General features: G+C 44.5%; 67 protein-coding genes, 1 pseudogene and 1 riboswitch. Of the genes and pseudogenes, 30 read left to right on the forward strand and 38 right to left on the reverse strand.

Translation table 11 applies throughout. From position 1 onward, the window contains the following. Nucleotides 1-87: 87 nt before the first annotated feature. From NG821_RS03295 to NG821_RS03350, 13 genes are all read right to left on the reverse strand, one after another. Nucleotides 88-315: a hypothetical protein gene (locus NG821_RS03295; protein ID WP_252760242.1), complete on the reverse strand. Its 228-nt coding sequence runs from the start codon at nt 313-315 to the stop codon at nt 88-90. Between the two features lie 565 nt (nt 316-880). After that, on the reverse strand, nt 881-1,300 hold the full coding sequence (locus NG821_RS03300; protein ID WP_252760243.1) for a DoxX family protein: 420 nt from the start codon (nt 1,298-1,300) through the stop codon (nt 881-883). A gap of 913 nt (nt 1,301-2,213) precedes the next feature. After that, complete coding sequence (gene brxL, locus NG821_RS03305) at nt 2,214-4,766, reverse strand: BREX system Lon protease-like protein BrxL (protein WP_252760244.1); 2,553 nt, start codon at nt 4,764-4,766, stop codon at nt 2,214-2,216. 2 nt (nt 4,767-4,768) lie between these two features. Next, on the reverse strand, nt 4,769-7,327 hold the full coding sequence (gene pglZ, locus NG821_RS03310) for a BREX-1 system phosphatase PglZ type A (protein ID WP_252760245.1): 2,559 nt from the start codon (nt 7,325-7,327) through the stop codon (nt 4,769-4,771). A gap of 122 nt (nt 7,328-7,449) precedes the next feature. Beyond that, nucleotides 7,450-8,136, reverse strand: a complete 687-nt coding sequence (locus NG821_RS03315; RefSeq protein ID WP_252760246.1) for a BREX-1 system adenine-specific DNA-methyltransferase PglX — start codon at nt 8,134-8,136, stop codon at nt 7,450-7,452. 34 nt (nt 8,137-8,170) lie between these two features. Then, nucleotides 8,171-8,386, reverse strand: coding sequence for a Fic family protein (locus NG821_RS12670; RefSeq protein ID WP_394802051.1), 216 nt, complete (start codon nt 8,384-8,386; stop codon nt 8,171-8,173). A gap of 207 nt (nt 8,387-8,593) precedes the next feature. Further along, the gene (locus NG821_RS03320; RefSeq protein ID WP_252760247.1) at nt 8,594-8,854 is read right to left on the reverse strand and encodes a hypothetical protein; all 261 of its coding nucleotides are present in this window, start codon (nt 8,852-8,854) and stop codon (nt 8,594-8,596) included. 224 nt (nt 8,855-9,078) lie between these two features. Continuing rightward, a complete protein-coding gene (pglX, locus tag NG821_RS03325) occupies nt 9,079-12,033 on the reverse strand; it encodes a BREX-1 system adenine-specific DNA-methyltransferase PglX (RefSeq protein WP_252760248.1) in 2,955 nt (984 codons plus the stop codon). Between the two features lie 4 nt (nt 12,034-12,037). Further along, nucleotides 12,038-15,655: a BREX system P-loop protein BrxC gene (gene brxC, locus NG821_RS03330; protein ID WP_252760249.1), complete on the reverse strand. Its 3,618-nt coding sequence runs from the start codon at nt 15,653-15,655 to the stop codon at nt 12,038-12,040. 9 nt (nt 15,656-15,664) lie between these two features. Next, a complete protein-coding gene (locus NG821_RS03335) occupies nt 15,665-16,273 on the reverse strand; it encodes a BREX protein BrxB domain-containing protein (protein WP_252760250.1) in 609 nt (202 codons plus the stop codon). Continuing rightward, the gene (locus tag NG821_RS03340; protein WP_252760251.1) at nt 16,270-16,902 is read right to left on the reverse strand and encodes a BrxA family protein; all 633 of its coding nucleotides are present in this window, start codon (nt 16,900-16,902) and stop codon (nt 16,270-16,272) included. The genes NG821_RS03335 and NG821_RS03340 overlap by 4 nt, the downstream gene beginning before the upstream one ends. A 2-nt stretch (nt 16,903-16,904) precedes the next feature. Then, the gene (locus tag NG821_RS03345; protein WP_252760252.1) at nt 16,905-17,108 is read right to left on the reverse strand and encodes a helix-turn-helix transcriptional regulator; all 204 of its coding nucleotides are present in this window, start codon (nt 17,106-17,108) and stop codon (nt 16,905-16,907) included. 133 nt (nt 17,109-17,241) lie between these two features. Then, nucleotides 17,242-18,243: a helix-turn-helix transcriptional regulator gene (locus NG821_RS03350; protein WP_252760253.1), complete on the reverse strand. Its 1,002-nt coding sequence runs from the start codon at nt 18,241-18,243 to the stop codon at nt 17,242-17,244. A gap of 117 nt (nt 18,244-18,360) precedes the next feature. Between NG821_RS03350 and NG821_RS03355 the strand changes: the two genes are divergently transcribed. The 3 genes from NG821_RS03355 (at nt 18,361) to NG821_RS03365 (ending at nt 20,714) form a co-directional block, all read left to right on the forward strand. After that, nucleotides 18,361-18,837 carry a lipocalin family protein gene (locus NG821_RS03355; protein ID WP_252760254.1) on the forward strand — a complete coding sequence of 159 codons (477 nt, stop codon included), beginning with the start codon at nt 18,361-18,363 and terminating at the stop codon, nt 18,835-18,837. Between the two features lie 36 nt (nt 18,838-18,873). Next, nucleotides 18,874-19,710: a hypothetical protein gene (locus NG821_RS03360; protein WP_252760255.1), complete on the forward strand. Its 837-nt coding sequence runs from the start codon at nt 18,874-18,876 to the stop codon at nt 19,708-19,710. A 563-nt stretch (nt 19,711-20,273) separates the two neighbouring features. After that, nucleotides 20,274-20,714, forward strand: a complete 441-nt coding sequence (locus tag NG821_RS03365; RefSeq protein ID WP_252760256.1) for a DUF4186 domain-containing protein — start codon at nt 20,274-20,276, stop codon at nt 20,712-20,714. Between the two features lie 26 nt (nt 20,715-20,740). Here NG821_RS03365 and NG821_RS03370 read toward each other — a convergent pair whose 3' ends face one another. Then, nucleotides 20,741-21,115: a YccF domain-containing protein gene (locus tag NG821_RS03370; protein WP_252760257.1), complete on the reverse strand. Its 375-nt coding sequence runs from the start codon at nt 21,113-21,115 to the stop codon at nt 20,741-20,743. A 121-nt stretch (nt 21,116-21,236) separates the two neighbouring features. On the opposite strand from NG821_RS03370, the gene NG821_RS03375 reads away from it, so the two are divergent. The 3 genes from NG821_RS03375 to NG821_RS03385 all read left to right on the forward strand — a co-directional run bounded on the left by NG821_RS03375 (nt 21,237) and on the right by NG821_RS03385 (nt 23,027). Continuing rightward, nucleotides 21,237-21,761, forward strand: a complete 525-nt coding sequence (locus NG821_RS03375; protein WP_252760258.1) for a GNAT family N-acetyltransferase — start codon at nt 21,237-21,239, stop codon at nt 21,759-21,761. Nucleotides 21,762-22,213: 452 nt separating this feature from the next. Then, nucleotides 22,214-22,714: a gamma carbonic anhydrase family protein gene (locus tag NG821_RS03380; protein ID WP_252760259.1), complete on the forward strand. Its 501-nt coding sequence runs from the start codon at nt 22,214-22,216 to the stop codon at nt 22,712-22,714. 16 nt (nt 22,715-22,730) lie between these two features. After that, nucleotides 22,731-23,027: a glutaredoxin-related protein gene (locus tag NG821_RS03385; protein ID WP_252760260.1), complete on the forward strand. Its 297-nt coding sequence runs from the start codon at nt 22,731-22,733 to the stop codon at nt 23,025-23,027. 52 nt (nt 23,028-23,079) lie between these two features. Here NG821_RS03385 and NG821_RS03390 read toward each other — a convergent pair whose 3' ends face one another. Together NG821_RS03390 and NG821_RS03395 are read right to left on the reverse strand one after the other, a co-directional pair. After that, entirely contained in the window at nt 23,080-26,166 is a 3,087-nt protein-coding gene (locus tag NG821_RS03390) for an AAA family ATPase (RefSeq protein WP_252760261.1), read from the reverse strand. Continuing rightward, on the reverse strand, nt 26,163-27,365 hold the full coding sequence (locus tag NG821_RS03395; protein WP_252760262.1) for a metallophosphoesterase family protein: 1,203 nt from the start codon (nt 27,363-27,365) through the stop codon (nt 26,163-26,165). The genes NG821_RS03390 and NG821_RS03395 overlap by 4 nt, the downstream gene beginning before the upstream one ends. Before the next feature lie 242 nt (nt 27,366-27,607). Between NG821_RS03395 and NG821_RS03400 the strand changes: the two genes are divergently transcribed. After that, complete coding sequence (locus NG821_RS03400) at nt 27,608-28,099, forward strand: 3'-5' exonuclease (protein WP_252760303.1); 492 nt, start codon at nt 27,608-27,610, stop codon at nt 28,097-28,099. Nucleotides 28,100-28,133: 34 nt separating this feature from the next. Here the strand turns inward: NG821_RS03400 and NG821_RS03405 are convergent, their stop codons facing one another. Continuing rightward, the gene (locus NG821_RS03405; protein WP_252760263.1) at nt 28,134-30,224 is read right to left on the reverse strand and encodes an LTA synthase family protein; all 2,091 of its coding nucleotides are present in this window, start codon (nt 30,222-30,224) and stop codon (nt 28,134-28,136) included. Nucleotides 30,225-30,415: 191 nt separating this feature from the next. Here NG821_RS03405 and NG821_RS03410 point away from each other — a divergent pair, with 191 nt between their 5' ends. The 4 genes from NG821_RS03410 to NG821_RS03425 are packed head-to-tail and all read left to right on the forward strand — an operon-like array spanning nt 30,416 to nt 33,663. Next, nucleotides 30,416-31,207, forward strand: coding sequence for a phosphatase PAP2 family protein (locus NG821_RS03410; protein WP_252760264.1), 792 nt, complete (start codon nt 30,416-30,418; stop codon nt 31,205-31,207). Between the two features lie 37 nt (nt 31,208-31,244). Beyond that, the gene (locus NG821_RS03415; RefSeq protein WP_252760265.1) at nt 31,245-31,922 is read left to right on the forward strand and encodes a response regulator transcription factor; all 678 of its coding nucleotides are present in this window, start codon (nt 31,245-31,247) and stop codon (nt 31,920-31,922) included. Further along, nucleotides 31,907-32,953, forward strand: a complete 1,047-nt coding sequence (locus NG821_RS03420; RefSeq protein WP_252760266.1) for a sensor histidine kinase — start codon at nt 31,907-31,909, stop codon at nt 32,951-32,953. Before NG821_RS03415 ends, NG821_RS03420 begins: the two co-directional genes overlap by 16 nt. Beyond that, nucleotides 32,896-33,663, forward strand: coding sequence for a sulfite exporter TauE/SafE family protein (locus NG821_RS03425; RefSeq protein WP_252760267.1), 768 nt, complete (start codon nt 32,896-32,898; stop codon nt 33,661-33,663). Before NG821_RS03420 ends, NG821_RS03425 begins: the two co-directional genes overlap by 58 nt. A gap of 8 nt (nt 33,664-33,671) precedes the next feature. Here the strand turns inward: NG821_RS03425 and NG821_RS03430 are convergent, their stop codons facing one another. Both NG821_RS03430 and NG821_RS03435 read right to left on the reverse strand, forming a co-directional pair. Then, on the reverse strand, nt 33,672-34,409 hold the full coding sequence (locus NG821_RS03430) for an amino acid ABC transporter ATP-binding protein (protein ID WP_287759028.1): 738 nt from the start codon (nt 34,407-34,409) through the stop codon (nt 33,672-33,674). Continuing rightward, nucleotides 34,399-35,901: an ABC transporter permease subunit gene (locus NG821_RS03435; protein WP_252760268.1), complete on the reverse strand. Its 1,503-nt coding sequence runs from the start codon at nt 35,899-35,901 to the stop codon at nt 34,399-34,401. Before NG821_RS03435 ends, NG821_RS03430 begins: the two co-directional genes overlap by 11 nt. Before the next feature lie 524 nt (nt 35,902-36,425). Between NG821_RS03435 and NG821_RS03440 the strand changes: the two genes are divergently transcribed. Together NG821_RS03440 and NG821_RS03445 are read left to right on the forward strand one after the other, a co-directional pair. Then, nucleotides 36,426-37,646 (forward strand): MFS transporter, encoded by a 1,221-nt coding sequence (locus NG821_RS03440; protein ID WP_252760269.1) that lies wholly within the window; start codon nt 36,426-36,428, stop codon nt 37,644-37,646. A 118-nt stretch (nt 37,647-37,764) separates the two neighbouring features. Further along, nucleotides 37,765-38,616, forward strand: coding sequence for a cation diffusion facilitator family transporter (locus NG821_RS03445; RefSeq protein WP_252760270.1), 852 nt, complete (start codon nt 37,765-37,767; stop codon nt 38,614-38,616). 13 nt (nt 38,617-38,629) lie between these two features. On the opposite strand, the gene NG821_RS03450 is transcribed toward NG821_RS03445, so the two are convergent. Next, the gene (locus NG821_RS03450) at nt 38,630-41,002 is read right to left on the reverse strand and encodes a TonB-dependent receptor domain-containing protein (RefSeq protein ID WP_252760271.1); all 2,373 of its coding nucleotides are present in this window, start codon (nt 41,000-41,002) and stop codon (nt 38,630-38,632) included. A 267-nt stretch (nt 41,003-41,269) separates the two neighbouring features. On the opposite strand from NG821_RS03450, the gene NG821_RS03455 reads away from it, so the two are divergent. The 9 genes from NG821_RS03455 to NG821_RS03490 all read left to right on the forward strand — a co-directional run bounded on the left by NG821_RS03455 (nt 41,270) and on the right by NG821_RS03490 (nt 52,064). Beyond that, a complete protein-coding gene (locus NG821_RS03455) occupies nt 41,270-42,028 on the forward strand; it encodes a YaaA family protein (RefSeq protein ID WP_252760272.1) in 759 nt (252 codons plus the stop codon). A 16-nt stretch (nt 42,029-42,044) separates the two neighbouring features. Beyond that, on the forward strand, nt 42,045-42,299 hold the full coding sequence (locus tag NG821_RS03460) for a GNAT family N-acetyltransferase (protein ID WP_252760273.1): 255 nt from the start codon (nt 42,045-42,047) through the stop codon (nt 42,297-42,299). Nucleotides 42,300-42,493: 194 nt separating this feature from the next. Further along, entirely contained in the window at nt 42,494-44,659 is a 2,166-nt protein-coding gene (locus NG821_RS03465) for a TonB-dependent siderophore receptor (protein ID WP_252760274.1), read from the forward strand. 5 nt (nt 44,660-44,664) lie between these two features. Then, on the forward strand, nt 44,665-45,819 hold the full coding sequence (locus NG821_RS03470) for a PepSY-associated TM helix domain-containing protein (RefSeq protein ID WP_252760275.1): 1,155 nt from the start codon (nt 44,665-44,667) through the stop codon (nt 45,817-45,819). Between the two features lie 99 nt (nt 45,820-45,918). After that, nucleotides 45,919-46,284, forward strand: coding sequence for a DUF6769 family protein (locus tag NG821_RS12675; protein WP_394802052.1), 366 nt, complete (start codon nt 45,919-45,921; stop codon nt 46,282-46,284). 230 nt (nt 46,285-46,514) lie between these two features. Next, on the forward strand, nt 46,515-46,817 hold the full coding sequence (locus NG821_RS03475; RefSeq protein WP_252760276.1) for an efflux RND transporter permease subunit: 303 nt from the start codon (nt 46,515-46,517) through the stop codon (nt 46,815-46,817). Next, entirely contained in the window at nt 46,703-49,729 is a 3,027-nt protein-coding gene (locus tag NG821_RS03480; RefSeq protein ID WP_252760305.1) for an efflux RND transporter permease subunit, read from the forward strand. Before NG821_RS03475 ends, NG821_RS03480 begins: the two co-directional genes overlap by 115 nt. After that, entirely contained in the window at nt 49,726-50,910 is a 1,185-nt protein-coding gene (locus NG821_RS03485; protein ID WP_252760277.1) for a TolC family protein, read from the forward strand. The genes NG821_RS03480 and NG821_RS03485 overlap by 4 nt, the downstream gene beginning before the upstream one ends. Nucleotides 50,911-50,912: 2 nt before the next feature. Next, nucleotides 50,913-52,064 (forward strand): efflux RND transporter periplasmic adaptor subunit, encoded by a 1,152-nt coding sequence (locus tag NG821_RS03490; protein ID WP_252760278.1) that lies wholly within the window; start codon nt 50,913-50,915, stop codon nt 52,062-52,064. A 182-nt stretch (nt 52,065-52,246) separates the two neighbouring features. Here the strand turns inward: NG821_RS03490 and NG821_RS03495 are convergent, their stop codons facing one another. Beyond that, nucleotides 52,247-53,737, reverse strand: coding sequence for a leucine-rich repeat protein (locus tag NG821_RS03495; protein ID WP_252760279.1), 1,491 nt, complete (start codon nt 53,735-53,737; stop codon nt 52,247-52,249). 306 nt (nt 53,738-54,043) lie between these two features. Continuing rightward, a complete protein-coding gene (locus tag NG821_RS03500; protein WP_252760280.1) occupies nt 54,044-54,619 on the reverse strand; it encodes an epoxyqueuosine reductase QueH in 576 nt (191 codons plus the stop codon). A 204-nt stretch (nt 54,620-54,823) separates the two neighbouring features. On the opposite strand from NG821_RS03500, the gene NG821_RS03505 reads away from it, so the two are divergent. Further along, entirely contained in the window at nt 54,824-55,501 is a 678-nt protein-coding gene (locus tag NG821_RS03505) for a B3/B4 domain-containing protein (protein WP_252760281.1), read from the forward strand. 81 nt (nt 55,502-55,582) lie between these two features. Here the strand turns inward: NG821_RS03505 and NG821_RS03510 are convergent, their stop codons facing one another. The 10 genes from NG821_RS03510 to thiD all read right to left on the reverse strand — a co-directional run bounded on the left by NG821_RS03510 (nt 55,583) and on the right by thiD (nt 67,827). Next, entirely contained in the window at nt 55,583-56,464 is an 882-nt protein-coding gene (locus NG821_RS03510) for a hypothetical protein (protein WP_252760282.1), read from the reverse strand. 153 nt (nt 56,465-56,617) lie between these two features. Further along, nucleotides 56,618-58,042 (reverse strand): hypothetical protein, encoded by a 1,425-nt coding sequence (locus tag NG821_RS03515; protein WP_252760283.1) that lies wholly within the window; start codon nt 58,040-58,042, stop codon nt 56,618-56,620. 462 nt (nt 58,043-58,504) lie between these two features. Then, nucleotides 58,505-59,107, reverse strand: coding sequence for a DUF4476 domain-containing protein (locus NG821_RS03520; protein WP_252760284.1), 603 nt, complete (start codon nt 59,105-59,107; stop codon nt 58,505-58,507). 458 nt (nt 59,108-59,565) lie between these two features. Next, nucleotides 59,566-59,976 (reverse strand): hypothetical protein, encoded by a 411-nt coding sequence (locus NG821_RS03525; RefSeq protein ID WP_252760285.1) that lies wholly within the window; start codon nt 59,974-59,976, stop codon nt 59,566-59,568. Nucleotides 59,977-60,392: 416 nt separating this feature from the next. Next, nucleotides 60,393-62,957, reverse strand: coding sequence for a mechanosensitive ion channel family protein (locus NG821_RS03530; RefSeq protein ID WP_252760286.1), 2,565 nt, complete (start codon nt 62,955-62,957; stop codon nt 60,393-60,395). 333 nt (nt 62,958-63,290) lie between these two features. Next, nucleotides 63,291-63,833: a thiamine phosphate synthase gene (locus NG821_RS03535; protein WP_252760287.1), complete on the reverse strand. Its 543-nt coding sequence runs from the start codon at nt 63,831-63,833 to the stop codon at nt 63,291-63,293. Between the two features lie 35 nt (nt 63,834-63,868). Further along, complete coding sequence (locus tag NG821_RS03540; protein WP_252760288.1) at nt 63,869-64,642, reverse strand: sulfide-dependent adenosine diphosphate thiazole synthase; 774 nt, start codon at nt 64,640-64,642, stop codon at nt 63,869-63,871. A 10-nt stretch (nt 64,643-64,652) separates the two neighbouring features. Then, a complete protein-coding gene (gene thiC / locus NG821_RS03545; RefSeq protein ID WP_252760306.1) occupies nt 64,653-66,359 on the reverse strand; it encodes a phosphomethylpyrimidine synthase ThiC in 1,707 nt (568 codons plus the stop codon). Then, nucleotides 66,359-66,994 carry a thiamine phosphate synthase gene (locus NG821_RS03550; protein WP_252760289.1) on the reverse strand — a complete coding sequence of 212 codons (636 nt, stop codon included), beginning with the start codon at nt 66,992-66,994 and terminating at the stop codon, nt 66,359-66,361. Before NG821_RS03550 ends, thiC begins: the two co-directional genes overlap by 1 nt. Next, complete coding sequence (gene thiD, locus NG821_RS03555) at nt 66,991-67,827, reverse strand: bifunctional hydroxymethylpyrimidine kinase/phosphomethylpyrimidine kinase (protein WP_252760290.1); 837 nt, start codon at nt 67,825-67,827, stop codon at nt 66,991-66,993. Before thiD ends, NG821_RS03550 begins: the two co-directional genes overlap by 4 nt. Nucleotides 67,828-67,887: 60 nt before the next feature. Continuing rightward, nucleotides 67,888-67,986, reverse strand: a riboswitch (TPP riboswitch). Between the two features lie 1,485 nt (nt 67,987-69,471). Between thiD and NG821_RS03560 the strand changes: the two genes are divergently transcribed. Both NG821_RS03560 and NG821_RS03565 read left to right on the forward strand, forming a co-directional pair. Next, nucleotides 69,472-71,769: a carboxypeptidase-like regulatory domain-containing protein gene (locus NG821_RS03560; RefSeq protein WP_252760291.1), complete on the forward strand. Its 2,298-nt coding sequence runs from the start codon at nt 69,472-69,474 to the stop codon at nt 71,767-71,769. A gap of 1,038 nt (nt 71,770-72,807) precedes the next feature. After that, nucleotides 72,808-73,440 carry a Type 1 glutamine amidotransferase-like domain-containing protein gene (locus NG821_RS03565; RefSeq protein WP_252760292.1) on the forward strand — a complete coding sequence of 211 codons (633 nt, stop codon included), beginning with the start codon at nt 72,808-72,810 and terminating at the stop codon, nt 73,438-73,440. Nucleotides 73,441-73,590: 150 nt separating this feature from the next. Here the strand turns inward: NG821_RS03565 and trxA are convergent. Both trxA and NG821_RS03575 read right to left on the reverse strand, forming a co-directional pair. After that, nucleotides 73,591-73,953, reverse strand: a pseudogene (gene trxA / locus NG821_RS03570) (thioredoxin); the annotation flags it as partial. 319 nt (nt 73,954-74,272) lie between these two features. After that, nucleotides 74,273-75,202 carry a patatin-like phospholipase family protein gene (locus NG821_RS03575; RefSeq protein WP_252760293.1) on the reverse strand — a complete coding sequence of 310 codons (930 nt, stop codon included), beginning with the start codon at nt 75,200-75,202 and terminating at the stop codon, nt 74,273-74,275. Nucleotides 75,203-75,468: 266 nt separating this feature from the next. Here NG821_RS03575 and NG821_RS03580 point away from each other — a divergent pair, with 266 nt between their 5' ends. Continuing rightward, a complete protein-coding gene (locus tag NG821_RS03580; protein WP_252760294.1) occupies nt 75,469-76,251 on the forward strand; it encodes an SDR family NAD(P)-dependent oxidoreductase in 783 nt (260 codons plus the stop codon). Nucleotides 76,252-76,425: 174 nt separating this feature from the next. Here the strand turns inward: NG821_RS03580 and NG821_RS03585 are convergent, their stop codons facing one another. The 4 genes from NG821_RS03585 to NG821_RS03600 form a co-directional block, all read right to left on the reverse strand. Beyond that, on the reverse strand, nt 76,426-77,043 hold the full coding sequence (locus NG821_RS03585; protein ID WP_252760295.1) for a DNA alkylation repair protein: 618 nt from the start codon (nt 77,041-77,043) through the stop codon (nt 76,426-76,428). 9 nt (nt 77,044-77,052) lie between these two features. Continuing rightward, nucleotides 77,053-79,005: a dipeptidyl peptidase 3 gene (locus tag NG821_RS03590; protein WP_252760296.1), complete on the reverse strand. Its 1,953-nt coding sequence runs from the start codon at nt 79,003-79,005 to the stop codon at nt 77,053-77,055. 23 nt (nt 79,006-79,028) lie between these two features. After that, entirely contained in the window at nt 79,029-79,496 is a 468-nt protein-coding gene (locus NG821_RS03595; RefSeq protein ID WP_252760297.1) for a helix-turn-helix domain-containing protein, read from the reverse strand. A 279-nt stretch (nt 79,497-79,775) separates the two neighbouring features. Continuing rightward, nucleotides 79,776-80,468, reverse strand: coding sequence for a hypothetical protein (locus NG821_RS03600; RefSeq protein ID WP_252760298.1), 693 nt, complete (start codon nt 80,466-80,468; stop codon nt 79,776-79,778). A 205-nt stretch (nt 80,469-80,673) separates the two neighbouring features. Between NG821_RS03600 and uxuA the strand changes: the two genes are divergently transcribed. The 4 genes from uxuA (at nt 80,674) to NG821_RS03620 (ending at nt 85,122) form a co-directional block, all read left to right on the forward strand. Further along, a complete protein-coding gene (uxuA, locus tag NG821_RS03605) occupies nt 80,674-81,873 on the forward strand; it encodes a mannonate dehydratase (RefSeq protein WP_252760299.1) in 1,200 nt (399 codons plus the stop codon). 108 nt (nt 81,874-81,981) lie between these two features. Next, nucleotides 81,982-82,794, forward strand: coding sequence for an SDR family oxidoreductase (locus NG821_RS03610; protein ID WP_252760300.1), 813 nt, complete (start codon nt 81,982-81,984; stop codon nt 82,792-82,794). Nucleotides 82,795-82,933: 139 nt separating this feature from the next. Beyond that, nucleotides 82,934-84,412, forward strand: coding sequence for a tagaturonate reductase (locus NG821_RS03615; protein WP_252760301.1), 1,479 nt, complete (start codon nt 82,934-82,936; stop codon nt 84,410-84,412). Between the two features lie 68 nt (nt 84,413-84,480). Then, entirely contained in the window at nt 84,481-85,122 is a 642-nt protein-coding gene (locus tag NG821_RS03620; RefSeq protein ID WP_252760302.1) for a YhcH/YjgK/YiaL family protein, read from the forward strand. Nucleotides 85,123-86,195 lie beyond the last annotated feature (1,073 nt).

Consider the following 86,195-nt stretch of genomic DNA (forward strand, 5'->3'; position numbering starts at 1 on the left):
TCTGAAAAGGAGACTTCTTGCTTCTGATTCGACATATCTAAAGGATTAAAGGGTTTATACTGTGGCAAAGATACAAAAAATCCCTTTTCATTCCCTTTGGCGAAAGACGATCATGTACGTTTCATATTCTTTTCTTATACATTGAAATATATCCTGACCCGCTGTTACACCATATCCCGATACGGAACTGCAAAAAATATCTTTGATGCCAAGAAATTCAAGAATATCAATAAGGCTTGAAGCAATGCTTTCATCTTTACTAGAATGACTAATAAAAATTTTCGGTGATTTTGAATATATATCCTTAGTGTCCATACTGAATAATCTAAAATCAATTTATTAATATTTGTACTTATATGTTATTGCAAAAATAGCAAATTTATTTTATAAATCAACACCATTCGTATTTATAATCGTTAGGTTCATTTTCATGAGAATGTTTTCTTTTCAAACCTTGAAATTTCTTGTTTGTTAATTCTCCTCACAAAGGAAAAGACTATTTCTATGGGAAGGCTATCCAAAATGGCATAGTTGATTACTGAAAGTTGCTTATCTATAAACGAATCTTCAAGCCCATCACCGCTAAACATGAATCTAAGTTTGAAATTCTTCGGTATAATATCGAGATATTGGAAGTAACGGTGTTTTTCAAAGGGGTTATAGAGAAAGGAATCTTCTGACAGTACATTTCGAAGGATCATCCTTGATAGTTTTACTTGTAATAAAGAATCGAGTCTATTTAATTTACATTTTGTGAATGTTTCCCATGTTGATTACCGAAGGCAATTACTAAAAATAGCGCATAGAGTAATGTCTACACGCTATGTTCTTATTATGTATCCTAACCGTATTATCGGTCAGGATACGAACCTGTCATATATCATGAACAAATATTGTTGTGGGTCAATGCATAGCGACCACCACCGGTGAATACCAATGCTAATGCCGGCAACAGATAGAGCATAGGCAATTCTAGTGCCCAACCGCCTTCTGGTGTCAGAGAGAAAAAAACTGGCAAGTGTGCCATTAAGATGGCCACAATCATATTAAACACGATTGCTGCTGCTGCCACACGTGTCCACGCACCTAGTATCAAAATCAATGCGGCTACAAACTCGATAAGGAGTGTTCCGTATGCTATGAATGAAGGTAATCCCATAGCAGCAAGCATCTGACCGATAGGTCCTACTCCATGTATTAACTTGGAGACTCCATGAAAAAGGAGCAATCCCCCGGTTGACAAACGCAGGACTAAAAGCCCCAGATCATTGTTTCTCAAAAAATCTTTTCTCAATTGCATAATTATTGTTCTGTTTAATTTATTAAATTAGCCTCTTCTATATTTTCTTTACAACTGATAAGTTGATTTGTCCTCTCAATATCTTGCTGAAGGACTCTCCTTCCTGAATGCTTGTCTTTGATAAGACATGTTTTGCCTTCAGCGCAGGACGCTGATTAACAATATCTTCCAGTTGTAATTTTAAAATATCCATGTTACCATAAGGACGAAAACAATCTCATACGAAGTTACCTTCTATTTGTTATAGGGTTATGATCTTCATATTTCGACTACAAATATACATATTATTCTTTGTAACTTCCAAGTCTTTTTGATAGTTTTTTGTCAAAAATATATCTTGAAGAAACCAATGTGCCTGCAACTTTTCGCATTTCAGTAGCACTTACGGATTTGTCCGGTTTCCTGAATACATGGCGCGTCTCTTTCCTGTTTTGAAATGTTTTCCTTTAACAAGCGACATTAAATATCAGAAATACGATCTTTTATATGTTTCCGCTTTCAGAGTTTTATCTTTTGAGAAAGTAAGGGTCGTAGTTTCGAGAAACAGAGCGCGCTGTTTCTCGAAACTTGACGTCCTGTTTTTCGAGAGCAAGTTTTGTGTTTTTTCGTCGAGACAGAGGAGTTCACGCTTACTGATGTTAAAGTATTTTTTTATCAGAAATTTTGGAATTTCAAATTGGAAGTCACAGTGATTTCCAATTTGAAATGGTGTGTTGCATATCGCGATTTTCGTGATTCAAACTTGAGCCACTGCATTTCCGAAATTGGAAGTACAGTACTCCTCAATCCGATGTATGTACTTTTCTTGTTTGGAACTGTACTCTCCCGCTCTTGATCCTCCTGGAAACTCTGACACTTGTTTTGTTTCTCGTCAACTCGCAGGCTCTGCTGTCATCTAATCTCTGTTCAGAAATTATACAATACCGTTTTGACCATCATCCGTTTCAGCTTCTGAAGCACAGTGTCTGTCGTTCTCGGTTTTTCGATACAAGTTCACGATCTTTCCCAAATGAAATTCCTCCACCCAGATACAGAAGTTATTGTCTTTTACCATTTCAGGAGAAAAGGTGATATCCGTTACTTCCACAACAGCGGAGTCTCTTTCCTTGTGATACCCTACTGCCAAATCCAGATATTTGAAACGTTTGGGCAAGAACGGGAAATGCCCGTTGTTATAATCATCCAAATAATAGATTTTACCCGGCTCTGTCACTGCAGAATCCATCGCAGGTGTTTTGTCGGCATTACGCTCCAGAAACCTTCCTGCCGTAGTGTCTTTGATCTCCCTGTATTCCACCTTTTTTGTTCCCGCTATGATTTGGTCAAAATATTTCTGCGAGATAGTCAGGTAGAGACAGTCCTCTTTTTTCGGCGACAGAGACAATGTGCTGTCCCTATCGCCGGACTTAAAATTTACGGATTCGTCTTTAACGAAACTGATGGTGAATGCCCTGCATCTGCGCTCTGCCTGCCTGATGGCTGCAAGAGAATAGCGGTCAGGTTTCTCGAACACGTCCAACCCTCGTGAGAGTTGTATCTTCCAACCATTGTCGAGGATAATCCACCGGTCATGGTCCGCCTTGAAGTCGAATGTAAACTCGATACCCAGAGGTTGAAGATCATTGGCGATACTGGTAAAGGCTTCTTCAGACTCAGGGATTTTGTCTTCCTCATTTGCCGTGCTCAGGTGGATGGAGAGTTCTTCGGGCGTATCACTGACTTCCCGAACAGTCTGAATAAGTTCCAGCAGGTTGTCGATTTGGAAGGGAGCCCGCACATAGGGGTCCACGATCTTGATCTTATGTGCCGTGCACAGGTAGTCACCTAAGAGAGATTTGTACGTGATGCCTTTCTGGTTCATTCTGATGGCGCGCATCCCCTCCCTTAAAATGGGTATTCTGGGACGAGGTGCTTTCCTGACATCCTCCGGTGCACTTGACTCCGGAGCTTCTGCAGATTGTCCTTCGGTCACAGGTTTTACAGTCTGTCCCGACAACGTCGGGTTCTCTACCTCCTCGAGAGTTTTGACCGATACCGTCTCTCCGCTTTTCAGATTGACATATTTGAAGATTGCCGGTTCAGCTAGGAATGTCTCGTCTATCTTATACAACTGATCCTTCACTCTTTTGCGTCCTTCTGCAGCGAAGTCGACCAGTTCGTAGGCCTCTTCGTCAGTCATGTTTCCGTCTGGGTACAAGAGTTTCATCATACCCGAGAAGGTCTTTCTGATGGCCAGGTGGTCACGCTCAGAGAGGGATCCGTCAAACTTGGCATAGTCATCCATGATGTTGGAACAGTCGGTGTTGCGCAAGGCATGAAGCACAGCGGCAATATAGTCTGTTATCAGACCATAGCCTTTTGAAAAACTTGCTTTCTTGAGCATCTTCACCTCCCAACCCGGGTTATAGAGATGGATACGGTCGAGGAAAGCTCCTTTGATGAAACTTGTCGGAATGCTCTCAAAGAGATGTGAATTGCGCATCATGAAAGGTACGGTGTGCTTCGTGTTGCCCACGAATACCATTGACGCACTCGCCTCATGAGTCGCCTTGCCACGATTGAAACTCTTGTTGGCAAGATAGTTCTGCATGGTATCTATCAGTACAGCGTCTACGCTGCGGCCTTTCTGTTGTTCGAACTCATCCCAAGCCACGACATCCCAGTAGCCTACGAGTCCAAGGATTTCCTTATTACCGCTCATCTTTACGAACAGTCGTGCCGAAGTCACGTCACCTCCACTTACTAGTACGCCATAAGGCGACAGTTCCTGAAAGACATGACTCTTGCCGGTGCCTTTGGGACCCAACTCCATGAAATTGAAATTGTTCTCCACATGAGGCAAAAGTCTGGCAAGGATGATCAGTTTCTCCCTTCTGTTCAAAATATCAGGATTCAGCCCCAAGGTATGCAGCAGAAGGTCCATCCACTCATCAGTCGTGAATTTCTTGCGCTGCTCGACATACTCGTCCTTGTCGACATGAGAGATCTGTATCGGTTTCAGGCTCTGTACCTCCCACCTCACCTTCAAATCCTCGCCGTGATTATAACCGAGAGTAACGATGCACCACACCCCATTGCCCGAGAGAAGTTTCGGGTTCTTCAGGATATATTCCGTGCCAATAGGCACCCTCGTCAGTCCTAGATTCGCAAAGGCAGCATGGTATTCGTCCTCTTTCTCGCTCAGCGTGGCAGTGACCTTGTCGATTACTCGATAGTGGCCGTTTTCCCGGATGATTCCTTTCACCCGTTCAGCATCGGCACGATGCACATAGTTGTTCTGGATGACAGTCTTCACCTTTTCCAGGCCATCCTTGATTACCTCCTCGTCATCGCTGGCGCAATACTGTCCAAGGAGGTATTCCAAAACATACGTCGGTACGGGTAGTCCTGATTTCACCTGAAAAGCCAGGTCCTTGCGTACCACCTTGCCTAAAAAGGCATCCATGATCTTTTCCTGTAATGTCATATCTAAAAGTCAAAATCGTTTTCTATTAAGGTATTGTTCGTCACGTTCTCCTTGATCAGAGGATTCATGTCATCGTTGATATCATAGACGATCAGTTGGAGCACTTTGGTCTCCACGTTCTTGTTGAGTGTCAGGTCAACCTGTATCTTCCTGTTGTCGAGGGACGGGTCACTCTTGTCGAGCGTAATGGTCTGCAGTTGCGTCACAGGCTCTTCATTGTCATATAGGGCAACAGTAACCACCCGCTCCTTCGTCTCCATTGATACCATATCCGTCTGCAGGAGTTTGAACCTGATACGTGAAGCCTGCACAGACAGGTTGCGGTCCAGAACTGTCACGCCTACAGACTGCTTGCTGTCAGTACGCTCCTGATGGCTGGCTATCACTGGGATAAGCATCTCCTGAAGGGAGGCGCCGCCGTGAGTGAACAGATATCCCCCTGAAGGCGCAGCGAGACGGTTAGTACCCTCAGGCACTGCTACGAAGACATCGCCGACGTTGGACATCGCCGATACTTCCGACAGCGGAAACTTCATGATCCCGGATACAGGGTTGTCTGAGTGTGTGAGGTAATAGCGTGTGCTCCGCTCCAGCGTTTTCTCCTCCACCTTATGCTTGTCTTTGTCGGCAAAGGTGATGTCATTGAACAGGAAACCGTGGTCACTCGTGACATACACCTCTGTCACATTGTAGGATGCGAGGATCTTCAGGATCATTGTCGAGAGTTCATCGATCGCTTCCCTGCAACTCGTTGCCACCTGCCGGGCGTTGCCTTCGTGTCCTGTCTTGTCGATGATGTCATGGAAGATGTACACTAGAGGGTGCTTGAATATTTCCCTGTTCTTGTCCAGATTATATTCTGCCACAGTTTCAAAAGGCACGCAGACAGCGCCTTCCTTGTATTTTTGAAGATGTTCAGAACGCTTTTCCGTCGTGGAGAGCACATGATCGTCCACTGACATGTCCTGATGGTCTTCCTGCCCATAGAGTTTCAGTTCTTTATAAGGTAACAGTGCCGGTTTGCAGTATTTGGTCTCTGTCGGGAGCATTGCGAGTGCCGGTTTCAGAGTAGCCACATGTCGGGACTTTGCGAGTGCTCCGGTCAGTTCTTGAGCCACTTCATAGCGCAGTGCGTCGCTCACGATGACCACGACCTTTTTCTGGAGAGGCTGAATACATTTCCTATAGAAATCCTGTTGCCGCAGCAGGTGTATACCGCTCATGCCGCCTGTCTCCTTAATGCAGCGTGTCCATTCCAGATTAAGGCGATTGCAGAACTTGCTGTAATAGAGATCAAGGTTCTTTTTCGCTTCTTGCACCGTACCGAACAGTTCGCATGAAGGGTCTATATTGAAATAACATTCCTGTGCCTGTCGGTAGAGTTGGTCGATCATATAGTAATCTTCTGTGTAACGCCTGACGTATTCGTCAGGGGAATCCAGTGTCAGGGATCCTACAGCGTCAACTTTCTGATACAGATGAGCAGCGATGATGGTGAAGTTCATCACCTTTGCCGTTTCATCGTGGTCATTATGCTTCAGGAGCAGGTCTTCCACCTTTTCAATCACCGCTCCAGGCTCCGTTTCAAGTTTCTGTTCCAGCAAGGTCTTTAATATCGGCAGACAGAGATGCCGTGGGACAAAATAGAAATTAGCATCGGTGCCGTACCAGCGTATCAGCTCGTCGTCGTGGATACTCTTTCCGAGTTTTTCGAAAAGTTGCATCAGGGCGTCAGCGCTTTTATCCGTACTGAGGGCCAATTCCAGAAGCCTGTTCATCTGTTGCAAGCCGAGACTGTCTGTGATGCGTTCCTGCTTGTAGTTGTCTGCATCTACCGGTGCGAGATTCTGGACGATGGCATTGTATTTGAATACCTTGATGATATCTTTCACCTTTTCCTCGGTATTCTCGTCGATGCCGACGCCAAAGACGGCAGTCAATTTGTCCTGAAGTCTTTGCTTGAGGATCTTGTTACGGAGAAGTTTGTTGTAAAAGTCCAGACTTTTCTTTTCTTCTCCCGGACAACTGAGAAAGAGGATTCTGAGGATAATGCTGTCCCACTCTCTGATCTGTTGTAGACCCAGAAAATTGCAGAGGAATGCCCTCACGCCTACATCTTCAGTAAAAGAATGGTCTGAAAAATAAGGTTGCAGCAGTTTCATCATCTTTGAGGATTGCAATTGCTGGACGTTCTCCTTCACGAATTGCATCATCGTTGCCGGCAGATCATGCTGTTGCATGAAAGAGGCATAGTCCTGACTGTGGTATTCCATATTAGCTGTGAGCACATCCATCAACGGGAATTTTTCCTGCAATGAAGGATTTTCCAGCGGTGAATACTGATCGAATGCCATTATCACTTTCTTGTCTGCCCACTCATGGTCAAGGCGATATTTTGTCGTAAACCAATCACCTTTGAATTCAATGAGTTTATAGCCTTTTGCCTCCCAATCCATCGTACGCAGTTCATCCACCAGAAAACTGTCGTGGAAGATGAACAGCACCCTCAGATCCGGGTTTTGCTCAAAGTAACCGATTATCTTATTTTGTATTTCTGTCATTTCACATCAACTCTTTTGAACCTATAGACCTTTCAGCCCTGTCACTCTATTCTGTACGCATAATCTGTCGGAAGTGTAAATGTCCCATTTCCTGCTTTTCATCCTAACAGAGACTGTTGCAATCATTTTAGCTTTGCCAAAACGTCTCCGAACTTGGCATAGTTCACCAGTACGCCGTCATCCAAATCAAAAGCGATTTGTTTGTCAGCTACTTCATGAAGACGGTCATGATACTCACGACATTCGGCAAACTGGCTCGAAATCTTGTCAAGTTTACGGCGTTCCTGTAAAGTGAATTTGTCAATATCCTTAATCATATCAAATGTTTTGTTCTTGAGCCATTCCATATAAGGCAGAAGGTATTTCGTACGGATGCGTTCAGCCGTGTAAGCATTCATGCGGTGCATATAGGCGATGCATTGGAATGCTCCGTTCTTACTACTGAAGAGCCAGTAGATAGGACGGTTCTTATACATCTTCTTGTGGTCTTTCCAGAAATCCTTCACGAAATAATCATCCAGAGACTTACCGAGAGCAGCCTCAATGGAATTCAGATTATCTATCAGATTCTCTTCGCCAAAGGCTGTTGCGAGCCATGTCCTAAAGCGCATTGTCGCATTGTCGCTGAACTCACTGTCAGCAGGCATCAGTGGAATAATGCCGTCATCATCCGCTTCATAGCGGGCGTTGGGCACTAACTTGTGGAATTCTTCCAATCCGTCTCCTTGATTAGCAAGGATCAGTCCCGGTCGATCAATGGAATATCTGCCCATCATACACCCTACAGCATAACTAATGAGTTGTTTCATTATGACATCATCATGCCAAACAATATGTTGCTTATTACTTGTTATATCCATTGTCCGTCTTATTACTTTTTTCACTTATTGCCAAATATTGTTGAAACCTACTGTTAGGATGATCTGGGATTGTCATTTTCAATTTTCCTTCGTCAATCATAGGTGTGATATACTTGTTTCGGAATTTTGATCGATTGCTATACCCCATATAGCTAAGAATAGCTGACAAAGAGCGAGGTGAAGTACAATAATCTAGCATTTTCTTATATTCTGTTTGACTAGGAACAAATCGAGACCTTGACTTGGTCCCACTTGACTTGGTCCCACTTGACTTGGTCCCACTTGACTTGGTCCCACTTTTTTCTATAGTGGTTTTAGCTATTACCTCAAAAACAGTAATCGTCTAAATATCCCCGTCCTATCACATGACAATATTTCTTTCATCGTGTGTCAATTTAATCGTCGTTTACCTTTCCTCATTTACTTTATCTATGACTTTATCAGCCCATTTTACTTTTCCTATTCTTCTCAGGCGTGCCACTTCCTTGTCGATATATTCTTTCTCCACTTTGTAGGTCGAGAACATGTGCAGGTGTCTCCATGTCTTCATTATCTCATGGATTTCATTGTAGCCCGACTTGTCTTTCCAAACCGCCATGACAACGGCGAGGACAACGGAAACAATTATTATCGTTCCCGCCACCCAACCAGTAAACAGTAATGGCATTACTCCGAGCCAAATTAATTTATTAAAATTGTTCATCACAAAATACAAAAGATTTATAAAATTATTATATCAGTTTTCTGTTGTAATTAAAAATATAGATACCTATTTTAACCAACTTATAAATACTGTCATCATCATCTGCACCAGTGGGTCAGATAGCCATTTTGTTTAGATTCTAGCAAATGCAATAATTTTTTTGTATTATCAGTATGTCTCCCTTCTTATTAATCTTTGATGCTTATCTCTCCTTGTTGGAGAATTGTAATTTCATTTAGAGGAACATCTGGTTTTAATTCATCTTGGAGACCATAAATATTAATGAACTGGCGATTTAATTCCTCCTCATTGTCGTGGAGCTGCATGAACTTTTCTGTCCACTCAGACTTATAACGATCAAGGCATTGCTGTAAAGTTGGAGTTGTAGTCTTTTGGGGATCCGAAACAGTTTGTTTCAAAGAGGGTGAAATGCCATCTTCTGTAGGGTTATTGTTAGTTTTATTGTAAGAGTTAGATTCAGATTCCCTGCTTTCATTTACAGTACTCTTTCCTTTTAATTCATGAAAGAGACGAAAAAACTCGTTTTCTTTAAAATCCCAGGAAGTTTCGTGAGCATCCCAATCTTGGTGAGATATTAAGATGCAAGTTTCTACTAAACTTTCTAAGTTTTTATTTTCCTTTAGAATAATAGGGATCTTTGTTATATCTCCAGCATTAATATTTAATGTGGGATTCATAATATCCATAAGAATATAAGCTACTTTAGAATTAATACAGCCTAATATATATCTTGTATTGACTTTGTCAAATGGAAACCAAGCATTCGAAGCTGAACTAAAAAGGTTTCCTTCGGGAAGGTATTTCATGGAAAGTTGTTTTGCAGTAATCGAGGACCAAAACATCCCCTCTCTAAGAATAAATTCATCATTAAAACAACCAGCCCTTACCTTTCCGTTTACATTGCGTGTTGTCCTAAGTTCATAGCCATCATTTTCCCATAAAACGGTATCTTCGATATTTCCATACCACTTTCGAAAATCACCCCCATTTGCAAAAGGAAGCCATTTTTTATTCTGTATTTTATAACTTGACCTTTTTAAATGAAGACCGATTTTGTTTAAGGAAACTTCTCTCCAATTCCTGACGTATAATCTATTAAAGCCTGTATACATCCCTTTTCTAGTTACTCCATAACTATTTAATGTGGGATTCTTAAATACCTTAAGCAGAGGTTCAGAAGCCCAATATCCTATAGGACAACCTGGTATTTCTTTAAATTTCTTCTGATCTATTTTTTTATAGAGGTTCGCTCCTGTAATAAATAACTGTTGTTTTTGAGTACAGTCTTTCCCTTTTATTAGCCTATAATATGTGCTTACGGAATAAGGTATTTGTTTGGTTAATACAAAGGCAACATTTTGAACTATTTCACCACTTAGTTCGTCAAAGGTATGGGGACCAAGATGGAGCAAATTGTCTATTTGTTCCGTTTCTAGCAGATGTGTACGTAATTTCTCAAAGGAGGATAGGAACATCCAACTTTGCATATTAATCATGCCATACTTGCCGTTTTTTGCCAGCAAGTTAGTTGATACATCCATAAATACGGCAAATAAATCTGCTTTTGAGTCTGGATAGTTATCTTTCACATATTTCGAAAGCACGCTATCGAACTTGCCACTTCCCATATATGGCGGATTCATTGCTAATGCCGAATATTGTTCGGTAAGGGCGAGAATAATCTGCACGTAAGGTATGATGGTAGAAATGTCTTCAGGTATCTTGTCCTGTTGTTCATATTTCTGCAAGCTCTGCAATAATACGCTGCGGGTGTGCTCAGAAATATCAAACTTCATAATGCTGCCCAAAGTATCTGCATTATCCATTAAGACAATGGCATGTGCTACGCTATCGAGTGTTGCGGAATCACCCTCTGCGATGAAGAATTTCATCTGCTTTTTGATGAATGACAGTTCGTCATCCTCATCTTCGGGCATATCTTTTCCAAATGCTTCGCAGAAAGGTTGAGGCATATCATATATCCGCGGCATTATTCGGGCATCAAGGAAATCCTTGTCTAAATCACAGGCTTTCATTAAAAGCGAGAAAGTGGCAAGTTGCTTGGCACGTGTGTCCAAATCAATACCGATGAGGTTCTTTCGGAAGATATTCTCTATCGCCTGTCGGCGACTGTAACCGTTCCTCGTATAGAGCAAGAAGAGAATATTGAAAAATTCATTAAGGATATGCCCGGAGCCACATGCTAAATCGCCTAACCGCAAGTCTTCCAGATCCTCAAAATGATAGATATCCTCCGGTTTGCGAGGCTCTATATCCACGAGATATTTCCACTGATCCTTTAAGTCTTTTTCAGAAGGATTGTTGTCAAGATACATCCTGCCGACCGTATTTTCTACCATATATTTTACGATCCAGTTGGGCGTGAATATCTGGGTAGCAGGCGCAATCTCGTCAGGATCATACTTGCCCTTCTTGGCAAATACCTCATCTTTGCGCTCGGAAATGTAGAACTGGTAAAGCCAGCCTATCAATTCTGCGGACTTATAGTCCTCATCTGTGATAAAATCGGTATGATTGAGTAGGTCGACATAACCACCGTCACGCAGGATATCTTGAGGCAGAAGCAGTTCGGTATAGTCGTTTATTGTCCCGAAGCAACGGTTGATGATCGGATTACTGTGACAGAATGCCACGATGAGCAAGGCAAACTGTTCATTGGTGCGGTTGTCATCTTCCAGGAGTTGCATGAGATGCTGCCGTATAGATTCCGGCATCTCGGGTATACGCCCCTGTCTGGCTTCAGATACGATAAGTGGAATAGGAATATCCTTGCTCTCATAGGTCAATACCGGTGCAATTAGTCCCCGCTTACTCATAATGCGAATGGCAATGAGTCTGTTGAACCATGTATAGGCAGCTTCTTCTTCCACATCGCGGACACTATGTTTTATAATAGCATGATTGAGTGACATCCACTGGTTGTAAAAAGTGGTAGAGGTGACTTCACCCATAAAGACAGCACCCCCTTCCATCTTTTGAGGTTTTTCAGAAGGTTTGCCTGTGCTGAGGTCGAAGCCCAGCCCTTCGAGGCGGTGCATGACCCCGGCAATCAATATGTTACGTGCTTCGGTAGCAAAGCGTTTCAGTCCTGATGTATCCATGTGTTTAGTTTACGATAATATCATTATTCCCTGTGATGAAGCGCATGAGTTGTTTCTTCAATGATTGCAAGTAGCGGTCAACATCTTCCTCCGTATGCATTGGTTTTGCGGTATGCGTCTGGAGATGTACGATCTTGCGAATAGGTTTTGGTGGCACAAAAGGCTCATGCGTCTCATCTTTGCTGGGAATAGGCGCAGGTTTGGGAACTGCTGCATTGATCTGCTGCAACTGTTGTTCATAGAACGCCGAAGTGTCGGCATTGGCTTTCAACGCATAGAAGTTCTCTGTATTTGTTTTCGAAGATATTGTGACATCACGACCGGCGAAGGCTTCTCTGGACACACCTGATTCCTTGGCATACTGTTCCAGTTCATTGAAGACCGCATCATATTTTCCTTTAATGTCAGATATAAGATTCTCTTTGCACTTGCCAATCTGTGCTTCCAGTGTCCGCTTCATCTTGACATAAGACTGCAAAGACTCCCAGGGGTGCTCATCTTCTTTGATCCGGTTCAGGCATTTGACTGTTTTCTGAAAATCCGGGCTGAGGAACGGAAATTTATCTCTGTTTTGGTCGAGGAAGTCAAAATTGTCGTGGTTCAGATCAATGAAATTGATAATATCCGTGTAAGTCTCGTACTGATCATGAAAGAATGTGCTGATGGTCTTGCACTGATCCATCAACTGACCAGCGGACTCACGGGCATCGATGATTGTTTCGAAGAACTTCTTATGCTCACGGATTACGGCCCACTGTTCCAGCAGGTCGACCGTCTTTTCCACAACATTCGTGAAAGGATGCTTTCCCAGAAGCCTCGAGAGTTTGCCATAGTTGTGGAGATATTGATTGAGTGCCGAATTGTCTTGATCGTGACATCTTTGGTAGAGTTCGGTACTGTCGTTGCTGCCGACAACAGTCATCACATTGAAGATGTGCTTCCAACTCTCGATGAACTTGTTCAGAGTTTCCTGAGGGATTGCCTTGGCTGGTTCGATGGTGAAGTGCGTAGGCTCATGTATGATCTTTTGAGCAACTTCTTCACGGCTCACGTCAGGATTATTGTTGTAGCTGAAGGCATAAAGGTGACGGCGGATAAGTTCATTGAGGTAGTAGACTGTAGCAGTATCTGCCCACCCATAGGGTTCTTTGGCAAACCTGAGAATGACATCTTCCACTGTATTATCATGCGGAGAACGCTCGAGATAAGCCTTGATCTTCTGTTCAGGTTGGGACAGCGGCGTTTCGAGAAGTTGAGGCTCCATCGGGCGTCTGATCTTCGCCGCCAAGTCGATATTAGTCTTCGGCGTCTCCGGGACATCCACCAGTTTTCCTTGGCTATAGAAGTGTTGCAGATGGAACTGGATCAGATGTTCGTAGCGTTTTTTCTGGCGGAATGAGCCTGTCTCTGCCGGTGAGAGGACATTCTGTCCTGATATGACCGGGCAGGTATCAAGAATGGTTTGGAATTTCTGCTTGATATCATTTTCATAGAGTTCTTTGCCACGCTGGCTGAAGATATCCTTCACACGCTGCCGTTCCTCGCTGACGGCATTACTCGAATCACCATAGAATTTCTGTATGCGGCAATACTCCAGAAACTTGCTGTTCAATTCTTTGTCGTTCTTCAACTGGGGGCTCATGAAGAATACCAGATTCTTGGCTTCATTGGTCAGAGCATACTGATATGGTGATTCCCTGTCCTCACTGGTGCTGGTAATAAAGCATACATTGACATCAGCGTTGTTGGACAAGTAATTACGGCCGTCTACGCTTGCCCCCACTTTGAAAGACCGTGTTCCGAAATTTTCCTTGTTGCTCAGTCCCCCGAAATAACGGAAGAAAAGCTCCTTCAGCTCTTCACAATAGGTGTTGTTGTCTACAGGTTGGTTCTTGATGAGCTGGGCAACCTTACTCTCCTCTTCAGTATAGAATTCGAATACCTCATTGCCGTTTGCCGTCTGGCGGTCTCTGATGACAGCCTTTTCCTTCAAAAAGTCGATAACTTCAGATACATCACTCTTGATGGCAGCTTTTGAAGCATCCATTTTGGTCATGAGCAGGGTGACGATATTATCAATGGTTGCAGAGAACTGCTGCTTGTCCTCGTCAGAGAGGTTGCATATCATGAAGAGTACATAGACCACCCGACGATAGAACGGACGTTTGCTCTCTTCCACTTGCTCCAAAGCCTGCCGCGCATTAGCCAAAGCGCGTTGTCCGAGGTGCTGCATAGAACCCTGGAACATGGCACCGAAGAAACTGTCGAAAGGGATAAATTCGCCCACATCATGTTCTGCCGTCTCCTTGGCTATGGAAAAGGTGATATTGATCAGCGAACGTTCGTTTCCTTTCACCTGTCTGTCCACATAGTCCAAGTTGACGAAGGAATCGAGGACCTTCATGATCAGGCGGAACTGATAAGGTACAAAAGGATAATAATCGGCAAAGTCCTTGGCATCCTTATAGGAAGAATAGGTCGTGGGCAGGATGAACTGTGCATCGAGCTTTGCCTTGTCTTTCTTGTACATTTCCTCCAGAAAGATTTCCGCCTCACCTTTCTTGTCGAGGATACGCTTCTGGGTGATATACTCTGGATTGGTCCCTTGAAGGGACGGCCTCACTTCAAACCGGCCCATGATCTTGCCATAGTCTTCACTTGCCTGCAGGATCTTGCAGGCATCGATGACTTCGGACAAGTCCTGCTGGGCTGTGCAGGCGAACCAGACCTGAGACTGGCAGACCTCACAGACACGGGTCACGATCTCCTGAAGTTGGAGCAGCACGTTCTTGCGCTGGTCGATAAACTGGCTGATCTCGTCTACGAGGAACACCATCCTGTAATTGGGGTCGGATTTCTTATCAATATATTCCTTCAATTCACTTGCAAAAGAATCCACACTGATGTTTACGTCATTACTCTTGATGCGTTCGCGGATGACATCGATGGAAAGTGAAGGATCAACCTTGGCAGCCATATCCAGAGCCAGGTCGAGTTTGGAGCCGCTGAACCTGTGGATATTGCGCTGCCAGTCATAGCCCTGTTCCTTTACATACCGGAGGAATGCCTGGTATTTACCATCGTCAGCCAAGGCTTTCTCAAGATACTGTGCCATCGCCAGATGCTCGTCATTGAAGCCCCGCATGCCATTGAACTGATTCCAGAACACCTGTGTGAAGACCTCGTCTTCCCCACTGTTGGCATCGTGTACAGTACCGACATTGAACATCACTGTCTCTACCTGCGCTTTGTCAGTATACCAACGTATGAGGTCATTCAGTTCACCCAATTCTACATCCAACTCGAGAGGTTTGCGCTCAGCAACAGCTTCTCTCAGGCGGTGGAGAGCCTCAGTGCCGTACTTCTTTGACAGACAGTAATCGAGGAACTTCAGAAAATGTGATTTCCCTGATCCATAGTAGCCGTTGATCCATATGCCTGTATGACTGCCCTGATTCTCACGGATATTAGTGAGGATATGGTAAAGATTATTGATGATCTCATTGGTGAAAACATATTCATTAATTTCTATTTTCACTGTCTCTTCATCCAGGTCGGAAGCTGAGACAGCAGGATTAACTTTTCTGTTGAGATCCCTGTTGTATAGGTCTTTGAATTTCATATCGTTGTTTTATTCATTTACTAAAAGGATAGCTCTATAGGTATGCTCATCAGGCAGCGTATCGAAAAGTGAGAACGAATTGCCGACGCAGTGACCGGGATAGAAGACGATGATACGGTAAGATCCGGGATCATTGTATTTCTCATAACCGTTGAGAAACACGTTGCATCGCAGGTAAGGAAACATCTTGCCGATGCCGTGGACAAACACGTAAGGATGCTTGTAGCCGTCGTCACTATGGATGTGTTTGAGGATACGCTGATGGATGAAGGCATAGAACTCGTCGCTGTTCGCCTCATAAGACAGTTCGTTGGTCACTTCATCGGGAGTGGACTTGTCCTCATCGAAAGTCATCTCCAGCAACGACTGTTTCCCGAAAGATTCCGTCCGGAGATAATCGCAGAACGCTTCAAAAAGGTCTATACTGAGCGCATTGATGAAATTTGCCGGTCTCCTGAGTTTGGACAGGAATTCCTTGATCTGCCGGCGTATCTCGTACTCTTTTTTTGCCGGATACTGATAGATATAATAGTTGTAGAAGATATTGCCACTCTCTGCATCCTTAAATTGAGGTGAGCAGAGGTAATTGTACAATTCTGGGATGGTAAGGCTTCTCATTGCTGTTGTGATTTCAGATTCTCGATCTCATAAGGATAGAGCAGACAAGCTTCCAGGAACCATGTCTCCCCTGTCCTAAAATAATATGAACTGTCAGAGGCTGAGATCTTGACCGGTACAAGTTGATTATCCTTGCCTTCAATCAAGCCGGTCTGACGAAGGATGGTAATATAGTGCGAAATGCACCTGTCTTTCGTTTTATCTGACCAGCTGCCGACATTCTCGTCCTTTGCCGCAATCTCGTTCATTTCCATTATCAGGTCGATACGGTTCAAATGGCGGTCGACAGAATTCCATTTCCTGACAGTGACATCGAAATGGAAGTCGAAAATGAGTTTGTAGGTCTTCAGCAGGACATAGAACAGGCCCACTCGCTGCCCGTTTTCTCCCATTTTCTCCCATGTCTCCCAGAAAGTGCGGGGAACGGAACGGAAACGGCGCTTGAACTCAGAGATAAAACGTTTTCTGGCACTGAGGGTGTTGACTTGCATCACGTGGTTATGCTCAACCTCCTCTTTGAGCAGCCGATCGGAATCAGGAGCCATCAACAGCGGCAATATGCGCCGGAACTCATAATATAGAAAAGAACATCCTGTAAGGGATAGATAGGGACTGGTCATCTTGTTCATCCTTATTCCTTCGTTTTATTGAGCAGTTCACGGACATCTACGTCGAGTAACCCTGCGATACTGCGTAGAGTCATCAAATCGGGTTGTGAGGTGTTGGTGCACCATTTGGAGACTGTAGCAGGGTCTTTGCTCAATTGCTCTGCCAGCCATTTGTTGGTGCGCTTCTTTTCCACCAAGACAACTTTTATTCTATTTAGGTCTTCCATTATAGTGGAGATATTTGCGTTTGACGCAAATTTAATAATTTCTTTTGGATTTTCATCGTACTTGACCTTCTTTTTATTGATTATGTCGCATGAGCGAATATAAGGACGGTTCGTTCGCTAAGCGTGGATAGATTCATTTCTTTCTGTAATGAGCCAGACTTTTCTCTATTCTCTCGGCAATATGCGCTCTCAGATCTGCCGGTGAAAGGACTTCGATCAAATCTCCGAAAGCCAGGAGTTCCTGTTGCAACTCGAAGTTGATCTTGACATGCAGGGAGAACACTGCCCCTTCGCTGTCTTCATATACGAGTTTCTGACTCTTATGGAGCGGTTTTGTGATCAAGTAAGGCTTTTGGTGTGCCGATACACGGAAAATGATTTGTTTGACCTCGTTCTCCCCTTTCATGACGCCGACGCCTATCTTATCATTAAAGTAGGTGGCAGACAGGTCTAACTTAGACTCCACGAAAGGTTCTTCGGAAGGTACTATAGATAGGATACGGTCTAAGGAATAGATGCTCACGGTGTCATACCCTTTGTCCGACCCCAGGAGAAACCACCTGTTGTTATACTGTTTCAGCAGATAAGGATAGACGGTCCTCTGCACGGGTTCGTCATGCCTGAAGTCCTGATAAGTCAAGAGGATTGTCGCTTTATGGGCAATCAGGTCATAGAGTTTTGTAAAATGTTCCATACCCCGGTTATAACTGGCATCCTCAAACATGACAATAGGCCGTTCGGGTTTGTTGATAGCAATGTCCAGCCGTGCCTCCAACTCATCTATCCATGCGAATCTCGGGATGCCATGCAGGCGTTTCAAGGCTGAAAGGGCCAGAGTGATCTTTTCGTATTCCTCTGTTGTGAGTTCGGAATTGAAGATACTGAAGTCGGAGTCTTGGTAGTGATAGTAGGTGATCCGCCCGTGTTGCTCCGCTTCTATCACCACATTGTATTTATTGGAGATCTCGTTCAGGTCATTGAGAATGGTCGTGCGTGAGGTGATCAATTTGTCCCCCCTGCGTTCAAGTTCTTTATTGCAGAGGTCTTGGAGTTCTTGCCGGGAGTGCCCTCTTCGGTCCTGCAGATACCTGTCGAGTACCTTTTCTCTTGTAGAATAATCTTTTGTATTTGCCATTAGGAATAGATTGGTTTACAAAAATAAACAAAATTTTTCAATTCGTTCACTTTCTATGGACATATCCCCTATAATTTTGCCGTAAATTAAAAATTATTCACTTTAAATAGGTCTTATATGAAAAAATTGAATCTTTACAGTCTTTTAGGATTGCTTGTGTGTCTGTTTACTTTCTCAGGTTGTTCTTCCGATGATGACGACGGTGTATCTTCCGATGACATCAAGAACAATATCGTCGGTTTATGGGAGACGACCCATATTTCCGGTTATACCTATGACGATACTGAGGATGAGAAAATCATCTCAGTAGATAAGGATCTGCCGTTGGAGGAAAAAGAACGCATCTTGTTCAGAGGTGACGGTACTTACAAGTACTACTACTATCTCGAAACTTTGGGTACGTGGTACGGCGGTAGTTATTCCTGTAAATATGAGGTCTCGGGCAACAAGATCATTCTCTATGACTCCAAAGGGGATATAGATGGGACTTTCTCCGTGACTTCCATCAAAGGTGACAAAGCTGTTATCGAGTATACGCTCGAAGAGGGCCCTCAATACGTCTGCCATACGTCTTTGACAAAAATCGAAGAATAATTTATCATTGTCGTTCTAATATAAAATATCATTGCTATGAAAAAAACTGGGACTTCACTGGCATCGCTCTTGATTGCCACCGTAATCTGCTTCGGATTCACGTCTTGCAAGCAACTTTACTATCAGGTGTACGAGGTCAACTCGGATTCCCTGGACCAGAAAGACAATTCGCTGGTGTATGAGAACAATGACCTCAAAGTGATGTATAATCTTTGGGGAGAAAACGGATCTATCGGTTTCATCGTACAGAACAAAACTGACAGGGATATTTTCCTGGACATGGGGCAGACTTTCTTCATCAAAAATGGTGCTGCCTATGACTATTTCAAAAACCGGGAATTCACGACGACCCGCACTATGGCTGAAAGCGTGGACTTCTCTCTCAGCCAGAGTTATCCGGGTATAGGCGGCTATTGGCCTGCAAGGTATTTCGTGCCGACAACGGTTTCGGAACTCACCAAACTGCTCAAAGGGACGAGTAAATCGGTCACGGAAAAGGAGAAAGAACTGATCTGCGTGCCTGCCCGGGCTTACAAGGTTATCAGTGAGTATCATATTAACCCCGAACTGAAGATGACCTGCGACCGACACAAGGACTTCCCTCACAGTACAGTCGAACTGGAAAGTTATTCGGCGGATTCCTCTCCCCTGACTTTCAAGAACCGACTCGCTTATTCGTTCAGCAAAAACGGTGAAGGACTGAAGCATATCGAAAATGCCTTCTATGTTTCCGGCATCTCCAATTACTCGACAAAGGCAGCTACCGAGAAGGTGAAGGAAAAGGTGGACTGCTATAGCAAGGAGAAAGTCGAACAGAGATACTTCAAGATTGGTGGACCGAACAAATTCTATCAATCGTACAGACATCGGTAATCTTATGACGGAATAACTTGATTGACACTCATCTGATAATTGGATAACCTGATCGTAATATATCTGATTCCATCGAGTTACCTGATTGAAAATCATTGTTTTGAAAGACAAATGTCGTTCCTTTCCGGGACGGCATTTGTTGTTTTTCCTCTTCTCAGTACAAAATTACCAGTCTGAGATAATTGTTGCTTTTGAGTATATCCCGGGCATTATTCAGAATACGTACTCGTTTATGATCCTATTGAGATAAGGATTGGTCTTTAGCAGGACTACATGGTATTCTGAGTTTCAGTGGTTGAGGCTGAGGTACGAGATATGGAACTCAGAATCTTTAATTCCTTAATTTGACTTATCCTGAAAAACTTTTCATATCTTTGTATCTCATACCACTGAGGCGTGATCGTGAGTCACCTATACCCTCAATAAGCACACGACATGGAATCTCGTAATGTTGTACTTTAATGTGTGTAGAAAGTTCAGCCAAGTCTCAAATGAAAACTTTATGGTATTGAATGTAATAGACTGTCATAAAGACGGTTATTACATGATTAATATTGAATAAAATGCATCGAGTGATTGAATTGGATCTGTTTCCTGACCAGCAATCAGATGATGATCCTTTGGAACAGAAACACTATGATCTGACGGATCTGTTTGACAGATTGAGCCGGTCAAAGTTCCGTGCGAGTTTTTATCTGAATGCCAAAGATCGGGCAATCATTCAGGAGAAAGGCCTTGAGACAATCCGCCACCATGCGAAAGAGATCATAGCAAAGCGACTGGCACCGGCGGTCATCCCCAATGACGGGAAACAGACACCTATGCGGCATGGCACTTCGCCTGTATTCCTCGCCCAGCATGCTACGGCTTGTTGCTGCCGGCAATGCTTCTACAAATGGCATCACATCCCGCCCGGGAGAGAACTCACCAAAGCGGAGCAACACTATGCTGTAGAAGTGATAATGGAATGGATTAGACGGCAGTTACAGCAATCGGCTCATTGAAAACGATAAGTTGATTGCCCTCATCTTCAATCCGAAATGATCCTGACCCCGAACGGCGTCAAGGCCAATCCTGCAAGTTGAAACTGTTTTCTGCCAAACGGAATGCCGATGATCGTGATACAGAGCAGTGCGCCGAACAACAGATGTGTCAGCCATATCCATACGCCTCCTATCAGGAACCAGATCACGTTCATGATGGCATCGAGACAACCTCTGTCATTCTGTTGGCTGACGACTTTCTGTCCGAAAGGCCACAAGACGTATATCCCTATTCTCAGGGAGGCTATTCCGAAGGGAATACCGATGATGGTCACCATCATGACCAGACTGGCGACAAAGTATTCGAGGGCTGTCTCCAGTCCTCCGAAAATCAACCAGACAATGTTTCCTATTATTTTCATTGATTCTTATTTGGTAAAGCGTTTGAGTTGAACGGTTTTCCGAGTGTCTGAAATGCGATATTCCGTTTCATCTCCTGGAAAAAGATGCGGGCAATTGATGGAAAATGCTTAACTTTGCGTCATGTTCAAGATCAGAAAATGTGAAGTGCAGGATGTTCCTGCGGTAGGTGGATTCTATGACCGTATCGTCTATGACCTCGTCCACCATATCAACTATCCACAATGGATGTACAAAGTCTATCCTTCCGTGGGTTCTGTCAAGGAAGATGTCGCCACAGGAAACCAGTTTGCCTGTTATGACGGTGACCGGATCTGCGGTGCGTTCGTCATCAACTCGGACCCCAAGGGCAGTTATGGGAAAGCCCGGTGGAAGCGGCAACTGAAACAGGGGCAATACCTCGTGATCCATTCTCTTGCTGCTGATGACAAACAATTGCATCAGGGTATCGGCAGTGCCATGGTCAGGTATTGCATTGACTATGCCAAGCGACATGGCTTTCAGGCCATCCGACTTGATGTCGTTCCCGACAATACGCCAGCCCGCCGACTCTATGAGAAATTCGGGTTCTGCTATGCCGGGGATGTCGACTTGGAGCGCGGAATAACCACTATCCCTTCTTTCTCGATGTATGAACTGAATCTTTAAGGGAGTTTGAAGGGACTACAACTTATTTGCCGTGCAATACGGGGGAAGTGGAGTCCGGCCGATGCCCTTTCCTGTGACTTGACAGAATGCAGTCAGGCTGTGACACTGTTCTCGATGTCAGGAACGGATCGTTCCAACCATACTTGTCGTCTAGATCTTGAGTGTATTTTCTGAACATATAGACCTCCTTTCTTGTTTCTCTACAAAGATAGTCTTTTTTCTGAAGCAAGCCTTGTGTTCTACCTTCTTTTTTGATCAACTCGATTGTCTTTTCTTGTATCTTATTGACAGACAATGATTTTTGCAGATAGATTGGAATACCGGTTTAACTCTTTCCGTTTGCTGTTCAGATCCGTCAGGTCTATTGGGACCATACATTCGTGTGGATATCAATGCGAAACAGGCGATGAATCCGGAAAAATTGCTATATTTGCAAAAACAGAAATAGAGTTATGGCACTGATTAAAACTGTGAAGGGTAAGTCTCCCCGTTGGGGACAGAATTGTTATTTTTCAGAGAATGCTTCTCTCGTCGGAGACATTGCGATGGGCGATGATTGTTCCGTATGGTTCGGGGCAGTTCTCCGGGCAGACGTGGACGCTATACGTATAGGCAACCGCGTGAATATTCAGGACTGTGCCTGTATCCATCAGACGGGCGGCTTCCCGACTGTCATAGAGGATGACGTCTCTCTCGGCCATGGCGCCATTGCCCACGCCTGCACTGTCCACAAGGGGGCTTTGCTCGGTATGAATGCCGTTGTCCTCGACAGGGCTGACATTGGTGAGGGTGCTATCGTGGCTGCAGGTGCAGTGGTCCTCGAGGGTACGAAAGTCGGGCCTTATGAAATTTGGGCAGGTGTGCCTGCAAGACTGGTCAAGAAAGCATCGCCTGAACAGGCACTGGCCTTCTCCAAAAATTATCTGAAAATAAAAGAATGGTTTAAAGAATAGCGATAAATAGAAAGATATGATTAAGATTTATGGAATGAAAACCTGCCATGACTGCAAATTTGTGGCCGGGCAGATTAAGAATGACAAGCGGTTCGTCATGATAGACATTGGCGAACAAGTGCAAGACCTCAAGGCTTTCATCCATCTGCGGGATCAGAATCCAGTATTCGATGAAGCCAAAGCTACCGGTTCTGTTGGTATCCCCTGCTTTGTATTGGAGGACGGAACAGTCACCCTCAATCCTGAGGACGTGGGACTGAAAGGTTTTTCTGCTGAAGGTCCTTCCTGTAGTCTCGACGGTAAAGGATGCTGAATATTTCCTGACAAACTGGCGTTTCCTGCAGAGCTTTTCTCTGCGGGAAACATCAGAGTTGTACCACTTCTATCTTACTCTTGGTCGGATCGATCTCCCGGACTTGAATCTGGGTGGGGATCGTCTGCGCCAAAGTGGCGACATGGCTGATAATGCCTACCCGACGCCCGCCCATCTGATGAAGACGCTCTAGAGTCGTCATCACAGCTTGCAGGTATTCGGGGTCTAGAGTCCCGAATCCTTCATCGATGAAGAGGGTGTCTACGCTATTGCTGGAGGCGCTGAGTTGGGACAGTGCCAAAGCCAGACTGAGGCTGACCATAAAACTCTCGCCGCCGGAAAGGATGCTCGTGCTCTGGGGCGGTGTGCCCATGAACTTGTCCTTGACAAGGATCACTAATGAACCGGGACTGCAGGTGAGGATGAAACGGTCAGTAAACTGCTCCAGATAGCGGTTGGCTATCTTCAGAAGGTGTCCGAGGATGAAACTTTGGGCGATATTGCGGAACTTCGTACCGGCACTGTCTCCGAAATAGAACGAGAACCGCTTCCACCGCATATATTCCTGCCGGGCTTGCTCTGCTTCGGCACGTGCCTGCGCAGAGGCCTTGATCTTCTCGTCATCAGCCTTCAACTGTTGTGTGATCTCCCCATATTCCCGAGTCAGTGTGTCTTTTTCCGTTTTCTTCCCTGCTATCTGGTCATCCAGCATCTGGAGGGTCGTCCCCTCCTCTTTCACTTGCCGGTTGGCTTCCTGTTCCTGAATTTGCTTAGCGAGTGTCTGTATGGCACCTTTTGCCTTGTCCAGATTAGTCTTCAAGGTTTGATGGGCTGCTTCTATTTTGGCAATGGCAGTTTTGTCATACCGGCTGAGTTCTTGAAGTCTCATTTGCGTGATATTAGGGTGAGAGGAGAAAAAGTCCGATAGGGCTTTCTTCTTGGTTCCTATTTCCCGAGTGCAGGATGCGATGGCGGCATCCCAGTTGATGACCTTCTGAGAAAAGGTCAGCCAACTGCTGTCCAATTTCTCCACCGGTATCTGAATGGTTGCTGCGGGTATATCCTTTCCCCAGGTCTGCAAGATTTCAGGCGCGTTATTCTCGTAAGTTTGAATGGTGGTCTGCATTTGGGCATATTGCGCAATCAGGTCTTCCGTCTGCTTCAAGTTATTCTCGGCTTTTGAGACATTCTGTCCGGCATTAAGTAGTGCCGTGTCGAGCGCCGTCTGCGTCTTCTGTTCCGAACCGATAAGTTGAGTTAAACTGTTGATCTGTTCGATTTTCTTTGCCAGTTGGTTGCGCTGCGTATCGGCATCTTGTCGCAGTAGATTAATCTTGCCCAGGATGAGTTGCAGATTGAATGTCTCATTGTCATGGAGGATACCCAACCTGATCAGTGTTTTCAGGAACTGATCCAATTGATTTTGATAGGTTGTCCTGTCAGTCTTCACTTTTCGGGCTTTTGTGCTCTCATTTGCCTTCTTGCTTTTGATGAGAAGGGATTGGGAACGGCACGAGGTTGCCAAGTCATCATAGTGCTTTTTTGCGTCATCGTATTCCTGTTTGGGTTGCTCGAGAAGAGAGGCAAAATGCGCATCGTCCAAATGCGCGTCAATGGGTTTTCCGCAAACCGGGCAACGGTCGCCTGGGGCGAGGTCATGCCGGATCTGCTTCACCACTTCTTTCGTGTTCCACTCGAGTTTTTCGTACACTGCCTTCTTGACCCTCAGGTCTTCAGTAGCCGTCTTGAAAGTTTGTTCGGTCTTCGTGAGTTCCCCTTCGTCCTTTTGGATCTCGTTTTGGAGTTGACTGAGTTCATTCTCTTCGCCCTGCAGTTGCTTCCCTTTTTCCTCGAGAAGATTCCGGTCACTGTCAACCTGATTGCAATTCAGGACGAAAGTTTCCAAATGTTTATCCTTTTGCCTAATTTCATCGGGTTTCAATGCATCCAATTCGACATTAAGGCGAACAATTTTCTGTCTTTGCTTTGCGGAATCCGCCTGTTTTTGATTCTGTTCAGTCTTGGCATCATTCACCTTTTGCCGGAGTTGTGGCAGCGTATTCTCTGCCAGCTGCTTTTTCTGATCAAGTGTTTGATGAGCCGTCAGGAGCGCCCCATAGTACAACTTCAGATCTGATTCCCGAGCCTTCTCTTTGTCGAGTCTGGTCACGGCATCAAGTTGGTCTCGGTAATTGACCAGTGCTTCGTTACTTTCATGAATATCCTTAACCAACTGTTCTTCTGTCAGATAGACATCACTGTTCATCTGATTGTCCAACTCCTCCTTAGTTTTCAAGGCAGTAGCATACCGGTTGTGAGTTTCCTGGTAATGCTGAAGCCAGTCGCGTTGTTTCTGGAGTGCATCGATCTCTTTTTCCAAAGCCTTTTTCTGATTATCATCGACAGTTTGCTTGTCAAGTAGTTCCTGCCGTTGTTCACCCGTCAGTATCTGGATTTGGTCACAACGGTCCTGTTTGCGTTTGCTGTCTTCCCCCTTTTGCTGGGTGATCTCAAATATCGTCCGCCCTGTCTCACTGTAGATCTCAGTGCCGGTGAGGCGCTCGAGGATTTCCGACTTCTCGCTGGGTTTGCTTTTCAGAAATTTGGTAAATTCACCTTGTGCCAGCATCGAAGTGCGGCAGAACTGTTCATAACTGAGACCGATGAGTTCTGTGACACGGCGGCGGGCCTCCGTTTTCTTGTCAATGGTCTGATGCGTCTGCATATTCTCCAACAAGTTCTCATCCGCTTTGACTGCTCCGTTGATCTTGTTCCTGACACGAGCTACAGCCCACGTCGCCTTATAGGGAATGCCGTCGGTGGTTTCAAACTCGAGGATTGCCTTTGCCTCACTCTTGCCACGACGCAGGAGTTGGGCATTGCTGTTGACAGGAATCAGTTGTTCATCCCCATTCTGTCGTTTCATTCCGGTGGAATATTTCTCACTGTCGGGGAACGACATGCGGGGCGTCTGACCGAACAGGGCTAGGCAGATCGCATCGAGAATGGTCGATTTCCCAGCACCTGTGTTGCCGTCAATCAGGAACAGCGGTTCATCCCTCAATGGTTTTTGAGTAAAGTCAATCGTGGCGTCCTCAATAGACGCGATATTGTGGATCGTAACTTTCAGTAGTTTCATTTGTGTCTCTCCTCTTCAACTTGGCGGACTGCCTCGTCCAGCATTTCATCAAATTCCTGTGAATGTATGCCCAATTGGTCCATATAGCGGCCGGCGACCTGCTGCAGGCTCATGTCAGCGAGTTCTTCGGGTGTGATGTCGTCCCGGATCTCATCGGCAGGTTGGTTCTCGAAAGTTGCAAGGTGTCTGCAGAAGCGGCACTGTTTGCCTTTCAATGCCTCTACGGCACGCTCGTCAATATCCGGATCGAAAGCATCGCGGGTCTTGACGTTCATGAACACGTACATGGGTTGGTCATCCGGCAATTGTGCGAGGGCTTTCAGCGCCTCTTCCGTATAGGCCGGTTGTTTTGGCACGACGCGCAAGGGCAGCGGATTGAGAATCTCATGCGTTGACAATTTAGGCAGGTTGCCGTCATTGAAGTCCACTATCGTCACACTGTGCCTGTAATCCTCATTCACGTTGACGGGAATGGGCGATCCTGAATACCTGATGCATTTACCAGTTCCCGACAATGTCTGCGGGCGATGGATATGCCCCAAGGCAACATAGTCGAAGTTGTCCCCGAAGACGTCGGGAGAAACATAATCCAGTCCTCCTGCCCCGGTGTGATTGTCATCCTCCTTGTGTCCGGTGATGTCACAACCGCGCACTGCGAGATGCGCCATCAGTACGACAGGCAGATGCTGCGGGTTGACCTTCTGCACTTTTTCTCCCAAAGTCCGGAAGAAATACTTCTGCCGGTCTTCTCCCTCAGGAGCCGGGGGAAAATTGTGTGTCGAAAGGAACGGCACCGCCGCAATGATGCATTTGCCGTCGACCCGGAAAATATGCCCGTGCCAGTCGACCTGACCGTCAGCAGTATGGCGCAATGTTCCGACGACATGCACATTGGCGAGTTGCCACAGATTGCTGTCCACCTCCAATCGACTTGCGCTGTCGTGATTGCCGGCAGTGATGAATACAGGCATATCAGGGGCTGCATCGTGTATCCGGATCATGGCATCGGTGTACATCTTCTGCGCCTTTACTGAAGGAGCGATGGAATGGAAGATATCCCCACTGACGACCATGGCGTCAGGTTGCGCGTCGTGGACTATCTGCACCAACTGGTCCAGAAAGGCTTGATGCTCAATGCGGCGGTCGAAAGTGTACAGATACTGGCCGAGGTGCCAGTCACTCGTGTGTATGATTTTCATTGAATTGGAAGATTTTAAAGATATGACGGATTCAGGTCTTTTCACCTTACAAAAATAATAAAAAATCAGATAATCTTGTGCTCTTCGGTTATTATTTTTTCGATTAGCGGCAGTCAGGGAAGGTGTTTTCCGAAATAAAATGCTATCTTTGTCCATCCAAAGACAGTTTGTTTAGTATCTTGCAGACGAGTTGTCTTCAAACTGATTTTAAGTGTCGAGGTTCATTCAGAAAGCCAAGGGTAATGGAAGATTTTGCAGCAATAGATTTTGAAACCGCCAATTTCTCACGTACGAGTGTTTGCAGCGTAGGTGTCGTGATCGTCAGGGCAGCGCAGTTTGTCGACTCCTTCTATTCACTGATCCAACCCGAACCCAACTATTACAATTTCCGCTGCACGATGGTCCATGGACTGACCTGTGAAGACACCGACGACGCGCCTGTATTCCCCTTCGTCTGGCAGCAGATCGCACCCAAGATCGCCGGATTGCCGCTGGTCGCCCACAACAGTCCTTTTGACGAAGGTTGCCTGAAGGCCGTATTCCGGTGCTACCAGATGGATTATCCCGACTACCCCTTTTATGACACGCTCAGAGTTTCGAGGAAAGTTCTCCCCGACCTGCCGAACCACCAGTTGCAGACTGTTGCTGCTGCCTGCGGGTACGACCTGACCAGGCACCACCATGCGCTCGCAGATGCCGAAGCCTGTGCATGGATAGCTAAGGCTATCCTATAGGATAACCTTTTTTCCCTTGAATAGGATAACCTTTTTATTTTCTTCCCTTGAAATAGAGATTGACATACTGGTAATAAGCCTGTGCCTTTCTGACCAAAGTCCGGTCAGGTTGTTTTCTGAGTATTTCATCGTCGTTCCATTCCCCAGTCGGCCGGAGTTGATATTGCCGGATCTTCCTGACGGGTGACAGTACTGTGAGCGTATGGTCTTGCATATATCCCAAGTCCTGATAAGTTGCCATGAAAGCTCGGGGAATAAAGTGAGGGCCGAGAATATTCCCGCCAGCGAACTTTACCCGACAAGGCAAGTGCAAAAGTCCCATCACCGTTGGCATGACGTCAATCTGGGAACAGAGCGTACTTACAAAATGAGGCGGGATGTTCCCCGGCGAATAGATGATGCAGGGGATATGGTATTTCTCCACAGGCAGAGAGGTCTTGCCTGCACTCGAAGCACAATGGTCAGCGATGATGACGAATACAGTGCGATGAAACCAGGGTTTTTGAGAAGCAGCAGAGATGAAATGCCCAATGGCATAATCCGTGTACCGCACAGCGTTCTCACGTGTTTTCGGATTGCCGTCGACCTTGATTTTCCCTAACGGATAGGTGTAAGGACGATGGTTGCTGGTTGTCATGATCTGTGCAAAGAAAGGCCTGTCCTTGGCAGCGTCCTGATCGAATACCTGAAGACTCTTCCTGAAGATGTCTTCATCACAAACACCCCAAATATTAGAGAAGGTGATGTCTTTCTGCGGGATCTGACTTCTGTCAATCACCTGATAGCCATTGCGGGAGAAATAATTTCCCATATTGTCGAAATAACTGTCCCCGCCATAGAGAAACTGGACCTGATAACCCAGTTGTTTGAGTTGTGCACCTACGGAAAAGTTTCCCATCCTGTTGTTTTCCCGTTTGATGATGCTCTCGCCTGCGCTGGGCGGTACACAGAGAGACAAGGCCTCCAACCCCCGTACAGTCCTATTGCCGGCAGCATAGAGATTATCGAATACCAGACTCTTCGGGAGCAACCGATCCAGTTCCGGTGTCAAATGACACTTGTTGCCGTAGCGGGTCAGGAAATCCCCGCTCAAACTCTCCACTGTCACGAGGACGATATTGAGTTTTCTGGGATGTTCTCCCCTGCTGATGACTTTTTCTCCACGACTGTCCAGTCCAGCTTCGTGTCGGTAGACAGCCATGCACGTCTGCTTCGGGATCATGGCATAGAACTTGTCATAATCGAGTTTGTTGCTTTGAAATGCTTTCAGAAAATCATAAGGGCCGTTCTGTTCCAGTTGTGTGACATATTCGTCCTCACTCTGCAGGTTTCCTGTCCATGACACCAAGCACCAGGCAATGACGCATGCCACTGCATATCCCCCTGTCTGTGACAACAGACCGACAGGGCTATACAAGGCGCCTGACCTGAAGCGGTGCCTGCCTGCAGTCAGGATAACCAGTAATAGAGAGAGGATAAAAGCGCCTGTAAATAAAGGTATGACGGCATAAGACTGCATGATGTTCCCGATGGTCTCATTCGTATAGACCAGGTAATCCACTGCAATAAAGTTGAACCTCACGCCGAATTCCTGCCAGAAGAAATATTCAGCCAAACAGACGATCAAAAACAGGAAGACATATAGGATCCACGTAAAATAAACAGATATTTTACGCCAGGTATTCCGTAAGCCCGGTATAAAAAACCGCAGGGAAAAACTGATCAGTTTCCAGGTAAGGAATATCCTGGCAATTCTGGCGGCGGCGCCCCCATAGTCAGCAAATATAGAATGAAAGAACCATACATAGACGAACGCTGCCAGCCACAATCCTTCAATCACCCAGCCAGCTGCTTTGCTGTACTTCCATTCATTCAGGCCTAAATAAACCAAGAGCAATGGCAGCAGAAGCAGGACACACATACTGCTGTCAGACAGTACTCCTACTCCCAGAAGGCGTACGATTTCAAGAAAGGAAAAGGAATTGCCGGCCGCCGGACCGGTAAGCATCAATATGATACGAAGAATGAACCCTGCAACCAGGTATAATTCGAAAAACTGAACCGCAATAAGATGTACGGGATTGCTGTACGAGGTAGCCTTATGACGAAATAAGTCTGTATTCATATCTGCTTAAATCTGTATTTTAAAATTTCCAACGCAAAAATAAGCATAAATTCTATATTTCTGATCACCAAATATTTAAATAGTCCTTAGATTTTGTAGAGAATCTGTGTTTTTTGTTTTTTGTCTTTATTCGCCAAGATTTCTCCAAAGTTAGTTATTATTTTCGCCACAAATATATAAAGGCAAGAACCATGTACTCAAACTATATCTCTGCTAACATGAAATATACCCCTACTGTCCGGTACATTTCAGTTAACATGATGTACCGTAAAGCGGCTGCCAAGGCTTTAACCCTGACGAGTCTGCTGGGTATATTGCTGATCGTCATCGGTCAGTGGAGTGAATATGTGGCTGTACTGGATCTCATGGATAAGAAACTGATGCTGATGCTGAATTTCAAGGGATCAACCTTTACCGACAATTTCTGGTATCATTATTCGCAGAAAACGTTATGGATACCACTGGCAGCTGTATCCTTGTGGAGTTCTGTCCGGGACTACCCTAAAGAAAAACTCGACAAACTCATTTTTTTTATTGTGACGATCGCCTTAGTTGCTTTTCTGGACCGACTCTCTTCCGGTGTGATCAAACCCCTCGTTGGTCGCTTACGCCCTTCACATGATCCATCTATTGCACCACTGCTCCATTACGTCAACGGCTACAGAGGTGGCCTGCATGGATTCGTGTCTGGTCATGCAACCGTTTCAGTAGGGATCATCACATGGCTGGGAATGATCTATAAAGACAAACTGACCCGGATTTCCCTGGTGTTGTTTTCCGGCATGCTGTGCTATTCCAGAATCTATCTGGGGGTACACTATCCAGGAGATGTCCTTTGCGGTGCCCTCATAGGCTTTATCTTCGCATACTTTACATTCCAGTTTCTCAGCCGTAAAATCAAGACCAAACCGGTGACCAGGCGTCCCTACATCCTGTTGTCTATTTTTTACCTTACCCTGATAATTTTATTGATCAGTGCATAATAAATAACAATCAAAGTCCGTTAGTATGTCTGAATGTATGAAAATATTAATTATAGAAGATGAGCACAGGCTTTCAGACAGTATGAAAGACTATCTGGAAGGTCAGAATTATCTTTGCGAGCAAGCTTTTGATTTCAAGACGGCGAAAATGATGGCGGGCACTTACGAATATGATTGTATCCTGCTCGACCTGATGCTCCCCGGAGGTAGTGGCCTTGACATCTTGCGTACTATCCGGAAGGAACATAAGAGTACAGGAGTGATCATCATCTCTGCCAAGGACTCTCTGGACGACCGGGTGACCGGCCTGAAGATAGGAGCAGATGATTATCTTCCTAAGCCTTTCGCACTGCCGGAACTCTCCATGCGTATTTATGCCTTGATCCGTCGTCAGGAATTCTCGGCCAGTAATGTCGTGTCTTCCAATCATGTCGAAATCAATCTCCTGACCAAATCGGTCACCGTAAACAATCATCCGGTCGAACTTACTCGTTCGGAGTATGAGCTGCTTCTCTTCTTGATCAGTAATCGTAACAAGGTGATTTCCAAGGCAGCTATTGCTGAACATCTCAGTGGAGAAATGGCCGACATGATGGATAACTATGATTTTATCTATTCTCACATCAAGAACTTAAAGGCAAAACTCTCCAGGAATGGCGTCAAGGGGATGATCCAGACTATTTATGGGACGGGATACAGATGGAAAGAAGTTTGATGAATAAGATGATGACGAGATTCGCCATCAGCATGGTCATTATCTTGATATTGACTACTCCTTTTTTATATGAACTGACTACACATTTCTATGCGGAGGATTTGGTGCGTATCGCCAAAGATTATGGTATACGCCCTCGCACAGACTTAAATAAGGATGTGCTGGTGGGACTTTTCATCCAGTTCTTTGGCATTATGGCTGCATTTGCAGTGACCATTCTGCTGGTCCTGCAGTTTGTCCCAAGACGGTTGTGGCAGCCTTTCAGGAAGACGCTCTCTACGATCAGTAAATTCAAGGTTGAGGAAGGCCCAGTCACCCTGCCAGCCAATACGGGAGTGAAAGAGTTTGATCAGTTGAATGCTACCTTAAACCAGATCCTGCTTACCAGTGCTAAAAGTTATCGGGTACAGAAGGAATTTACAGAGAATGCTTCTCACGAACTCCAGACTCCGCTGTCTATAGTGCTCAACAAGATAGATAATCTCTTGCAGGATGAGCATCTGACCGCATATCAGGCCAGTGAGATCCAGGAAATGCAACAAGAGCTGCTGCACATGAGCCGTCTCAGCAAAAATCTCCTCTTGCTTTCAAAGATAGAAAACAATCAATACAAGACACTGAATCATGTCAATTTAACGGATAAGATAGAATCCATCCTTCCCCAACTGGAGAGTCTTTCTGGCGATATTGTCATCAAGAAGAACTTCATCCAGAATGACCTTGACCTGCAATGTAATGAAACTTTGCTGGTAAGCATGATCAATAATCTGGTAGTAAATGCCGTACGGCATAATTGCCCGGAAGGATCCATCACCATTACCGTCGCTGATCGTCAGCTTTCCGTCTCCAATACGTCGGCAGAAGCGCCCCTGGACGGCAGCCGGATCTTCTCCCGCTTCTACCGCACTCAGAAGAACCAGAAAGGGAACGGACTGGGGCTGGCTATTGTCAAGTCTATCTGTGACTATCATGGATGGAAGGTGGGCTACCATTATCAAGATGGGCAGCATGTTTTTACAGTTGTATTCTGATGTATATCGTATTGATTATTGTGGGATTGATCGCCGGCACCTTATCCGGCTCGATCGGTTTTGGCGGCGGGATGATTCTCTTGCCGGTTATCACGTATTTCTATGGAGTGGAAATCGCAGTCCCCGTCTCTACCATTGCCCAGATGATGAGCAACCTTTCCCGTGCAGCTATGGGCTGGAAGGAGATCAAGTGGAAACAGGTTCTCTGGTTTCTCATTCCAGCCTTACCCTTCACGGCCCTGGGCGCTTGCGGCTTCTCCCTCGTTAACAAAACCCTGATGACACGGCTTCTCTGCATTTTCCTGATTGTTTTCTCAATCATGAAAATGGGCAATAAGATTCATCTGCCGAAAGGTCATAAAACGGTTATCGGTGGCGGCATGCTCACGGGTTTGCTCAACGGGATGCTTGGAATATCCGGCCCGATAAGCAGCGCGGTATTCCTGACCCTTGACCTCTCACCGGTCTCTTATATCGCAAGTGAGGCTACTGCCGCCGCTGCCATGCACATCGTGAAGGCTATCACCTACGGCAAATTCAATCTCATGAACGAGCATATCTTCCTGAATGGCCTCTTGATCGGTTGCGCGATGATGGCCGGAAACTGGATAGCTTTCAGGCTTATTCGAAACGTTAATAAGAAGCCCTATCAGCGTGTCGTAGGGATCATGATGATTGCGGTGTCTATCTGGCTTTTCCTCACCGTCTAAATCATAATTCAGAGTATCTTACTCAGAAAGTCCTGCAACCTCGGGCTCTTCGGATGCAGGAAGAGCTCTTCCGGTTTTCCATCTTCCGTGACACCACCGTCACTGAAGAAAAGCACCCTGTGTGCTACTTCCCTTGCGAAGGCCATCTCGTGGGTAACCACGATCATCGTCATTCCCGAGGCAGCCAACTGGCGCATCAGTTCCAGGACCTCACCCACCATTTCCGGATCCAGGGCTGAAGTAGGTTCATCAAACAGCATCACATCAGGTTCCATGATCAGGGAGCGGATGATGGCTATGCGTTGTTTCTGTCCTCCTGACAGGACGTCAGGATAGGTATCAGCCTTATCTTCCAGCCCGATACGCTTGAGGAGCAGGTCTGTTTTCTCAGACGCCTCTTCTTTTCCCATCTTCCCCAGGACTATGGGAGCCAGCATGATATTACGGCGAATGGTCATATTCGGAAACAGATTAAACTGTTGGAAGACCATTCCTATACGTTCCCTCATACGGTCTGTATTGATCTCAGGAGAGGTAATGTCTGTACCTTCGAAGAGAATCCTCCCGCCTGTCGGACGTTCCAGAAGATTGAGCGAACGCAGGAACGTGGATTTTCCACAACCCGATGGACCGATGATAGCGATCACCTCCCCCTTTCGGATCGTCAGGTCAATGTCATGCAACACCTCGTGATCACCGAATGATTTCTTCAGGTGCTCGATTCTTATCAGAACTTTATCTTTCATTTTTTCTCATGTTCTTTTCCAGTCTGTTCACGCCTGCCGACAAGGCCATGACGATGACCAGATAGATGAGTGCTACCACGCCAAGGGGCATGAGTGCATCATAAGTAATGGACCGGATAATATCAGATCCTTTCGTAAGGTCTACCAGTCCTATATAACCGCTGATGGAAGTTTCCTTCAACAGGGTGATAAGTTCGTTGCCCATGGCAGGGAGCACATTCTTGAAAGCCTGTGGAAGAAGGATGTATCTCATCGTCTGTGTGTAGGAAAGTCCCAGACTGCGGCCCGCTTCCATCTGTCCTCTGTCCACGGACATGATTCCCGAGCGCACCACTTCTGCAAGATAGGCTGCAGAGTTGAGACCGAAAGCGATGATAGCTACAAAGACCTTACTCACGTTAGCGGAAGCAAAGACTACATAATAGATAATAAGCAGTTGGACCATCGTCGGCGTACCTCTGATCACGGTGAGATAGAGTCGGCAAAGGGCATTGAGGATTCCCAGTCCGCCGTTCCGGTCATGTGAAGTTCGTACGATGGCGATCAGGCTGCCCAGGACCAGGGAGAGGATCATGGCAAAAAAGGTGATGACCAGCGTATTTCCAAGACCTTGCAGAAGATAGATATAACGGTGCTCAGTAATAAAGTTAGCCTTGAACTTGTCCGAAAGACTCTGTTTATGTGCAGCCAGGTTACCATCTCTTACGATGATGACCTGCCGGCAACGAGTATAGGGTATAGTGAACAGCACATTTCTTGCCCGGTCCTTTGTGACCGTGAGAGCTGATGCCCCCACATCTGCCTTTCCGGTCTGTACGCTGGTGATTACGGCTTCGAAGTCCATATCCTCCACATCAAGTTTCATCCCCAGATCGTCGGCTATAGCCTGCATGACATCAATATCGATGCCACAGATACGCCCATTGTCATAATATTCATAAGGGGGAAAGGTGGCATTGGTAGCCACGACAAGAGTTCCGTTCCGGCGTCCGATCGCTTTTTTCTGCCAGGCCACAGAGAGATGGTCATGAAGGTGTCTGTCGATAATGGTATCAAGGGCACCGGAATTTTGAAGTCTCCGCAAAGCCTCATTGATTTGCGTCGCCAGTTTGACATTGTTCCGAGCTACGCAGAAGGCATATTCCTCAGTGGAAAATTCTCCGGGAAGAATTTTCAGATTACTGTTTTCCGCCACAAAGGCCTTAGCCGGTTCTTCGTCATCTATCACGCAGTCGATCTTCCCCTCTCCGAGCGCCTGGATGGCATCGGCCGTCTTGGTATACCGTTCTATGCGTGTTCCTGCCTTGTCATTTTCAAAAGCAGAAGCCTTCAGGTCGCCAGTCGTCCCCAGTTGTACGCCGATGGTACTTCCGGGAAGGTCACGGGGAGAATTGACGGTATGCCTTTTCTGGCCGCCTCGTGTCAGAATCACGATAATGACAAGGATAATAACCAGTAGAGGAATACCTATTTGTAAGATTTTCTTTTTCATCCTGAATGCCTGTTTAAAAAGACAGTCTTCCCCATTCTCCGTGAGTTGTGGCTTGTCTGTATGTATGTGTCGAAACTCTCGTCCTTCGATTTGATCGTTCTTGTTCTATTACTCAAATGATTATTTTTTACGGCTTCATCAGGAGAAACCCATGATGATTTATTATTTGCAAAAGTATGAAAATTTCCGCGGTCTTTCTTCCTTTTCAAAATAAAGGAGTTATGACTTTTACTTTTTTAACATCTATATCCCATCGGTATGGCTTGCCTTGAATATCCCTGGTCCGAAAGGATAGGGGGATGAGTTTTAAGATATGGTTTACTCTTTGCGTTTCCGGGGCCCGGCGTCATGGGAAACAGGTGGAGAAAAGCATAAATTAACAGTAAATATTTGCGCGTGTTTTTCTTTGTTTGTATATTTGCGAACAACAAAACGGTTCTTGCTGAAAACAACTGCCGTTTAAGTTTCTCCTGCATGGGCACCGGGCCAGAATGCAGGAGTAATTTATTATTAACACTACTGTTATGAAAAATAGGAAACAGAAATTAGCCCTATCGTTTGTGATCATGATGGGTGTGGTCAGCATGTTTTCGGATATGACCCATGAGGGTGCCCGGAGTATTTACGGTGCCTATCTGGCGCTTGCCGGAGCTTCTGCCGCCACCATCGGATTTGTCATGGGGCTGGGAGAGTTGATAGGCTATGCCCTTCGTCTGGTCACCGGTTACTTTGCCGACAAGAAGCACAATTATTGGATCATGACCATTGTAGGTTATTCCATCAATATGGCTGCCGTCCCGTTGATCGCCCTGTTCTCCAAGGATGGATGGAAATGGGCCTGCCTGCTGATTATCCTGGAAAGACTCGGAAAAGCAATACGGCAACCCTCCAAGAATACATTGGTATCATTTGCCTCTTCTCAAGTAGGACAAGGTAAGGCCTTTGCCCTCCAGGAGTTTATGGATCAGATAGGTGCTTTCTGTGGCCCTCTGCTCTTGTTTGTCGTCCTTCTCTTAAGAAAAGACAGTAGTGATTTATTTTCTGCTTACAGGATCTGCTTTGCGATATTAATCATACCGGCATTTTTCACTTTGTTCTTTCTTTTGAGAGCGAAGCGTAAATTTGCCCATCCCGAGAATTTTGAGACCAGTGTCGACAGACCCCGGATAGGGTCTTTAAACTCACATTTCATCTTATATCTCGTGGCTACCAGTTTGTTAGCTTTCGGATTCATTGATTTCCCTATGATTACGATGCATGTATCAAGACTTTCCATCATCCCCTCCTCTTTTCTCCCGCTGCTCTATGCAGGAGCCATGCTGGTAGATGCCATAGCTGCACTTGTTTTTGGCTGGATGTATGATAAATATGGGATAAAGGTTCTGATCCTCTCTGACTTTCTATCGGCCTTTTTCGCACTGTTCATCTTTACTTCCCACTCCATTAGTTATATTATTATCGGAATTGCGCTCTGGGGAATCGGGATGGGTGCTCAGGAATCTATCCTGAAATCGGCGGTCACGGCCTTAGTTCAAAAGGAGAACCGCTCCACAGGATTCGGTGTCTTCGGAGTATCCTTTGGGGTCTGCTGGTTCATCGGGAGTTGGGTTCTGGGGATACTCTATGACACTTCCATTCCTGCAATGGTTACGGTCTCCGTCATCTCACAGTTGGCTTCCATTCCTTTCCTCATGGCTCTTGCAAAGTCACATAAGACAATGGATAATGTAAATTCTTCCCTGTAAATTTGCACAGATCAACTTTTGTTCATATTTTTACGAATTTAAATTCGAGGGAAGCAGGATTAAGGGAAATATATCCTTGTGTTCCCTTCATTTATAGGCATCTTTTAATATACAGATTATGACAAGCAAGAAAAAAGCAGCTTTAACCTCAATCATCGCAGCCGTATTCCTGACTACTATGAAGTTTATTGTCGGCATTCTCACTTCCAGTATGGGAATTATCTCAGAAGCACTCCACTCCCTTCTGGACCTGTTAGCTGCCGTGATTACTTTTGTCTCCGTAAGCATATCAGACAAACCAGCAGATAAGGAACATCAGTATGGTCATGGAAAGATAGAAAATCTTTCAGCTTTCTTCGAATCCATACTGCTTGTCATCACCTGCGTATGGATTATTTATGAGGCGATCAGCCGTTTGATCTCAGGTAATACGGCTATACGCGTAACCGTATGGAGCTATCTTGTCGTCCTGACCGCCATGGCCGTGGACATCGGTCGTTCCCGGATGCTCTTCAAGGTTGCAAAGCGCGATAACAGTCAGGCTCTTGAGGCAGATGCCATACATTTTTCCACTGACATTCTCAGTTCCGGAGTAGTCCTGCTGGGACTGATATGTGCCAACTTCGGTTACCATAAGGCCGATGCCATTTCTGCATTAGGGGTGGCCGTCATCGTCTTGGGAATCTCTTACCGCCTGGGCAAGAGGGCTATTGACGTATTGCTTGACAAGGTGCCAGACGGACTGACCGAGAAGGTTGAGTCCAGACTAAAATCCAATAAGGATATTGTGTGTTATCATGATTTGAAAATACGTGTTGCAGGACCTGATACGTTTGTTGAGGTAAATGTGCATATTCATCCCCATACAGATCTCGAGACAGCACATTGTATATGCAGTAGAATAGAAAAGGATATAGCATCTTTGATTCCGAGATGTACCACCGTTGTGCATGCTGAGCCTGATGAATGAATGGCTCTTTTCGTCATAATTTGTCATCATATTTGATCTCCTGACTTTTCTTTTTGCCAAGTCCGAAATTATAGGTTAACCCGATATAGACAATTCTCGGGTTGCGACGTTTCTCTACTTTTTGTCTGAGATCATCGGTGTTAAGTGTATATGATTTGTGGAAGGTGTTGAAAAGATCAGATATAGAGGCAATGATGGAGAGTCCCGTTTTGGGGTATTCATAGCGTATTCCCATATTGAAAATATAGTTTCCGTTGAGATGACCTTGTGGAATGAGCTGCGGTGAATTGTATCGGGTATTGAACTGGATGGTGAGATGGTTCAGGGGGGTGATGTCCGCATTCATCAGACTGCTCCAGGCCCACGTGGAACGTTTACTGCCATAGCCGAGTTTGGATGCATTGATCTGTTGATAGAATCCATTTCCATTGATGTTGAGCGACAACCAGTGTAAGGGCTGCCAACTCCAGATAACTTCCAGTCCGGCATCCTGACTGTTCTGCATATTTTCCTTTGTTGTGATAAGGGTATCCTTATTCATGTATGAAATATTCGTTATCGGATTTAGAGTGTAACGATAATAAAGAGTTGTCGTAAGAGTACTATTCACATCATTGTGCCACATCCATCCTGTTTCCAAGGAGTGGATTTTTTCGGGTTTCAGATGCGGATTCCCGGTTTGCATGCTTAGTGGATTGATATGCTCTGCGTATGGATCCATATCTTCTCCGACTGGACGGTTGACACGCAGGCTATAGTTGAGTTGAAGTTCCTGATGCTCGGTGAGTTGCCAGGAGCTGTGGAAGGTAGGATACAACGAGAATTCATTTTTTCGGATAAAAGAATCAGTTTTTGCCAGCAGGCTTCTCTGATGGTCATATTCGCCACGTATTCCGGCTGTCATATTCCATTTTCCTGATTGGATATCTATGGTTGTATAGAAGGAATGAACAGTCCGCCAATATGTAAAATCACTGGAATTGGATGCATCGGGAATATAGTTGCTGCCGTTCCAATCTCCTACATGATAGTCCTGTTCTGTTTTCAGATGTTCCAGCTCGTATCCGCTTGATAACTTACCTCCTTGCCAGGGATTGAATTGCCAGTAGAGTTTTGCAGTATGGAGGTAATTGCCATTCCAGACCTTTTCGTTGTTTTTTGAATATACGGTTTCCCGAAGAGTACGTGAAGTCTGATAGTAGTTCATCTCATTTTCCGTCTGCGATGAGTAAGCATAATTTATCCCCCATTGATTATCATTCCCATATTTGTGTGCGTAAGCGGCGTTACCTTCGTACATGTTCTCTCGTGCATCTGCATTACGCCGTCGGGAATAGTTTTCGGTTTCTACTCCTGAAAGGTTTTGGGTATTTGATTCTACATCTTCTGTACGTAAGAAACGCCGATATTCGTAATTGCCGGAAAAGTTGATTGCATCTTCAGGGGTTACTTTTAAACTTCCGCCGAGGTTGAAAGTATGTGATTTTGGGTGTCCGGTACCGATTGTGTTCTGACTGACCTGTCCGTCTTTACTATCGCGGTTATCCGTTGTGGTACGGTCATAACGGTCCTGACGGAAGGCATATCCTCCTAAAATGCTCCATTTATCCGTCCCCAAACTTAGGTTTGTACCGGCATTAAAGCGGCCTTTGTTGCCGATATTGGAATACAGACTTCCATTCAACCCCTTTCGGGCATTCTTCTTTAAGATTATGTTGATAATGCCACTTGTTCCATCAGGTCTATAGGCTGCTGACGGATTGGTAATCACTTCAATACGTTCAATATTGCTTGCCGATAGTTGCTGTAAGGCATCACCTTTCGATTTACCATTAAAAAGAGTAGAAAGGCGTCCATTGACAAGAATAGTTACATTTTGATTCCCTCGTACACTGATGTTTCCATCGATATCCATGTCTACAGAAGGTATATGCTGGAGCAGTTCGCCTATGGATTCTGATGTTGACATGATGTCTTGATTTACATTATATACCTTCTTGTCAAGCCGTTGGATGAGTGCCCTTTGTCGTCCTTTTACGATCACCTCTCCTAAGGAAGTGGCTGTGCTGTTGTTTAAGGAAACGATACCGCAGTCTGTATTCCCTTTGACAATGAGACTGTGATTGATATCACCATATCCTATGTAACTGTAAGTTATCTGATAGTTGCCGTCGGCAATACCATTCATCTTAAATGTTCCCAAGGAATCCGTTATGGTTCCTGACACAAGTTTGCCATTTCCGTTACGTAAGGCTATGGTAACATATTCGATAGGCTTGTGATTGGATTTCTCTATCACCTTCCCTATTACTTTCCATCCTGACATATTTGCCAATGCTGCTATAGATACCAGACAGCAACTGATGAAACACATCCATCTCTTCATCTTTTTCGTTTTAAAAATTTAAGTGCAAAAGTACAAGTTGACTTTGTATATTTTCTGATGAAGTTATTACAGGCTGGATTCAAGCCAGTTAATAAGTTTTAATTGTTTTGTATGAATTCTGTATTCCGCGATTCGTATAGAGAGGTATATTATTCCTTATACAATCGTAATCATTAAAAGAGATTGAACTTTATAAGAAAAAATCCAATTTGTTTGGTGAATTGTGGAAAACCTATTATCTTCGCCAAAACAAAAACGTTTGGTTCTATGCAGATTCTCCTTTCTTGTGCCAAGACTATGCGGGACGCCACTACGATGCAGTCGCCTTTCACTACCCTGCCCCGTTTCAGGGATGAGGCCGGACGATTTGCGTTGGAACTCAGCCAGTGGACGGCCGACAGGTTTGTGGATGTCTTGCAGTGCAGTCCATCTATAGCTTCGGAGACAAAATTGCGCTATCTTCGTTTTTTTGATGAAGGACATGAACTGCCTGCCGTTTTTTCTTATTTCGGTCAGGTCTTCAAATATCTCAAAGCACCGAGTTGGAAAACAGAAGATTTCCGTTTCGCACAATCTCATTTATGGATAACATCTTTTCTGTACGGCTTGCTCCGTCCCATGGATATGATTCATCCTTATCGCCTTGAAGGAAAGGTCTCGCTCGAAGCTTCAGAAGAGAAAACGCTATTTGATTTCTGGAGGAGCCGTCTTACTGATCTGCTTTTGAAAAGTGTCAAAGCTGACGATAGCATTCTCCTGTATCTTGCTTCTGAAGAAATGAAACTTTTGTTTGACTGGAAGCGGGTCAGAAGTGAACTGCACATTATACAACCTCATTTTTTCATTATGAAAGACGGGAGACCTAAGACCATCGTTATATATACCAAGACCTGTCGTGGAGCTATGGCTCATTATGTGATCTGTAACCGGATTCATAACTCTGAAGACCTTAAAGCATTTGAACATGAAGGTTTTGCCTATACGGACCAGTATGGGGATAACGATCATCCTAATTTTTGCATTTAATAAATTTATCAGCATTATGAAAATTCATCATGACAAAGAAAATCAGAGAGCATGGGTAGAAAAAGACGGTTTCATCGCTGAGATCCAGTATGAATGTGCTGATGGGATACTGAACATATTTCACACCTACGTTCCAGAAGAACTAGGAGGACAAGGAATAGCAGCAAAGCTCGTCGAATACATCTGTCAATATGCCCAAGAGCAAGACCTCCATGTGGCAGCCACCTGTTCGTATGCCAGGATATGGCTGAAGAGACATCATCTAGAATGAAAATACAGAAAATGAAAAGATCATCATTTACTGTAAAACGCTCTATTCCCTATGCTTTTCCTATACTCATTATTCGGTATGAACCGCATCAGTAAACCAGAATAAAATGGTTATTTTAAGGTATTTTGTAAAATAGAAAATAGTTATATCTTTGCAGGCGCAATTTTAAGTGTAACTAAATTATATCTATTTTTATGAATATCAGGATAATTTTAACCTCCCTACTATTCGGTTCTGCCCTTTCCATCTGGGGAAGTGGAAGATATGTAGATGAGGAAGCAGACAGTACGATCAAGACTCCAGTCCAGAAACTCAATGAAGTTGTCGTACAGGGATATCAACCCCGTTATACTTCAGCGAAAATTTCAGAAAGTCTCCGGCTCGATCAACCACTGATAGAAATTCCTCAGAACATTCAGGTGGTCAGCAAAGATTTGATGAACGATATGCAGATTTATACAGCAGAAGACGGCATACAAAGGACCGTCAGCGGAGTCAGCAAACTGGAGCATTGGAGTGACTATGTACGGGTGAATATGCGTGGGTCACGTGCTGCAGCTTTTCGTGAAGGAATGAATGTTACAAGTAACTGGGGGCCAATGACAGAGGACATGAGTTATGTGGACCATATCGAATTTGTCAAAGGGCCGGCAGGATTCATGATGTCCAACGGAGAACCCAGCGGTCTCTATAATGTAGTAACAAAGAAACCAACAGGACAGACCCGCGGACAGGTCGGTCTGACCTTTGGAAGTTATGACTTCTACAGAGGGACACTCGATTTAGACGGAAAGCTCAACAAATCAGGAAAACTGCTCTATCGCCTGAACCTTATGGGAATGTCTTCAAATTCACAAAGACAATATGAATTCACCAAGCGTTACAGCATCGCGCCAGTATTGCGCTATATCATAGATGACAAATCCGTGCTCACATTTGAGTATGACCTGCAGTATATGCAGACCTCCAATATAGGTTCCTATTATGTCTTCTCACCTACAGGATATGCCACTTTACCACGTAACTACTCCCTGTTGGAACCAGGATTAGAACCCACGACTTCCTATGACCATGTAGCCATTCTGAACTTCCAGCATGACTTCAATGCCAACTGGAAGTTGACAGCTCAGGCTGCATATTTCAATTATCACCGCACGGGGAGTTCACTTTGGCCTGCTTCACTGTCAGAAAACGGGGACCTGATACGGAACATCTCTAATGCAGATGTCCTAAATGAAATGAAATTCGGGCAACTTTATCTGAATGGTAAGGAACATACCGGAAAGATCTCACATACAATTCTAGCAGGATTTGATACCGGGAACAAACATGCCTGGTATGACTGGAGCCAGACTTTCCAACTGGACAGCGTGGGCACCTATAATATATTCAAGGAGAACACCAAAGGTTCACCCTATTATGGCTATCCCCATTTCGACCGTTCCAAAAGTCTGAAGGAAAGGGCGAACAATACGCAAATATCACAATCCTATACAGGACTTTATCTACAGGATGTATTAGGTCTTTTCCAGGACAAACTCCGCCTGACCCTTGCAGGACGATTTACTTATGTAAAAGACGCTTCTTACGGAACGACAAAAACAGAAGTCAACCATTTTACCCCCCGCTTCGGACTGAGTTATTCACTAAATGCCACGACATCCTTATACGCCCTTTATGACCAGACCTTTTCTCCACAGATGGGACTACTTCGCAATGGAAAGAAGGTGAAACCAATCACGGGGAATAACTGGGAAGTAGGAGTAAAGCGCTATTGGTGGAACAATCATTTGCAGACCACCCTGTCCCTGTACCGTATCCTCGATAATAATGAGACCTCCAGTGACCCACAGAACACCTCTTCAGAAAGCTATCTGATCCAAATCGGGCAGTCCGTTTCCAAGGGTGTAGAATTCGACTTAAACGGTGAGATCTTACCAGGGTTGAACGTTATGGCCAATTACGCATTCACCGACTACAAAGTCACAAAGTCTGAAGATCCAAGCAGTCCCGTGGGTACCCGTATGCCAGGATATGCCAAGCGTGAATTCAACTTTTGGGTAAGGTATCAGGCGCAAAGAGGTTGGCTTAAAGGCGTGAGCGCATCTTTAGGCGAAACCTCGCTGTTGGACCGCAGTACCTGGTCATGGGGCAAAACTTCTGACAACGTAGAGTCCCTGCCCAATTACATCCGTGTAGACGGAGCCTTGGGCTGGAAGAACGACAAGATCAGTTTGATGCTTAATGTCAACAACCTGTTGAACCGTTACCTATACAGTGGTTCCTATTATAACAATTATTATTACTGGCAGTCAGAACCACCGCGTAATTTCCGGTTGAGCATGACTTATAATTTTTAAAGAAAATGAAAACAAGAACTCTGACAAAGAAACTCCATCTCTGGCTGGGATTACTCTCAGGTATAGTCATCTTCATTATGGCTGTTACCGGATGCTTTTTAGTTTTTGCAAATGATATAGAATCAGCCGGTACCCCTGCCCTATACGTCAGAAAGGGGCAGGTTCTACTTGATCCAGGAACCTTGAAGGCACAAGTAGAACGCCAGATACGCATTCAGCCCACGGATTCACAGAGTACAGTTACAGGTATAACCTATGGCTCTAAAGGAAAGCCGGCTACCGCCACTTGTATTTTACAGGGAGGAAAATACACAGAATTGACCATTGATCCCTATACCGGTAAAATCATGCATTACCCTTTCGGCAAGGATTTTTTCAATTTTATCTTTAAAGGGCATCGTAGTCTCTGGCTACCACCCGCCATCGGAGGTCCAGTCATCGGTTGGAGTATTGTAATCTTTGTTTTTGAACTCCTGTCAGGGATTATCCTCTGGTTACCAAGAAAATGGAATAAGCACAGTGTCCGTTCACGTATGCTCATACAATGGCGTACATCGGTAAGCAGCCGTCTCTACAGTCTACATAATACCCTGGGCGGATACGTGTTGATCTTTGCCTTTCTGATCGCCTTTACCGGTCTCACATGGAGTTTTTCTTCTCTTTCCAAAGTATACTATTCGGCCCTTACAGGAAGAACTTATCAAGAATGGACCTCTCCACTTTCTGACACGACAGCCGTGGACACTATAAATCATGCAGACATTCGGCTATGGAAAAAAATCCGCCACATTTATCCAGTAGGTCAACAAGGAACACTGCAATTCAATTTTCCAAAGGACCATGCAGGTGCCTACACCATCTGTTACAATCCAGTTCCAGGCCGGCATTATACCAATGAGTACCGGTTTTATGACCAGTATACCCTGAAGGAACTTTCTGGTGGAGGAAATTTCGGTATCAGAAATTCCAGTCTGACAACCGGGGACAAAATATTCAGGATGTCGTATGACATTCATTCAGGAAGCATAGCCGGATTACCAGGAAACATTCTGGCCTTTCTAGTGAGTCTGATCATAGCCTCGTTGCCAGTTACCGGTTTTCTGATGTGGTGGAGAAGACGAAAAGTCCATAAGAAATCAAAACAGAAACCTAAAAGTTGACTTTTGATACAGTTTGCAACTGAGTTGCAAAAAAAACATATTACCTTTGTGACCTGAATGGAAAAAAAGGTCTCGATAGGATTTATTACTTTTGCCATCATGATGATGATGGCTTTTTCTGTCATTCCCCACCATCATCATTCGATGAGAATGTGTTTCATGACAGAAAGGTGTGATCTAGACGGTCAGGTCAATGATTGTCATACCAGTCATTATGGATCACTTGACCATCATACAGATTGTAAGTTTTTTGTCCGAAAATCCATCGGACAAAAATCCCTGTACGAGACAATTACATCCAATACCGGAAAACTATTCCTGCTGCTTTTTGCTTCTTTACTTGGATATCTTCAACATTATCTAAAATCATTTTTCCGTAAAACAGAACATGACCGCTTTTCTGTTTTATTATATACCTGTTTGCTGATACGTTGCAGTGGACGAAGAGGTCCCCCAGTCTGTTAATACCAACAAAAACTTTTTAATTCCAATCCTACTGTTTTTCTGATAAAAAAAACAGCAGTCTGCCCGTGATCATTGTCAGCTACGGATTGCTACCCTATGCCTATTCCTGCAAGCATATCCGGGGCAGAAGCGACTGCGTTCAGAAAGCCGAGCAGAGATGATTTACCAGTTATATCCTCTTATCAATAAGATTGGAAACCTACACTTTACCCTTATTAAAAACAGGACAGATGATCAAGAAAATCATTTATTATTCCATCACGCACAAGTTTATTATTTGCTTGTTGGTATTGGCGATTATCTCAGGCGGAATCTGGTCACTCATGACCATTAACGTCGATTCAACACCAGATATCACGAATAATCAGGTGCAAATCATTACCGTGTCTCAGAATCTTTCCACAGCAGACATAGAACAATTTGTCACCTACCCGGTAGAAATGGCAATGGCCAACCTTCCGGGAGTAAAAGATGTAAGAAGCGTTTCCCGTTTCGGGCTTTCTGTAGTCACAGTAGTCTTCTTCCGGGAGTAAAAGATGTAAGAAGCGTTTCCCGTTTCGGGCTTTCTGTAGTCACAGTAGTCTTCAAGGACAATATGGGAACTTACCTGCCCCGCCAACTCGTTCAAGAGAAATTGAATGAAGTGAAGGACGAGATTCCAGAAGGATTCGGAGATCCGGAAATGGGCCCTATTACGACAGGCCTGGGAGAAATTTACCAATATACGCTCCATGCCGATACCAATATGTACAGTCCCCGTGAATTACGCACAATCCAGGACTGGACCATTAAAAGGCAATTAACGATGATTCCCGGAGTCGTGGAAGTCAATTCCTTTGGCGGAAGCATCAAACAATATGAAGTAGCCTTATCCCCAGAACGTCTCAATGCCATGCACGTGAGCATAGGTGAAGTCTTCAATGCCTTGAAGCGCAATAATGTCAATACAGGAGGTGCCTATATAGAAAAAGACCATAAAGCCAATTTTATCCGCGGTGAAGGTGTGGTCAAATCAGTTGATGACATCAAGAACATAGTCGTAAGGACAGAAACAGGCATTCCGGTTACGATAGGCAATGTCGCGGATGATGTCAAATATGGCAGTCAGATCCGTTATGGAGCTTTCACACAAGACGGTCATGAGGCTGTCGGAGGGATGATCCTGATGCTCAAAGGTGCCAATTCCGGTAAAGTCGTAAAATCCGTCAAGGACCGTATATCAGAAGTTCAGAAAACATTACCAGCCGGGATCAAGATCCAGTCCTTCCTTGACCGCTCACAGTTGATTCACCGGACCACCTCTACGATTGCCCGTAATCTGATAGAAGGAGCCTTGATTGTCATTTTTGTCCTTGTTCTTCTTTTAGGCAGTCTGCGTGGAGGCCTTGTCACTGCGTCACTCATTCCCCTATCACTGTTGTTTGCCTTTATCATGATGCGTATTTTCGGCGTATGGGCCAATCTGATGAGTCTAGGAGCAATAGACTTCGGTATTATTGTAGATGGAGCAGTGATCATCGTAGAAGGAACGGTACATGAACTCGAGAAGAGATATTCAGGTAAGATCCACGGGCATTTGGCCGTATCACAAAAGGCGATGGACCAGGTCAGTTTCGATGCTGCCAACACGATGATGCATTCTGCCTTTTTCGGTCAACTGATCATACTTATTGTCTTTACACCCATCTTGTTCCTTGCAGGAGTCAGTGGCAAGATGTTCCAGCCGATGGCCTTTACCTTTTCGTTTGCCCTGTTAGGAGCTATTATTCTCTGTCTGACTTATGTGCCGATGATTACATCCGTAGTGATGCGCCCCTTGGGAAATCATTTGAGATGGTTGTCAAAATTAGAAGAAAGGTTGCAGCGCTGGAGTTGGCATTTAATGAACGGAATATACACCTGTTATCATCCCGTTCTCAAATTCGCGTTAAAACATAAGACGCCCGTTCTGTCCACCGCCCTGTTGCTCTTTATCCTTACCAGTGTTATCTTCGCCCGGATGGGAGGAGAATTTGTTCCGAGTCTGGATGAAGGAGACATTGCCATGCAGACCTTTTTGAGGCCAGGCAGTTCTTTGAGTGAGACCGTCGAGCGTGAGAAAGAAGTAGAACGACTCTTACTATCTTCTTTTCCAGAAATCAAGACCGTATGTGCCCGTATAGGAGTTGCGGACATTCCCACAGACCCTATGGGATTTGACTATACTGACAGTTTCATCATTCTGGAAAAAGACCGGTCAAAATGGACGTCCGCTCAATCGAAAGAAGAATTGATCAGTAAAATCAAAAAGAAACTCAGCACATTACCCGGGTTAAATTTCTCTTTCAGCCAACCCGTTGAATTGCGTTTCAATGAATTACTTACGGGTATACGTGAAGATGTAGCTGTAAAACTTTATGGTGAAGATTTGGATTCTTTGAATGTTATCGGTGAACGGATGGAAAAAATGATCAGCAGAATACCAGGCGCTAAAGATGTAGCATTGGAGAGAACTGCCGGTCTGCCACAGATCACAGTACAGTACAACCGGAAAAAACTGGCCCAATACGGACTGTCTGTAGATCAACTCAACCAGTATGTCAGTGCGGCCTTTGCCGGTGCAGATGCCGGAGAAGTGTTTGAAGGAGAAAAGCGTTTTGATATGGTTATCCGTCTGAGTGACCGCTACCGTAAGAGCATCGATGATCTGAAAAACCTGTATGTAGATCTCCCAAATGGCTCTCAGATCCCATTAGGAGAAGTAGCCGAAATCAGTTATCAACCAGGTCCGATGCAGATCTCCCGTGACGGTGCTTCCCGACGTATTTACGTAGGACTCAATGTCCGTGGCCGTGACGTTGAGTCCGTGGTCAGCGATATCAAGGCAGCACTCGACAGTCAACTTCGTCTTCCTGCCGGTTACAGAATAACGTATGGCGGTTCCTTTCAAAACCTCCAAGAAGCCAAAGCACGTCTGGGTATCGTTTTACCGGTCGCTTTACTGCTCATCTTTATCATGCTCTATTTTGCCTTGAAATCTGTCAGTCAAGCATTGATGATTTACATTGCAGTACCCATGGCAACGATAGGCGGTATTCTGGCCCTAACTTTACGGGGAATGCCTTTCAGTATCTCAGCCGGTGTAGGCTTTATCGTCTTATTCGGTGTAGCTGTCCTTAACGGACTCGTACTCGTCAACCGGTTGAACACTCTTAAAGAAGAAGGAATATCCAGTATTGCCAGAAGAATCTATATCGGTACCCAAGAACGGTTGCGGCCTATTTTGCTTACCGCCCTGGCAGCCATGCTCGGATTCCTGCCTATGGCAATCAGCAACTCAGCCGGAGCAGAGGTACAGCGTCCTTTGGCAACAGTTGTTATCGGAGGATTATTCACAGCGACCTTACTTACATTAGTAGTGATACCAGTATTATATGCTTTATTGAACTTAAAACACAAGAAATGAAAAGATTTACATTTATTCTGTTTTTACTGGCGTCGGTAACTCACGTCACGATAGCCCAACAACAGATATCGTTGCAGGAAGCCTTTAAAAAGGCTCTCGCCACTTACCCCACTTTACGTTCATCCCATCTCAATACTTCCAGCCGGAAGGCTCTTGAAGGGACAGCCTGGGACATAGGCAGTACAGAAATGAGTTCAGGAGCTGAGGAAATGGGGAAAGGGAATGACGGTATCCGTACACTCATCGCAGTCAGACAAAATCTAGATATCTTCAACATAGGTGTCCGACGGCAGATGCTTCGTCAGCAAACACGTGTCTCAGAAGCAGAAACCCAGTTCTTAGAACGTAATCTTATCCGAGAAGTAGGCATTGATTATGCCAGTGCTTTTGTCGCACGGCTCAAAATTGAAAAATTACGAGGACTCGATTCCGTCTACAGTGATTTTGAACGGGCCGCCAAGTTACGGTATACCACTGAAGCCACTTCCCGTCTGGAATATCTAGCAGCACAGAATCAGGCCCGTCAAATAAAAGTCACTTTAAAACAAGCCCAATACGATCTGTTGATGGCCAATCAGAATCTGAGTCGCTGGCTTAGTGCCGATACCCTCTATACACCGGATGACAAGATGATGCTGTCCGAGCAGGAGCGCCTGTTGGATCTCTCTTCCACTACCCATCCCATACTGGGACTGGCTGAAGAAAAGGCGAGACTGGCTGATGCGGGCATCAAAGAGGCACGTTCCGCCTATCTGCCGAAATTGTTTGCTGAATTTGGCAGTCAGAAAATAGGATCTGTCAACGGTTACTATTCCTGGCAAGTAGGACTGAGCATTCCGCTCGTCTTCGGGGCTACGAAATCCAGGGTCCGTTCTGCAAAGATAGAACGTGAACGGAGCCAGGCCGACTATGACGATGTAAGACGGAGATACTCTTTCTCCATCAAGGAACTGCAGGCAGAACTTGCGAAATGGGAACAGAGTGTCACGTACTATCGTCAGACCGCCCTGCCTATGGCACAAAAGCAAAAGGAGAAGGCGCTCCTCACCTACAAAGAACAAGAGACCAACTATCTGGAATTCATCCAGAATATGCATGATGCCGTGCAGATCGAAATGGGGTATCTGGATGCTTATGCCAAGTATCTGAACACGAAGTTGAATTTAGAATATTATCAATAATCATGAAGAAAATTAGATCTTTCATACTGGTTCTGTGTGCCATAATGACCGTTGCCTGCTCCTCACACCGGCAGAATAAAGAAGGCGGAGAAGACCGGCAAACATCCACTGAAATTGTTCTGACTGATGCTCAAACTCAAAAACTGTCTGTCAGGACCGGTGACCTTCTGGAGCATCGTTTCAAAAACTGGATGACTGCGAACGGCCGACTGAAGGCAATGCCTCAGAGTATGGCTGCAGTGACGTCTCTCATGGGGGCAAATGTCAAGAATATCTTGGTCACTGAAGGCCAGAGAGTTGTACGGGGACAGGTATTGGCTTATCTCAGTCATCCGGATTTACTCGAGTTGCAAAGCCGGTATCTGACAGCCTCCAGTCGGATGACCTATGTCTATCAGGAATACCTTCGGCAGAAGAAACTCTATTCTGCAAAAGTTGGTTCTGGGAAAGATTTCCAGCAGATACAGTCGGAATACCACACCCTCAGAGGAGAGATCAGGACGCTGGGGTCTCAGTTGCAGTTGTTGGGAATCCGTCCCGCATCAGTGCGCCGTGGGAAAGTCATCACCAGAATTGCCGTAGTCAGTCCTATCAGTGGGATCATCGAACGGGTGAATGTGCAGACGGGGCAGTATGCAGACCCCCAGATGACCTTGTTCAATGTGGTGAACACGGAACATCTCTTTGCCGATCTGATGGTCTTTGAAAAAGACATCTCCAAGATCCGGCCGGGGCAGTTTGCTGTGATGACCGTCCAGTCAGCAGGCCGGAAAATCCATGGGACAGTGACATCCATCGGGAAAGTTTTCGATGATCAGACTCATGCCGTTCACGTCCGTGTTTCCATTAACGGGAGTAAAAATGGTCTGATCTCCGGAATGTACGTGCAGGCCAGAATTTCGACAGCACCTGTCCAAAGGCAGGCGATACCCAGTGACGGCGTAGTCGATGAGGGCGGGATAAAATATATCTTTACCGTCACCGAGAAACAAGGGAAGTGGCATTTCCAGCCTCAAGCCATACAGACGGGAATAGAGGAAGGCGGTTTTACGGAGATCCTCACCCCGATGGGAAGGCATTCGGAATATGCTTTGGGGAATGCCTATGATCTGATGTCTGAACTGAAGAAAGGAGAAACAGGAGAAAGTGATTAGGGATAATATCGCTGGATTGCAGAGTATTTCTTTTCTTGATAAGCATAATAAACCCCGAAAGTTAGACAACTAACTTTCGGGGTTCACTTCAAAGACTCATCCTCTTCGTTTTTTTATGCAACCCTTTCAAGAATAAATTATCACAAACGTGAGCAGAATGATTCAGAAGAAGAAGTCACTTTCTAATTGTTCCCGTTTTCTGCTACGATCTCCTTAGCCCTATTCCATCCGTAAGCATTCTGGTAAGCGTCCACGGAACCGGCAGGAACATGAAGGACCGAGTTCTTGTTCACCCCAAACTGGACCAATGCTGGAGGGGTTGCCCACTTGACATGGATGTTCACGGCTGATACGTTTCCGAGTATGCCCGCATTTTCCTTGACATTCAAAGAGAGAGGGAACGAAATATCTTCCAGAGTAGACCCTGTGTTCAGAGAGAACATTCCGAGTTCTTCCAGTTGCGAATCCTCAGGAATCCGAATCTCTGACAGACTTTCACAGTTGAAGAAGGCATAGTCTCCGATATTCTTTACCGTAGCAGGGATTTCAATCCGCGTCAAACTCTCACACATATTGAAAGCTCTGTATCCGATCCTCTGGAGTTGGGAAGGCAGGACGACTGACTCTATCGGAGTTCTGGTGATATCGAAGGCATAAGCATTGAGAGTCTGGTATTTGGACTCATAAGTATCTTTTTCTCCGACAATACTTTTCTCCGCATAGTCTTCTCCACCTTCAGCCAGTTGGCAGTCTTTCAGGTCCAGATGGCGGAGATTCAGGTACGCTTCCGACTCCACGGCAACATTCCCAGTTGTATTAGTCACAACACATCTCACCATGGGATGGAGCAAGATGCGCAAAGCCTGCATATCCGCTGTATTCAGTAATCCCGACAAGGTGAGCGATTCCAGATTCTTCCAGTCATGGGCGTTTCCTCCCAGCAAGATTTGCAGTTGTCCGGGTTCAGTCACCTGGATATGCTCTTCCTTTTTCAGTTCACGACTCCACTGGTGTACACCAACCTGGAGGTTTTCAGCACCGTCCGTAGAGAATTGCAATTCTGCTAATCTTCCCAAATCAGTGTTTTGCAGAGCCTCAAAATCATACCGGACGGTCTGGGCTTCCTCGCCTTTTTCAGTTACACTGCTATCCGTACAGGTAAGCCAAGTGGCAGAAGAAGGGATCGTTACCACTGGCATAGCCTTTCCATTCGATTTCACGGAAATAGAAAACTTGCCCCCTTCTTTCACGATATCGACATGATCCGATGCTACCTTCATCTGTTTTTTCGGTTCCTGCCGGACAACAATTCTATACTTCTTATTTCCGGACGTCAGGATGAGCGGCACTTGTCGGGACTCGATATCAGGATTGGCATCAATGTCAATTCGCACATGCCATCCGTCAGTTTCCTCATAAGCGGATGCCTGGCACCACTGGGATGATTCCTGCCCTTCCGTGCTATCTACCGTAACTTCCCAGGAGCCGGCATCAGAGGTGAAGGACAAGAACTTGGTGGTCGCATCGGCTGTCACTTTCAATGTACCTTGTCGGATAGCCTGTGAGGTTTCCGAGTCCGTTGTGAAGGATGAAATACTGTCTTCTGAGCTACAGGCTGTAATGCAGAAAATAAGCAGAAAGCCAAAAAGGGCGGTTAGAATAGATTTCTTCATTTCTGTTCAGGTTAAGATTCTCTTTTAGATGGATTTAGACAATAAAAATGGTATTTGTTCCCTATTAATAGTAAAAAAATGATAGACATCCGAATTTCTTTACCAGTTCGAAAACAAGCCAAAGATAAGGTTTTTATTCTAATTGTACAAGTTTTTAAGGAAAATATCCTTTAAAAAAAGCTTTTGGACAGTCTTATTTGTTAATCTCTCTAATTCTTTCTAAAAGAAAAGTGCGACAATATTTGTACTCCGTGGTATTCAAGTTCCCACGTCCCTAATAAGTGGACCATTTACATCAAGAAGCGATTAATCGTGACGCATACTAAATTCACAACCACAATATTGCTGGTTGTAAAAATGATATTGTTTGATTATAGCTATGCGTCTTTCACTCAATCCGCCCTTTCGCCAGTTCTGTTCCCAGAACACAACGTCATCGAATGGTTCCACGGCAAAGCGACCAGCCTCAGATATTTGTTCCAAACTTTTCCAACGGCTTGAAGCCAACGTAGTCGTCAGAACTTTCAGATGATGCTCATGTGCATAGACGGCAGCCAATCTCAGACGCAACTTAAAGCATTTCAAGCACCGATTCCCCCTTTCAGGTTCCTTCTCCAAACCTTTTATCGCCTGCAACCATCCCTCATGGTCGTAGTCCGCGTCAACCATTTCCAATCCTAAAGACTGCGCATAACGCGTACACTCATCCTTACGGATACGGTATTCCTCGTAAGGATAAATATTCGGATTACAGTAATAGATCACGGGGGTTATGCCATGCTTCAACAAGCATTCGATAATAGCCGAAGAACAAGGCGCACAACACGTATGAAGCAGTACTTTAGATTCTTTCCCCGGAACTTCTATTTTAAGTTCTTTCATCTCATCAAGAAACAATTAGATGTATTACATTCACTTTATCAGTCAATGTTTTCAGTTCGTAAAGGTACAATTTTTTTATAAGAAAGGAAAATCAGAAACCCTTTATTCATTTTTTAATCAAATCTACCCTATTTATGGGATTTTCTGGTATTCAAAAAAGCGGTATCTTTGCACAGAATGTTATAGATTTAAAATCGGATGCATATGGAATTCAAAGTCGAAAAGAAAGTTCTGGACGCAGGTGTCAAAATCCTGTTTGTGGTCATTGAAGGTTTGGACAACTCTCAAGACAGTCAGGAATGGCTGTCGTATAGGAAAAACAAGATCGCAGAACTATATCAAAAGTACGGTGGTATAGACGTACATGCTGATCCCATATTGGAAGGATTCAATATTCTCCATGACAAGACCGGTGTCAGGCGGAGGAAGAACATACCGGCAAGTGAAAACCTCATCAAACTCCTTGAGAAGCACAGCAATTTGTTATATATCAATAAGGTCGTGGATATTTATAATCTGATCTCCCTTGAAAGCGAACTTGCGCTCGGAGCCCACAATATCGATCATGTGGACGGGAATGTCACCCTCCGCTTTACCCGTGGAGACGAGAAATACATTCCCCTAGGACAAACAGAGCCACAACCTGTAAAACCTCATGAGTACAGTTATATTGATGATTCAAATGAAATTCTCTGCAGACTGGAAATCCGACAAGTTGAGAAAACCCTCGTCGACAAGTCTACAACGAATGTCTTCTATATCGTCCAAGGAAATGAGGCTACTCCTGATAGTTTGGTCAAACAAACAGCCCAGCAGATCATCGATACAACCGTCAAGTTTTGTGGCGGAAAAGGAAAAATCATTGTCCCTGAGGTCATCTAAAGCAATCAAAATAAAGGCAGCAACACCCTACTTCTTCTAAAGATCCATTGTCAGATAAGCCCCTAGTGACATCGAATGATCTCAATGGCAGGTTGCGTCATATTTCTTCCTTTTTTTCCGTATCAGATAGATGGTCAGGGCGAGTAATTCGATGGCCAATACTGCGAAATGGTACGGATAATGTGAAGGATCGTTCCAAATCTTACTGAGAATTTTTGTGCGGGTGAAAGCTTCCACTGCTATCCAGAAGACGATGACAGTAGCTACACCCATTCGGATATTTGCGCCCCAGTTACGCAAGTACAATTGTTTTTTGAAGATAAACGGTGTCCCGATGAGTGCACCTAAGGCAACTGCGAATGTGAGCGGATGCTCACGCCCGAGGAAATGGCTGTCATAGCAGAACATCAAGAGCAGATAACAGGTCCACAGCATCATACAGATTTCCATAAAAGTGATGATGCTCGTATGACGGGTCATTGCACGGGCCGCGATCTCATGTTTGCGCTTTCCCAGAAATCTGTCCTGCAACCAGTTGATGAAGTTGCAGCCGTTTCTGGTACTGAAGATGTAAAGCACCATGACCATTGCCCACAATCCGAATGTTGCAGACAGCAACAAGTATTCGGGGCGACTGAGGATCTGTCCCGTGAGCGGATCAAGTTCTGCCTGAGTATGGAACCGGTCGGCATAATACATGAAGAGGAAATCTACCCATCCTGTCCAGAAGAAGATTCCTCCGATAAGTCCCAGGAGTGTCTGACGCGTATCACCTTTCACAAATACTCCGGCGATCACCATGCCCAAACCTACAAGGCCGAGCAAAAAACCGGCACCCAGGAGTTGTTCGCCCGTATAATTGTCTTTCAAAAACTTTGCGATCAGATGTACAATGGGCATTGATACAAGGATAATGCCTACAGAGATCAGAGACCGATTATAGTATTTTTTATGTTCTGTCATAATCACGTTGATTATTGATAACCTCAGATTTCTTTTCTATTTTAAAGTCAGTATAAAAATGATTCAGTAATGGAGAGGTATCGCCCCTCCCTACTATGCAGGATTCAGCATTCGATATCCGTGATTCCTTTTTCCTGACATTGATTTCTTCACTTACATATCTTTCCACTTAACAGACGCCTTCTGTTTGGGTTTCAGGTATTTGTCTGTAATGGTGACAGAAGACTGTTTGAGATATTTCAGATTGGCTTTGATGAATGGTTGGGTCTCCGCTTTCTGATACACATCATCGTATATCCCGAACAGAGAGTTGTCGAGTTTACCGTCATTCACGATTTTTCCATCTACGATCGAATACTGAATAGTCGGGTATTTGATCTTGCACGCATCCAGATCACCGAGTTCCAGATTGCCGAAAAACTCAAGGCCGCTCAAATCCAATGCTTTCAGATGAGGCAACAAGACAAAGCGATTGACTTCTACAACGGTAGCCAATTCCGGGTATTTGATCTCTTCGATGTCGTCACAGCCTTCCACATCGATCGTCGACACATCCGGTCCCACAGTTTCAGTGGCATAAGCCCTCTGACCGAAAAGATTAGAGTTGCTCAGGTCTATCGTCTTGACACCTTTGCAGGAATACATTTCGAGATGATACAAGTTTGTCGCCTGACTCAAATCCAAACCGTTGACAAAGTTGACATGATTGAACTTGAGGACGGAGGCTTGAGGATTGACCTTCAGATCGGGGATATCCTGATCATTCGGTCCCGCATTAACCATGAGGGTGGTACCTGTATAAGTGGGATTGTTCCAGATATATTGGAATCCGTCGAAGGTGGAAGGCTGAAATGTTGGGGCTATGGGCGCCGAACTCTGATCATCAGAAGAGAAAGTCTTCGATAGATCTATAAGGGTATCCTTATTGTCTGTGACGGTGAACACCTGAGAAAAATGATTATAGAGATATTGCCTCAATTTCCTGTCAGGGACCGAGCGGAACGTGTTATAAGGAGTCAATTTCCCTTTTGCATCAGCAAGATTGATATAGACCGTTTTCTTGTCAGACTTGTTTCTCGCATAGAAGGCGACCAACTGATCCTGGTCATACTTGACATTCTCGGGCAGATAGAGTTGGTCGAACTCATGCATGATTATACAGTTCCCGAAACCGTAATCCTTGACCAGCGTCGTATTAGAAAGTCCTTTTACCTCATAGATATCGTTATTGCGCAAGTCCAAGTCTACAACCTGTGAAGGCAGAGTGGAGACATCGACAGAAAATTTATAATCGTTGTTCTGCAGATTGACGGCTCTCAGGTTAGGGAGTTGGTCAAGTCCTGTAAAGTTTTTCAGTTTCGTTCTTGACAAGTCCAAGGAATCCGTCTTCAAAGCCTTGTCGTCCAACAAGAGTTGGTTCTTGTCATTAAACTTGAATCCCTTGTCTTTCAGCACCTGTATGAGCGAATCATTGGTCATAGGAACGTTGGGGTATGTAGGTCCGTCACTATCATTGTTGCATGCTGAAAAACCAAGGATCGTGGCAGCCATCGCTCCCATTACAAAAATTTTATTCATATCTGCTATAATATAGATTTAGTTAACTTAATCGGTGCAAATGTAAAAGAAATATCATAGCAATGCAATACCTAAAAAGTATGATATTGATAAAAAATCTCTTGATACTTCCTCAAAATGACCAAGAGATGATTCTTTCCATAAAGATCCTTTGTTCAATTATTATACTCTATCAATGCCGGACGGCAGGATCCGGGATGCGAAATCTATCGAAAAAAGTCCGTCAAATAACAGATAATTAAAGTATATTCTCTTCCTCCAGTCTGTTCAGATGTCGAGTATTGAGTAAGTCCTTTATGATTCAACACAGAAAGGAAAAAGAGATCGGATTGCCTCCAGTCAAAAAACTGAAGTGTTGACGGGCAGCAATCCTTTTCTGTAACGGACCTCAAATTGGGTGTGTTGTATGAATAAACTGATAAGTACAATGAGAGATGTACTTATCAGATAAAATGACCGTCTTTATCTCCCCTGCATGATCCGTGCAGCTTTTTCCTTGTCGTCATTGAATTGGAATAAGTGGTAAATGCTGTAAGCATTCTGCGGATCGACAATATGATGTGCCATGAACTTTAGGGCCGTCAATTGATTGTTGGCGAACGGAAACAGTTCCAGTATCCTGGCACATTGGTTGCAGGTATAATATCCGCCAAGGCTGGCGACCTCGATCAGATCGAATTTGTTATCGTCAAAACTGGCAGCCTTGACCTTGCGGTACAAGACCGAGAATTCATTCTCATCCAGGCAATGGACAGGGTAAGGACGGTTCGGAAAAGGAACTCCGCCAGAAGGGAGGGTGGCATAAGGTGGTGCTGTCGCCGGAGTCCTGTTGTCGACCGTAACGTCATCTGAAGTGACGAGAATATCCTGATAATTGATGACCCTATCATTGAGATCAAAGTCTACAAGAATCTTGTCATCATATTTATCAAGGAAACTGCCATATTTAAAATATTCCCAATGCTCTCCGTATTGATTGAAACTGGTAGCTCTCGGTTTTCCAAGAATTTCCATCACTTCCTGTTTGCTCATGCCACGCTGGACAGTTCTCTTGTCTTTTGCCATAGTGCCTATGCTGAATGCAGAGAACAACAAGAGGATGATTCCACTTAAAAGGAATGTTCTTAAGGAGGTATTTTTCATGTCTGACGTTGTAAGAATTTAATTTTAAATCATTTCCGGACTAGGCTTACAATAATGGATAAAGCCGTACCAGCGACCTTGATAACGGTGACTAATAGGCCTATTATCATTACGTATTGGCAAAGATAATGCATTTATCCCTTTCCGACAAAACAAACTGAGTCTATTTTGGAAAATACGGGAAAATATTCTCAGGCGGACAGGTTGAAAACAAAGGATAAAGACAGAAACGGGATTAGAATACAAAACATACCTCCCTCCCTCATCGCTTTGCAAGACCATTTAATTTTTATGCAAGGAGAGTTCACGGAAAAGGACGGGATATCTGAAGCAAAGAGTGTTTACTCAGGCAGGATTAACTAGACAGATACAGATTAGATTTAATCCTTTTCGTGTAGACCTGAAGTGTTCAGGTCTTTCTGTTTCTCTGCCTTGCCCCACAACTGAGAAGGCGTCAATGTCGTTTCAATCAACTCGATAGGTGCACCACCTCCGTCAATTATAGCGACCTTATAATCAGGTATGGGTTCATAAGGCCCCAGCAATAATTTCTGCCCTGCAATGGCATCCTCCAGACTATCGACCTGCAAAGCCACGTGAGGCATGGTCTGTATGAGTTTGGGCAAGGGACAACCGGGTTCAAACCGATGAAACTGGATTCTGAAATCCCCGTCAGCATCAGAAGTATACATTTTGAATGCCTTACTGTATCTTTCGTTTGGTCTGACCTCTTTGGTCGGAATGCCGAGATGGTGATAAATATATTTCTTATCGAAAGAATTTGTGCTCATGCTTATAACTATTATCGTTCAATTACTTTAGCTGATATGTAAATTCAATTCATTCCGATACAAAGATACACATTATCTCTTTGATCAGGAAGGAGAAAGCTTAGTATTTCCGGTAAAGACCGAAAATATAAGGTCCAACGTGTCCGTGGAAATCAGTGATAAACAATCACCTGCTTTCAATGAGATCAGATTACTCTCACCTAGAGAAAGCTGATATTGCCGGCAGCTCTCTGAATATGGGAGAAGGCATTTCCTGATGAAGCATTGGGTCAATGTACGGAAAAGCAAAAGAACCGGCATCATCTATTGCAGATGGTGGCCGGTTCTCTCATTCTAGAGATACATTCGTACTCCAAGGCGACATACTTATCGCTGTATCAAACTATGCCGCCCGTATGATCAGAAGTGCAGCAAAATCACTTTCCCTTTTCATTGTTGCTCTTTATTTCGGTCTGGTCAGGCAACTTTCGGATATACACGTCTCTCTGAGGATAAGGTATTTCGATGTGGTTCTTGTTCAGAGTGTTGTAAACAGCCTCTTGAACCTTGCCTGTAAATCTTATTTTTTCAGGAACGAGCACCCAGAACAGAATGCTTAAATTGACACAGTTATCTCCGAAACTGTCAAAGATGACACTCGTCGGATGCTTGGTACTGATCACGTCCCTGCCCCGGGAATCCTTTTCCTGGAGAGCGTTCACGGCATTGAGAAGCAGTTCCCTGACTTTCTCGATATTGACCCCATAAGCAACACCGATAGGAATCTTATCCAGTTCATAAGAGTGATTCCTGGTCAGGTTCTTGAAGTTCTTATTGAACAAGGAATTGTTCAGGAATGCGATGATACTGCCGTCAGCCGTCTCTATCTGTGTACTCTGATAAGTGATGCTGTCGACCTTGCCCCTGATACCGTCACATTCGATATAGTCGCCTACCCTGACACGACCTGCCATCAATGAGATGCCATAGAAGAAATTCTCCAGCAAGTCCTTCATGGCGAAACCGACACCAGTAGCAAGACCGGCCGTAACAATGGATATACCGGACTTTGGAACTCTCAGCAGAATAAGCGCGAAGATGAAATAGGCACCCCATACGACTATTGCAATGAGGTTATTCGGGAGCGTAAAATTGACCTGACGGTCTATGCTGATATGTCTTCTCTTCAAATCAGCCAACTTATAGTAATGATAGAACGCCTTGGTGGCATAGTTGATGTATTTGAAGATGAAGAACATACCGGCCACCAGAACAATCTTGGACAAGGACAACTGGCAGACATTCTTCACGTCGACAAACGGATATTTGAAGATGTAGAGACAGGTGTCCGTCAGATCAAAGATGTCTGCTGCCCACCAGATACAGAACAGTACGGACAGGACACTGGCTACAGGCACCACAGCCATACTGATCAAATCGAAGAACCAGGTAATCTGGATGTCATTGCCACGTCCGCTCTTACGACTGGGAACCGTCTTAACTCTAGGCGCATGACTGGCATAATATCTCTTGATCCGTTTGGACAAGACTTTGGATTCGTACATGTTCAACAGATCATAGCAGCAGGTGATGGTCTGAATGGCAGTTAACTGGAACAGCCACCAGATGAAGATCTGAACGGAAAGCAGGACATAGCCGCTCCATGCGAAAATACAGGACAGGACCATGACCGCCAATGATACCCAAGTATAGAACATATCACTTCTTGCTACATTATTGTGATGGCGCATGATCACGTTCCATTGCCATAATGTGAATGCCAGCAGTATCGGAGGGAAGATCAAGTTGACGAGGTTATTGGGGATGAAGATGATCCTGAAAGCGATGACGAGGAATCCCACCAATATGATTGGGAAATAGATGCGGAATCCACTCTTGATCTGATCCCCTTTCAGTCTGACGAGCAGAGAGACGAAGATCGCAGCGAGCAGCCAAGCGTATTCCACCAGTAATCCCGAAGCCATAATGAAGAAATTATGGTTCAAGAAGAGTCGTGCGATCATGATGGAAATGGCAAAGAGCAAGGCATCCGCCGCCATGATCAGACAAGCTTTCTTCTTCTTGAATTCCGAAGTCTGGAATCGTTTGACTTTCCGTATCAGTACCCGTACGATCACGTTGCTCAGGATGGTGGCCAGCACGAAATAGAAGATCACGAAGATGACAAGTCCTATGACGATAGGTCCCCGCCATTCACTGTGCACATGATAATGGTTGGTCGCGTATTTATCAGACATGTCACTTTTGACCTGTTTGACGTTCCTGCCGAATTTTTTGAGTATTTCGAAATAACTGTCATCGCCGTTCACGAAAATACTGTTCTGAATATCGCGGTAACATTTGAGGGCATAGTCATTGGTCTCTTTCAGTTTGCTGGCTATCCTGTTATAGTTGTCATTATCCCTGATGATGATGTCCCTCAACTGGACCATACGGTAGCGCAGGGCGAGGGCATATTTCAGACAAGCGGCGCGGTCACCCTGTCCTGCCTTATTCAATAGGAACGGCATTTTTCCGTCATGGAGTTTCGTCCACCGCTTGTTATGATGCCGGTGATGATGGTGCTTGACCAATGAAGGCGGGAGTTGCTTCAAGGTCTCTATAAGACCGGTGTATCTTGTGATGTTCGTATTGATTCTCTGGAGAATCTCGTCATAAGGCAGACGGTTCTCATTGAATCGACGGTATTGCTCTGTCGCTTCATGACAGGCATAAGTCAGGTCAAAGGTGTAGTCCTGTTTCTGGGAATAGAGCATCAGTCCGATCTCATCACTTTTCTGCATGATGGCGATCATCTTTTCATGCTGTCTCTCATTCATCAGACTCAACCTTGAGAGCATCTGTTTCTGCTCGGTATACCTGCCTTGGAGTTCTGCCCGTAGTACGGACAATGTTTGTGGAAGATTCTGCTCCTTTAAAACGGCCTCGGAGGGAAGGATACACAAAAGCAAGAGGATTAATGTAATAAAGTATTTTTTCATCAATAATAAAATGTGTTCAACGCTTGATTCAGTATAAAATACAAAATGAGAATATTAGTCGGTGCAAAAGTATTAAAAAAACTGGAGTTATGGTTCATAATTTCAGTTTTTTGCCTTATTTTATCATATTGATAACATCAGACCAATATTTATAGCAATAATTCCGTAATCAGGAAGATTACGTGACTATGAAACTCCCATTCAGATTTCTGACTGACAAAGAGTTTCAGTGTTATCCCTGGAATAATCGAAAAGATACATACTGACTTCAAAAACGATTACACCGATATATGCGCAAATTAACGGTAAGAGCGTTTCAGAACATTTCAGATATTATTGGTTCGCTCCCCATATTTCCCCGAGCATCGCTCCACCGCCGAAAGAGAGATATTCGAGCAACGGGAGTTTATCGTATGTGACACCACCCAAAGCAATGACTTTTTCATCGATGATGCCTTCCTCCTGCGCTGTCCTCAAAACAGGTAGCGGAAAAGCAGAATGATAACCCTGTTTCGAGATGCTGTCAAAGATGGGACTCAGGAAAACGTAATCCATGACAGGTTTTCTGGTGGAGACTTCCTCCAACGAATGGCAGGAGCAACTGACGGTCCCCTGATGCTTCGGCGGAAGTAAAGGATGACGCCTGTTGAGGTGTATGCCCCGCAGATGATAAGTTTGACAGAGTTTGAAATATTGGTGCACGACCAACTTGTGCCGGTAGCGCTCAGGAATCTGCTCGATGAGTTTACGGCACTGTGCCTCAGTCCAATCAGGTTTCCGGATATGGAGAATATCTATTCCGTTGTCCAGTAATTGGCAGATTTTAGAAACTTCTCCCGGCACCTTGTCGGGAGAAGTAATAACGATCAGTTTCATGATCAGAGTTTAATCATCAATTCCTTTCAGAACCATCATTTCTTGAGTCTTGCGATGATCTCGTCGGCCACTTTCTTCCCTGACATGAGCATTCCGCCAAAGATAGGTCCCATACGCGGAGTGCCGGATACAGCTGAAGAAGCCATCCCACAGACATACAGTCCGGGATAGATCTCTTTCGAACCCTTCACGACCAGGTCTTCACCGGCAATCACGTCAAGAGAGCGCTCGCCGATGACCCCTCCAGTTTCCGTGTTCAGATGTACGCCGTTCTTACGTGCAATGGTCTTGCTGACCTCACTGTCATGTCCCGTGCCGTCGATGACAAACTTTGCCATGATGTTCAGAGGATCCACGTGAAGACCTTCCCGCAGCACAGGTGTCCAGTTGACGACGACACCACTCACTCTGTTTTTCTTGAAGACGACATCTTCTACAGAATAGCAGTTGAAGATGGAGGCACCTTCGTGAGCAGCCTTGTAGAGAATAGCTGAAGTACATTCGATGGAATCCATCACATACAAATCATCTTGATAAGGTTCGATCTTGATCCCGAAATCCTTGATGACCGGCACAGCTTCTTTCTGAATGACGATCTCGTTAAACATCATTGCGCCACCCCACATGCCGCCACCGGGGGAAAGTTTGCGGTCAAACTGAGCCACTTTGAGTCCGGCTTTTGCCAGATAGTAGGCTGCTACAATACCCGAAGGACCACCACCAACAACAGCGACGTCCAGTTCGAGACACTTCTCCAGTTTTTTGAAATAGGTACTGATAATACCTTGTGATACTTGTGTTTCTATCATCTTTTTTTATTTATAAAATTGAACAATGATCATCTTGATTCAGAGTCTGACTGATACGTACGGCACAGAAATTAGGACCGCACATCGTACAGAATTTATCCCCCACATGATTGGAGGCCTTATAGTATTCGAATGCCCGCTCAGGGTCGAGGGACAGATTAAACTGATCCTTCCATCGAAACTCGTAACGTGCCTTACTCAGGACATTGTCGCGGACTGTTGCACCGGGATGTCCTTTCGCAATGTCGGCTGCATGAGCTGCGATCTTGTAGGCGACAACGCCCATGCGCACATCGTCTTTCCCCGGCAGAGCCAAATGCTCTTTAGGCGTGACGTAGCAGAGCATTGCCGTGCCGTACCACCCGATCTGGGCCGCCCCGATGGCACTCGTAATATGATCGTAACCGGGGGCAATGTCTGTGACAAGCGGCCCGAGGGTATAGAACGGTGCTTCGTGGCACTTTACAGTTTGACGCTCCACATTCTCCCTGATTTTCTGCATGGGGACGTGGCCGGGACCTTCGATGATGACCTGCACGTTCTTCTTCCAAGCCCGTTCTACAAGTTCGCCCATGGTATCGAGTTCAGAAAACTGTGCCTTATCGTTGGCATCATAAATGCAACCTGACCGTAGCCCGTCACCAAGAGAGACGGCTACATCATATTGCGCGAGGATGTCACAGATATCATCGAAATGTTCATAGAGGAAACTCTCTTTCTGATGGATCTCGCACCATTTGGCGATAATGCTGCCGCCTCGACTGACAATTCCCATCAGCCGTTTGAAGGCATAGGGAATATTCTTCAGGCGGATGCCGCAATGGATGGTAAAATAGTCCACACCCTGTTCGCATTGTTCGATGAGTGTGTCCCGGTATACTTCCCAAGAGAGTTTCTCTGCCCTGCCATGTACTTTCTCCATCGCCTGATAGATGGGGACAGTGCCTACAGGAACAGGACAATTTCGGATGATCCATTCCCTCGTCTCATGGATGTTGTCTCCTGTCGACAGATCCATCAAGGTATCTCCACCCCATTTACAACTCCATACGGCCTTCTCGACCTCTTTTTCTATGTTTGAGTCGACTGCAGAGTTGCCGATGTTCGTATTGATCTTCACCAGGAAATTTTTACCTATGATCATCGGTTCTTCTTCAGGATGATTGATGTTCGCAGGGATAATGGCCCGTCCTGCGGCAATCTCCTGCCTGACAAATTCAGGAGTGATATAAGTCGGAATGCCGAGTTCTTTGCAATTCATATTTTCCCGGATTGCCACATATTCCATTTCAGGCGTGATGATCCCTTTTTTGGCATAGTACATCTGAGTGACCCCATGTCCTTTTTTAGCCTTATAAGGCAAGGCAATATGCTCGAAGCGCAGATGGTCTAGGGAATGGTCAGCGAGTTTTTGACGTCCGTATTCCGAACTCACTTCCGGCAATTGTTCCGCATCGTTGCGCGCCCGAATCCAAGACTCTCTCAGACGGGGCAGCCCCCGCTGCAAATCGATATGGACATCTTTGTCGCTATAGGGTCCGCTGGTGTCATAGATATAGACCGGCGCATTTTCCGTTTTCTCCTTTTTGCCGTTTCTGACTACGATTGTCGGAGTCAAACTGACTTTTCTCATTGCCACTTTAAGGTCCGGATATAATGTCCCCTTGAGGTATACCTTCTCAGAATTGGGATAAGAAAACTTGATATTATCGTTCATCATCTTAGATTTTTATTGGTTGAAATAGAGATCATTTTTTTCATCTCTCCTATCGGGTCCTCTGCGTTGAGGACGCTGCCGCTCAAAGCCACCCCATTGACTCCCGTCTGCAATACCGGTCCGATATCGTCATAACCGATACCCCCGATGGCGACTATAGGGATCGTTATGCCGGCCTTTTTCATTTGGCTGACGATCTGCCTATATCCATCCAAGCCCAGAATGGGGGCCAGTTTTTTCTTCGTCGTCGTAAATCTGTAAGGACCACAACCGATATAGTCAGCACCTCGGAGATATTGCGTTCTGACTTGCTCGAAGGTGTTGGCCGTCCCGCCTATAATATATCCGTTTCCCAATATTTCCCGGGCTTTGTCTACAGGCATGTCTTTTTGCCCCAGGTGCACACCTTGAGCCTTGACTTTTCGGACAAGTTCTACATGATCGTTTATGATGAAGGTTGCGTGGTATTTCCTGCACATCGGTTCTATCTGTGCAGCCGCACTGATGATTTCGTCGTCGGAAGCCTCCTTCATCCGCAGTTGAATCCAGCGGCACCCTCCTTTGAGAGCCATCAAAGCCCCTTCAACATACGAATACCGCTCGTTATGGTGGGTGATAAATTGAAGGTTGGTCATGGCTTAAAAGTCTTGATTAAGGTGTGAGGTTCGAAGAAATGGTCCACAGGTCCATGACCATGCCCTATGGAAACATGACTGCCAGCTTCTATCGCCTGATGTACATAGTGGCAGGCTTGTTCTACGGCTTGCGGCAGTTCATTTCCCCTTGCCAAGTAAGAGGTGATGGCAGAAGACAGCGTGCAACCGGTCCCATGCGTGTTCTTTGTCTCTACATTGGAAGTTTTGAAGGCATGCTCCTGACATCTCCCGTCATCAAGAAAACTGAACAATACATCCGTCTTTTCGTTACCCTCAAGATGACCGCCCTTGATCAGAATGTTCGGGCAATGCAATGCCGCGATCTTCTTTGCTGCTTTTCTGATGTCCTGCGCATTGTGTATCGGCATACCCGCAAGTATTTCGGCTTCCGGAATATTTGGGGTGAGCAAATAGGCTTTTGGAACCAGTTCTTTGACAAACAGTGCCAAGGCATCTTCCTGCATCAACCGGTCTCCACTCGTGGCGACCATGACAGGGTCTACGACAATATAAGGAATGGAATAAACTTCAAGTGCATCTAAAATAGCCTGAATGGTGCTTTTATCGTATACCATTCCGACCTTGGCATACTTGATATTCAAATCCTGGCAGACGGCAAGTATCTGATTTCTTACCGTTTCGGCGTCCACAGCAAATACCGACTGTACACCTTGAGTATTCTGAACGGTCACCGCTGTGATGGCAGAGGCTGCGTAAACGCCCAAAGCGGACATCGTCTTAATGTCTGCTTGTATGCCGGCACCACCGCTGCAATCAGAACCCGCAATAGTTAATGAGGTAATGTAAAACATCCCAACTTAATAAAACAATTAAGAAGGGCTCTTATTTGTTGATCAATCGAATAAACCTAATTATTCTTAGCTCGTTCTTCCTACGGCAGCATTACCTGCATCAGGTTTTACGGGTATAATCTCAGCCAAGTTATTTACTTAGCACCCCTCTTCAAAAGATTCCAATATTGATTGGAACATTACAAAGATAGAATATTTATTTTATCAATGCAATTTTTTAAAAGATATTTATACTAATCACTTAAAATATTATGAATATTAGCTAATCGTATTCAGTTTTAAAATATTTTTTAGATCCGTATCCTACGTATAGTTCTATGTGGAGCTTTAGAATCCTAACCCCACACAATACATGGTCTTAATATTTGATTATCTCTTCTCAGATCCTCTATCTCCTACAAATCATCAATAGCTTTTTGCTTTATTATTTCACTATTCGATTGATCGAAATAATTCAGGATCACGCTAGCATTATTATCATCTATCTTTTTCATCGTAAGTTGCGCTTGCGACATTTTTAAACGTAGAAAGAGCGGTATCGAATATTACGTTATAGAAAAATCACCCTCAATTTTTCTATAACGTAGCATAATTAAGGAGAATAGCGATAAAAGTGCCCTCATTTATAATACCGGAAAGAAAGTTGTATTAAGTTTTATTTTTCCTTTACAAGTCTATGGGTTAGTGTTGAAAATCAATCATATAACAAAAAAGTTACCTAAATATTTGCATCTGTATAACTTTTTCGTTAACTTTGTGTTAAAATGAAAGTGTTCTCTCTAAAATGAAATTAAGTGAACTACAGCGAAAACTGATTAAAGCGGGATGCGTCTTAGACCATCATGGTTCAAACCACGACAAATGGATAAATCCAAAAACAGCCAATGCAAAGTAAGGACAATTGAAACTTCTTGAAATGTTTTTTCTTAAAATTCAACTATATGTCTGATAATCAACATAGGCTATTGCTGAATACGTTTCTGTCAAAACAAGTATATTTAAATATTGTTAACATGGTGCTTTTAAAGATAAAAAATTGTATATATAAAAATATATTATTAAATTTGAGGCATCTTTTAACTTAAAAAAGAAAGATATGAAAGATTTAAATCTCTTTGTTAAAGAGCATGAAGATATGAAATTCCTGAAATAAAAGTAAATAATAACGAAAGTGACAGATTGAGGAAATGGAAATTGTCACAGGTTAAATTAAATGACATTTCATTAAAATCATTACTCTTAAATTATTATCAAATTTGGGGAGCTTCATTTTTTTGATAGGATAAGAGAGGTCATCATTATAATAATAGCTTCAATATTTGTTGTAAATGGTCATTGCTCTATAGGAGTTCTTATGACGATTACATATATTGTAGGACAGTTATCAGGAAGGCTTGAACACATCTTCTCTTTTACGAGAGATTTGCAGGATGCGGAAAATGAGAATAACATTATGGAAAATCTTTTCTCATAATTCCATAATAAGACAGTTCTTATTATTGCGTGTCGATTGAGCACGGTTGTCCATGCAGAAAAAATTCTTCTCATGGAAGATGGAAAAATTACTGAACAAGGGTCACATAAAAAGTTATGCGAATTAAAAGGAAAATACTATAAACCTATAAACAAACAGATTCAGCTATTATGAGGAAGTTTATTTTTTTCTTACTATTGATGTTCGAGTTGCCTTTGTATAGTCAAAATATAATATCGGGTCTCGTTTATGATAGAAATGACTCTACGGCAATTGCGGGGGCTGTCGTTGACTGTTTGTTAGAAGAAGATAGTACATCTTTAAATAAATCCATTTCAGATGCAAATGGTAAATTTAAGATAGCACAGAATACCTCAAAAAGTGTGATTCTGAAAATTACCCACATAGGATATTTGCCTTATTTCCTATCAATTTCGGAAACAAAGAATACGACAATAGATGTTGGTAAAATTTTTTTGTCGCAGCAGAACACGGAACTGAAGGAGGTTACGATATCAGCAAATAGAAATCAGATAGACAGGATATTTGTTGTACCGTCAAAAAATGATATTAAAGTTTCAGAAGATATTTATGGTCTGTTAATGGTGATGAAATTAAGAAACATGAGGATAGATATCCTTAATAAAACTGTTAAAATTGGCGGTCAAAAACCCTTATGGAAGATAAATGGAGTTCCTAAAGATCAAAGTGAAATAACAAATATCAGTCCCCAAGATGTCCTCAGAATAGATTATAGCGATGTAGCATCGATTCGTGAACGAGATGCAGGTTATGGGGGAGTTATTAATATCATATTAAAAAAGAAAGAGGATGGAGGTTCTATTACAGCAAATGTGATGAGTGCTGCCACTACAGGTTTTATTAATGGTGGGGTTCAGATGGGTTACCATAAAGGGAAAGAGGATTTTACTATTAGTTATTCCACATCTTATAGGCGCTACCATAAATGGACTAAAGATGTGAATAGTCTTTTTATTACCCCAACGGATACTATAATAAGGAATATTCATGGAATAGAAAGTCGTTTTGGCTATCTTAGCCAAAATATTAATATAGGCTATACACATTCGTTTAATGAAACATCCTCGTTTAGTATGACAATACGAAATCCTCTATATTATCAACATGACAAACCAAATTCTATGTTGCAAAATGGAGTTTACAGAAAGGTCAATTCTTCCTTTCAAGGATATACCCCTTCTATAGATATTTTCTATGGCAAGAGATTCAGAAATGATGACAGGATGGAAGTAAATCTCGTTGGAACCTATGGATTTAAAGGAAAATCCGTTTATACCATGAAAGATTTTCAAGGAGCTAACATCTTGGGTATATACGATATGCCTGCTGACACAAAAAGGCGCTCTTTAATTGGTGAACTTTTCTATTTACATAATATCGGTTCAAACCGTCTTAAAATTGGAGTACAAAGCTTATATGGAAAAAACACAAACACTTATTATGTTCCCAATAATTTTAAAGATGGATTAAGTGAGAATAATCTGTTCTCTTATGCACAATGGGACGGTGGAATTGGGAAATTTCAATATTCCATTAGTACCGGCTTAAAGTATAATAAGATGGATAATGGAACAATCAGGAAATATTGGAATAATCAATCTCAACTTGTGTTGTCGTATACCCCCAACAGTAATATTTTTTTTAGATATTATACAATGTTTTATCCCACTATGCCCAGTTTGTATGCCTTAACCACCGTTGCTCAGCAAATAGATGATTTACAGTTGATGACAGGCAATCCTGACTTAAAGCCAACACATAATCTTTATAATGGCTTCCTTTTTTCATATTCTAAAGGGAGATTTAATTCAGATTTTCAAATCACCTATAATTTTGCCTCAAGACCTATCTTCATGCACATAAATTATGACAACTTAAAACAGTTATTTGTGCAGAGCTATATAAATGGTATTCACAATTATCGGCTTGACTTCAATTATTCCCCATCTATAAAGGACATTTGGGGATTTATAAATCTTTTGGGCGAAATTGGATATAGTCATTATGGGGCGAAAACAGAAGATGTATCACATTCTCTAAATAATATCTATTGGAATGTAACTCTTCAAATGTACTACAAGCAGTTTACTTTATCTACTTACTTTATGCAGCCGTCGAAGGCTCTACTTAATGAGATTATATCACGAGACGAGAAGGTGTCAAGAATTATGTTAACATGGAAAAAACATGATTTTTCTATTACAGCAGCTCTATTCAATCCTTTTACACCGAGTGGAAGTAATTACATTGATGAATCACTGTCTAAATATAACCCTAACAAAAGTAAAGTCTCTATTCATGATAATGGAAATATGTTTACATTAGGGATTACGTGGAACCTAAACTTTGGGAAAAAGGTACAGAGAGCAGAAAGAAATCTTAATAATTCAGATACAAATAGTAGCATTCTAAGAGCACCTCTCTAAAAAGTCAACTTTTATCAATTAGCTTCCCTAGCGTAATATCATTACATTGATCTTTCTTTTTGGGAGTTTATAACTTTCTCCTAAAAAGAACCTTTCTTATATTTTTTGCATCTTATAGTACATAATGAAAAATTCTGCTGAAAGTCGTAGTGTACCGCCACCTGCCGGCAAAGTACCCGATAATCACCACCAGCTCCTCAGTAGTTCTGCTGCAAAGATAAATCAGGAACAAGCCGAAAACAAATCCGTTCCCTACCGTTCCCTCTTCATTCCCTGTACGTTCCCTCCCCGTTCCCTATTTTGGTTTTTGGTTGACAAAACGGTTGTGGCAATCTGTTGAAGCGATTTATTAGGGTATAAAGAAGCGCTTTATTAGGGGCTAACAAAGCGTATCCGGACAATGTCAGGATACGTATGAACAGAACCTAATAAAACGCTTTATCAGGACCTCATAAAACTTATTATTAGAACACCATAAAACCCATCTATAGAACCTCATAAAACTCATCAACGGAATCTCTAAAAACCCATCAATAAAACCTTATGAAACGGTGAACAGAACGTATAATCGTGCAGCAACGAAATGCAATGATGAGTGTCTGCATTAGGAATGGACGTGCATCTTCAGATGCGAGGATGAGTACTAACAGAAACGAAAAACATCAAACTCTGTCAGACGAAAGTAAAATCATTGCCAATATTAATGGCGGAACTGACCAAATCTTTCCCAACACCACAAATTGAAGAATTTCTATGGCGATAAGTATATGGAAAAGACCAAAAAGACTGAGTAGATATGGAGATACCTGAAGAAGCTACTGTGTCGGCCCGCTATACGTCCTCTATATATAATAAGGTGGAAAATGGTCCGAGGATGTGGACTGACGGGGAGTTTCTAATATTATCCACTTCATTCCCGTGCATTACTTTCATCATTTAATAATGTGTAAGATTTAGTAAAGTCACTAAATTAAAGGGACTGATTCCAAATTTAAGCTGTACATTTACAAAATAGATTATTATTAAATGGTCAAAGAAATGAATAAGAAGAAAATGTTTTTATGTTCCTTTTTTGAAAAGGTGGCAAGTTTATTGCCAAAATTTGCAGGGGAAGACTTGCAGGGAAAAACTGTAGCTTTCATCCCTACGGCAGGAAAACATGAGGAGGTCAATTTTTTCATAGCGACTGCCCGTCAGGCCTTTGAGAACCTTGGAATGAAAATCAATGATATGGATATTTCCTCAATTTCAACAAAAGAGATTGCAGAACAATTAGACCAAAGTGATTATATTTATGTTTCCGGGGGAAACACGTTCTTCTTGTTGCAAGAATTGAAACGAACCGGATCAGACAAGTTAATAAAAGACCAGATCCTGAAAGGCAAACCCTATATTGGAGAATCAGCTGGAAGTATTCTTGTTGCCCCAGACATCTCTTATATGAAATGCGTCAATTATTCAAAGGAGAAGGCACCATTGCTAAAATCTTTCTCCGCATTGGGAGTGGTCGATTTCTATTCTGTTCCTCATTATAAAGAAGAACCTTTTGTGGAAATCAATGATGAGGTGGTCCGTAGATATGATAAATTGCTGAATCTCTTGCCTATTAGCAATACGCAAGCTGTGATTGTGAATGGTGATACAAGAGAGATCGTTGAAGCCGATAAATAATTTGTTGAGGACTCTTGAATAGAATATCGAGTTAGACACTTCGGAAAATAGCCTATTCTGATATCCCCTATTTTCTCTTTGTCTTTCTAACACAAAAAAGACTGCCGGAAAACCCGGCAGTCAAATCAATTAATTTTTGTCATGAAAAAACTATTTCAAGAGTTCTTTTTGGATAACATCCTCAAATTGACTCTTCATCATAGCACCTACGGATTTCTTCGGTGTACCTTCTTTCGGAATGAAAAGAATGGTAGGAATGGACTGGATGCCAAACAATGCAGCTAGTTGCTCCTGCTGATCGACATCTACCTTATATACATCGAGTTTACCCGTATATTCATTGGCTATGTCTTCCACGATCGGAGCCGTGGCCTTGCAAGGACCACACCATGTGGCATAAAAATCAATGATAGCAGGTTTTTCCCCTTTGTATTTCCATACTGTAGGATTCCTATCATAATCCATCACTCGGTTCTTAAATTCTTCTGTTGTTAATTCTGTTACATTCATATTTACTCCCCTTCTTTGTTTCAATTTTAACACTTAATTCTCAATTTCTTTGTTGCTGCCTTAAAACCGATCTCTCCCAAGACCAGTCATATTCATGTTCAATAGCAGTGTTCATTTATATTTATACCAATTCTCAATCCCATCTTCCCCAACTTATCGACTAGTGCCTCCGTTGGAAAAAGTTTCCCTAGGAATTTGTAACAAAGATATATAAAAATAAATTACAGAACAAATTTCCAATAGAAAAAGTATTGGCTATAACAGATATTAACGTATTCGAAAGGCTATTAACTTATTTTGCTGACTTATACATCTTTATGGATCAATCGGATTCTCCTTTTGCCAGAAAACGCTCTACCATTTTCCTGGTTTTTGTCCTGCCGATGGCTATAAGTCGTTCGGATTTGTCGAAATCAAAAGTAGAATACCGGCTCATGGGAATCTCGACATAGATATCCGGTGGAGTCAACTTCAAAGCGAGTTGGGTATTCTGATGGATCATGATAGAATAGGTCCGATTAAGCAAAGAAACATAATTGATATCCAACCCCTTATCATCATGAGGCAGTATCTTGTTCAAGATAGAATAGGCAAAGTTGTGGTCAATGTTTCTCTGGCGGATCAACTGGTTCATCATGATCTGCCCCTGATAGTCATGTCCGCTCACGTCGATGGCGACCAGAAGTGATTTTTTGCTCCGCTTCACCCTGTTCAGAGGCAGAGGATTGACCAAACCGCCATCCAGATACATTCTTTCCCCCTGACGGACAGGATTGAAGAATACCGGTATGGATATGGAAGCACGGATAGCTTTGTACATGCTGCCTTTACGGAAAATGACTTCCTTTCCGGTGATCCCGTCTGCAGCTACAGCGCAATAAGGGATATTCAAATCCTCAATATTACGGTCGGGAACGATCTCCTTCAACGCCTTGATGATCCGCTCCCCCTTGACAATATGATTGAGACTGAGAGAAAAGTCATAGAGTTGATGGATTTTCTTCTTGTCAATGGTCTTCATCCATTCCCTGAAATCCTGCAATCCACCTGCCGCATACAATCCCCCTACCAAGGCTCCCATAGAAGTCCCGGCAATGGAACGGATATGATAGCCCATTTCCTCTAACTGGAGAATGGCGCCGATATGCGCCAGACCACGTGCCCCTCCTGTAGAGAGGACAAGGTCTATATCTTTCCGCTTTTTCGCATCATTGAACAGATGGAATACATTTTCTAATTTCTCAGATATCATATCGCAAAAATAGAAATTTTTTCTCAATCTAAATACTAATCAATCCTAATAATTTTAGAATTTTCCAAAAAGAAATCAAGACAATCGGACTTCCTATTTTCACCTGATTATCACTGTGAGAAATTAGCCGTCAGTAATTTCCCAAACTGAAAAATAAGTCCGCTGCCTTCATCGTAGTTCAACTAAAATACTTATCTTTGTCTAGTCACTCGGAAAGAGTCTGATTGTTTTCGGAAACCGAGCATCATCATTAAATAAAAGAAATCATGGATCGGAAAATCGTATTAATCACTGGTGCTACAAGCGGTATAGGTGAAGCTTGTGCAAAGAAATTCGCCAAAGGCGGATATAATGTTATTCTGACCGGCAGAAAAGTTGACCGGTTGAAAGCGTTGGCTGAAGAACTCCAGGCTCAGGGTGCCCAGACACGAGTTCTTGTTTTCGATGTCCGCGACCGTGTTGCTGCGCTCAAGGCTGTCGACTCCCTCGAAGAAGAATGGAGGAAGATAGACGTGTTGATCAACAACGCCGGCCTTGCATTGGGACTGGACAAAGAATATCTGGGCAATCCGGATGACTGGAGTGTCATGATCGACACGAACATCAAAGGACTGCTCACCATGACCCGCCTGATCGTACCTGATATGGTGAGGCGCAATCACGGCCATGTGATCAACATCGGCAGTGTGGCAGGTGATGCCGCTTACGCCGGCGGAAATGTGTACTGTGCGACCAAATCTGCAGTAAAGGCTCTGTCAGACGGTCTGAGGATAGATGTCGCCGATACTTGCGTGAGGGTGACAAATATCAAACCCGGACTCGTGGAGACGCATTTCAGTATCACCCGTTTCAAAGGTGATGAGAAAAAGGCTAACCATGTCTACGAAGGTATCCATCCTCTGAGTGGAGATGATATTGCCGATGTCGCCTACTATGCCGCCAGCGCTCCAGAACATGTCCAGATCGCCGAAGTCCTCGTCCTCGCCACGCATCAGGGCAACGGCACTGTCGTCAGCCGTGACCCGAATCGCAAGGAACATCTGTCATAATCTACAGGACGGATTGGCTACACTCTATTTCTGCATTCAAGGTTTCTCTTGAAGAACCTTGGATACTTAGTTATCACAAAACAAGAAAAGGTTTGCATCTGCTTCCCGAACGGAAGACACTGCAAACCTTTTCCTTCTTCTATGTTCAGAGTTTGATGTACCGAGAACGCGTATTCAGTCTATTTCCATCAGTCCTTTCATGGCTGACCTGGCCATACGCAAATAAACTTCACCCAATTGGGCAAAGCGCCTGACGCTGTTGGCAGCAGCGTGACGCACGCCGAGAGACTTGCCCTGAAGAGCAGCGGCAGCCTGGTCTAGAAATTCATTGATGCCACGGGAATTGGGTTCCTGCCCTTTCATGAACAATCTCGCCAGCAAAGAGAATCCCGTGATCTGATAGGTCTCCTTGTCGGAAGCGATATACTGGTAAGCCAGCATAGGCGCATCCTTGGCATATTGCAGGAGGTTGAAAGCGATCATCTCAGCCATCTCCTGTCCCCGGATCTGTTCCATCCACACTTCAGCGAGATCAGGAAGCATCTTCTCCGGAGGCATAATCAGGGTGGCAAGGATCTTGCACTCCCTGATATCTTCCTTCCAGAGTTCTATGGCAAGTTCTTCATCCTTGCCATATTCCCGAGCCATATTTTTCAATTCTACGAAATTGACACCCCAGTTGACTTTATAATCCAAGCCTTTCTCCCTCATAGAGGCAGCTGCAGGACCATTCATCCGCAACCTGAAAGAACGCTTGATGGTATTCAGTTTTTCCTTAGTATCTTCTTTCATATCGAATTTTCAAACCAATGTCGCATACTCGTGGGAATAGCGGAGCATCTGCTCCGAATAACTCTCCGTGTAGTCTACTTGAACGTCTGTGACCTTTCCCTTGTCATCTTTCACCAATTTGAATCTCGGATTGATGAAGCCTTTGTAAGGTGCGATATTGAGTTGGTCATACCTCTCCCTGATTTCCTGATGTATTGCCGGGTCTATCTTCACGCCATAGCCTTCCACCAAATGTTCAGCAGCGGCATAGTCCCCTTCGCTCTTGATGCGCTGGATTTCAGCCAGGAGTTTGGCAAAGAGTTGTCGGAGAGCCGGATAATCACTGACCAAAAGGTAGTGCTTGCCATTCTTTTCTACGATCTCCGCAGCACCTTCGGCATGCGCCAATACCCAGTTGGCTATGAGCGCACGGTTTCGCATGTGAGCTTCCTCGATGTCGTGTCCGGGTTTGATGCGCATACATTGTGTCAGCGCGCCGTTCATCAGATAAGTATAGTATTGGCTTCTGTAAGCCTCCTTGTCAGAGAGCAGTCCCAAGTCAACCAGTTTCTGATCGGCGATATAGTACAGTCCGAACAAGTCAGCGCGGGCTTCCTCGATGGTATTGCCGTAAGCCTTGAGTGCGTCGGGATCAGTTCCCGGCAACAACTGTCCACTGCCATGTCCGAGACATTCATGCAGATCGGTATGCAGGTCATCCGTCAGATCACCGTATTTCCTGATCCACCGGACAGTGGGCTGATCAATGACAAATTCGTCCATGAACCCGTTGCCTTTGGCAGCCTGGTCATAAGCCTGGGTCAGATTACTGATGGTCACACTCTTGCTCCCCTTCTCAGCCCTGATCCAGTCGGCATTCGGCAGATTGATGCCGATTGCAGAGGACGGATATTCATCACCTCCCAGCATCGCTGCGCAGATCGCATTTGCAGTGACACCCTTCACGTGGGGTTTGCGGAATCTGGGATCTACAGGCGAGTGGTCTTCAAACCACTGGGCATTCTCTGAGATGGTGCGCGTGCGTTTTGTCGCTACAGGGTCCTTGTATTCCACGAGCCCCTCCCAAGTTCCTTTCAGGCCCAGAGGATCACCGTACACCTCTATAAAACCGTTGATGAAATCCACATCACCGGCCTGCTGCCCTACCCATGCTATCGAGTACCGGTCAAAATCTTTCAGGTCTCCGGTCTTATAATATTTCACGAGCAGGTCAATCACGCCCTTCTGTGCGTCATTTTCAGCAAAGTCACGGGCCTTGAGCAGCCATTTGACAATCTCCTTGATGGCCGTGCCATACATGCCGTCAACTTTCCAGACCTCTTCCTCTATCTTGCCGTCACGCTTGACAAGTTTGGAATTCAGTCCCCATGAAGGTTGTTCGGGCGCGTCAGTCTTCTTCCGGGCATAGTAATGCTCCACTTCCTTTTGCGTCACCCCTTCATAGAAGTTGCAGGCGGAAGTCTTGACCAGATCGATGCCGGGAGTCTGATTGACACGTTTGGGAAGAACTGCAGCGTCGAAGATGACGGGAAACAGTTCCTTGATCAATTGCTCGATACTTTCACCGGTATGCAAGGGCAAGTCCTTCGGTTGTGCCTTCAGAATTTCATCACAGAGGAAATCTCTGGAGAACTCCGGGACAAATTTCTCACATCCGTAATGGTGATAGATCCCGTTGGAGAACCACACCCTTTTCAGATAAGTGACCAGAGCGATGTAATCAGGATCGTCTTCAGATCCACTGTAGGAAGCGACAACAGTCTCCAGAGTTTTCCGGATCCGGAGATTGTATTTGCCCTGTTGGTCGAAAGTGATGTCTCGACCGTAGAGGGCAGCCTTGGACAGACAGTAAATATAGCATTTCTGCTGCAGAGAGAGCGTCTCGAACCCGTAGAGTTGATAACGTAGGAGTTGCAGATCCGCAAACTTCTCATCTGCGTATTTAAAATCAGTTTGTTCCATGTCTTATAGTATTCGTCCTTCTTTTATTTTACTGATTTCTTCTCACGTCTTTTTTTCTTGTCTTTAATGGAAGGATGCCAGGCGATGTTCCGCATCTTGTACTCCCGAGGCGTACATCCGTTGATCTTGTAGAATGAAGCATAGAAAGACTGGCGGTTGGAAAAGCCGACCATATCCGAGATATCCTCCATGTTCAGATCATTGTGGCGATGGTCCACGAGAAGGGACATTGCCTCCTCGATACGAAACTTGTTGACAAATGAAGTATAGTTCATGTGGAATTTCACATTCACGACTGCTGAAATATATCTTGTATTTGTTCCTAAATCCTTTGCTAGTTTTTTCGCTGAATAATCTTTATCCTTATATTTTTTCTGAATGAGAATCACTTCAAGAATTTTTTGCTTGAGTTCCTCCATCATCCTGGGGCTAACCAATGTACGGTAAGCCACCTCTTTCTCTTTTCTCACCGTTATATTATATTTTGCCATAATTTTTGTATTTCTAGAAAGTCATCCTATTGTATCTTTGACAAAGATACGAACTAATTTATTACAAAACAAATAGAAATAACATATTTTGACACATTCTTCATATATTTGCGTAAAGACATTCTTCAGGGGGCAGTTATACCCCTTTTCGGCGTGTCGAAAACAGTCATTCGGCATGCAAATGAACCCCATCATGAACTGATGGGCATCTGCATTTTACCATGTCTTCATTTAGGTTATTAGAACTTTCGGGTTAGGCAGTGAATAAAGGGGGCAGGCTCAAGAACCTGCCTTCGTCTTTTCGTTGAATCTGCCTTGAGCATCCAGTGTCCCTTTTCTTTTTCCTATCTTCGCCTCGAAATAAGGATATTCATCTCTCAGCGAAATATCGTCATAGAGGAAATCTGCAACGACCGTATTGTGATAATCAGGCAATATCAGTCCCATTTTACCGTTCTTTTCTGCAATGACCGGTACGAGTGACAAATTGTCCATATAGACATAGGGCGTCCTGAGAAAATCATACTCTGCCGGTATGAGCACTTTCCCTTCATGGTCTTTCATCCCGAATTTGCCCTGATCTTCGAAAATGGAATGGAACCTGAGGTACGTCTGTTTGATGTGCTGCAGGTAACGGACCATCTTCCGCTTGTTCCTGATGAGTGCCATCAGGTAAGGGAAAGTTTCGGAATAGTTGGCCAAAGCCCGCGCCAGAATGATTTTCCAATCCAGTCCGTCGACGATCTTTCTGTTCAAGTCAATATATCCGGCAATCGCCTTTTCCTTCTGGTGCAGATCGAGTTGGGAAAGTTTGGCACTGAAGCGCTCCGTCCCCTCTCTGGAGCCGGACATCGCTTTGATGTACCTGTTGACCTGCCGTACCATCTCCCTGCAGACAAATAGATCTATCTGCTGTTGCTCTACGGGGTCGGAATAGAGTTTGTCGAAATTATCCGGTGTTATATTTTTCATACTCCTTCTGTCCTTTTGGTCCAAAGTTAGGGTTTTTCTTCGAATTTCGCAAGATTTCATGAATAAAAGAAAGCTGCTTCGCAATATTTTAGTAAATTTGTTAGCAAAATAAATCAGTTAATCAAAAATCCAATCCGTTTCGGAAAGCCACAATACGATATGACAGGAATCAGGAGGATGAATTACTTTAAAACATTATAAATCTATGGAAAGAACGTGGAGATGGTTCGGCAAAAAGGACCGGATAACTTTACCTATGCTGAAAGAGATCGGCGTAGAGGGAATAGTTACGGCATTGCATGATGTCCCCAATGGGGAAATCTGGACCAAAGAAAAGATCAATGACTTGAAATCTTTCATCGAAAGCTACGGATTGCGCTGGAGCGTGGTGGAGAGTCTGCCGGTCAGTGAAAGTATCAAATATGGAGGGGCAGACCGTGACCAGTTGATCGAGAACTACAAAGTCAGTTTGAAGAACCTCTCCGAGTGCGGCATCCATACCATCTGCTACAATTTCATGCCTGTCCTGGACTGGGCCAGAACGGATCTGATGCACCGGAATCCCAACGGCACCTATAACCTCTATTTCTCTCAGGCACAGTTTGCCTATTTCGATATCTGCATCCTGAAACGGAAAGACGCAGAAAAGGACTGGACTGCCGATGTCCTGAAAGAAGTGGACCAACTGAAGCAGACCATGACCCCTGAAAAGGATCACCAACTGGTCGAGAATATCATCGTGAAAACCCAAGGTTTCGTTTCCGGGAATATCAAGGAAGGGGACAAGGATCCCGTACAACTCTTCAGGAATCTCCTGAGCCTCTATGAAGGGGTGGATAAGGAAAAACTCCGGATGAACCTGAAATATTTCCTGAATGCGATCATGCCGACCTGCAACCAATACGACATGTTCATGTGCGTGCACCCTGATGATCCCCCCTTCCAGATTCTGGGACTTCCGCGGATCGTCACCTGTGACGAAGACATCAACTGGTTCCTGCATGCTGTCGACGATCCCCATAACGGTCTGACGTTCTGTGCCGGCAGTCTGTCGGCAGGCGCCCAGAACAACGTCGTGGAACTGGCAAAAAAATATGCTGACAGAACCAGATTCGTCCACCTGCGCTCCTGCCATGTGTATCCGAATGGTGACTTTACGGAAGCCAGTCATCTCGGCGGAAGAGCGGACGTGATCGAACTCGCCAGGATTTTCGAGAAGACTAACCCGAAACTGCCGATGCGGGTAGACCACGGCATGACGATGCTCGGAGACGAGGACAGAGGGTACAATCCCGGTTACTCTTTCCTCGGGCGTATGTTCGCCCTGGGACAAGTGCAGGGCATCCTGGCTACAGTAGACAGGGAATTGGGCTTGCAATACCATCAACCCGGATTTTTCGATTGAACGGAACCCGGAGACAGACGAATGATTCAGGTCTGACGATAGTCAAAAAGCGAGTCACCCCCAATGACACTGTTCCCCGGATTTGACATTAAACCATAATAAAACGATATGAACGAATTATTTGACATCAAAGGCAATGTTGTCGTGATCACAGGCGGTACAGGTGTGCTGGGCCGCTGCATCGGCAAGTATCTCGCACTCCAAGGTGCAAAAGTAGTGATTATGGGCCGGCGCGAGGACGTCGGACAGACGATCGTTGATGACATCAAGAAGGCTGGCGGCGAAGCTTCCTATTTCAAAACTGACGTGATGAACAAGGAACTGGTGCAACAAAACTGTCAGGCTATCCTCGAGAAATACGGGAAAGTGGACACGCTCCTCAATGCCGCAGGCGGAAATATGGCAGGCGCAGTGATTGCCCCTGACCAGACTTTCTTCGATTTGAAACCAGACGAGTTTCAAAAGGTCCTGAACCTCAACCTTGTGGGAACCGTCATCCCTACTCAGGTCTTCCTCAAACCGATGGTCAAGGCAGGCAAAGGCAATATCATCAACTTCTCCTCAATGGCTGCTTTCCGCCCTATGACCAGAGTCTGCGGGTATTCTGCCGCCAAAGCAGGAATCAGTAATTTCACCGCTTATATGGCTGCCGAATGTGCCAGAAAATTCGGCGAGGGGATCCGGGTAAACGCCATTGCACCGGGCTTCTTCATCACCAATCAGAACCGTGCCCTGCTGACTAATCCTGACGGCAGTTATACCCAGCGTGGGAAAGACGTCATCCGCCAGACTCCTTTCGGGAGAATGGGCAAACCGGAAGAACTCTGTGGTACGATCCATTATCTGATGAGTGACGCAGCAGCTTTCGTCACAGGTACAGTAGCAGTTGTCGACGGGGGCTTCAACGTCTTCGCCATGTAAAAAATACGTTTCGGAATTCTCTGCGCAAAGGTTTGCGTAGGGATTTCTTGTTCTAAGGGGAAAACTTCACACATAATTTGTTATCTTTGCAGTAGACTAAAAACAAACATCAATCTAAAACATTAAATCAAATCTAATTATGTCAGAATTAAAGTCATTGAATAAGCATACCGCTCCGAAGAGTGTGATGCCTGAAAGAATCATTCAGTTTGGTGAAGGTAATTTTCTCCGTGGATTCGTAGACTGGATCGTCTGGAATATGGACCAGAAGACTGATTTCAACAGTAGCGTCGTCATCGTCGAACCTCTCCCTTCCGGAATGATTGATATGCTGAACGGGCAAGACTGCCTCTACCACGTCAACTTACAGGGAAGGGAGGACGGACAACCCGTCAACACGATAACACGTGTGGACTGTGTCAGCCGTGCCATCAACCCCTACACTCAGAATCCTGCCTTCCTGGCTCTGGGGGAGTTGCCCGATATGCGTTTCATCGTATCCAACACGACAGAAGCCGGCATCGCCTTCGATGACAGTTGCAAACTCGCAGATACGCCTGCAGCCTCCTACCCGGGCAAATTGGTCCAGTTGCTTTTCCATCGCTACCAGTTTTTCGACGGTGATCCTACCAAGGGCATGATCATCATGCCTTGTGAACTGATCTTCCTCAACGGCCATCACCTGAAAGACTGCATCTACAAATACATCGAACTCTGGAAGGCGGACATGGGAAAAGACTATGAAGGGTTCAAGAAATGGTTTACTGACCACTGTTATGTGTGTGCTACCCTCGTTGACCGTATCACCCCGGGATTTCCCCGGAAGACCATCAAAGAGATCCAGCAACGGATTTCTTACAGAGATTGCATGGTCGTCCAGGCTGAGAGTTTCCACCTCTGGGTGATCGAAAGACCTGAGAATATGACCGTTGAAGCACTGAAGGCTGAATTTCCGGCAGAAAAGGCAGGACTGCATGTCCTGATCACTGATGACGAGAAACCTTACCATGCCCGCAAGGTCACTTTGTTGAACGGTCCTCATACCGTTCTCTCACCTGTGGCCTTCCTCAGTGGACTCAATATTGTGAGAGCTGCCTGCCAGCATCCGGTCATCGGGAAATTTATCCATAAGGTCCAGTTTGACGAACTCATGCAGACACTTGACCTGCCGATGGACGAACTGAAGAAATTTGCTTCTGACGTGCTCGAGCGTTTTGACAATCCTTATGTCGACCATCAGGTCACTTCGATCATGCTCAACTCGTTCCCGAAATACAATACCCGTGATCTGCCCGGCGTGAAGATCTATCTCAAGCGCAAAGGAGAACTCCCTCAGGGACTGGTATTCGGACTGGCTGCCATCATCACCTATTATAAAGGTGGGAAACGTGCAGACGGTACGCCTATCCAACCGAAAGATGATCCGAAGATCATGCAGCACCTGAAAGACCTCTGGGCTACCGGAGATACGCAGAAGATCGCTGAAGGGGTACTTGCCTTCGACTATGTCTGGGGCGAAGACCTCAATGCAATCCCGGGTCTGACAGCTCTCGTCAAGAAAGACCTTGACCTGATTCAGAAGAAAGGAATGTTGGAAGCCGTCAAGACAATCCTCTGATTCTCTACAGGCCAGCCATCCTATCGGGGACATCAAAGTGGTGCTCCCCGGTTTTTAATTTATATTCTATGAACATCAAAAGAATTATCCTCTTTAATCTGCTGCTCTTTGCAGGACTTGCTATTCATGCCCAAAAGAGCGGCTACTTCACGCATTATGTGAATGACCCGAAGTTGGCCAAGACTGCCAAGGCGTGGGTATCATCCGGTGAATGGCGCAATGGTTTTACCAAGGCTTCGCCTGACCCAAGTGTCAATGCCATCGATTTCTATGTGCAATACCATAAGAATCCGGAACAGTGGAAAGCGATGTTCCAATGGCTCCAAAACACTGATCTGCTGGCTCTGCCTCAAGGCAGGCATCCTATTCCCGGCACCACACTTGTGGCAAGCGTCGAGGATGGGGAGAACGAACCTCTGGACAAACGGATATCCGAGAGCCACTACCACCATATCGATGTGCAATATGTGGTGAAAGGCGTGGAGGGTTTCGGTCTGATCGACCATTACACGAGTAAGCCGAACTGCAAATATGACCCGTCGCGGGATGTCATCCACTATGATTTCATCAAAGACCGTACGAAGGTCATCAAGAGTCATCCGGGTTACTTCAACATCTTTTTTCCGGGCGACTGGCATGTTGCAAGAGTCTTGACCAATGAACCGGATCAGCATCAGCGGGTCGTCGTCATCAAAATAGACGTCCGCTGACCGATTGGATGGGGAAAGAACTGATGTTAGAATAAAAAAAGACAGTTAACCAATTTTCTCAAATGGATTAACTGTCTTTTCTCTTCTTGTTTTTTATATCTCTCTAATTTCTCATCTTTATCTCTCTAATTTCTCATCTTCAGAATAAATATCATCTAACTTGTTATTCAGAATTAACTGTCGGTTTATCTTTCCACGTGTTTAAAGGTACTCTGAATGATGTAACCTCCAAGGAAGAACAAACCTGCTAACAAGAGCATGACTTTCATAATTGATACCTCCTTTTCTTGCGAAGCCTCCTTCGGGATTCTCCTTTTCAGGCGAAGCCCCGAATTCTCTATGCCTTTTGCAAGAAGCATGCCCTACTCATATCTTAGACAGATTGGCACTGACAACTGTCTTTTTGTCTCGTTGGAAAACCGTGTCTATAATAGTGTATAAAGAGAAATCATACCCTTGAAAGGATAAACAAGCGGTCTCGGAGTGTGATGCCGCCTAACTTGTGAATCTTGTCTGTAACATCCTTTTCCGTCCTGGATTTGATCCGTTCCGACCGCTTTTTTCACCCAACAAAAAACGGAGTTCGTAGTCTCGAGAAAGTCGACGTCTTGTTTCGAGAAAGTCAGGTCTCTCTTTCTCGAAACTATACCCCTCTCTTTTCACGAAACTACCAAGTTTTTTTTCTCAAGACAGCACTCTCCCATTCTCAAGATATAAACGCTCTCCCATTCTTGAAACAACCAATTGACACTTTCTCGAGACAACCATTTTTTGAGACCTATCTCTGACAGATGTCTCACTTCAGCTTTGTGGCACGGAAAATCAGTCTGATACTCTCTTTCCGAGAGAAGTTATTTTTTCTAAAGTAAATTGACAACGGAAAATGGTAAACTACTGAAGTTCAACAAATAGTGTATACTGAAAAAGAACTTACCCGTCTGTGCTATGTGGTAGCCTAATATTGGTTGACCACTTTTAGCCTTAAGCCTGAATTAAGTTGTTCATTATTTTCCTTAATCCTACATATGGTTGACATTTTATCTTCTAATCCTGATAAAGGTTGACTTCTATGC

The organism is Segatella cerevisiae, assembly GCF_024054555.1.
GTDB classification, from domain to species: domain Bacteria; phylum Bacteroidota; class Bacteroidia; order Bacteroidales; family Bacteroidaceae; genus Prevotella; species Prevotella cerevisiae.

Excerpts from the sequence above, each read along its gene's own strand:
- NG821_RS03395 (WP_252760262.1), bottom strand. The coding sequence starts at position 27,365 with ATGAAAATCATACACACGAGTGACTGGCACCTCGGCCAGTATCTGTAC.
- NG821_RS03520 (WP_252760284.1), bottom strand. The coding sequence starts at position 59,107 with ATGGCAAAAGACAAGAGAACTGTCCAGCGTGGCATGAGCAAACAGGAA.
- brxL (WP_252760244.1), bottom strand. The coding sequence starts at position 4,766 with ATGACATTACAGGAAAAGATCATGGATGCCTTTTTAGGCAAGGTGGTA.
- NG821_RS03430 (WP_287759028.1), bottom strand. The coding sequence starts at position 34,409 with ATGAAAGATAAAGTTCTGATAAGAATCGAGCACCTGAAGAAATCATTC.
- pglX (WP_252760248.1), bottom strand. The coding sequence starts at position 12,033 with ATGGATACATCAGGACTGAAACGCTTTGCTACCGAAGCACGTAACATA.
- thiD (WP_252760290.1), bottom strand. The coding sequence starts at position 67,827 with ATGTTTTACATTACCTCATTAACTATTGCGGGTTCTGATTGCAGCGGT.
- NG821_RS12670 (WP_394802051.1), bottom strand. The coding sequence starts at position 8,386 with ATGCTAGATTATTGTACTTCACCTCGCTCTTTGTCAGCTATTCTTAGC.
- NG821_RS12675 (WP_394802052.1), top strand. The coding sequence starts at position 45,919 with ATGATGATGATGGCTTTTTCTGTCATTCCCCACCATCATCATTCGATG.
- NG821_RS03470 (WP_252760275.1), top strand. The coding sequence starts at position 44,665 with ATGAAAACAAGAACTCTGACAAAGAAACTCCATCTCTGGCTGGGATTA.
- NG821_RS03620 (WP_252760302.1), top strand. The coding sequence starts at position 84,481 with ATGAACATCAAAAGAATTATCCTCTTTAATCTGCTGCTCTTTGCAGGA.
- NG821_RS03580 (WP_252760294.1), top strand. The coding sequence starts at position 75,469 with ATGGATCGGAAAATCGTATTAATCACTGGTGCTACAAGCGGTATAGGT.
- NG821_RS03550 (WP_252760289.1), bottom strand. The coding sequence starts at position 66,994 with ATGACCAACCTTCAATTTATCACCCACCATAACGAGCGGTATTCGTAT.
- NG821_RS03345 (WP_252760252.1), bottom strand. The coding sequence starts at position 17,108 with ATGGAAGACCTAAATAGAATAAAAGTTGTCTTGGTGGAAAAGAAGCGC.
- NG821_RS03500 (WP_252760280.1), bottom strand. The coding sequence starts at position 54,619 with ATGAAAGAACTTAAAATAGAAGTTCCGGGGAAAGAATCTAAAGTACTG.
- NG821_RS03380 (WP_252760259.1), top strand. The coding sequence starts at position 22,214 with ATGGCACTGATTAAAACTGTGAAGGGTAAGTCTCCCCGTTGGGGACAG.
- NG821_RS03390 (WP_252760261.1), bottom strand. The coding sequence starts at position 26,166 with ATGAAACTACTGAAAGTTACGATCCACAATATCGCGTCTATTGAGGAC.
- uxuA (WP_252760299.1), top strand. The coding sequence starts at position 80,674 with ATGGAAAGAACGTGGAGATGGTTCGGCAAAAAGGACCGGATAACTTTA.
- NG821_RS03485 (WP_252760277.1), top strand. The coding sequence starts at position 49,726 with ATGAAAAGATTTACATTTATTCTGTTTTTACTGGCGTCGGTAACTCAC.
- NG821_RS03365 (WP_252760256.1), top strand. The coding sequence starts at position 20,274 with ATGCATCGAGTGATTGAATTGGATCTGTTTCCTGACCAGCAATCAGAT.
- NG821_RS03335 (WP_252760250.1), bottom strand. The coding sequence starts at position 16,273 with ATGAGAAGCCTTACCATCCCAGAATTGTACAATTACCTCTGCTCACCT.
- NG821_RS03595 (WP_252760297.1), bottom strand. The coding sequence starts at position 79,496 with ATGGCAAAATATAATATAACGGTGAGAAAAGAGAAAGAGGTGGCTTAC.
- NG821_RS03525 (WP_252760285.1), bottom strand. The coding sequence starts at position 59,976 with ATGAGCACAAATTCTTTCGATAAGAAATATATTTATCACCATCTCGGC.
- NG821_RS03560 (WP_252760291.1), top strand. The coding sequence starts at position 69,472 with ATGAGGAAGTTTATTTTTTTCTTACTATTGATGTTCGAGTTGCCTTTG.
- NG821_RS03385 (WP_252760260.1), top strand. The coding sequence starts at position 22,731 with ATGATTAAGATTTATGGAATGAAAACCTGCCATGACTGCAAATTTGTG.
- NG821_RS03540 (WP_252760288.1), bottom strand. The coding sequence starts at position 64,642 with ATGATAGAAACACAAGTATCACAAGGTATTATCAGTACCTATTTCAAA.
- NG821_RS03315 (WP_252760246.1), bottom strand. The coding sequence starts at position 8,136 with ATGAAACAACTCATTAGTTATGCTGTAGGGTGTATGATGGGCAGATAT.
- NG821_RS03460 (WP_252760273.1), top strand. The coding sequence starts at position 42,045 with ATGAAAATTCATCATGACAAAGAAAATCAGAGAGCATGGGTAGAAAAA.
- NG821_RS03410 (WP_252760264.1), top strand. The coding sequence starts at position 30,416 with ATGTACTCAAACTATATCTCTGCTAACATGAAATATACCCCTACTGTC.
- NG821_RS03445 (WP_252760270.1), top strand. The coding sequence starts at position 37,765 with ATGACAAGCAAGAAAAAAGCAGCTTTAACCTCAATCATCGCAGCCGTA.
- NG821_RS03465 (WP_252760274.1), top strand. The coding sequence starts at position 42,494 with ATGAATATCAGGATAATTTTAACCTCCCTACTATTCGGTTCTGCCCTT.
- NG821_RS03585 (WP_252760295.1), bottom strand. The coding sequence starts at position 77,043 with ATGAAAGAAGATACTAAGGAAAAACTGAATACCATCAAGCGTTCTTTC.
- NG821_RS03355 (WP_252760254.1), top strand. The coding sequence starts at position 18,361 with ATGAAAAAATTGAATCTTTACAGTCTTTTAGGATTGCTTGTGTGTCTG.
- NG821_RS03375 (WP_252760258.1), top strand. The coding sequence starts at position 21,237 with ATGTTCAAGATCAGAAAATGTGAAGTGCAGGATGTTCCTGCGGTAGGT.
- NG821_RS03300 (WP_252760243.1), bottom strand. The coding sequence starts at position 1,300 with ATGCAATTGAGAAAAGATTTTTTGAGAAACAATGATCTGGGGCTTTTA.
- NG821_RS03510 (WP_252760282.1), bottom strand. The coding sequence starts at position 56,464 with ATGACAGAACATAAAAAATACTATAATCGGTCTCTGATCTCTGTAGGC.
- brxC (WP_252760249.1), bottom strand. The coding sequence starts at position 15,655 with ATGAAATTCAAAGACCTATACAACAGGGATCTCAACAGAAAAGTTAAT.
- NG821_RS03350 (WP_252760253.1), bottom strand. The coding sequence starts at position 18,243 with ATGGCAAATACAAAAGATTATTCTACAAGAGAAAAGGTACTCGACAGG.
- NG821_RS03615 (WP_252760301.1), top strand. The coding sequence starts at position 82,934 with ATGTCAGAATTAAAGTCATTGAATAAGCATACCGCTCCGAAGAGTGTG.
- NG821_RS03400 (WP_252760303.1), top strand. The coding sequence starts at position 27,608 with ATGGAAGATTTTGCAGCAATAGATTTTGAAACCGCCAATTTCTCACGT.
- NG821_RS03590 (WP_252760296.1), bottom strand. The coding sequence starts at position 79,005 with ATGGAACAAACTGATTTTAAATACGCAGATGAGAAGTTTGCGGATCTG.
- NG821_RS03490 (WP_252760278.1), top strand. The coding sequence starts at position 50,913 with ATGAAGAAAATTAGATCTTTCATACTGGTTCTGTGTGCCATAATGACC.
- NG821_RS03415 (WP_252760265.1), top strand. The coding sequence starts at position 31,245 with ATGAAAATATTAATTATAGAAGATGAGCACAGGCTTTCAGACAGTATG.
- NG821_RS03405 (WP_252760263.1), bottom strand. The coding sequence starts at position 30,224 with ATGAATACAGACTTATTTCGTCATAAGGCTACCTCGTACAGCAATCCC.
- NG821_RS03435 (WP_252760268.1), bottom strand. The coding sequence starts at position 35,901 with ATGAAAAAGAAAATCTTACAAATAGGTATTCCTCTACTGGTTATTATC.
- NG821_RS03600 (WP_252760298.1), bottom strand. The coding sequence starts at position 80,468 with ATGAAAAATATAACACCGGATAATTTCGACAAACTCTATTCCGACCCC.
- pglZ (WP_252760245.1), bottom strand. The coding sequence starts at position 7,327 with ATGACAGAAATACAAAATAAGATAATCGGTTACTTTGAGCAAAACCCG.
- NG821_RS03295 (WP_252760242.1), bottom strand. The coding sequence starts at position 315 with ATGGACACTAAGGATATATATTCAAAATCACCGAAAATTTTTATTAGT.
- NG821_RS03575 (WP_252760293.1), bottom strand. The coding sequence starts at position 75,202 with ATGATATCTGAGAAATTAGAAAATGTATTCCATCTGTTCAATGATGCG.
- NG821_RS03495 (WP_252760279.1), bottom strand. The coding sequence starts at position 53,737 with ATGAAGAAATCTATTCTAACCGCCCTTTTTGGCTTTCTGCTTATTTTC.
- NG821_RS03530 (WP_252760286.1), bottom strand. The coding sequence starts at position 62,957 with ATGAAAAAATACTTTATTACATTAATCCTCTTGCTTTTGTGTATCCTT.
- NG821_RS03440 (WP_252760269.1), top strand. The coding sequence starts at position 36,426 with ATGAAAAATAGGAAACAGAAATTAGCCCTATCGTTTGTGATCATGATG.
- NG821_RS03420 (WP_252760266.1), top strand. The coding sequence starts at position 31,907 with ATGGAAAGAAGTTTGATGAATAAGATGATGACGAGATTCGCCATCAGC.
- NG821_RS03565 (WP_252760292.1), top strand. The coding sequence starts at position 72,808 with ATGAATAAGAAGAAAATGTTTTTATGTTCCTTTTTTGAAAAGGTGGCA.
- NG821_RS03320 (WP_252760247.1), bottom strand. The coding sequence starts at position 8,854 with ATGCCATTACTGTTTACTGGTTGGGTGGCGGGAACGATAATAATTGTT.
- NG821_RS03475 (WP_252760276.1), top strand. The coding sequence starts at position 46,515 with ATGATCAAGAAAATCATTTATTATTCCATCACGCACAAGTTTATTATT.
- NG821_RS03515 (WP_252760283.1), bottom strand. The coding sequence starts at position 58,042 with ATGAATAAAATTTTTGTAATGGGAGCGATGGCTGCCACGATCCTTGGT.
- thiC (WP_252760306.1), bottom strand. The coding sequence starts at position 66,359 with ATGAACGATAATATCAAGTTTTCTTATCCCAATTCTGAGAAGGTATAC.
- NG821_RS03360 (WP_252760255.1), top strand. The coding sequence starts at position 18,874 with ATGAAAAAAACTGGGACTTCACTGGCATCGCTCTTGATTGCCACCGTA.
- NG821_RS03535 (WP_252760287.1), bottom strand. The coding sequence starts at position 63,833 with ATGAAACTGATCGTTATTACTTCTCCCGACAAGGTGCCGGGAGAAGTT.
- NG821_RS03370 (WP_252760257.1), bottom strand. The coding sequence starts at position 21,115 with ATGAAAATAATAGGAAACATTGTCTGGTTGATTTTCGGAGGACTGGAG.
- NG821_RS03425 (WP_252760267.1), top strand. The coding sequence starts at position 32,896 with ATGGAAGGTGGGCTACCATTATCAAGATGGGCAGCATGTTTTTACAGT.
- NG821_RS03340 (WP_252760251.1), bottom strand. The coding sequence starts at position 16,902 with ATGAACAAGATGACCAGTCCCTATCTATCCCTTACAGGATGTTCTTTT.
- NG821_RS03505 (WP_252760281.1), top strand. The coding sequence starts at position 54,824 with ATGGAATTCAAAGTCGAAAAGAAAGTTCTGGACGCAGGTGTCAAAATC.
- NG821_RS03450 (WP_252760271.1), bottom strand. The coding sequence starts at position 41,002 with ATGAAGAGATGGATGTGTTTCATCAGTTGCTGTCTGGTATCTATAGCA.
- NG821_RS03610 (WP_252760300.1), top strand. The coding sequence starts at position 81,982 with ATGAACGAATTATTTGACATCAAAGGCAATGTTGTCGTGATCACAGGC.
- NG821_RS03455 (WP_252760272.1), top strand. The coding sequence starts at position 41,270 with ATGCAGATTCTCCTTTCTTGTGCCAAGACTATGCGGGACGCCACTACG.